Origin of the sequence: Streptomyces sp. NPDC056580, from assembly GCF_042793175.1 — a bacterium.
Taxonomy (GTDB): Bacteria; Actinomycetota; Actinomycetes; order Streptomycetales; family Streptomycetaceae; genus Streptomyces.
Map to the genome: position 1 here is coordinate 114,119 of NZ_JBHTVE010000015.1, position 111,436 is coordinate 225,554.

The 111,436-nt window shown below is 71.5% G+C and carries 99 protein-coding genes, 1 tRNA gene and 5 pseudogenes (2 of these 105 cut by a window edge); 64 read left to right on the forward strand and 41 right to left on the reverse strand.

The window, feature by feature from the left end:
* The 11 genes from ACFQ9Z_RS30210 to ACFQ9Z_RS30260 form a co-directional block, all read left to right on the forward strand.
* Nucleotides 1-818 carry the 3' portion of an ATP-binding cassette domain-containing protein gene (locus tag ACFQ9Z_RS30210; RefSeq protein WP_383026035.1) on the forward strand. Its footprint begins 100 nt before the window's first position, so the window shows 818 of its 918 coding nt (coding positions 101-918); the start codon falls outside the window, past its left edge; the stop codon is at nucleotides 816-818.
* Nucleotides 815-1,579, forward strand: a complete 765-nt coding sequence (locus ACFQ9Z_RS30215; RefSeq protein WP_383026038.1) for an ABC transporter permease subunit — start codon at nucleotides 815-817, stop codon at nucleotides 1,577-1,579. The genes ACFQ9Z_RS30210 and ACFQ9Z_RS30215 overlap by 4 nt, the downstream gene beginning before the upstream one ends.
* A gap of 165 nt (nucleotides 1,580-1,744) precedes the next feature.
* The gene (locus tag ACFQ9Z_RS30220; protein WP_351665484.1) at nucleotides 1,745-1,909 is read left to right on the forward strand and encodes a plantaricin C family lantibiotic; all 165 of its coding nucleotides are present in this window, start codon (nucleotides 1,745-1,747) and stop codon (nucleotides 1,907-1,909) included.
* A gap of 29 nt (nucleotides 1,910-1,938) precedes the next feature.
* Entirely contained in the window at nucleotides 1,939-2,100 is a 162-nt protein-coding gene (locus ACFQ9Z_RS30225; RefSeq protein WP_174266226.1) for a class II lanthipeptide, LchA2/BrtA2 family, read from the forward strand.
* Nucleotides 2,101-2,136: 36 nt separating this feature from the next.
* Nucleotides 2,137-2,298: a class II lanthipeptide, LchA2/BrtA2 family gene (locus ACFQ9Z_RS30230; RefSeq protein ID WP_351665482.1), complete on the forward strand. Its 162-nt coding sequence runs from the start codon at nucleotides 2,137-2,139 to the stop codon at nucleotides 2,296-2,298.
* 110 nt (nucleotides 2,299-2,408) lie between these two features.
* A complete protein-coding gene (locus ACFQ9Z_RS30235) occupies nucleotides 2,409-5,429 on the forward strand; it encodes a type 2 lanthipeptide synthetase LanM family protein (RefSeq protein WP_383026044.1) in 3,021 nt (1,006 codons plus the stop codon).
* Nucleotides 5,430-5,431: 2 nt separating this feature from the next.
* Nucleotides 5,432-7,624, forward strand: coding sequence for a peptidase domain-containing ABC transporter (locus ACFQ9Z_RS30240; protein WP_383026047.1), 2,193 nt, complete (start codon nucleotides 5,432-5,434; stop codon nucleotides 7,622-7,624).
* Complete coding sequence (lanM, locus tag ACFQ9Z_RS30245; protein WP_383026051.1) at nucleotides 7,621-10,467, forward strand: type 2 lanthipeptide synthetase LanM; 2,847 nt, start codon at nucleotides 7,621-7,623, stop codon at nucleotides 10,465-10,467. Before ACFQ9Z_RS30240 ends, lanM begins: the two co-directional genes overlap by 4 nt.
* A gap of 22 nt (nucleotides 10,468-10,489) precedes the next feature.
* Nucleotides 10,490-10,657, forward strand: coding sequence for a hypothetical protein (locus ACFQ9Z_RS30250; protein WP_383026054.1), 168 nt, complete (start codon nucleotides 10,490-10,492; stop codon nucleotides 10,655-10,657).
* 6 nt (nucleotides 10,658-10,663) lie between these two features.
* On the forward strand, nucleotides 10,664-11,647 hold the full coding sequence (locus tag ACFQ9Z_RS30255; RefSeq protein WP_383026057.1) for an LLM class flavin-dependent oxidoreductase: 984 nt from the start codon (nucleotides 10,664-10,666) through the stop codon (nucleotides 11,645-11,647).
* A 141-nt stretch (nucleotides 11,648-11,788) separates the two neighbouring features.
* A complete protein-coding gene (locus ACFQ9Z_RS30260) occupies nucleotides 11,789-13,105 on the forward strand; it encodes an NAD(P)/FAD-dependent oxidoreductase (RefSeq protein ID WP_383026060.1) in 1,317 nt (438 codons plus the stop codon).
* A gap of 333 nt (nucleotides 13,106-13,438) precedes the next feature.
* On the opposite strand, the gene ACFQ9Z_RS30265 is transcribed toward ACFQ9Z_RS30260, so the two are convergent.
* Complete coding sequence (locus ACFQ9Z_RS30265) at nucleotides 13,439-14,422, reverse strand: LuxR C-terminal-related transcriptional regulator (RefSeq protein WP_383026476.1); 984 nt, start codon at nucleotides 14,420-14,422, stop codon at nucleotides 13,439-13,441.
* 746 nt (nucleotides 14,423-15,168) lie between these two features.
* On the opposite strand from ACFQ9Z_RS30265, the gene ACFQ9Z_RS30270 reads away from it, so the two are divergent.
* On the forward strand, nucleotides 15,169-16,056 hold the full coding sequence (locus tag ACFQ9Z_RS30270; protein WP_383026063.1) for a BTAD domain-containing putative transcriptional regulator: 888 nt from the start codon (nucleotides 15,169-15,171) through the stop codon (nucleotides 16,054-16,056).
* Between the two features lie 95 nt (nucleotides 16,057-16,151).
* The gene (locus tag ACFQ9Z_RS30275) at nucleotides 16,152-17,105 is read left to right on the forward strand and encodes a cupin domain-containing protein (protein WP_383026066.1); all 954 of its coding nucleotides are present in this window, start codon (nucleotides 16,152-16,154) and stop codon (nucleotides 17,103-17,105) included.
* A 306-nt stretch (nucleotides 17,106-17,411) separates the two neighbouring features.
* Here ACFQ9Z_RS30275 and ACFQ9Z_RS30280 read toward each other — a convergent pair whose 3' ends face one another.
* The gene (locus ACFQ9Z_RS30280) at nucleotides 17,412-19,097 is read right to left on the reverse strand and encodes a ribonuclease J (RefSeq protein WP_383026069.1); all 1,686 of its coding nucleotides are present in this window, start codon (nucleotides 19,095-19,097) and stop codon (nucleotides 17,412-17,414) included.
* Between the two features lie 268 nt (nucleotides 19,098-19,365).
* Between ACFQ9Z_RS30280 and ACFQ9Z_RS30285 the strand changes: the two genes are divergently transcribed.
* From ACFQ9Z_RS30285 to ACFQ9Z_RS30305, 5 genes are all read left to right on the forward strand, one after another.
* The gene (locus ACFQ9Z_RS30285) at nucleotides 19,366-19,854 is read left to right on the forward strand and encodes a GNAT family N-acetyltransferase (RefSeq protein ID WP_383026074.1); all 489 of its coding nucleotides are present in this window, start codon (nucleotides 19,366-19,368) and stop codon (nucleotides 19,852-19,854) included.
* A gap of 534 nt (nucleotides 19,855-20,388) precedes the next feature.
* Nucleotides 20,389-20,607 carry a ferredoxin gene (locus ACFQ9Z_RS30290; RefSeq protein ID WP_383026077.1) on the forward strand — a complete coding sequence of 73 codons (219 nt, stop codon included), beginning with the start codon at nucleotides 20,389-20,391 and terminating at the stop codon, nucleotides 20,605-20,607.
* Complete coding sequence (locus ACFQ9Z_RS30295; protein ID WP_383026080.1) at nucleotides 20,604-22,007, forward strand: NAD(P)/FAD-dependent oxidoreductase; 1,404 nt, start codon at nucleotides 20,604-20,606, stop codon at nucleotides 22,005-22,007. The genes ACFQ9Z_RS30290 and ACFQ9Z_RS30295 overlap by 4 nt, the downstream gene beginning before the upstream one ends.
* Before the next feature lie 62 nt (nucleotides 22,008-22,069).
* Nucleotides 22,070-23,335: a cytochrome P450 gene (locus ACFQ9Z_RS30300; RefSeq protein ID WP_383026083.1), complete on the forward strand. Its 1,266-nt coding sequence runs from the start codon at nucleotides 22,070-22,072 to the stop codon at nucleotides 23,333-23,335.
* 361 nt (nucleotides 23,336-23,696) lie between these two features.
* Nucleotides 23,697-24,377, forward strand: coding sequence for an HdeD family acid-resistance protein (locus ACFQ9Z_RS30305; RefSeq protein ID WP_383026087.1), 681 nt, complete (start codon nucleotides 23,697-23,699; stop codon nucleotides 24,375-24,377).
* Between the two features lie 83 nt (nucleotides 24,378-24,460).
* Here ACFQ9Z_RS30305 and ACFQ9Z_RS30310 read toward each other — a convergent pair whose 3' ends face one another.
* Nucleotides 24,461-25,678, reverse strand: coding sequence for an AI-2E family transporter (locus tag ACFQ9Z_RS30310; RefSeq protein ID WP_383026090.1), 1,218 nt, complete (start codon nucleotides 25,676-25,678; stop codon nucleotides 24,461-24,463).
* A gap of 557 nt (nucleotides 25,679-26,235) precedes the next feature.
* Between ACFQ9Z_RS30310 and ACFQ9Z_RS30315 the strand changes: the two genes are divergently transcribed.
* The 5 genes from ACFQ9Z_RS30315 to ACFQ9Z_RS30335 all read left to right on the forward strand — a co-directional run bounded on the left by ACFQ9Z_RS30315 (nucleotide 26,236) and on the right by ACFQ9Z_RS30335 (nucleotide 30,063).
* Entirely contained in the window at nucleotides 26,236-26,478 is a 243-nt protein-coding gene (locus ACFQ9Z_RS30315; protein ID WP_383026093.1) for a DUF5302 domain-containing protein, read from the forward strand.
* Between the two features lie 711 nt (nucleotides 26,479-27,189).
* On the forward strand, nucleotides 27,190-27,393 hold the full coding sequence (locus ACFQ9Z_RS30320) for a cold-shock protein (protein ID WP_014145516.1): 204 nt from the start codon (nucleotides 27,190-27,192) through the stop codon (nucleotides 27,391-27,393).
* Between the two features lie 347 nt (nucleotides 27,394-27,740).
* Nucleotides 27,741-29,237 carry a DEAD/DEAH box helicase gene (locus ACFQ9Z_RS30325; RefSeq protein WP_383026097.1) on the forward strand — a complete coding sequence of 499 codons (1,497 nt, stop codon included), beginning with the start codon at nucleotides 27,741-27,743 and terminating at the stop codon, nucleotides 29,235-29,237.
* Between the two features lie 45 nt (nucleotides 29,238-29,282).
* Complete coding sequence (locus tag ACFQ9Z_RS30330; RefSeq protein WP_383026101.1) at nucleotides 29,283-29,687, forward strand: CBS domain-containing protein; 405 nt, start codon at nucleotides 29,283-29,285, stop codon at nucleotides 29,685-29,687.
* Nucleotides 29,688-29,736: 49 nt separating this feature from the next.
* The gene (locus ACFQ9Z_RS30335) at nucleotides 29,737-30,063 is read left to right on the forward strand and encodes an SCO5918 family protein (RefSeq protein ID WP_383026104.1); all 327 of its coding nucleotides are present in this window, start codon (nucleotides 29,737-29,739) and stop codon (nucleotides 30,061-30,063) included.
* Between the two features lie 88 nt (nucleotides 30,064-30,151).
* On the opposite strand, the pseudogene ACFQ9Z_RS30340 reads toward ACFQ9Z_RS30335, so the two are convergent.
* A pseudogene (locus tag ACFQ9Z_RS30340) lies at nucleotides 30,152-30,384 on the reverse strand (IS30 family transposase); the annotation flags it as partial.
* Between the two features lie 905 nt (nucleotides 30,385-31,289).
* Here ACFQ9Z_RS30340 and ACFQ9Z_RS30345 point away from each other — a divergent pair.
* Nucleotides 31,290-31,628, forward strand: a complete 339-nt coding sequence (locus ACFQ9Z_RS30345; protein WP_158925729.1) for a MerR family transcriptional regulator — start codon at nucleotides 31,290-31,292, stop codon at nucleotides 31,626-31,628.
* Nucleotides 31,629-31,724: 96 nt separating this feature from the next.
* Here the strand turns inward: ACFQ9Z_RS30345 and ACFQ9Z_RS30350 are convergent.
* The 3 genes and pseudogenes from ACFQ9Z_RS30350 to ACFQ9Z_RS30360 form a co-directional block, all read right to left on the reverse strand.
* Nucleotides 31,725-32,078 (reverse strand): annotated as a pseudogene (locus ACFQ9Z_RS30350) (hemolysin III family protein); the annotation flags it as partial.
* Between the two features lie 210 nt (nucleotides 32,079-32,288).
* Entirely contained in the window at nucleotides 32,289-33,407 is a 1,119-nt protein-coding gene (locus tag ACFQ9Z_RS30355) for a fatty acid desaturase family protein (protein ID WP_383026107.1), read from the reverse strand.
* 7 nt (nucleotides 33,408-33,414) lie between these two features.
* Nucleotides 33,415-34,470: a ferredoxin reductase gene (locus ACFQ9Z_RS30360; protein WP_383026110.1), complete on the reverse strand. Its 1,056-nt coding sequence runs from the start codon at nucleotides 34,468-34,470 to the stop codon at nucleotides 33,415-33,417.
* Nucleotides 34,471-34,557: 87 nt separating this feature from the next.
* Here ACFQ9Z_RS30360 and ACFQ9Z_RS30365 point away from each other — a divergent pair, with 87 nt between their 5' ends.
* Nucleotides 34,558-35,697, forward strand: a complete 1,140-nt coding sequence (locus tag ACFQ9Z_RS30365) for a helix-turn-helix domain-containing protein (protein WP_383026113.1) — start codon at nucleotides 34,558-34,560, stop codon at nucleotides 35,695-35,697.
* A gap of 55 nt (nucleotides 35,698-35,752) precedes the next feature.
* Here the strand turns inward: ACFQ9Z_RS30365 and ACFQ9Z_RS30370 are convergent, their stop codons facing one another.
* From ACFQ9Z_RS30370 to ACFQ9Z_RS30380, 3 genes are all read right to left on the reverse strand, one after another.
* Nucleotides 35,753-36,136 (reverse strand): hypothetical protein, encoded by a 384-nt coding sequence (locus ACFQ9Z_RS30370; protein WP_383026497.1) that lies wholly within the window; start codon nucleotides 36,134-36,136, stop codon nucleotides 35,753-35,755.
* Between the two features lie 219 nt (nucleotides 36,137-36,355).
* Nucleotides 36,356-37,375: a DNA-directed RNA polymerase subunit alpha gene (locus tag ACFQ9Z_RS30375; RefSeq protein ID WP_383026117.1), complete on the reverse strand. Its 1,020-nt coding sequence runs from the start codon at nucleotides 37,373-37,375 to the stop codon at nucleotides 36,356-36,358.
* 539 nt (nucleotides 37,376-37,914) lie between these two features.
* Nucleotides 37,915-38,088, reverse strand: coding sequence for a CsbD family protein (locus tag ACFQ9Z_RS30380; protein WP_383026120.1), 174 nt, complete (start codon nucleotides 38,086-38,088; stop codon nucleotides 37,915-37,917).
* 158 nt (nucleotides 38,089-38,246) lie between these two features.
* Between ACFQ9Z_RS30380 and ACFQ9Z_RS30385 the strand changes: the two genes are divergently transcribed.
* Nucleotides 38,247-38,417: a hydrophobic protein gene (locus ACFQ9Z_RS30385; protein WP_184966629.1), complete on the forward strand. Its 171-nt coding sequence runs from the start codon at nucleotides 38,247-38,249 to the stop codon at nucleotides 38,415-38,417.
* Between the two features lie 12 nt (nucleotides 38,418-38,429).
* On the opposite strand, the gene ACFQ9Z_RS30390 is transcribed toward ACFQ9Z_RS30385, so the two are convergent.
* The 3 genes from ACFQ9Z_RS30390 to ACFQ9Z_RS30400 form a co-directional block, all read right to left on the reverse strand.
* Nucleotides 38,430-38,894 carry an ATP-binding protein gene (locus tag ACFQ9Z_RS30390; protein WP_383026123.1) on the reverse strand — a complete coding sequence of 155 codons (465 nt, stop codon included), beginning with the start codon at nucleotides 38,892-38,894 and terminating at the stop codon, nucleotides 38,430-38,432.
* Between the two features lie 98 nt (nucleotides 38,895-38,992).
* Complete coding sequence (locus tag ACFQ9Z_RS30395; protein ID WP_383026126.1) at nucleotides 38,993-39,361, reverse strand: ANTAR domain-containing protein; 369 nt, start codon at nucleotides 39,359-39,361, stop codon at nucleotides 38,993-38,995.
* 143 nt (nucleotides 39,362-39,504) lie between these two features.
* Nucleotides 39,505-39,690 (reverse strand): STAS domain-containing protein, encoded by a 186-nt coding sequence (locus tag ACFQ9Z_RS30400; protein WP_383026131.1) that lies wholly within the window; start codon nucleotides 39,688-39,690, stop codon nucleotides 39,505-39,507.
* 349 nt (nucleotides 39,691-40,039) lie between these two features.
* Here ACFQ9Z_RS30400 and ACFQ9Z_RS30405 point away from each other — a divergent pair, with 349 nt between their 5' ends.
* Together ACFQ9Z_RS30405 and ACFQ9Z_RS30410 are read left to right on the forward strand one after the other, a co-directional pair.
* A complete protein-coding gene (locus tag ACFQ9Z_RS30405; RefSeq protein ID WP_383026134.1) occupies nucleotides 40,040-40,879 on the forward strand; it encodes an RNA polymerase sigma factor SigF in 840 nt (279 codons plus the stop codon).
* A 556-nt stretch (nucleotides 40,880-41,435) separates the two neighbouring features.
* Nucleotides 41,436-41,509: transfer RNA gene (locus tag ACFQ9Z_RS30410), tRNA-Met, on the forward strand.
* On the opposite strand, the gene ACFQ9Z_RS30415 is transcribed toward ACFQ9Z_RS30410, so the two are convergent.
* Entirely contained in the window at nucleotides 41,491-41,733 is a 243-nt protein-coding gene (locus ACFQ9Z_RS30415) for a hypothetical protein (RefSeq protein ID WP_383026138.1), read from the reverse strand. The genes ACFQ9Z_RS30410 and ACFQ9Z_RS30415 overlap by 19 nt on opposite strands.
* Before the next feature lie 268 nt (nucleotides 41,734-42,001).
* Between ACFQ9Z_RS30415 and ACFQ9Z_RS30420 the strand changes: the two genes are divergently transcribed.
* Both ACFQ9Z_RS30420 and ACFQ9Z_RS30425 read left to right on the forward strand, forming a co-directional pair.
* The gene (locus ACFQ9Z_RS30420) at nucleotides 42,002-42,406 is read left to right on the forward strand and encodes an ATP-binding protein (RefSeq protein ID WP_383026142.1); all 405 of its coding nucleotides are present in this window, start codon (nucleotides 42,002-42,004) and stop codon (nucleotides 42,404-42,406) included.
* A gap of 7 nt (nucleotides 42,407-42,413) precedes the next feature.
* Nucleotides 42,414-42,665, forward strand: a pseudogene (locus tag ACFQ9Z_RS30425) (ATP-binding protein); the annotation flags it as partial.
* Between the two features lie 279 nt (nucleotides 42,666-42,944).
* On the opposite strand, the gene ACFQ9Z_RS30430 reads toward ACFQ9Z_RS30425, so the two are convergent.
* The 4 genes from ACFQ9Z_RS30430 to ACFQ9Z_RS30445 form a co-directional block, all read right to left on the reverse strand.
* Nucleotides 42,945-43,586 carry a TetR/AcrR family transcriptional regulator gene (locus ACFQ9Z_RS30430; RefSeq protein ID WP_383026478.1) on the reverse strand — a complete coding sequence of 214 codons (642 nt, stop codon included), beginning with the start codon at nucleotides 43,584-43,586 and terminating at the stop codon, nucleotides 42,945-42,947.
* A gap of 468 nt (nucleotides 43,587-44,054) precedes the next feature.
* A complete protein-coding gene (locus ACFQ9Z_RS30435) occupies nucleotides 44,055-44,414 on the reverse strand; it encodes an STAS domain-containing protein (protein WP_383026145.1) in 360 nt (119 codons plus the stop codon).
* Entirely contained in the window at nucleotides 44,411-45,682 is a 1,272-nt protein-coding gene (locus ACFQ9Z_RS30440) for a PP2C family protein-serine/threonine phosphatase (RefSeq protein WP_383026482.1), read from the reverse strand. The genes ACFQ9Z_RS30435 and ACFQ9Z_RS30440 overlap by 4 nt, the downstream gene beginning before the upstream one ends.
* Entirely contained in the window at nucleotides 45,682-46,491 is an 810-nt protein-coding gene (locus ACFQ9Z_RS30445; protein WP_383026150.1) for an alpha/beta fold hydrolase, read from the reverse strand. The genes ACFQ9Z_RS30440 and ACFQ9Z_RS30445 overlap by 1 nt, the downstream gene beginning before the upstream one ends.
* Nucleotides 46,492-47,320: 829 nt before the next feature.
* Between ACFQ9Z_RS30445 and ACFQ9Z_RS30450 the strand changes: the two genes are divergently transcribed.
* From ACFQ9Z_RS30450 to ACFQ9Z_RS30480, 7 genes and pseudogenes are all read left to right on the forward strand, one after another.
* Nucleotides 47,321-48,076 (forward strand): transposase, encoded by a 756-nt coding sequence (locus ACFQ9Z_RS30450; RefSeq protein WP_383026153.1) that lies wholly within the window; start codon nucleotides 47,321-47,323, stop codon nucleotides 48,074-48,076.
* Entirely contained in the window at nucleotides 48,066-48,140 is a 75-nt protein-coding gene (locus ACFQ9Z_RS30455; RefSeq protein WP_383026487.1) for a transposase, read from the forward strand. Before ACFQ9Z_RS30450 ends, ACFQ9Z_RS30455 begins: the two co-directional genes overlap by 11 nt.
* 248 nt (nucleotides 48,141-48,388) lie before the next feature.
* Nucleotides 48,389-49,675 (forward strand): alpha/beta fold hydrolase, encoded by a 1,287-nt coding sequence (locus ACFQ9Z_RS30460; protein ID WP_383026156.1) that lies wholly within the window; start codon nucleotides 48,389-48,391, stop codon nucleotides 49,673-49,675.
* Between the two features lie 35 nt (nucleotides 49,676-49,710).
* The gene (locus tag ACFQ9Z_RS30465; RefSeq protein ID WP_383026159.1) at nucleotides 49,711-50,346 is read left to right on the forward strand and encodes an MBL fold metallo-hydrolase; all 636 of its coding nucleotides are present in this window, start codon (nucleotides 49,711-49,713) and stop codon (nucleotides 50,344-50,346) included.
* Between the two features lie 40 nt (nucleotides 50,347-50,386).
* Nucleotides 50,387-51,166 (forward strand): exodeoxyribonuclease III, encoded by a 780-nt coding sequence (locus ACFQ9Z_RS30470; RefSeq protein WP_383026164.1) that lies wholly within the window; start codon nucleotides 50,387-50,389, stop codon nucleotides 51,164-51,166.
* A 15-nt stretch (nucleotides 51,167-51,181) separates the two neighbouring features.
* Complete coding sequence (locus ACFQ9Z_RS30475; protein ID WP_383026167.1) at nucleotides 51,182-51,601, forward strand: DUF6278 family protein; 420 nt, start codon at nucleotides 51,182-51,184, stop codon at nucleotides 51,599-51,601.
* 64 nt (nucleotides 51,602-51,665) lie between these two features.
* Nucleotides 51,666-51,767, forward strand: a pseudogene (locus ACFQ9Z_RS30480) (amino acid ABC transporter permease); the annotation flags it as partial.
* Between the two features lie 92 nt (nucleotides 51,768-51,859).
* On the opposite strand, the gene ACFQ9Z_RS30485 reads toward ACFQ9Z_RS30480, so the two are convergent.
* The gene (locus tag ACFQ9Z_RS30485) at nucleotides 51,860-53,425 is read right to left on the reverse strand and encodes an alpha/beta fold hydrolase (protein ID WP_383026171.1); all 1,566 of its coding nucleotides are present in this window, start codon (nucleotides 53,423-53,425) and stop codon (nucleotides 51,860-51,862) included.
* Between the two features lie 120 nt (nucleotides 53,426-53,545).
* Complete coding sequence (locus ACFQ9Z_RS30490) at nucleotides 53,546-54,292, reverse strand: hypothetical protein (protein ID WP_383026174.1); 747 nt, start codon at nucleotides 54,290-54,292, stop codon at nucleotides 53,546-53,548.
* Between the two features lie 143 nt (nucleotides 54,293-54,435).
* Between ACFQ9Z_RS30490 and ggt the strand changes: the two genes are divergently transcribed.
* Nucleotides 54,436-56,238, forward strand: a complete 1,803-nt coding sequence (gene ggt, locus ACFQ9Z_RS30495) for a gamma-glutamyltransferase (protein WP_383026177.1) — start codon at nucleotides 54,436-54,438, stop codon at nucleotides 56,236-56,238.
* A 35-nt stretch (nucleotides 56,239-56,273) separates the two neighbouring features.
* Here ggt and ACFQ9Z_RS30500 read toward each other — a convergent pair whose 3' ends face one another.
* Nucleotides 56,274-58,958 carry an ATP-dependent Clp protease ATP-binding subunit gene (locus ACFQ9Z_RS30500; RefSeq protein WP_383026181.1) on the reverse strand — a complete coding sequence of 895 codons (2,685 nt, stop codon included), beginning with the start codon at nucleotides 58,956-58,958 and terminating at the stop codon, nucleotides 56,274-56,276.
* 155 nt (nucleotides 58,959-59,113) lie between these two features.
* Nucleotides 59,114-59,890 (reverse strand): type I methionyl aminopeptidase, encoded by a 777-nt coding sequence (map, locus tag ACFQ9Z_RS30505; RefSeq protein WP_383026184.1) that lies wholly within the window; start codon nucleotides 59,888-59,890, stop codon nucleotides 59,114-59,116.
* Between the two features lie 63 nt (nucleotides 59,891-59,953).
* Between map and ACFQ9Z_RS30510 the strand changes: the two genes are divergently transcribed.
* The 9 genes from ACFQ9Z_RS30510 (at nucleotide 59,954) to ACFQ9Z_RS30550 (ending at nucleotide 71,030) form a co-directional block, all read left to right on the forward strand.
* Nucleotides 59,954-60,205, forward strand: a complete 252-nt coding sequence (locus ACFQ9Z_RS30510) for a helix-turn-helix domain-containing protein (protein WP_383026190.1) — start codon at nucleotides 59,954-59,956, stop codon at nucleotides 60,203-60,205.
* Nucleotides 60,206-60,368: 163 nt separating this feature from the next.
* Nucleotides 60,369-61,937, forward strand: coding sequence for a hypothetical protein (locus ACFQ9Z_RS30515; RefSeq protein ID WP_383026193.1), 1,569 nt, complete (start codon nucleotides 60,369-60,371; stop codon nucleotides 61,935-61,937).
* 157 nt (nucleotides 61,938-62,094) lie between these two features.
* Nucleotides 62,095-62,937, forward strand: a complete 843-nt coding sequence (locus ACFQ9Z_RS30520; protein WP_143630500.1) for a nitrilase-related carbon-nitrogen hydrolase — start codon at nucleotides 62,095-62,097, stop codon at nucleotides 62,935-62,937.
* Complete coding sequence (locus ACFQ9Z_RS30525) at nucleotides 62,934-64,217, forward strand: aspartate aminotransferase family protein (protein ID WP_383026197.1); 1,284 nt, start codon at nucleotides 62,934-62,936, stop codon at nucleotides 64,215-64,217. Before ACFQ9Z_RS30520 ends, ACFQ9Z_RS30525 begins: the two co-directional genes overlap by 4 nt.
* Nucleotides 64,218-64,234: 17 nt before the next feature.
* A complete protein-coding gene (locus tag ACFQ9Z_RS30530) occupies nucleotides 64,235-65,854 on the forward strand; it encodes a PucR family transcriptional regulator (RefSeq protein ID WP_383026200.1) in 1,620 nt (539 codons plus the stop codon).
* A gap of 155 nt (nucleotides 65,855-66,009) precedes the next feature.
* Nucleotides 66,010-66,852, forward strand: coding sequence for a nitrilase-related carbon-nitrogen hydrolase (locus ACFQ9Z_RS30535; RefSeq protein ID WP_383026205.1), 843 nt, complete (start codon nucleotides 66,010-66,012; stop codon nucleotides 66,850-66,852).
* 31 nt (nucleotides 66,853-66,883) lie between these two features.
* Nucleotides 66,884-68,326 carry a dihydropyrimidinase gene (gene hydA, locus ACFQ9Z_RS30540; RefSeq protein ID WP_383026210.1) on the forward strand — a complete coding sequence of 481 codons (1,443 nt, stop codon included), beginning with the start codon at nucleotides 66,884-66,886 and terminating at the stop codon, nucleotides 68,324-68,326.
* An 11-nt stretch (nucleotides 68,327-68,337) separates the two neighbouring features.
* A complete protein-coding gene (locus tag ACFQ9Z_RS30545; protein ID WP_383026213.1) occupies nucleotides 68,338-69,357 on the forward strand; it encodes a TIGR03842 family LLM class F420-dependent oxidoreductase in 1,020 nt (339 codons plus the stop codon).
* 134 nt (nucleotides 69,358-69,491) lie between these two features.
* Entirely contained in the window at nucleotides 69,492-71,030 is a 1,539-nt protein-coding gene (locus tag ACFQ9Z_RS30550; RefSeq protein ID WP_383026217.1) for an NCS1 family nucleobase:cation symporter-1, read from the forward strand.
* Between the two features lie 487 nt (nucleotides 71,031-71,517).
* On the opposite strand, the gene ACFQ9Z_RS30555 is transcribed toward ACFQ9Z_RS30550, so the two are convergent.
* Entirely contained in the window at nucleotides 71,518-72,183 is a 666-nt protein-coding gene (locus ACFQ9Z_RS30555) for a hypothetical protein (protein WP_383026220.1), read from the reverse strand.
* Between the two features lie 159 nt (nucleotides 72,184-72,342).
* Nucleotides 72,343-73,407 carry a biotin/lipoate A/B protein ligase family protein gene (locus ACFQ9Z_RS30560; protein ID WP_383026223.1) on the reverse strand — a complete coding sequence of 355 codons (1,065 nt, stop codon included), beginning with the start codon at nucleotides 73,405-73,407 and terminating at the stop codon, nucleotides 72,343-72,345.
* Between the two features lie 184 nt (nucleotides 73,408-73,591).
* On the opposite strand from ACFQ9Z_RS30560, the gene ACFQ9Z_RS30565 reads away from it, so the two are divergent.
* The 4 genes from ACFQ9Z_RS30565 (at nucleotide 73,592) to ACFQ9Z_RS30580 (ending at nucleotide 78,350) form a co-directional block, all read left to right on the forward strand.
* On the forward strand, nucleotides 73,592-75,409 hold the full coding sequence (locus ACFQ9Z_RS30565) for a gamma-glutamyltransferase family protein (RefSeq protein WP_383026227.1): 1,818 nt from the start codon (nucleotides 73,592-73,594) through the stop codon (nucleotides 75,407-75,409).
* 92 nt (nucleotides 75,410-75,501) lie between these two features.
* Nucleotides 75,502-76,347 carry an inositol monophosphatase family protein gene (locus tag ACFQ9Z_RS30570; RefSeq protein WP_383026230.1) on the forward strand — a complete coding sequence of 282 codons (846 nt, stop codon included), beginning with the start codon at nucleotides 75,502-75,504 and terminating at the stop codon, nucleotides 76,345-76,347.
* Nucleotides 76,348-76,434: 87 nt separating this feature from the next.
* Nucleotides 76,435-77,844 carry a phytoene desaturase family protein gene (locus ACFQ9Z_RS30575; RefSeq protein ID WP_383026233.1) on the forward strand — a complete coding sequence of 470 codons (1,410 nt, stop codon included), beginning with the start codon at nucleotides 76,435-76,437 and terminating at the stop codon, nucleotides 77,842-77,844.
* On the forward strand, nucleotides 77,841-78,350 hold the full coding sequence (locus ACFQ9Z_RS30580) for an O-acetyl-ADP-ribose deacetylase (protein ID WP_383026238.1): 510 nt from the start codon (nucleotides 77,841-77,843) through the stop codon (nucleotides 78,348-78,350). The genes ACFQ9Z_RS30575 and ACFQ9Z_RS30580 overlap by 4 nt, the downstream gene beginning before the upstream one ends.
* An 83-nt stretch (nucleotides 78,351-78,433) precedes the next feature.
* On the opposite strand, the gene ACFQ9Z_RS30585 is transcribed toward ACFQ9Z_RS30580, so the two are convergent.
* From ACFQ9Z_RS30585 to ACFQ9Z_RS30595, 3 genes are all read right to left on the reverse strand, one after another.
* Nucleotides 78,434-78,742: an SHOCT domain-containing protein gene (locus ACFQ9Z_RS30585; RefSeq protein WP_383026241.1), complete on the reverse strand. Its 309-nt coding sequence runs from the start codon at nucleotides 78,740-78,742 to the stop codon at nucleotides 78,434-78,436.
* 35 nt (nucleotides 78,743-78,777) lie between these two features.
* Entirely contained in the window at nucleotides 78,778-79,236 is a 459-nt protein-coding gene (locus ACFQ9Z_RS30590) for a DUF6325 family protein (RefSeq protein WP_383026244.1), read from the reverse strand.
* 162 nt (nucleotides 79,237-79,398) lie between these two features.
* On the reverse strand, nucleotides 79,399-80,286 hold the full coding sequence (locus ACFQ9Z_RS30595) for a hypothetical protein (RefSeq protein WP_383026248.1): 888 nt from the start codon (nucleotides 80,284-80,286) through the stop codon (nucleotides 79,399-79,401).
* A gap of 741 nt (nucleotides 80,287-81,027) precedes the next feature.
* Between ACFQ9Z_RS30595 and ACFQ9Z_RS30600 the strand changes: the two genes are divergently transcribed.
* The 5 genes from ACFQ9Z_RS30600 to ACFQ9Z_RS30620 all read left to right on the forward strand — a co-directional run bounded on the left by ACFQ9Z_RS30600 (nucleotide 81,028) and on the right by ACFQ9Z_RS30620 (nucleotide 87,758).
* On the forward strand, nucleotides 81,028-82,266 hold the full coding sequence (locus tag ACFQ9Z_RS30600) for a hypothetical protein (RefSeq protein ID WP_383026251.1): 1,239 nt from the start codon (nucleotides 81,028-81,030) through the stop codon (nucleotides 82,264-82,266).
* A gap of 174 nt (nucleotides 82,267-82,440) precedes the next feature.
* Nucleotides 82,441-85,200, forward strand: coding sequence for a LuxR C-terminal-related transcriptional regulator (locus tag ACFQ9Z_RS30605; RefSeq protein WP_383026255.1), 2,760 nt, complete (start codon nucleotides 82,441-82,443; stop codon nucleotides 85,198-85,200).
* Between the two features lie 29 nt (nucleotides 85,201-85,229).
* Nucleotides 85,230-86,861, forward strand: a complete 1,632-nt coding sequence (locus ACFQ9Z_RS30610) for an MFS transporter (RefSeq protein WP_383026259.1) — start codon at nucleotides 85,230-85,232, stop codon at nucleotides 86,859-86,861.
* A gap of 18 nt (nucleotides 86,862-86,879) precedes the next feature.
* Nucleotides 86,880-87,398: a hypothetical protein gene (locus ACFQ9Z_RS30615; protein ID WP_383026261.1), complete on the forward strand. Its 519-nt coding sequence runs from the start codon at nucleotides 86,880-86,882 to the stop codon at nucleotides 87,396-87,398.
* A 162-nt stretch (nucleotides 87,399-87,560) separates the two neighbouring features.
* A complete protein-coding gene (locus ACFQ9Z_RS30620) occupies nucleotides 87,561-87,758 on the forward strand; it encodes a hypothetical protein (protein ID WP_281295715.1) in 198 nt (65 codons plus the stop codon).
* A 54-nt stretch (nucleotides 87,759-87,812) separates the two neighbouring features.
* On the opposite strand, the gene ACFQ9Z_RS30625 is transcribed toward ACFQ9Z_RS30620, so the two are convergent.
* Nucleotides 87,813-89,222 (reverse strand): DUF2252 domain-containing protein, encoded by a 1,410-nt coding sequence (locus tag ACFQ9Z_RS30625; RefSeq protein ID WP_383026266.1) that lies wholly within the window; start codon nucleotides 89,220-89,222, stop codon nucleotides 87,813-87,815.
* A 195-nt stretch (nucleotides 89,223-89,417) separates the two neighbouring features.
* On the opposite strand from ACFQ9Z_RS30625, the gene ACFQ9Z_RS30630 reads away from it, so the two are divergent.
* The 7 genes and pseudogenes from ACFQ9Z_RS30630 (at nucleotide 89,418) to ACFQ9Z_RS30660 (ending at nucleotide 95,329) form a co-directional block, all read left to right on the forward strand.
* Nucleotides 89,418-90,104: an HdeD family acid-resistance protein gene (locus ACFQ9Z_RS30630; RefSeq protein WP_383026270.1), complete on the forward strand. Its 687-nt coding sequence runs from the start codon at nucleotides 89,418-89,420 to the stop codon at nucleotides 90,102-90,104.
* An 841-nt stretch (nucleotides 90,105-90,945) separates the two neighbouring features.
* Nucleotides 90,946-91,443 carry an SHOCT domain-containing protein gene (locus ACFQ9Z_RS30635; RefSeq protein WP_383026273.1) on the forward strand — a complete coding sequence of 166 codons (498 nt, stop codon included), beginning with the start codon at nucleotides 90,946-90,948 and terminating at the stop codon, nucleotides 91,441-91,443.
* A 33-nt stretch (nucleotides 91,444-91,476) separates the two neighbouring features.
* Nucleotides 91,477-91,908: a hypothetical protein gene (locus tag ACFQ9Z_RS30640; protein ID WP_383026276.1), complete on the forward strand. Its 432-nt coding sequence runs from the start codon at nucleotides 91,477-91,479 to the stop codon at nucleotides 91,906-91,908.
* 44 nt (nucleotides 91,909-91,952) lie between these two features.
* Nucleotides 91,953-92,129: pseudogene (locus ACFQ9Z_RS30645) on the forward strand (trehalase-like domain-containing protein); the annotation flags it as partial.
* A 242-nt stretch (nucleotides 92,130-92,371) separates the two neighbouring features.
* Nucleotides 92,372-93,256, forward strand: a complete 885-nt coding sequence (locus tag ACFQ9Z_RS30650; RefSeq protein ID WP_383026279.1) for a methylenetetrahydrofolate reductase — start codon at nucleotides 92,372-92,374, stop codon at nucleotides 93,254-93,256.
* A 94-nt stretch (nucleotides 93,257-93,350) separates the two neighbouring features.
* Nucleotides 93,351-94,832: an AlkA N-terminal domain-containing protein gene (locus tag ACFQ9Z_RS30655; protein ID WP_383026281.1), complete on the forward strand. Its 1,482-nt coding sequence runs from the start codon at nucleotides 93,351-93,353 to the stop codon at nucleotides 94,830-94,832.
* A gap of 14 nt (nucleotides 94,833-94,846) precedes the next feature.
* The gene (locus ACFQ9Z_RS30660; protein ID WP_383026284.1) at nucleotides 94,847-95,329 is read left to right on the forward strand and encodes a methylated-DNA--[protein]-cysteine S-methyltransferase; all 483 of its coding nucleotides are present in this window, start codon (nucleotides 94,847-94,849) and stop codon (nucleotides 95,327-95,329) included.
* 26 nt (nucleotides 95,330-95,355) lie between these two features.
* Here ACFQ9Z_RS30660 and ACFQ9Z_RS30665 read toward each other — a convergent pair whose 3' ends face one another.
* The 3 genes from ACFQ9Z_RS30665 to ACFQ9Z_RS30675 all read right to left on the reverse strand — a co-directional run bounded on the left by ACFQ9Z_RS30665 (nucleotide 95,356) and on the right by ACFQ9Z_RS30675 (nucleotide 97,797).
* Complete coding sequence (locus ACFQ9Z_RS30665; RefSeq protein WP_383026287.1) at nucleotides 95,356-96,093, reverse strand: NAD-dependent deacetylase; 738 nt, start codon at nucleotides 96,091-96,093, stop codon at nucleotides 95,356-95,358.
* A 107-nt stretch (nucleotides 96,094-96,200) separates the two neighbouring features.
* Entirely contained in the window at nucleotides 96,201-96,695 is a 495-nt protein-coding gene (locus ACFQ9Z_RS30670) for an NUDIX domain-containing protein (protein WP_383026290.1), read from the reverse strand.
* A 28-nt stretch (nucleotides 96,696-96,723) separates the two neighbouring features.
* The gene (locus ACFQ9Z_RS30675; protein ID WP_383026293.1) at nucleotides 96,724-97,797 is read right to left on the reverse strand and encodes an ADP-ribosylglycohydrolase family protein; all 1,074 of its coding nucleotides are present in this window, start codon (nucleotides 97,795-97,797) and stop codon (nucleotides 96,724-96,726) included.
* 150 nt (nucleotides 97,798-97,947) lie between these two features.
* On the opposite strand from ACFQ9Z_RS30675, the gene ACFQ9Z_RS30680 reads away from it, so the two are divergent.
* On the forward strand, nucleotides 97,948-99,108 hold the full coding sequence (locus ACFQ9Z_RS30680; RefSeq protein ID WP_383026296.1) for a glycerate kinase: 1,161 nt from the start codon (nucleotides 97,948-97,950) through the stop codon (nucleotides 99,106-99,108).
* Here ACFQ9Z_RS30680 and ACFQ9Z_RS30685 read toward each other — a convergent pair.
* The 10 genes from ACFQ9Z_RS30685 to ACFQ9Z_RS30730 all read right to left on the reverse strand — a co-directional run.
* Complete coding sequence (locus ACFQ9Z_RS30685; RefSeq protein ID WP_383026299.1) at nucleotides 99,105-100,337, reverse strand: alpha/beta hydrolase; 1,233 nt, start codon at nucleotides 100,335-100,337, stop codon at nucleotides 99,105-99,107. The genes ACFQ9Z_RS30680 and ACFQ9Z_RS30685 overlap by 4 nt on opposite strands.
* 199 nt (nucleotides 100,338-100,536) lie before the next feature.
* Nucleotides 100,537-101,352 carry a CDP-diacylglycerol--serine O-phosphatidyltransferase gene (gene pssA / locus ACFQ9Z_RS30690; protein ID WP_383026490.1) on the reverse strand — a complete coding sequence of 272 codons (816 nt, stop codon included), beginning with the start codon at nucleotides 101,350-101,352 and terminating at the stop codon, nucleotides 100,537-100,539.
* A 22-nt stretch (nucleotides 101,353-101,374) separates the two neighbouring features.
* Nucleotides 101,375-102,031, reverse strand: a complete 657-nt coding sequence (locus ACFQ9Z_RS30695) for a phosphatidylserine decarboxylase (protein ID WP_383026303.1) — start codon at nucleotides 102,029-102,031, stop codon at nucleotides 101,375-101,377.
* Between the two features lie 170 nt (nucleotides 102,032-102,201).
* On the reverse strand, nucleotides 102,202-103,407 hold the full coding sequence (locus tag ACFQ9Z_RS30700) for an acyl-CoA dehydrogenase family protein (protein WP_383026306.1): 1,206 nt from the start codon (nucleotides 103,405-103,407) through the stop codon (nucleotides 102,202-102,204).
* Between the two features lie 2 nt (nucleotides 103,408-103,409).
* A complete protein-coding gene (locus tag ACFQ9Z_RS30705) occupies nucleotides 103,410-103,934 on the reverse strand; it encodes a MaoC family dehydratase (RefSeq protein WP_383026309.1) in 525 nt (174 codons plus the stop codon).
* A gap of 5 nt (nucleotides 103,935-103,939) precedes the next feature.
* Nucleotides 103,940-104,902: an HpcH/HpaI aldolase/citrate lyase family protein gene (locus ACFQ9Z_RS30710; RefSeq protein WP_383026312.1), complete on the reverse strand. Its 963-nt coding sequence runs from the start codon at nucleotides 104,900-104,902 to the stop codon at nucleotides 103,940-103,942.
* A complete protein-coding gene (locus ACFQ9Z_RS30715; RefSeq protein ID WP_383026316.1) occupies nucleotides 104,899-106,947 on the reverse strand; it encodes a protein meaA in 2,049 nt (682 codons plus the stop codon). The genes ACFQ9Z_RS30710 and ACFQ9Z_RS30715 overlap by 4 nt, the downstream gene beginning before the upstream one ends.
* Nucleotides 106,948-106,964: 17 nt before the next feature.
* Entirely contained in the window at nucleotides 106,965-108,302 is a 1,338-nt protein-coding gene (gene ccrA, locus ACFQ9Z_RS30720) for a crotonyl-CoA carboxylase/reductase (protein WP_383026494.1), read from the reverse strand.
* Nucleotides 108,303-108,734: 432 nt separating this feature from the next.
* Nucleotides 108,735-109,556, reverse strand: coding sequence for a TetR family transcriptional regulator (locus ACFQ9Z_RS30725; protein ID WP_383026319.1), 822 nt, complete (start codon nucleotides 109,554-109,556; stop codon nucleotides 108,735-108,737).
* A gap of 136 nt (nucleotides 109,557-109,692) precedes the next feature.
* A protein-coding gene (locus tag ACFQ9Z_RS30730) for a 3-hydroxyacyl-CoA dehydrogenase family protein (protein WP_383026323.1) crosses the window boundary here: on the reverse strand, nucleotides 109,693-111,436 show its 3' portion. Its footprint extends 62 nt past the window's final position; the window shows 1,744 of its 1,806 coding nt (coding positions 63-1,806); its start codon lies beyond the right edge, outside the window; the stop codon is at nucleotides 109,693-109,695.

The following is a 111,436-nucleotide window of genomic DNA, read 5'->3' on the forward strand; positions in this document are numbered from 1 at the left end:
GGCCCAACGGCGCCGGAAAGTCGACGACGATCCGCGCGATGATCGGTCTCGACCGTCCCACCTCCGGCGAAGTCCTCATCGACGGCAGGCGTTACGCGGACCTGCCCCGTCCGCTGACCACCGTGGGCGCGCTGCTCGACGCCCGTGCGGTGCACGGCGGCCGGAGCGTGCGGGGGCACCTGGCGGGTCTGGCCCGGAGCAACCGGCTGCCGCTGCGGCGGGTCGACGAACTCCTGGAGATGGTCGGACTCGCGAGTGTCGCGGACAAGCGCGCGAAGGGACTGTCGCTGGGCATGGCCCAGCGGCTGGGCATCGCTGCCGCGCTCCTCGGCGACCCGCAGGCGCTGCTGCTCGACGAGCCGGTCAACGGCCTGGACCCGGAGGGCGTGAAGTGGATCCGCGACCTGATGAAGCGCATGGCGGACGAGGGCCGTGTGGTCCTGGTCTCCAGCCACCTGATGAGTGAGATGGCGCTGACCGCCGGGCACCTGGTCGTGATCGGACGCGGCCGGCTCCTCGCCGACACCTCCGTGGAGGAGTTCATCGCCGGCAACTCCCGGTCCTACGTCCTCATCCGCACGCCCGAGCCGGAACGTGTGCGCGACCTCCTGACCGCTCGCGGCGTCCACGTGGACACCGGGCCCGACGGATCGCTGGAGGCGGTGGGCACCGACCCGAGAACGGTGGGCACTCTGGCCGCCGAGAACCGGATCGCCGTCTACGAGGTCAGCCCGCGAACCGCCTCTCTGGAGGAGGCGTTCATGCAGTTCACCGCGGACGCCGTCGAGTACCGCGCGGAGCAGGAGGCAGTGCGATGAGCAACGACCTGGGCGCGGCCGTCGGTTTCGAGTGGTGCAAGGCGCGCACCCTGCGTTCCGTGCCGTGGAGCCTCGCGGTCTGTGTCGGCCTCAGCCTCGCCTTAGCCGTGCTCACCGGAGCCGTCGTGCAGCACCAGTACGCGCACAAGCCGGCCCCGTCGTCCTTCGACCCGATCTCCGCCGGATTCAGCGGGCTGCGGCTGGGGCTGATCGGGCTCGTGGTCTTCGGGGTGCTGGTCGTCACCAGCGAGTACTCGTCCGGGACGATCCGCAGTTCACTGGCCGCGGTGCCCCGGCGCGGGGTGTTCTACGCGGCCAAGCTGCTCGCCGGCGGTGTGACGGCCCTGGCGGTGTCCGCCGTCGCCGCCGTCACCAGTTTCCTCCTCGCCCAGGCGACCATGGGCGACGAGAGCGTGTCCCTCACGGACGAGGGCGTGCTGCCCGCCCTGTTCGGGGCGGTGCTCTACGCGACCATGCTCAGCGTGTTCTCCATGGGCGTCGCCGTGCTCCTGCGCTCCTCCGCGATCACCATGGGCATCCTCGTGCCGCTCTTCTTCACGGTCTCGACGATCCTCACGAACATCCCCGGCGTCGGCAAGGCCGCGCAGTTCCTGCCCGACCAGGCCGGCGGGCTGGTGCTCTACCGGCACGCGCCCGACGAGTACGTGCTGAACGCGTGGTCCGGACTCGCGGTCCTCGCGGCGTGGACCGCGGCCGCGGCGATCGCCGGTTACCTGGCGCTGCGGCGGCGCGACGCCTGACGGCACCGGTGCGGTCCGTGCGCCCCGCGCATGCGGACCTTATGCGCGGCCCATGCGGGCTCTCCCTCGTCGGCGATGCGGGGGTCGAATGTCCGCCTCCCATGATCGGAGCAGGCGCCGAACGGCAGTTCGGCGCCCGCATCCACCACACAAGGGAGAACTGCCATGTACCAGGGTGACCTGTCCCTCCTCGAGGAGATCGAAGAGCAGGACTTCGACGGCGTCGCTTACGGAGCGTGCACCACGAACACCTTCTCGCTCTCGGACGCGCTGGGCAACCACGGCGGCTGGTGCACCCTCACCAAGGAATGCCAGGCCAACTGCAACTGACCGTGGTCGGCGACGAGAGAGGCAATTCCATGCAGAACGAGAAGGACATCCTCGGGGCGTACGACGAGGCGGAGCTCATCGAGCTGAGCGAGGCCGACGTCACCGGTGGCACCACGCCGGTCTCCATAGCGGTGACGGTGGCGGCCAGCGTCGCCTTCTGCCCCACCATCAAGTGCACCAGCGCCTGCTGACAACGGATCTCTTCGAGTAACGGGGAAGGAACGATCATGCAGAACGAGAAGGACATTCTCGGGGCGTACGACGAGGCGGAGCTCATCGAGCTGAGCGAGGCCGACGTCACCGGTGGCACCACGCCGGTCTCCATCGCGGTGACGGTGGCGGCCAGCGTCGCCTTCTGCCCGACCACCAAGTGCACCAGCGCCTGCTGAGTGCTCTGTAGGTCGGTGTAAGCGGGTGGGGCGGAATGGATCGAAACCCCCAAGGGTCCATTCCGCCCCGCCTTTTGGGGGTACTTCACATCGCGTGCAGAAGGACGGCAATGAGATCTGCGATCAACCTCTATCCGGAGTTCGACGACACGGAGATCGGTGAGACGATCACGCCGCTCGCGCCGTTCGACGACCACGTTCTCGCCGCGGTCGCCGGCGGGCCGCAGAAGTCCGTCGCGGCATCCGCCCGGCCCGGGGTCGTCAAGGACTGGCTGACACGTCCGGAGGAATACCCGTTCCAGCACGTGATCAGGGCGATCGCGGCGGGAGCCGCGGACGGAGATCCGCTGGCCGCGTTTCCCGCCCTGTTCACCGACTTGGACGACGCGCTGGTCGAACTGCTCGCCAGGGCGGAGATCCGCGTCCGCGAGATGTACACCCGTCCGCTGGTGGCGGCCGTCAACCACGCCCGCGAGCAGGGACTCCTCGAGGGGGACAGCCCGCGGGAGCGCTACCGGTACTTCGTGGACGAGGCGATCCGCGGTTCGTTCACCGCCGCCGCAGGTCTCGACTTCCCCGTGCTGCGGGATCTCACGCCGGTGGTGCTGGCCGGCACCGTCGACGCCGTCGTCGAGCTCTGCTCCAGGGTGGTCGCCGACGGGGAGGCGCTCCGTGCCGCCTTCGGTCTCGCGCCGGGCGACCGGCTGGTCTCCTTCGGCACCCCCGAGGGCGACACCCACCATCATGGCCGCGCCGTCTGCATCCTCACCTTCGAGTCCGGCACCCGCCTGGTCTACAAACCGCGCGACGTGTCCTGCGAGGCCACCTACCTCAGCCTCACGGACGAACTCAACAAGGCCTTCGGCACCCGCCTCGTCGCCGCCCGGGCCCTCGCCCGCGACGGCTACGGATATGTCGAGTACATCGAGGCCGAGGACGTCTCCGGCAACTCCGGGCGCTTCATGCGGGACAGCGGCGAACTGGCGGCGGTCCTCTACGTGCTGAACGCGCGTGACATGCACTTCGAGAACATCGTGCCGACCCGCCGCGGTCCGGTCCCGGTGGATCTCGAGACCCTTCTCCACCCGGAGCGGGTCCACGACGGGCCGGTTCCGGAAGCCGAGGGGAACGCGTACGCCACCATCGGGCAGTCGGTCTACGGGGTGGGAATCCTGCCGCTGGTGATGGCGGGCAGGAAGAAGGACCGGGGCGGACACGTGGACCTCGGATTCCTCGGCGGGCCCGGGCGCGGCACGTCTCCGTTCAAGCAGATGAGTTTCGACGCGCCGTACACGGACCGGATCAGGCTCTCCCTCAAGACGCAGGCGGTGCAGGGCCGCAAGACCGTGGTCGGCGAGCGGACCGAGGAGGAGATCCTCCGCCTGGGCCGGGAGATGGCGGACGGCTTCACGCGCACGTACCGCGCCGTCCTCGCGGCCCCCGGCACCTGGACCACGCTGCTGCGCACGTTCGCCGAGGGCCTGCGGATCCGCTACGTCCACAACCCCACCGCGCTCTACTCCCAGACCCTGCGCATGACCACGGGGCCGAGCGCGCTCGACGACCCGGCCACCTATCTCGCGCTGCTCAAGCGCATCGCCATCGCCAGCAAGACCTCGGCCCGGCCGCTGATCGTCTCGGAGCTCCGGCAGATGGCCGAGCGGGACGTCCCGTACTTCACCGTCAGCGCCACCGGAACCCGGATCTGCGACGGAGACGGCCGGGAGGTGGGCGCCGCGCTCAGCCACTCCCCGCTGGAACTCGCCCTCGGCAAGGCGGCCCGCCTCGGCGAGACCGATCTCGCACAGCAGCTGCGGCTCATCCGGTCGGCGTTCACCGCCCAGTTCCCGGACAACCACCTGTCTCCCGCACGGCACGCGGAAGCCCCCGCGCCGGACGGCGCGGCGGGCTCCGGTGAGCGTCAGGCCCTCGTCTCCCTCGCGCGGGAGCTCTGCGACGGCCTGGTCGAGACCTCCCTGCCCGACCGCTTCGCACACCTGCCGAGAACCTGGATCGGGCCCCTGGCGTCCGCGGAGGCGGACCGCCCCTGGCCGCCCGGCGTGCTCGGCTACGACCTCTACACGGGCCGGACCGGAATCGCCCTCACCCTCGGCGCCGCCGGACGTGTCCTGGACGACGACCGCTACCTGAACGTGTCGCGGCAGATCTTCTCGGCGACCGCCGACATCCTGGCCTCACACCGCTACGAGTCCCGCAGCCTCCGGCAGGCCGGCTACGGCGGCTACACCGGCATGGCGGGCATCCTGTTCTGCCTCTCGGCGGCGGGCCGCCTGGCCGGCGAGGACGACTGGGTGCGCGCCGCCCGGGGAGCGGTACCCCTGGTGCTCGAGCAGATCCGCGCCGAGCCGGCCGACGAGCTGCCGCTGGACGTCATCAGTGGCCTCGCGGGCGTTCTGAACTGCATAGCGGCCATCGCGGGCCCCGGCGCTCCCGAAGCCGTCACCGAGGTGACGCACCTCCTCGCCCGGGCGATCCAGTCGGACGGCGTCCACGCCCGGTCGGTCCTGGACCAGTCGGGGTTCGCCCACGGCGTCAGCGGGATCGTCCACGCCCTCGGCCGTGCCCATGCCCTGCTGCCGGCGGAGCACAGGCCCCTGGTCGAGACGGTGCTGAACGCACTCGTCAGGCGGCTCGACGTGTTCTTCGACCCGGACGAGCGGAACTGGTCGTCCCGTGCCTCGGGGGAGGGAACCTTCGCGACCGGCTGGTGCCACGGTTCGACCAGTGTCGCCCTGGCACTCGCCACCTACGGGACCGTGCCCGGCGGCGAGGACGTCACGGCCGCACGGGACCAGGCGATCAGCAACACACTGCGTCTCGGGTTCGGCCGCAACCTGACTTGGTGCCACGGCGACCTGGGGAACCACGCCGCCCTGCGCTTCATCGCCGGCCCGGACGGCAACGCACCGCTGCACGCGGAAGTACGCGAGCAGGAACGCCGGTGGCTCAGACCGGAGGTGTTCCGCCGCAAGACCGCCGACCCCGACAGCCGCTACGCGCACACCAACAGCCTCATGGTCGGCAGCGCCGGCCTGGCACTGCACCTGCTCAACCGGATCGAGCCGGACCTGCGCCTGTGCCCGCTCACCCTCACCGTGGGAGGGCGCTGACCATGACGACACCCCATCGGGAGAAGATCCCCACGGCACGCCGCGTACCGACCGTCACCCAGGTCACGCAGACGGAGTGCGGTCTGTGCTCGTGCATCGCGCTGCTGCGGTACTACGGGCGCGCGGAGGAGATCGTCAGCGCCCGCGAGGTCATGGAAGCGGGACGTGACGGCCTGTCGGCCGGCCAGCTGGCGCACTTCCTGGAATCACGCGGCATGCGCGTCAAGCCGTACCGGGTCAGGAACGTGGCCGCCCTGGAGAACTTCACCTCACCGGTGATCCTCTACTGGGAGAACTACCACTTCGTGGTCCTGGAGAACTTCGACGGCCGGACGGCCGTCGTCATGGATCCCGCGGTCGGACGCCGCCGGATCAGCCGCGAGGAGCTGGAGAAGAGCTTCACCGAGATCGTCCTCGCCGCCGAGCCGGCCGAGGGGTTCGAGCGGAAGCGCGCCAGGCCGTTCGCGGAGTGGCGCAAGTTCCTGCTGCTCACGACGGACGCGAAGAAGCGCATCGGCCTGGTGGCGCTGCTGTCGCTCAGCGGCTACGGGACGGTTCTCGGCATTCCCGTCCTCACGCGCTGGGCCGTCGACCGGTACGCCCACTGGCAGGGACTCGGCGATTCCGCCGTCCTCCTGGGGGCCGTGCTGGCAGCCGCCCTGTGCTACTACGTGCTGCACCTGACCAGGGTCGTGCTGCTGTCCTCGTTGATCGCCGTGCTCGGCAAGGACCTGATGAGCCAGACCTTCACCAGGCTCCTCAACCTGCCGTTCAAGTTCTTCACCACGCGGCCGCCCGGTGAACTGATCTACCGGCTCAACAGTGTGACGTCGGTACGCGACCTGATCTCGTCCCGGATGGCCCAGGGCGTGCTCGACGTGGGCACACTCATCTGCGTCACGGTGTATCTGCTGGTCACGGAGTGGCGCCTGGGTCTGGTCGCCGTGGGCCTCTTCCTGCTCAACGCCCTGTACCTGATGAAGACGCGGTACCGGGTCACCGAGGCGGTCGACTCGGAGATCGCCTACCTGTCGAAGAGCCAGGGAACCCAGCTCGACGCCATCGTGTCGATCCCGGCGATCAAGATGGGCGGCTACGCCGAGGAGTTCCTGACCGGCTGGAACGAGACCTACAGCAACTCGCTGAACGCGATGAGGACGCGGATGCGTCTCCAGCAGGGCCGCATAGCCGGACTGTCGACCACCACGCAGATGTTCGGACCGCTGATCCTGCTGCTGTTCAGCCTCTACCTGGTCAGCCACGGCGGCATCTCCCTGGGGGCCGCCGTGTCGGTCCAGGCGATCTCCGCGACCTACTTCTCCCTGGCCAGTTCGGTGTTCCAGACCTACACCTCGTTCAACGAGGTGTCCCGGTACGTGTCCCGGCTGGCGGAGATCTCCGAAGAGGAACCGGAGGCGCCCGGCGGCACCAGGACCGAGCTCGCCGCCCCGTCCATCACCCTCAAGGACGTCAGTTTCCGGTTCACCAAGCACAGCGATCTGGTGGTCCAGGGCGTCTCGATGACGATCGGTGCGGGCGAACGCGTGGCCCTCGTCGGACCCTCGGGATCCGGCAAGAGCACCCTCGGCCGCATCATCTGCGGGCTCTACGGGGCCACGAGCGGAACGATCGAGTTCGGCGGCCACGACCTCGAGGAGTACGACAAGACCGCCCTGCGCCGCACCATCGGCTACATCCCCCAGGAGGTGCATATGCACAACCGCACCATCCTGGAGAACCTGACACTGGGGAAGGACCTGTCCGAGGACTACGTCCGCGAGTTCTGCGACCGGCTGGGCATCCTCGACTTCGTCAACGACCTGCCCATGGGGTTCAACACCCTGGTCTCCGACATGGGGGCCAACTTCTCCGGCGGTCAGCGCCAGCGGATCGCCATCGCCCGGGCCCTGCTGGGGAATCCGAAGATCCTGGTCATGGACGAGGCCACGGCGGCGCTCGACAACATCAACGAACGCCGTGTCATGCGGGTCATCTCGGAGATCGGGGCCACTCAGGTCGTGATCGCGCACCGCCTGGCCACCGTCAAGTCGGCCGACCGGATCTACGTCCTCGACAAGGGCTCCATCACGGAAGCCGGCACTCACGAGGACCTCCTCGGCGAGGGCGACCTGTACGCCAACCTGTACGGCGACGACCAGCGGGAGGAAACGCTGGTGGGGGGAGAACGAGCGTGACCGACCCGCAGGTGGCAGTCGTCGACTTCCGGGCGTTCTACACGAACCGCGTACCCCGTCAGGCAGTCGTGGACCGACTGCACGCTCCCCTGTCCCGGGTGTCCACGCCCGAGCACGCGCGGGCGCTGACCGACCAGATCTGGGAAGACCTCGTCACCACCGTGGAGGGACATTCCCTCCGGGTGCTGATAGGGGAGTTCCACGAATTCCGGGAAGCCCTGGGGCTGCCCATGTCCACCGACGGCGACGAGGCGCTCCGGAAGTTCCGCCGGCACCTCGAGGACCCGCGGAACTGCCAGGACGTCCTGGCCCGTTACGAGGTGCTTCGTCGTCGGCTCACCGTGGTCCTGGACCACTTCCTCGACGCCTACGACGAGATGCTCACCGCCTTCCACCAGGACCGGCCGCGGCTTGCGGCGGGCGGGCTGCTGGCGGACGAGAACGACACGCTGGCCTCTCTCGTCACCACGGGCGGGGACCCCCACAACGACAACCGGCGCGTCGTGGGCCTGCGCCTCGCGAGCGGCGGAAGGCTGGTCTTCAAGCCGCGCACGCTGACGGCCGACGACTTCGTCCGCGACCTGTACGCCGTGGCCGAGCCGTACCTCGCCCACTCCCTCGACGGATGCGTGCCGGCGTCGCTGTCCGTCGGCGAGCACGGATGGCAGCTGTTCGTCACCCCGCGCGCCATGACCGCACCGGACCAGCCGGCCCGGTACTTCTACCGCTTCGGCGCGCTGTGCGCGCTCTTCGGCGCCATCGGCGCGTCCGACCTCCATGACGAGAACCTGCTCGCCGCGGGGGAGCACCCGTGCGTCATCGACACGGAGATGATGCTGCGGCCGGGCGCCAGCTCCGGGAACGACTCGCTGGAACACCGGCTGATCAACCACGTCGAGGCTTCCGTGGCCTCCACCATGCTGGTCCCGAACGTCCGTCCCGAGTCGCCGATCGACGTGATCATGGCGGGCGTCGGCGTCGGCGGCGAGCAGGTGTCCGGCAAACTGAAGAAGACCGTGATCCAGGACGGCGGCACGGACGCCGTCCGCCTGCGCTGGGAACCCGTCGTCTACCGGCACAAGGAGAACGTGCCGCGGCTCGGCGAGGAGGGACTGCCGGCCGTGCGGTACTACGGCGACATCCTCGCCGGATACACCGACGCCCTGGGAGCGGTCCGGCAGCGCGAGGCGATCGAGGACGTCGTCGACCGGTACGCCGACCTGCCCGTACGCTGCCTGATCCGCTCGACGATGGTGTACGGCCGCTTCCTCGACGCGGCGACACAGCCCAAGTACCTGCGCGACGCCGGTGAGACCGAGCGCCTTCTGGGACTGCTGAAGGGCTTCCCCCGGCATCTGACCGACGAGGCACGCGCGTTCGCGGGTGAGGCCGAGCGCACCGCGCTGGACACCGGGAACGTGCCCTACTTCACGGCGCGGGCCGGTTCCACCGAGCTGGCCACGAACACCTCCCGGCAGGAACGGGCCCACCCGTCGTCACCGGCGGACTTCGCCCGCGCGGGCCTCGCGCTCCACGCCGGGCAGAGCGACGCCTACCACCGGTTCGTGCTGGAGGAGTGCTTCGGCGAACTCGCCGGGGGAGCAGCGGACGTGATGTCCCGCCAGAGCGTCTTCGCCCCGGTCCTCCGCACCACCGCGGACGAGGCGTGGTGGCCGCTGGTGGCCCGCATCCTCCAGGACGTGCGGGTGACGCACCAGAGCGAGCACGGTGCGCAGAGCGGCTGGATCGGCGGGGTGGGGCCCGACCGCGGAGTGCCCACCATCGTCCCGGGAAACTTCCTGTCGTTCCACGACAGCGGAGGGATCGTCACCTTCCTCGAGGACGCCGCGCGGCACGACCCGGAACTTGAAGAGCTGCACCTGAGTGCGGACCGCGGCCTGAGCGCGCTTCTCGAGGTGTACGGGGAGGCGCTGCTGCGGGCCCCGGAGAGCGTCTTCACCGGGGCGGCCTCGCTGCTGCTCACCCGGCCCCGCGGGCAGGACCGCGTCTGGGTGTCCCGGCTGCTGGAGCGCATCGCGGAGCGGAGCGAGGCCGGCACCCTGGAGAGGGACCTGGCCAATGGTCCCGCCGGCCTCCTCATGGCCGTGCTGGCCCGTCTGGAAGCGGGGCAGGACCCCCTGATGGACGAGGACCGGCTCGTCCGTCTGTGCGACCTGGTGCTCGGACAGGCCCGGACGACGCTGGACCGTGCCTGGTTCGACGTCGCCCACGGCGACATCGGCATGCGGTGGGCCGTGTCCCGGATCGGCCGGTACCTGGGTGACCCGACCCTGACCGACGCGGCCGCGGACTGGCTGACCGAACGCCTGGCCCACGGTGAGCTGCCGCCGGTGCCGGGCTGGTGCAACGGCAGCGCCGGGCTGCTGCTGGTCGCGGCGGAGATCCTGGCTTCGGCGGGCCGGCCGTGCGACCCCGCCGCCGGCCGTCTCGCCGAACTGGCGGACCGGGCCACGTCGTTGCGGGAGCGGAAGCCGGTGGACCTGTCGGTGTGCCACGGCTCCAGCGGGGTGATCCAGTCGCTGATCGCGGCGAGCGGGCTCTGCGAGGACCCGTCCCTGCTCGATCGGGCGGCCGACTACCGGGGACGCGTGGCGCGGGCGGCTCGTGAGCAGGGGTTCCACACCGGGTGTCCGGGGAGGACCTCGCTGCTGGGCTACATGTTCGGCTGGTCGGGTATCGGTCACACCGACCTGATGCTGAACAGGGCGCTGGACGGCCGGCCCCCGGCCTTCGTGCCGGTCGCGTTGACCGCCTCCGGCGTGCCGGAACCGTCCTCCCCGCGGCCGCGCGGTGCGAGCGCCCTGACGGAACTCCCGCGGTGACCACAGACAAGGAAGACCAGTGATGAGCCAGAACAAGCAGAACGGTATGGCGGCGACGTTCCCCCTGTTCGTCGGGGCCATCGTCGCGGCCGTGGCCTTCAGCCAGGACAACCGCGGCGGTGCCGTGCTCGGCCTGGTGGCCGGAGCCGTCATCTCCCTGATCGTGTCGGTACGCCGACGGAAGCGGTAGCGCACGATGAAGTACTCGATACTGCTGCCGGTGGTGCCGGCCCGTCCCGAACAGGCGGTGCTGTTCGCGAACCTCGTGCAGTGGACCTCCGCCGAGCGCCTGTGGCAGGGGCAGTCGCTGGTCCTCGACTCCCACCACCTCGCCACCTGGCTCGCCGGGCTGGGGGTGCGCGTCCCGATGGGCTTCGGGGTCTCCCTGATGCCGATGCGGTCCCCCTACCAGGCGGCGTTCGAGGCGCGCTCGGTCGCACTCGCCACCGGGCACTCCGTGGTGGCCGGGTTCGGCCCGGGACCCCTGTCCTTCCAGAGCGCTCTCATGGGACGGCCGTACGCCAGTCAACTGCGGGCCTCCCGGGAGTACGCGACGATCGTGCGCGCCCTGGTGTCGGGGGACGACGCCATGGTCGAGGGCGAGTACTTCTCGGTGGCCGCCCGGCTGCCGAAGCGCCCGGCGCCACGGGTCGAGGTGGGCCTCGGGGTGCTGCGCCCGAGGATGGCGGCCCTCGCGGGCGAGGTGGCCGACCGGGCCATCACCTGGCTCCTGCCGGCGCATTACCTGGCCGGGACGCTGGTCCCAGCGATGCACGGCGCCGACCGCAAGCTCGACAAGCCCGTGCGTACCACGGCCATCGTGCCGCTGGCGGTCGCGCGCGAGGGCCGTGACGTCACCGCCCTGGTCGAAGCGACCTGCGGAAACCACCTGAAGGCGCCGCACTACCAGGACGCGCTCCGGAAGGCCGGAATCACGGTCTCCGACCAGGGCGACGCGAAGGACGCCGCGCGGGTCGCGGACGCGGGCGCCTTCCTGTACGGCACCGTGGAGCAGATCCGCGGCCGGCTCGCCGAGTTCGCCGCCGCGGGGGTGGACGAGGTCGTCCTCAACACGATCGGTGTCGCGCAGACGCACGGACCGAAAGCGGCCGCCCAGGACCTCCTGCAGGTCCTCGGCAGCGCGTCGGGCGCGTCCTCGGACGACGTCCGGCCGACCTGACGCACGGCCGAGCCGGCGGCCCCCGCGCGCCCGGCGTGGCCCGCGGGTGCCGTCCAGCGGGCCCGGGCCGCGCGACCGGCCGCGCGTCACCTTTCCAGGCCTGATCACACGATTGTCCGTCAGCAGAGAGGGCGAAAGCACATGTCCCGCACCGAGAACGTCGATGTCGTCGTCGTGGGAGGTGGCCCGGCCGGATCCACGGTCGGAAGCCTGCTCGCCAAGGCCGGCCACACGGTACTCGTCCTGGAACGGGAGACCTTCCCCCGCTACCACATCGGGGAGTCCATGGTGTCCGGCATGGCTCCGCTCATGGAGGAACTCGGCCTCGTGGACGAGCTGGACGCGCGCTTCCGGCACAAGAGCGGGATCACCCTGCGGTGGGGCAGGGACCCCGAGCCCTGGCGCAGCGACTTCTCCGCGGCCTTCTCCTCGACCGGCAGCCACTTCACCCACGCCTGGCACGTCACGCGGAGCGAGTTCGACGAGCTGATGCTCGACAACGCCCGGAAGCTCGGCGCCATGGTGCACGAGGCCGCCCAGGTCACGGAGATCCTCCGGGACGGGACCGGCAGGGTGACCGGGGTGGCCTACACACAGGACGGTGAGACCCACCGGGCCACCGCCCGCTTCGTGGTGGACGCCTCCGGTCAGGGGCGCCAGCTGACCCGTCGGCTGACCCGGACCAGTTGGCAGGACGACCTGCGCAACGTCGCGGTGTGGACCTACTTCGACACCTACTCGCCCATCGCGTACCAGGACGACATCCTTGTCGAGGCCATCCAGAGCGGCGGCTGGGTATGGGGTATTCCGCTCTCGGACACCAAGCTGAGCATGGGCTACGTGCTGTCCGCCGAGCAGCTCGCCGAGCAGACCCGTGGCGGCCGTACCCAGCGGGACGTCTTCCTCGACTGCCTGAGGGACAGCCACGTCGCGAGGACGATGGTCGACGTGGAGACCCTCGGCGAACTCAGCACCACACGCGACTGGTCCCACGTGTGCGACACGTTCCACGGCCCGGGCTGGGCCGCGGTGGGAGACGCCGCCGCGTTCATCGACCCCCTGTTCTCCTCCGGGGTGTGGCTGGGCACCTCCGGGGCCTGGCTGGCCGCCCGGGCCCTCGACGCCGCGCTGGAGGACGAACGACAGGAAGCGCGGGCCATGGAGCGGTTCGACGCGCTCTACCGCCAGTTGTTCAAGGACATCCTGGCCTACGTGCGCTTCTTCATGGATCCGACCCGGCTGCGCGAGGAGTACGAGGAGCGGGCCCGGGAGATCGGGAACATGGTCACGCAGAGCTCGCGCGTCGGGTTCGTCTCGATGATCTCGGGCGTGAACGCCGTAGCGGACGTCGTGGACTTCGACCCGATGAGCGTCGAGGAGGTCGAGGGCGTCATGCGGGAGTGGGACGAGCAGGCCACCGCGAGCCAGGAGGCGACGGCGAGCGGTCCCGTGCGCTGAAGGTGACCGCGTCGTGGCGGGCCGTCCGGCCCGCTGCCCTGAGACCCGGGGCGCCGCGCTCCCGGCCCGCGACGCCCCGCTTCCCGTCCGACGGAAGGATGCGCTGTGCCCCGACGAGTCCGCCGGCCCGCCACGGTGGCCGCCGCCGCGACGGCGGCCGATTCCTCCGGGGCCGTGCCCGCACAGGCCGAAGCGGGCGCCGGCTCGCAAGCGGAGCCGGTCGTCTCGGACTTCACCTGGCCGCTTCCGCCGGGTGACACGGCCCCGGCGCGTCCGGCGCGAGGAAGCAGGCGGGCACGGGCCGGCCGTGCGGACCGCACGGACGGGTCGGCGTCAGATCCACTGCCGGCGAGCCGCTTGCACGCCTGCCGCGAAACGGCTGGAGACGCCGAGCCGCTCCATCAGCCCCGCCAGTTTCCGGCGCTCCGTGCGCACGCTGATGCCCAGTGATCGTGCCACCGCGCTGTCGGTGAGACCCTCGGCCAGCAACTCGAGCAGCTTGCGTTCCTGCGGGGTGATCTCGCCGGGCGAGGCCTCACCGGTAGCCGACCCCGGTGAGAACCAGTTCGCATGGTCCCAGTACGCCTCGAACAGGGCCCGCATGGCCAGCACCACCGGTCTGCTCCGGAAGAGCAGTGTCGTGCCGGAGACCTGTCCGGGAAGCCCGCTGACCACGGCGGCCGTCGTGTCCACGATCAGCAGGCGCATCGGCAGGGAGGGGGTGGTGCGCACCTCGCAGTCGTGTTCGGCCATCCACTGAGCATGCGACCGGGTGACGCGATCACGCATGATACTGTCGATGTAGATCGAGCGAAAGCGTACGCCGCGGGCGATGGCGCGCTGGTTGAGAGGCCTGGATGCCTCGACCGCCTCCTCGCTCAGTGGCCCCGCGGGATGGAAGGCCAGACTCTCCTGCTGGCAGGACTCCGCCAAGGCCTCGATGCGGGTACGGATGTCGTCGATGCGGTGAAGTCGCTCGATGCCGTCGACCTGGGCCGATCTGACGGCGGCGGCGTATTCCGCGGCTATGGCGTCGAGCATCGTCGTGTTGTGCTTGATGCGGTGTTCCCGCCACGCGAGCTCCTCCTGCTCCCGTTCGAGCAGGACTCTTATCCCGCGCAACGGGTCCACGGCTCTCAGCCCGCCCGGCGAGTCCTTGGAGGGGGCGAGCAGCGACAGGTCTATGAGCCGTGTGATGGCCGCCTTCACGCTGCCGTCGTCGCTGTTCGTCAGGCGGGCCAGTTCGTGCGTCTCCTGTTCGCTGTGAAACAGGAAAGCGCGATACACCCGGAGTGTCTCATGGTCAAGTGCCAGCACATCCGTCAAGTGCTTCCCCCTTTTTGGCGCCTTGTCAACTAAGCCGCGTGAGCCACGCGCCCTGAAGCGGGGGCGCCGGCTTGTGTGTTTCTGGTGATGCTCCTGTCGACAGTCTGCATGATCGTCATGGTAGCGACTGATGGCGTCCGGCGCGCCTTCCGGACAGCTCGTCACTTCGGTACCCCAGCGTCCGGAAAGCTCACGGGAGTTGGTCGAAAGAGACCTCCGCCGCCCGGTATCCGTCGCGACCGGCACTGGTTCGTCCCGTCATGTCCTGGCTCCGCGTGGCAACAGGCTGCCCGGCAATTTCCTGACAGATCTCGGATACGGACGGACGGGATACCAGAATGGTTTCCTCTCCTCGATCGCGGTTGCCGCCGGAGGAAGGTGAAGGCCGTGGCAAAGCGGGCACCAGCGGCCCAATGCCCTTCAACGGCCGTTGCGGACATTCGAATTGGAGTCAAGTCATGTTCCTGACAGCGGCACTCGCCGCGACCGCCACTCCGGTTCCCCGCGGACACCGTGCCCGCCCACGCCGGTCCGCGCCATGGCCGGCCCGGCCACCGGACTCCGCGCAGTTCGCGTCACGGGCAAGCTGAACAGATCGTCACATTGAGCAAGTAATGGGGGACAATTATGACGTCGACCGTGAGTCGCTGCTCCGTTTTAACGGCATTACCTCCCGGGGAGAAGGTGTTGTGCACAGCCATGTGCTGTCCGCTCCGTTGAAAGGGGCGGGTGGCGCCATGCTGTTCAGAATTCTGGGGCACCTGCGATTCCAGGAAGAGGTCGAGGTTCGTTCCCCCATGCGGCGGGCGATTCTCACGGCCCTGCTCCTGCGGTCCGGGCACCCCGTCGGAATGACGGAACTGGCCGAACTGCTGTGGGACGATCCGCCCTCGTCGGCCAGGGCGAACATTCGCAGTCACTTCACCGGACTGCGGCGTGATCTCGACCGGGCCATGCCGGGGCTGAGCGACAGGATCAAGACATGCCGCGGCACGCAGAGCGGCTACCGGCTGGAGGTGGGGCCCGACGAGGTCGACCTGCCCGTGTTCCTCCAGGCCTCCCGGCAGGGCCGCGCCCACCTGGCGCGGGGTGACGCCGACAGGGCCATCGCCGTGCTCGAGGACGCGCTGGCCCTCTGGCGCGGCCCGTTCGGGCAGGATCTGCCGATGACGCGCTGGTTCGACGCGCACGCGACCGGGCTCCGCAACGGGCGCCTCGACACCTACGAGGACCTCTTCACCGCGTTGCTCATCGCGGGCCGGACCGAGATGCTGTCCTACCGCATCGAGACGGTCATCGCGGAAGCGCCGTACCGGCAACGTCTGTGGGAACTCCTGGCAGCCGTGTACTGCGTCCAGGGCGACTCGGCGGGCGCCCTGAGCGTCCTCAAGCGCTGCAGGACGGTCCTCGTCGAGGACTTGGGCCTCGACGTGCCTCCGAGCGTCGAGGCCATCAGGGGCGCGGCGCTCACCTGGGACGGCGACGAGGCCCTGCGGCTGGTCGTACGCGCCGCCTCCTGCCGGGCCCAGGCCCCCTGGGGCGAAGTGGGCCCGGGACGCGAGCGGGGCCGGGCGCTCCCGGCGGTGCCGGCCCCCCGGCTGCCCTTCCACGAGGCGACCGGGTGAGCCTCCCGGCCGCGAGCGGCCCGCCCGGCACATCGTCCGCCCACTTCCCACCGCGACCGGCCGGTCCCGCGCCGGCGGTGAATCACGGAGGAGCCATGGAACACCCGAGAGACCTCTCGGACCCGATCGACGACTTCGTCTCCACGCTGACCGCAGGCGACTTCCTGTCGCGGGTCTACCACCACGAACACCGCGTGTTCCCCGGCGCCGCGGAGGGGATCAGGAGCGTCTTCGGCTGGGACGACCTGAACGAGATCCTGGAGACACATCAACTCCGTTCCCCTCAGATGCGGTTGTCGCGGGACGGCAGGCAACTCCCCGAGGCCTCCTACTTGGAGGCGCGTGCCGCCCGGCGCGGGCGCCGGCGGGTCCGGGTCGATCCGGCGAGGCTGCGAGCGGCACTGGGCGCGGGCCACACCCTCGCGATGCGGTACGTGGACGAGATCCACCCCGGGCTGTCGCGGCTCTCCGAGGCCTTCGAACGCAGGCTGCTCAGCGACTTCGAGTTCAACCTCTACGCCTCCTGGGCGCCCACCGGCGGTTTCAACGCCCACTGGGACAACCACGACGTGTTCGCCATCCAGCTCCAGGGCAGGAAGCGGTGGCGCATCTTCGGGCGCAACGAGTTCTCCATGCACCCGAGGGACTCGGCGATGGGTACGCCACCGGCCGAGGCCGTCGACGACCTGGTGCTCTCGCCCGGCGACGTGCTCTTCCTGCCCCGGGGCTACTGGCACGACCCGGTGACCGAGGAGGGCCCTTCCCTCCACGTCACCGGTTCGATCCCCTGCACCACCGGCCTGGACCTCGTCCACTGGCTGGTGGACGGACTCCGCGAGGACGAGGCCATGTGCGCCGAACTGTTGCGCTTCGGCGACCCGGAGGGCCCGCTGGAGGTGCTGCGGAAGGTGCGGGAGCGGCTGAACGGGGCGTTCGAGCAGGAGGATCTGCTGAAGTCGTTCTTCGCCGCCCGGGACGGCGCACAGTTCGGTAGGTTCCGGCTCGGCCTCCCGGACGTCGGGCCCACGCCCCCCGCGTCGGGTGTTTAGCGGATCGGTGGGAGGGGTTCTCGCCGGTCCGGCCTAGCGGAATCGCGCGGAGTGCACGGGCCCGATGGGCGTGAACACGTTCCGGCCTGACGCCGACGCACGGACAGCAGCCGGGTCCCGCACCCCTCGGGGGGTGCGGGACCCGGCTGCACTCGTCCTCGCGGCGGTTTCACCCCAGCGCCTGGGACCAAAACGCCGCCGGCCCGAAGCTGCTTCTGCTACCGGTCCACGCTTGTAGGAATGTCCGCACAACCGCACACGTGATGCGTCCGCAGGGGCGGCGGATGCCGTTCCCCGCCACCTTGTTCAGGCGTCGATGATGACGGGGATGATGAGGGGCTTGCGGCGGTAGGTGCGGAACGCCCAGTTCGCCACGGCGCGGGCGATGAGCTGTTCGAGTTGGCGCGCGTCCCCGACGCCCTCCTCGGCCGCAGTGGCCAGGGTCTTCTCGATGACGGGGACGACCGGCTCGAAGGTGGCGTCGTCGTGGACGAAGCCGCGGGCCAGGAAGTCGGGGGCCTCGGCGAGGGCGCCGGTGTCCGCGTCGACGATCGCCACCACCGTGACCACGCCTTCGGAGGCGAGGGTGAGGCGGTCCTTGAGGGATGCCTCGGTGGCGCCGCCCACTTCCATGCCGTCCACGTAGACGTTGCCCGCGGGAACCTTGCCGGTGATGGAGGCGCGCCCGTCGACGAGGTCGACGACGACCCCGTCCTCGGCGATGACGACCCGGTCGGGGTCGACACCGGTACGGATCGCGAGGTCGCCGTTGGCCCGCAGGTGGCGCCATTCACCGTGCACGGGCATGACGTTGCGGGGCTTGACGATGTTGTAGCAGTAGACGAGTTCGCCGGCGCTGGCGTGCCCGGAGACGTGCACCTTGGCGTTGCCCTTGTGGACCACGTGGGCGCCCCACCGGGTGAGTCCGTTGATCACCCGGTAGATGGCGTTCTCGTTGCCGGGGATGAGGGAGCTGGCGAGCAGGACGGTGTCGCCCTCGCCGATGCGGATCATGTGGTCGCGGTTGGCCATCCGTGACAGCGCGGCCATCGGTTCGCCCTGGGAGCCCGTGCACACCAGCGTGATCTTGTGGTCCGGGAGCTTCTCCAGCTCCTTCGTGCTCACGACCAGACCGGAGGGGACCTTCAGATAGCCCAGGTCCCGGGCGATGCCCATGTTGCGGACCATCGACCGGCCGACGAAGGCGACCTTGCGGCCGTGCTGGTGGGCGGCGTCCAGTACCTGCTGGATACGGTGCACATGGCTGGCGAAGCTGGAGACGATGACCCGGCGCGGCGCCGTGCGCATCACCTGCTCGATCGCCGGGTTCAGCTCACGCTCGGAGGTGGTGAAACCGGGTACTTCGGCGTTGGTCGAGTCGGTGAGGAACAGGTCCACGCCCTCCTCGCCGAGGCGGGCGAAGGCGCGCAGATCGGTGATGCGCTCGTCGAGCGGGAACTGGTCCATCTTGAAGTCGCCGGTGTGCAGCACCATCCCGGCCGGGGTGCGGATGGCGACCGCGAGGCTGTCGGGGATGGAGTGGTTGACCGCCACGAACTCGCAGTCGAAGGGACCGAAGCCACGCCGGTCGCCCTCCCGCACCCGCACGGTGCGCGGCCGGATGCCGTGCTCCTTGAGCTTGGCCTCCAGGAACGCCAGCGTCAGCTTGGAGCCGACGACGGGGATGTCGGGCCGCTCGCGCAGCAGGTACGGCACGCCGCCGATGTGGTCCTCGTGGCCGTGGGTGAGCACCAGGCCCACGACGTCGTCCAGCCGGTCCCGGATCGAGGTGAAGTCCGGCAGGATCACGTCCACCCCGGGCTGGGTCTCCTCGGGGAACAGGACACCGCAGTCGACGACGAGCAGCTTGCCCGCGTGCTCGAAGACGGTCATGTTGCGGCCGATCTCCCCGAGGCCGCCGAGGGCGATGACCCGCAGCCCTCCTTCGGGAAGCGGCGGGGCGGCTTTCAGCTCGGGATGCGGGTGACTCATACACCCGACGGTACCCGTAGAACGGGACAGGTTGATCCATGGCCCGTGTGATCCGTTCGGTGCAGGAGGGATACGTCGCCCGGCAGGCCTCTCACCTGGTGCGACCCACAACCTCACAGCCCCCGTCGTAGGGGCGTCCGTGAGAGCGGTACTCGACGAGACCCCCGCGAGCGCGGCCCGGCGACGGTTCCCGGGAGCGGTGCCGGAATCCTGCCCGAGCAGCCGACCCGCCGCACGACGGTGCGCTCCGGTGCGAAATACTCGTCCGATGAGCTCACGCACTTCCCCGACGCGTCAGCCGATCACGATACGGAGAGCCGTCGCACGGGACGCCAAACGGCTCACACGGCTCGTGCGCGGCTCAGGAGCCTACGAGGGCAAGTACGCGTCCGCAGTCGCGGGCTACCGGGTCGGGCCTGATTACATCGAGGCCCACCGCGCCTTCGTGGCCGTCGGCTCGGACGAGCAGGGAGGCCGGGTCCTCGGGTTCTACTCGCTCGTCCTCGCTCCACCGGAGCTCGACCTGCTGTTCGTCGCCGACGAAGCGCAAGGACGGGGTATTGGACGGCTGCTCGTCGCGCACATGCAGTCCGAGGCCCGTGCCGCCGGGCACGACCGTGTCAAGGTCGTGTCGCATCCTCCCGCCGAGGGCTTCTACCACCGCGCAGGCGCAGTGCGGATCGGGACCGCGCTCGCGAACCCGCCCGCCGTGCCGTGGGACCGTCCCGTATTCGAGTTTCGCGTCTCTTCGGGATGAGATGACGTCCAAGGGCTCTCCGGAACGCCGGAGCAGGTGCGCCGACCCACTTCTGCCGCCCTTCGCTCGACGTGCCGTGCAGCGCAAGCGGGACTAGGCTTTCTGAGCGAAGGCCGCAGTCAACGACACGCCCTCTGCCTTTCGCTCGCAGGCTTGCCGGCTTCCGGTCACAGCACCCGATCAAGCGAATGACGCACGGGTGGACCCTGGGAGACCGGCCATGAGGCCGTTCCTTCAATTCGCTGCGGTGACACCTGAAGACCGCGCCGCACGCCGCTTGTGGAACCCGGCGACGGCCATCCACCTCGCGCCTCCACGGCGGTGGAGACCACGGCGGCTACGGCGGTGGAGACCATGGCGCTACGGCGGTGGAGACGATGGCGGCTACGGCGGTTCTGGCGGAGGCCACGGTGGCGGTGGCGGCGGCCACCGATTGAGGAGTCCACTGAGCGCGACGACGTGCGGTCCGTCACGGGGCCGCACGTCGCGGGCGCCTCGTGCCTGGGAAGCGCGTCTGCCCGAAGGAGTCTGCCCATGCGAATCGTCGTGGACCTGAATCGTTGTCAGGGATACGCACAGTGTGTGTATCTGGCGCACGAGGTCTTCCGGTTGAACGGTCAGGAGGCCCTCACCTACGAGCCGAATCCCGATGACGAGCGACGCCTGCAGGTTGAGCGCGCGGCTGCGGCGTGCCCCGTGCAGGCGATCGTGATCGACCGCTTGGAGGGCGCGCAGGGGAGCACGACGTCATGACCTTGAGGGCAACGGTCGCGGAGCTGGTGCGCGAGTTCCGGGCGAGCGGGCGGATCGTCATCGTGGGTGCCTCCCTGGCCGGGCTCCGGGCGGCGGAGACGCTGCGCGAGGAGGGCTTCACCGGTTCCCTGACCATCATCGGGGAGGAGCCGTACGAGCCGTACGACCGTCCGCCGCTGTCCAAGCAGGTCCTCAAGGGCTGGGTGCCGGCCGACCACACGAAGCTGCCCCGCATGCGGGAGGTGGACGCGGACTGGCGGCTTGGAGCGGCCGCTGTCGGGCTGGACCGGGCCACCAAGCAGGTGCGGCTGGCGAATGGCGAGCAGGTGCCGTACGACCGGTTGCTGATCACCACGGGCACCCGCGCGCGGCAGTGGCCGAACCCGGACGAGGCCGCACTGGAGGGCGTCCACACGATTCGCTCGCGGGACGACGCCGCACAGCTGCAGAAGGAGCTGGCCGAGTCGCCGTCGCGGGTCGTGGTCATCGGCGCCGGGTTCATCGGCTCGGAAGTAGCCTCCGTCTGCCGGGAGCTCGACATCCCGGTGACCGTCGTCGAGCGGGGTGCGGCGCCGCTGGTCGGCGCGCTCGGCGGGGTGATCGGGGAGATCGCCGCGCAGATGCAGCGCGATCACGGCGTGGACCTGCGCTGCGGACTGGGCGTGTCGTCACTGGAGGGCGACTCCGGCGGGCATGTGCGGCGTGCGCACCTGTCCGACGGAAGTGCCGTCGACGCCGATGTGGTGGTGGCCTCGCTGGGGTCGATCCGCAATGTGGAGTGGCTGGAGGGCTCCGGACTGGCGGCAGGATTCTGGGGTGTCGGGTGCGACGCCGGGGGCCGTGCCTTCGACATCAACGGCGTGGTCACCGACAGCATCTACGTGGCAGGGGATGTGGCGCGCGCCCCGCACGTGCTGTACGAGTACCAGTTCCTCGCCATGGAGCACTGGGACAACGCCGTGTTCGGCGCCGAGGTGGCGGCGCACAACATGGTGAACCTCGAGCCCCACTACCGCCCGCACCTGCTGCTGCCCGGCTTCTGGTCCGGTCAGTTCGGCGTCAACATCAAGTCCGTCGGCGTACCCCCCTTCGGTGACGAGATCGTCTTCACCCAGGGGTCCGTCGCGGACCGGCGTTTCGCCGCCGCCTACGGTCACCGAGGGCGCACCGTCGCAGCCGTGACCTTCGACCACGGCAAGTGGCTGGAGTACTACGGGAAGCTGATCGAGCGGTCCGGTCCGTTCCCGCCTCCGCCGCCGGGCTGGGACCAGCCGCCCGACACCAAGCCGATGCCGGCCGAGTTCCCGGACCCCAGGGTCCCGACGGGGATCCCCGACGTCGTCCTGACCGGACACGCCCCGAGCGAGCGAGCGGCCGAGTTCCGGCCCCGGCGCCACTGATCCGGCCCGCTTGGCCGAGCGCGCAAGCGGACAGCACAGACAGGAGGAAGGAGGGGAGCCTCGTGGTCGAGGAAACCCCCTGGCAGCAGGCCCTCCGCTACGCCAACCGCGCCAACCCCTATCCCTTCTACGACGAACTGCGCAAGACACCCGTGGCGCGCCAGCCGGACGGCACCTACGTCGTCAGCACCTACCGGGAGATCGTCACGCTGCTGCACGACCCAAGGGTGAGTTCGGACCCGCGAAAGCGCCCCGCCCCGGCCCACGCGGAGGGCTCGGGGGAGCCGCAGGCGGCCGAGCCGATCAGGGAGGTGCTGACCGAGCCGAACATCATCACCTGCGATCCGCCCGAGCACGACCGGGACCGCCGGATGATGATGCCGCACTTCGTCGGGCCGCCCCATGCGCCCCACCTGATCACCGACCTGGAGCCCGAGATCCGCCGCATCGTCGGCGGCCTCCTGGACGACATGGAGGGCAAGACCCGGATCGACGCCGTCGACGACTTCGCCTACCCCCTTCCTGTGACGGTGATCTGCAAGGTCCTGGGCGTGCCGCTGGAGGACGAGCCACGCTTCCACCACTGGGTCGAGACCGCCCTGGACGCCTTGGACTTCGGCCCCGAGGCAGCCTCCGAAGAGATCCGAAGCCGCCAGGCCGGAGGGCGGCAGGCCGTGCAGGAGTTCGCACGCTTCACGGCCGATCTGCTCGACCGGTACGCCCGGCAGCCAGGCCCGGGCATGCTCTCCGCGATGGTGAACGAGGACGGCCCGGAAGGGCGGATGCCCAAGGGCGTGCTCATCAGCAACGCCCTGCTCCTGATCTTCGCGGGACACGAGACCACGGTCAACCTCATCGCTCACAGCGTCCTCACCCTGCTGCGCCACCCGGACGCGCTGGAGAGGCTGCGCGGCCGGCCCGAGCTGATCGTGCCCGCGGTGGAGGAGCTGCTGCGGTTCGAGTCGTCGGTGCAGTTCTGGCACACCCGTTCCGCCGTGGAGGACATCGACATCGCCGGCACCACCATCCCGGCGGGCGCACCGATCTTCCTGGCGTACGGGTCGGCGAACCGCGACCCGGAACGGTTCACCGACCCCGACCGGCTCGACCTCGAACGCCGGGACAACGCACACCTCGGGTTCAGCCAGGGCATCCACTTCTGCTTCGGCGCCCCGCTCGCGCGACTCGAGGTCCAGATCGCGGTCGGCGAGTTCGTCCGCCGGGTGCAGAACCCCCGGCTGGTCGAGGACCCGCCGCCGTACCGGCACAACCAGATCTTCCGGGGGCCGCGGCACGTCCTCGTCGACATCGACGGCATCCGCGACTGACCGGCGTCGCGCTGCCCGCTGCACGCATCCGCCCTCACGCCCGGGCACGGGAACGCAGGGTGGGTGGAGCGGCCGGGAGCGGGCGTCACCGGGCTCACACCGGGGAGCCGCCCCGCTCAGCGACGCCGGACTGACCCGCTGTCACGCAGTGCAGCGGACGGCACACAACGACTGTGCCTGGCCGCCGGCGTCGGGCGGTCCGGCGGAAACACATCGCGGCTCCCGCAGGACGCAGGAGCCTGCCGGGAGCACCTCATGCGCCACCGCCCCCTGCCACTTCCGCCGAGCGACATGAGGCCGATCGGGTGACGATGGACGTGTAGTGACGTAACCACACCGCTCACAGAAGGAGGTAGGTGCCATGACATCCCCTTCCGAATCCCCCGGTTCCGTTCCGTCGCACGGCACCGAGCGCCGAGAGGGGGGTCCTGCGGCCGAAGGCATCGCCGCCCTGGCGAACGTGGGCTGGCAGATCCTGCTCATTATGGGCCTCGCCACCATCGCCCTGGGCGTCATCGCCCTGGTCTGGCCGGGCGAGACGCTCCGCGTCGTCGGCGTGCTCTTCGGCGTCTACCTGCTGGCTACAGGTGTCTTCCAACTCGCCGCCGCCTTCGGCACCCACGTCCCCCCGCATCTTCGCGTCCTGCACTTCGTCACCGGCGCGGTATCCATCCTGCTGGGACTGGTCTGCTTCCAGGGCCCCCTCGAGTCGGTCTTCCTGCTCGCCCTGTGGATCGGCTTCAGCTGGCTGTTCCGGGGCACCTTGGAGACGGTCGCGGCGGCCTCCGATCAGGCCATGCCGGGCCGCGGCTGGCATGTGGCCTTCGGCATCATCGGCACCATGGCCGGCATCGTGATGATCGTCATGCCGTTCGCCTCCATCGCGACACTCACGCTGGTAGTGGGCGTCATGGCCATTGTCGTCGGTCTGACCGAAGTGGTGCGCGCCATCAGGACACGCGTCGAGATCGGCCATCTGGCCGCCGGCACGGCCCCCCAGCGGCGCCCCCTGTTCCACGCCCGTCCGCATGCTCAGCACTGACCGGCTGAGCCGGACCGACCGGGCGCCGGCGAGCGGCGACACCACGCACCTCCGCCGGCCGGCTGCCGCACTCCGTCAGGCCGTTATTCCGGCGCGTCGGAACGGTCGGCGTTCTCGGGGCTGTTGTCCGTACGTGTCGGCAGTCCCAGTGGCCGACCACCGCGGTGGGCCCAGATGTCACCGAGGACGACCTGGATGATGCCGGTGACGGGAATCGCCAGCAGGGCACCGAGGATTCCGGCGACTTCGGCGGCGATCAGGGTGGCCAGCAGCACGGTGAGGGGGTTGAGTTTCACCGTCCGAGACAGGATGACCGGTTGCAGGAGGTGGTTCTCGGCCTGCTGGTAGACGATGAAGAAGACGACGGCCACAATGCCGGCCGGCAGGGAGTGCACGAACGCCACCGCGGAAGCGACGACAGCACCTATGGTGGCTCCCACCAGGGGAATCAGGTCGGTCACGGCGACGAACAGGGCCAGCAGGCCGGCGAACGGCACTCCGGAGACCAGCAGCACGACGTAGGTCAGAATCCCGCAGATGACGCTGATCAGCAAGTTCCCGGTCAGGTAGCCGTTGACGGTACGGGCGCACGCGGCTCCGACGCGGCGTATACGGGCCGCGGGCGCCTCGTCCACGAGGGCCAGGGACCGGTCTACGGCCCTGGGGCCCTCCAGCACCATCAGATAGGCCAGCACGAAAATGGTGACGATGCCTGCCGCGGTGCTCGCGGCATTGCGGAGGAACTTCGCGACGGGCGTGCTCAGTCCGGTGGCGAACGCGCGGATCTGCGCCTGATGGTGCTGGACATACCGCAGAGCGTGTGTCCGCTCCAGCAGGTTGCCGACCGGCCCGCGGCCGGCCTGGGCGTCTCTCATCATCGCGGGCAGACGACCGGCGAACCGACTTCCCTCCTGGGCCAGGGGGACGACGAACAGGGCGACCACCGCGCCGATGACCGCGGCCGTGGCAAGGAAGACCAGCAAGGCGGCCACAGACCGCCGGCACCGCGGCACCCGTCGTCGCAGGGCTTCGACCGCCGGATGAAGTGAGACGGCCAGGAACAACGCGATGACCGCCCAGATCAGCACCCGCCGAGCCTGGACCACCAGTTCGAGTAGAACGAAGGTGGCGAGTACCAGGCCGATGGTGGCGAGGATGGTTCGCACCGGAACCGGACGCGTCGCCATGGGCGCCGGGTTCCCAGCCCCGGAACGGGAAAACGAGGAATCCGCGTTCGGGGGGCAAAGCGAGCTGGGCACGGCAGTGGGCCAGGGCGTCGTGCCACACTGCGGTCCAGCCATCCTCCTGCAGGCCCCTGCTACAGGGGCTGGCGTGAGACGTGAGAGGGTCCGGGGCGTGAGTGAGACACCCCCGAACTGAGAGCGGCGTGCGACGAGAAGCCCCGCGGGTACGGCCTGGCGGGGTTTCCGAACAGGTGGGTCACAACGCCGGCGCGGGCGCCGTTGCACTCGGTCGTCCTCCGTGGGACCGTCCCGCATTCGAGTTCCGCATCCCTTCGGAATGACGCGCCGTGCCGGTTGGCGAGGCACCGGCTTCGCTGCGTGGTGGCCGGCTTGCAGGAGCCGCTGGACGCGCGCGCTCCGTGTGGTGTGGTCAGCGCTGGAGTAGCGGTAGCCCGAGATGGGGTCGACGTCGGCAGGGGGCAGCAGCCCGGAGTCGGCGTAGAACCGCCCTCGGCCCGGCCCGAAGCCGTCATGTGCGCCTCACCTACGAAGTCAACGCTTTTGGCCGCGAGAGGGATACCCGCCGAAACGGAGCAGAACGATGTTGCCGGCGCCTCGCACTGCGCCCAGCATGACAAGCTGTGCTTACCCACCACCGAACCCAGGAGGTCACCATGACCGCAGAGCCCGTATCTACGGAAGGTTCGGAGCCGGCTGCCCCGGAGACGTCCCCTCTGGAGCCGGACAGCGACGGCAACTACGACCTCAAGCGCAAGTTCCGCGAAGCCTTGGCGCGCAAGCGCGGCGCGCAGACGGACGCCGCTGATATTGCTGCCAAGTCCGATGCGTCGAAGGTGCGTTCGGCGAACGGCCCGGCTGCGAGCCAGCGGTCGTTCGGGCGCAAGAGCGGCGGCTGAGCCGATGAGCCCCGTGATCTAACCGCTTCAGCGGCATCGCCCTATCCACTCGCACGTCCCGTCCAGTGGCCCGCGACGTGCGCATGCCCGTGCGCGCGTCGCGGGCGGGCGTAGCCGGCGGACTCGCCTGGGGGAATGGCCCAGATGCGGTTGGCTCGGGTCGGTGGCGCCGTCGAACTGGAATAGCCGCCGTTTCCTCCTGCTCACGGCGTTGCCGCACCAGGATGCTGCTGTTTCCACCGAGCTGATCGACAGCCTGGTCCTTGCTGGTCTTCGATATGGCCGCTCCCGTGCGTGCGCCGGAGACGGGCCGTGACGCTTGCCGGAGCCACCCTGATCTCCACGCCCGCCCGCACCATACCTCGGGGGAGCAGCCCTTACGCTGGGCGCGCCCCCAATGCTTCCCGAAACGTTGCGCTCCGGCTGGGTCAATATCTGTGCCCGCGAGCTGAGATTTCAACGGAACAGGCAGACAGATTCTCTATTGCATTAAGTGGGGTGGGATTCTTCACCGTACACAGGCCGCTGTGGCGTGCTACTGTCGATCTCAGTTGCAGTTGTGGTTCCCAAAACTTCAAGTGCCCTCCGGGCGGCGCCTGCGCCACTGGAGGCACTTTTGTTATCCGGTCTTTTCCGGGCGGGGTGATCATCGCGGCGACACAGGGTCCGCGCAGTGCGGATCCCGACGCACTGCCCCAAAGGAGAAACGACATGGCTGCTGGTACTGTGAAGTGGTTCAACGCGGAAAAGGGCTTCGGCTTCATCGAGCAGGACGGTGGCGGCGCTGATGTGTTCGCCCACTACTCGAACATTGCCGCCCAGGGCTTCCGCGAGCTGCTGGAGGGCCAGAAGGTGACCTTCGACATCGCGCAGGGCCAGAAGGGCCCGACGGCCGAGAACATCGTTCTCGCCTGACGCTGACTGTCGCGTACTTGTAGCTGGGGCCCGCGTCCTTCGGGGTGCGGGCCCCAGCTACTCGCATCTTCCCGCAGTGGTTTGGCCTGCGGACGACAACCAGGAAACCCGTAGGCTCACCGCATACGGAGCATCCTTCAGGGGTGCACGCATCCCTTTATGGCTTCATCGCGGCGGACGCCCGGACATTGCGTCCGCTTCGCGCCACTCATTCCAGCTCCTGTGCCGCACGGATTTTTCGTCGGTCAGATTCGCTGTCGCATTCCACCGGTCCATTCTTGCAATTCTCTGTGCTGCTGATCGCTGCGGGAATTCCTTGATATGTGCCGCATCGAGGAAGGTTCCGCATGAACCGCACACGCACGAACGACCGCTTCAACCGCACCCGTAACGGCAGTGCCGAATCCGGAAGGGGCGGCAGCCGATTCGGTTCGTCCGCCAGGAGCCGCTCCGGCGGGCAGAGCCGTTCCGGTGGTTACGGCCGCCGGCCCGCCGCGGTCCAGGGGGAGTTCGCGCTGCCCAAGACGATCACTCCCGCGCTCCCCGCCGTGGAGGGCTTCGCCGATCTCGACATGCCCGGGGCTCTGCTGGGCGCGCTCAGCTCGCAAGGCGTGACCGTACCCTTCCCGATCCAGGCTGCGACCCTGCCGAATTCTCTCGCCGGCCGGGACGTACTGGGCCGTGGCCGCACCGGCTCCGGCAAGACCCTCGCTTTCGGGTTGGCGCTGCTGGCCCGTACGGCCGGGCAGCGCGCCGAGGCGAGGCAGCCGCTGGGGCTGATCCTCGTACCCACGCGCGAGCTGGCGCAGCAGGTCACCGACGCGCTCGCCCCGTACGCCCGCTCTGTGAGGCTGCGGCTGGCCACGGTGGTGGGCGGAATGCCGATCGGCCGGCAGGCGAGCGCGCTGCGCGGCGGCGCCGAGATCGTCGTCGCCACACCGGGACGCCTCAAAGACCTCATCGACCGCGGCGACTGCCGGCTGAACCAGGTTTCCATCACCGTCCTCGACGAGGCCGACCAGATGGCCGACATGGGCTTCATGCCGCAGGTCACCGCCCTCCTCGACCAGGTCCGCCCCGAAGGCCAGCGCATGCTGTTCTCCGCCACTCTCGACCGCAACGTCGACCTGCTCGTGCGCCGCTACCTCAGCGACCCCGTCGTGCACTCCGTCGACCCCTCGGCCGGCGCGGTCACGACGATGGAGCACCACGTGCTCCACATTCACGGCGCCGACAAGCACACGGCCACCACCCAGATCGCCGCACGCGACGGCCGTGTGATCATGTTCCTCGACACCAAGCACGCCGTCGACGGCCTCACCGAACACCTCCTGAACAGCGGGGTACGGGCCGCCGCCCTGCACGGCGGGAAGTCACAGCCACAGCGCACCCGCACGCTGGCACAGTTCAAGACCGGACACGTCAATGTGCTGGTAGCGACCAACGTCGCGGCGCGCGGCATCCACGTCGACAACCTCGACCTCGTCGTCAACGTCGACCCGCCGACCGACCACAAGGACTACCTCCACCGCGGCGGCCGTACCGCCCGCGCAGGAGAGTCCGGCAGCGTCGTCACCCTGGTCACCCCCAACCAGCGCCGCGGCATGACCCGCCTCATGGCAGCGGCCGGCATCGTGCCGCAGACCACCCAGGTCCGCGTCGGCGAAGAGGCCCTGCACCGCATCACCGGCGCCCAGACCCCCTCCGGCATCCCGGTCGTCATCACCGCACCGGTGGTCGAACGGCCCAAGAAGCGCGGCGCCACCTCACGCGGCCGACGCCGCCCCGTCTCGGCGGCCCGCCGCGCGCCCGTACGGCAGTCCACCGCCGGTGCGGCGGCATAGAGCCTTCGTGTCAGGAAGCCCGCCCAACTCCGCAGGAGGCACCCTTTGACGCTGGACCAGACGCAGTTCCGCCAGGCGAGCGCCCACCCCGCGCACGGCACGGAGGCCGACACCAGGGACGCGGCCGGACCGCAGGTCTGGGAGGACATGACCGTGGAGGTGGCACTGTCCGTGATGGACGCCGCCCGTACAGGTCATCTGGTCGTCTGCGACGAGGACGGTCTGTGCACCGGCCTGGTCACCCGGGCCCGGCTCATGGCTGTTCGTGACGGCTCCGGATACACGGACCGCATCCGCCTGCGTGACATCGCCGACGTCATCGGGCCCTTCGCCTCACCTCTGACCACGAGGGCCGAAGCCGAACGTGCGATGCACTGCCGCCGGCTCGGGGCCCCGCCCATGGTCGACGGACACGGCGACGCTCTGGGCGTCCTCGCCCTCTCCCGCTGAACCGCCCTCACCCCACCCGGACCGGTCTTCTCGTCTCCCTGGAGGCATCATGCGCTGTGTCATCGCCCGCTTCCCGTTCGACCTGACCAAGAGCGGCGTGGTGGAATCGATGAAGGGCATCACACCTGAGCTGGTCACCGGTGAGTACGTCATCATCGGACGACGCCACTACCCCGCCAAGCAAGTCGGCCAGGTCGTCACCCGCCAGGACCGCCGCGATTTCAGCATCGGCGAAGTCCTCAGGGCCATGACCCAACTCGGCTTCACCTGCCGCACCCGCCCTACCGCCGCGTCTGCGCCCCTGGCCGACCCGTACGGGCCGGCTTCCGCAACGCTCGGCACTCCGCCTGTCCGCCTGACGTACGGACAGGTGTGAGCCGAACAGAGCAGTGAGGCCCCAGCGGCGTAGGCGAATTCCAGGGGCCGTGGCAACACCGCGGTGAGTTGATCAAGCCGCGAGCAGTTTAAAACAGACGCTCGGCTGGGGTCTCCCAGTCGAGCGTTTTGCGTGGGCGGCTGTTGAGTTCGGTGGCGGCGGCGTCCAGGTCCTCGCGGGTGTGGCGGGAGAGGTCGGTGCCCTTGGGAAGTACTGTCGCAACAGGCCGGACCGCTTCAGGTGAGGCGGGAGGGTCTGGGTGGTCGCGGTGAGCGCGTTGCGGACAGCGGCGGCATCGTGGTCGCGTGGGAGGTGCACGAGCTACTGGTGACCACGGTCAGGGACATCTGATTGCTCGGTCTTCGATGAACGCTTGTGCGGTATCGCGTGCGTCGGCAAGGGCCACGTGGAACGGGGCAGCTGTGGCGTTGACGGACATTGTGATCATCAGGGTCGCCCTCGTCTGCGGATCGTTCATGCCCGGCCCTTGCCTACCCGGCCCTGCGCCCCGCCCGCCAACCACCCGAGCCACCGTGCTCGCCGGAGGGGGCTGAGAATCGCGGTCGGCGCCGCCACGGGAAGCTCTGCGGGCGGCTCTGGGTCTCATCCGTGCGTCGGACCTGCGCTGCGAACGGCCCCCAGTATTCGCAGATCGGCTCAGCGAGAGACCTCGTCGTCGAGCCGCAGCAAATCTATGCTCGCTGAAGTAGACATTCGATGTCTCAGTGATTATGGTTTCTTTCGTAGTCGAGATCGAGCAAGGCCCGGCAGACACGAACTGCCGGGCAGCAGTCCACGTATGACGGTGCGGTGGTGGAGTTCCGAAGCCAGGTTGTTGTACGACGGCGACGGGACTGACGACCGGACCGGGTGGCCCGAAGTGATGAGGGGCCGCCGCGAGCAGGACCGCAGTTGACGCGGTTGCAGTGCCAGTAGTACGCAGTCCCTGTTTGCAAGTGATTGGTTCCGAGGGAAGAACGGAGGAGTCGAGCGCCATCAGGATCGCCCGGGCGGAAGACGCGAGCCCGGGTACCGCAGGACATCGATAGGTAGGTGGTCTCCGGTCACGCATCCGCGATCCCCGCACCCCCGCCGGAGTATCAGGCGACCGGGCGGAAACAGAAGGCCGGCGCAGCACTAGGGCCGGCAGATGGTGTTGCAGTTCCTTCGGGGCCTTGGTGCCAAACGGCACCAAGGCCCCTCCACGCGTTCCGCAGAGAGGTGAGATGACAGCAGACGAGTCGCTAAGCCGTCTCGACGACGACGACTACCCCGCCTACACGATGGGCCGGGCCGCCGAGTTGCTCGGTACCACTCCCGGCTTTCTCCGCGCCATCGGCGAAGCGCGGCTGATCACACCACTGCGCTCCGAGGGCGGACACCGCCGCTACTCCCGCTACCAACTGCGCATCGCGGCCCGCGCGCGTGAGCTCGTCGATCAGGGCACCCCGATCGAGGCCGCATGCCGGATCATCATCCTCGAAGACCAGCTCGAAGAAGCCCAGCGCATCAACGCCGAATACCGCCGCACCGGTGGATCGTCCAGTCCGTCGGCCGCAGCCTGAGGTGAGCGGGCCCGCCGGTATCGGCGGGCTGTCGCACCCCCGCGTGGCCGGGCTACGGCGCGCAGAGACGGTGCTCGTGTCCGAACGGCTGCCCCGTCAGTAGACGGCGAGGGAGAGGGCGATGTAGTGGGCGGTGAAGGCCGCCACGGTCAAGGCGTGGACCACCTCGTGGAAGCCGAACCGGCGGGGCGAGGGGTCGGGGCGTTGGACGGCGTAGACCACCGCGCCTGCGCTGTAGAGGAGACCGCCGGTCACTGTCAGGGTGACCACGGCCGCACCGCCGGTGTGCAGGAAGTCGGGAAGGCAACGCACCGGTGCCCGCCCCAGGGCCAGGTAGCAGGGGGTGTACAGCCAGCGGGAAGCGTTGACCCACAGCACGCGGAAGGCGATACCTGTCAGCGCGCCCGTCCATACGATCCACAGCAGCAGGTTTCGCCGGTCGGGAGGGAGAAAGTCCGTCAGACATGACGCTCATTTGACGTTCCGGCCACCTCACAGCCCGCGCCCAAGGCAGGAAACCCCATGTGACCTGCAGATTCTCCCGTCCACACATCTTGTCACGTGTTTCCGATGACGCCTCACGTGGAGTGCGTGGCGATTCCGGAGCCTGCTGGACAAGGGCGCCTGACCTCGGGTTCGTGAGCCAGGCGCTTTTAACAATCAGGCGGCGACGAGCTCCTGCTCACGGTCCGGCGCCTTGACCTCGGGCTTCTTGTTCGGCAGCGAGAGCCGGAAGACCTTGCGCCACGCGGAGAACACCTGTTTCGGCAGCGGTCCGGTGACGTACTCCAGCTCGTACTTCTCGAACAGCGCGCGCACCTTCACCGCGACCTCGGCGTACCGGTTGCTCGGCAGGTCCGGGAACAGGTGGTGCTCGATCTGGTGCGACAGGTTGCCCGTCATGAAGTGCATGGCCCTGCTGCCGCTGATGTTCGCCGAGCCCATCATCTGGCGCAGGTACCACTGGCCGCGCGTCTCGTCCTTGATCGACCGGCGCTCGAAGACCTGTACGCCCTCGGGGAAGTGCCCGCACATGATCACGGAGTGGGACCAGATGTTGCGGACCAGATTCGCGGTGAACGTGGCGGCGAGCGTGGGGAGGAACGACGGGCCCGACAGCAGCGGGTGGATCACGTAGTCCTTGAGCACCTGCTTGCGGATCTTGCGGCCCACGGCCTTGGCCCGCGCGCGGAACTCCGGGTTCTTGCGGCACCGCTTGTTCAGGTTCTTGCCGAGCTCCAGGTCGTAAGCTGCGATGCCGTACTCGAAGAAGCAGGCGTTGATGAAGTTCCACAGCGGCTGGCCGAGGTGGAACGGGTGCCACTTCTGGTCCTCGTCGACGCGCATGATGCCGTAGCCGAGGTCGTTGTCCTTGCCGATCACGTTGGTGTACGTGTGGTGCAGCTCGTTGTGCGAGTGCTTCCACTGGTCGGACGGCGAGACGTGATCCCACTCCCAGGTGGTGGAGTGGATCTTCGGGTCCCGCATCCAGTCCCACTGGCCGTGCAGGATGTTGTGGCCGATCTCCATGTTGTCCATGATCTTCGCCACGGACAGACCGGCGGTGCCGAGCAGCCACGCGGGCGGGAAGATCGAGAACAGCAGCACGCCCCTGCTGACCAGCTCGAGCTTGCGCTGCGCCGAGATGACCCTACGGATGTAGGTGGCGTCTTTCTCGCCGCGTCCGGCGATCACTTCGTCGCGGATCGCGTCCAGTTCGCGGCCAAGCTCCTCGATCTGCTCCGCCGTCAGGTGGGCGGTGGGGTCGATGGCGGTCAAGGTGCTCCTACCGTTCGATGTCGCAAGGGCCCGCCGCGGCGGACACACAGGTCTGGATGAGGACGCCCGGCTCGGCCTCGGTGATCTCGCCGGTGCGCAGGTCGCGGACGGCGCCCGCCTTGAGCGGCGTGATGCAGCCGAAGCAGATGCCCATGCGGCACCCGGACGGCATGAGCACGCCGGCCTCTTCGCCGACGTCCAGCAACGGCGTGGCGCCGTCCGCGTCGACGGTCTTGCCGGTGGCGCTGAACGTGACCTCGCCGCCGTCGCCGGCGACGACGATGCCGGGGCGGAAGCGTTCGGTGTGCAGGCGCTCTTGGACGCCGTGCTCGCTCCAGTGCTCCTTGGCGGCGTCGAGCAGGCCCGCGGGCCCGCAAGCCCAGGTCTCGCGCTCGGCCCAGTCGGGCACGAGTTCGTCGAGACGGGCGATGTCGAGCATGCCGTCTGTGTCGGTGTGCACCTCGGTGAGCCGCAGCTTCTTGTCCGCGACCAGGTCGTGCAGTTCGTTGCGGAAGATCACGTCCTGCGGCCGTGGCGCGCAGTGGACCATGACGACGTCGTCGAACTCGACGTCGCGCAGCATGCCCATCACGGGCGTGATGCCGCTGCCGGCCGTCAGGTAGAGCACCTTGGCGGGCTTGGCCTGCGGCAGCACGAAGTCACCGGTCGCCTGGTCGAGCTGGATCAACGTGCCCGGGTTCGCCCTGCGGACCAGGTGGTTGCTGACCTTGCCGTCCGGGATCGCCTTCACGGTGATCGTGACGCGGCCGTCCCGGCGGTTCGTCGGCGAGGTGATGGAGTAGGCACGCCACATGCGCACCCCGTCGACGTCGACCCCGATCCGCACGTACTGACCGGCTGTGTGGCCGCGCCAGCCCCGTCCCGGCCTGATCACGACAGTCGCGGCGTCACCCGTCTCGGGGTGCACGGCCTCGATGCGCCCCCGCAGGTCAGCGCCCGCACGCAGTGGGCTGACCAGGTCGAGGTAGTCCGACGGCAGCAGCGGCGTCGTGACCATCTCCAGCAGTTTCCACGCCCTGCTGCGAAGGGCTGCACTCGTCATGACTCCAGCTTGCTGCGTCTCAGGGCGTAAAGTCCTGACCGTAGGACGTGAATCTGGTGGGTGGAATTGTTCGCAGGGAATAAAAACGTGAGTCGTGTAACCCAGAGGGCCAGCGAACTGGCCCTGGATGAGACGGCGGTCACCGCACTTCGGGCCGCGCTGAAGACCACCGCCGACGAGGTCGTCCAGGCGATCATCGACGAGGTCCCTTCCTACGCCAACGCCCTTTCGGGCAGCATGGGCGGCACCATCCGCCGAGCCGTTCGCACCGCCCTCGGGCACTACCTGGACCTCGCGAGCGGGAACGCCACGGGCGGCGACGGCGGTGACGCGGCCTACGAGCTGGGCCGCGGCGAGGTGCGCGACGGCCGTTCGATGGACGCCCTGCTCAGCGCCTACCGCGTCGGCGCCCGCGTGGCCTGGCGATGCCTGGCAGCGGGTGCCGTACACGCAGGTCTGCCCGCCGCCGAGGTCGCCAAGTTCGCCGAGCTGACGTTCGCCTACATCGACGAGCTCTCTGCCGCGAGCGCCGCGGGCCACGCCGACGAACTGGCTGCCCGGGGCAGGGCCCACGAGCGCCACCTGGAACACCTGGCCCGCGACCTCCTCGCCGGCGCGAGCCCGGACGTGCTGCTGGCCTCTGCTCAACGGGCCGGATGGCAGCCTCCGGCTTCGCTGACCGTGGTCCTGCTGCCCGCCGCCCAGGCCCGGCCTGCCTACCGCACGCTCGACCCGAGCACCCTCGTCCTCGACGATCAGCCGGACGCCACCGGTGTGCTGCTCGTCCCCGATGCCGACCGATCACATCTCTTGCGGCAGCTGACCAACCGCACCGCCGTGGTCGGTCCGGCCCGGCCATGGACTCGTGCGTCCGCCTCGTACGCACGAGCCGCACGCGCGCGCTCCCTCTCCTCCGATATCCGCGACACCGAGGACCACCTGCCCGAGCTGGTGCTGAGCGCCGACGTGGACGCGTTCGCAGACCTGCGTGCCCGAGCCCTCGCACCGTTGCGGACCTTGCCTGTCACGACCGCACGGCGGCTGGAGGAGACGTTGCGGGCGTGGTTGCTGCACCAGGGCAGGCGGGACGAGGTGGCGGCGGCGTTGTTCGTCCATCCCCAGACCGTCCGGTACCGGATGTCGCAGCTGCGGGAGCTGTTTCCGGATCTCGCATCGCCACACCGGGTCCTCGAACTGACGCTGGCGGTCGGTCTTCGGGCCAGTTGACGCGTACTTCGACCGTCCACGAACTCCCGGCGCATCCCGGCATCGTGCTCGGTGTCTACCTGGACGTCCTTGCAGCCGGGACGGTTCGCGTGAGCGACGCGATCAAGGTGCAGCAGGTCGGCTGACAGGGAGCGTTCCACCACGAGTCGCCCACCTGCCGATCCGTCAGGCCCGCGTCTCGCACGACCAGCCACACCCGGTCGCGGCTGAGCGGGAGTTGGCCGAGGAGGACGCCGGTCGCGTCGAGCAGGGTGTTGGCGAAGGCTGGAGCGACCGGGTTGAAAGGGCGGACTGTCGGCCGCGACGCCCGTTTGACTTCCGAGTACGCCGCCAGGATCTCCAGCGGATCACGCTCGGTGGCTTCGGAACGCTGGTACTCGGTGCCGTAGGCCTGGCAGACGCGGGCCGCGTCAGCCAGAGCCCAGGGCGTGTACTTCATCGACGGGCTCTTCAGCCAGGGCTGTGGCCGCTCCGGGGTGCTGTAGCGTGCCGCCGCTGCGGCGATCAGCGGCAGCAGTGAGCCGGGGGATGCCGCCGGACGCGCTGACGGTGTTCGTCCTCCGTCACCAGCCGGTCGTAGAGGTATGCAGCCATGGCGGCGTGGAGGTTCTCCTGTCCCCGTGCGCGTAGTGTCGCTATGTCCGGCGCATCGCAGCGTTCAGTACTGCTCGGTCTCCGTGAAACCCGTGTCCACGCCGTCGGCGCCGAAGGCGTCCGCAGCGGAGGACGGGTTGAATCCGGGCGGGCTGTCCCTGAGACCGAGACCCATGCCGGCGAGCTTTTCCTTGACCTCGTCGATGGACTTCGCACCGAAGTTGCGAATGTCGAGGAGGTCGGCCTCGGAGCGGGCGACGAGCTCACCCACGGAGTGGACGCCCTCGCGCTTGAGGCAGTTGTACGAACGGACGGTGAGCTCCAGCTCCTCGATCGGCATCACCAGATCGGCGGCGAGGGCGGCGTCCACCGGGGACGGGCCCATGTCGATGCCCTCGGCGTCGATGTTCAGCTCGCGGGCGAGACCGAACAGTTCGACCAGGGTCTTGCCCGCGGAGGCCATGGCGTCACGTGGACGCATGGCCTGCTTGGTCTCGACGTCGACGATCAGCTTGTCGAAGTCGGTGCGCTGCTCGACACGGGTGGCCTCGACCTTGTACGTGACCTTCAGCACGGGCGAGTAGATGGAGTCGACCGGGATACGGCCGATCTCCTGGCCCACCTGCTTGTTCTGCACGGCGGAGACGTAGCCGCGACCGCGCTCGACGGTCAGCTCCATCTCCAGCTTGCCCTTGCCGTTGAGCGCGGCGAGGACGAGGTCGGGGTTGTGCACCTCGACACCGGCCGGGGGCGCGATGTCGGCGGCGGTGACCAGACCCGGGCCCTGCTTGCGCAGGTACATCACGACCGGCTCGTCGTGCTCCGAGGAGACCACGAGCTGCTTGATGTTGAGGATCAGGTCGGTGACGTCCTCCTTGACGCCCGGCACGGTGGTGAACTCGTGCAGGACGCCGTCGACGCGGATGCTGGTGACAGCAGCGCCGGGGATCGACGACAGGAGCGTACGGCGGAGGGAGTTGCCGAGGGTGTAGCCGAAGCCCGGCTCCAGCGGCTCGATCACGAACCGGGAGCGGAACTCGTCGACGACCTCTTCGGTCAACGAGGGACGCTGAGCAATGAGCACGGGGTGTTGCCTCCAGTGGTTTGGCGCCCGCTATGTGACGCCGTAGACAACACGAAGGGTACGGGGCGATACGGGTTCATCGGCCTAGGAAGAGGCCCGACCGCCCGACTCCAACCCAGCGAGGAGATCTCGAGTCTCCCATCCGCCAGCCGCCCCCACTGCCGTTTCTGCTTTGCCCGCGTCCGGATCCCGGCCGAGCAGGACGGCCGGACAGGCATGCCCGGCCACGGCCGTGTCACGTTACACGCGACCACTCGATGAGAAGCCTCGCGGGTGCGGCCCGGCCGGCCTTCCTGGGGGCGGGTCCCCTTTCCCAGGACGGCGTGTGCTCACCGCGAACGACGCAACAATGTGGCCGTGATTGATCCGAAGTTCGCCCAACTGGCCGTGGAGCTGCCGTAAATGGATTATGGCGGGCCGTGCGCGCTCTTTCGCCGGCGTCGGCCGAATGACTGCGGTGGCGACTGCCTCCGCCGAGACACCTCGAAGGGCCTTCCCGAAGTGTGCGCGGGAAGGCCCTTCCAGGAAAAGAGATGCAGTCAGTGCTTGAAGACGTCCTTGGTCTTCTCCTTGGCCTCACGGGCATCCCCCGTGCTCTTTTCAGCCTGTCCTTCGGCGGTCATACGGTCATTGCCGATGGCGCTTCCCGCGGCCTCCTTGACCTTGCCCTCGGCCTGCTCGGTCTTCGCCTTGGCCTTCTCGCCGGCAGTCATGGACAGCGCCTCCTCGTCATGTCGGTGCCGTTTTCGCTGTAGCCCCCTCGTGCCCCGGCTCTCCCTGCACAAACAAGTAGCATCTGCTGAATGCAAGTCGCATCTGCTGAATGAAGGAACATTCGCGGGGAATACTGCGGCCCAGGAGGTCGATAACCATGGTTCCCTTGCTGCTCGTTCTGCTTCTCGCACTCGTCCTTTTCGGCGCCGGTTTCGCCGTCAAGATCCTTTGGTGGGTGGCCCTCGCCGTCCTGGTGCTGTGGCTGCTCGGCTTCGTCATGCGCTCCACGAGCGCGGGTGGCGGCCGCGGTCGCTGGTACCGGTGGTGAGCTGACCCGTACTCACCCCTTCGTGGGGCCTGGCCGGTACCGGCCAGGCCCCACTTGTGTCGCCTTCGCTTGTGTGGGCGGTTGGAAGCAGGCGGTGACGTCATTGCCGCGGGCGCAACGGCGGACCTGCCAGTCGTCGGCGAGGGCGTCAACCAGGAGCAGCCCGCGTCCCCCGCGGGCGCCGTCATCCGAGTGGCGTTGCTCGGGCAGTTGCGGTGAGGCGTCATGCACCGTCACGTGCAGGCACTCCTCGTCCCAGGTGAGGATGAGCTGCGCGGTGCTATGGGCGTGGACATGGGCGTTGGTGACCAACTCCGAGACGGTCAGCACGACCGAGTCCACCAGATCCGGTGCTCTCCGTTCCCATCCGAGCGCGTTCATGTGGGTACGCGTCCAGTCCCTGGCCTCCCTCACTCCAGTACTGATCGGCAAGGGGCGAGCCCACCCGATAGCCCTCAGGGATGAGTCCTGCGCCATCGTTTCTCCTTCAGTCGACTCACGGATCCCTGTCCCGTCTGCCCGGCACACAGCAGCCCCAAGATCACGGCCGTCCGGCCGCCGCTGTCCCAGGGGGATCAGCATCCGGGGTGACTCGGGCATGGCCGCAGGCGTAGGGCCTCTTCCAGTGCTTCCTTGACCGGGACCGGCAGGGGTTGTCGGCGGCGGGCCCAGGCGATGACGTCTTCGGCGACGGTGTGCAGTTTGGTGTTGGCGAGCTGGGAGGCGACGCGCGGCACGGTGAAGCCGTCGTCAGGGCTGAGCTGGTGCAGGCACATCAAAACGCCGATGGCCTGGGCGACGGTGGCGTGTGAGAAGACGGCCTGGCGGAGCTGGATGATTTCCTTTTCCAGCCGCGCCACCTGCTTGTCACAGCCTGCCCATGCAGGGTGCCCCTTGCCGTTGTGCGGGCTCGGCTCTGCGGGGTGGTCGGGTTGGGATCTCATACGGGGCAGTCCTCAGGCGGGGGAGGGGGCTCGCCGCGTCACTCCTCACTTGCCCACGGTGAGTGGGGCCATCCGGAAGGCATTCGCTTGCCGCACTCCGCAAATCTATGGCGCATCGCTGGGGCAGCCTGCGACCGGACCGGTCACACGGCGAGAGCTTCGTGGAGTGTGGAGTAGCAAGGGATGACGGTGTCGAGGCCGACGATCTCCAGGGTGCGCATGACGGAGTCCTGTGCGCCGGCCAGGCGCAGTCTCCCTGACCACTCGCCATCGGGCTCATCCTGTTCCTCCTCGGCTCCGTGGGGTACGCCGTCGTCGGCCGACGCCACTGGCGGTACGCCCCCTGACGCCCCCGATCGGGGGACGAATCCGTGGACCCCGACGCCACTGCACCCGTGACCCGCTTACTGGCCTGTGCCGACGGGGCGCCGCCCCGATTCCGGTCGCAACCCCTGCTCCACCCGCAGCACGAGGGGCGCCAGGGCGACTCCGGAACGCCGGCGGGTTCTCCGGCCGGACCGGGCGGGTGGCCTCCCAGCGGGAAGACGTGCCAGCTCACAGCCCTGCCCCTCGATCGCGTGGTGGCAGGCATGGGTTGAAAATGATGGGGTAACCGAAGCGCCGTCGGCCGTTTCACAGCGGGCCGTGGCACGAGTTCGAATCCGGGAGGGGACCTACATGGCGCTCATGAGCACGCTGGACACGCAGACCACCGAGCTGCCCGAAGTCGCCGACCCCTCCCGGGTGGCGCCCAAGGATGCCCGCGAGCTCTCCCGGTTGTTCTTCGAACAGCTGGCAGTGCTGGAGGAGGGCACGCCCGAGTACAGCTACGCGCGCAACACGCTGATCGAGATGAACATGTCCCTGGTCCGCTACGCGGCCGGCCGCTTCCGCAGCCGCGGACCGGAGGAGATGGAGGACATCGTCCAGGTCGGCATGATCGGCCTGATCAAGGCGATCGACCGGTTCGAGCTGTCCCGCGAGGTGGAGTTCACCTCCTTCGCCATCCCCTACGTCGTCGGGGAGATCAAGCGGTTCTTCCGTGACACCACCTGGGCCGTGCACGTTCCCCGGCGGCTGCAGGAAGCCCGCGTCCAGCTCGCCCGGGCCACGGAAGAACTGCGAAGCCGGTTGGGCCGCACGCCGACGGTCAAGGAACTGTCGGAGCTGATGAGCCTGCCCGAGGACGAGGTGATGGAGGCCCGTCTGGCCGCCAACGGCTACAACTCCTCCTCTCTGGACGCCGCCATCGGCGGCAGCGAGGACGGCGAGAGCGCCCTCCAGGACTTCATCGGCGTCGAAGACGCCGCGCTGGAGTTGGTGGAGGACTTCCACTCCCTGGCCCCGCTGATCGCCGACCTGGATGAGCGCGACCGGCAGATCATCCACATGCGCTTCGTGGAAGAACTCACCCAGGGCCAGATCGGCGAGCGCCTGGGCGTCTCCCAGATGCACGTCTCCCGGCTCCTGTCCCGCTGCCTCGCTCGCCTGCGCGAGGGCCTGCTCACCACCGGCTGACAGCCGGCTGTCCGAGGTCTGGGCAGCGAGGCGTCCGGAACGGCCGGGCGACAGGCGATGACGTCATGAGGCGCCGGGCAGGCGACTAGTGCACGCGGACGGGGCCGGGCGCGTGCTTGTGAGGTGACCAGTTCGCTGATCACCGGCTGGGGGAGCCCACGATCCGCTCGGAGACTGCAGCCATGGACCCTTGGACGCCGTCGCCGGAAGCGGTCGGCAAACGCATCACGGCCCGGATCCTCCTGGACGTCTGGGTGGGCGAGCACCGACCCGGTCTCATCTCCGAACGGCGGTTTCTTCTCTGCAGAGCTAAGCGTGCTCCTGCAGGTCCTCGGCGGGCGGCGGCACGGTGGAAGCACGCGGCATACAGCCGCCGGTTCGGCGCGTCCTGGAGCTGACGGGCGACGTCCAGTTCCCGCAGAGGATGCCGCACGCTCTGCCCGGGGCTTGACGGACAGGGCGCCAGGAGCAGGCATGGCCAATCGGGCTCCTTCCGAGCGTAGGCGAAAGTCGATTGGGTCGATCCCGGTCGGTGCCGTACAGTTCACCGTACCGACGCGGGGTGGAGCAGCTCGGTAGCTCGCTGGGCTCATAACCCAGAGGTCGCAGGTTCAAATCCTGTCCCCGCTACTCAGACGTGAAGGCCCGGTGTCCACCGGGCCTTCACTGCGTGAGGGCCAATTCGGATCTGTCAGCCGGCGGCTTCGACGCGGGCCTGTGACCAGCGCCCGGCACCGAAACGTCGCCTCCTCCAGACCGATCACCGACTCCAGCGACGTCGCCAACTCACGCACCGAAGTCCGCAGGAACACATCGCGGTCCAATGGGATCTCCACTTCCGAAACCTGTTCCATGCCGGCTCCCTCGCCCTCGGGCCACGGTGGCAGCGCGACCGGCGTGGCCTCTCTTCGTTCGACGGCACCTGGTTCTGTCAGTGCCCTCCAGCCTGCTACCACCGGTCTCACCGAACTCCCGGCGGATGACTTTCGCGGGATCTGCCGGTCACCCGGCAGACACAGATGGTTCACCGGGCACGCGTGGGTAACCCGACCGATGGCTCCCACCGGCTGCGCACAGCACCGGCCGGCGGCGGCCCAGAGCCACCCGCGCTGGAGGAACCTCGTGAACGGCGAATCGACCATCCCATCGTGCGAGACGCGCTTCCCGGCAGTCACGGAGAGCATCACGGCCGCCCGGCACTGGGTCCGCGACTGCGTGGAAGGTTTCGGCGGCCCGCTGCGCCAGCACCGGATGATCCAGACCGCCGAACTGCTCGTCTCGGAACTGATCACCAATGCCATCCGCCACGGCTCCGGCCCGCCCCTGATCCAGCTCACCTGGAACGGGCGGTGGCTGCGCATAGCCGTCAGCGATTCCAGCGACCGCTGGCCCCGCAAGCGCGCCACTGCGAACACCGAGCCCGGAGGTTTTGGCATGCAACTCCTCGACCGACTCGCCCGACGCTGGGACGTCACCCCGGGGCACCCCGGCAAAACGGTCTGGGCCGAACTCAGCCTCGACTCCTGAGCGCGGTGCGGAGCTGACCACCAACAGCCTCGTCCACGGCGCCGGCTCGGGCACGCTGCGGATCTGTGCCGAGAGCGACCGGATCGTCTGCGAGGTCCACGACGGCGGACAACTGAACGATCCCCTGGCCGGTCGCCGCCCGCCCTACCCTCCGCAGCCCGGCGGCAGGGGACTCCTGCTCGTCCACCCACTCGCGGACCTCGTCCGTGTCCACACCGGCCCCGACGGCACTACCATTCGCCGCTACCTCCCCGGATGACCACGACAACGCGGCGGGCCCCGCTCACTCACTCATGTGTTTCGCCTCCGGCGACGGGTTTTCGATGACTCCTCATCTGGAGCGCGTTGCCGCCCCGACATGCTGGGGCGGCTGCCGACCCCCGTGTCCGACCTCGAGCGCGGTTCGCGCCAGCCCGCGTAGCCAGGCGGGGCGGGGTCGGTGTCGTAGCGCTGATGCCACGACAGGTATATCGGCGCCGACGGCAGTTCGAGCGGCAGGGGGACCACCGGCGGATCATGTGGCCGTGATGGCACCAAGTTAGTCCTCGCGGGCCGGACCGCGCCCGGTTGCGAGGCGTTTCTGCCCCTCGGGCATGGGCAGGACCGCCAGTGGGGTGTCTGCAATGTTCCGCAGCGTTTCCGGCTGCAGGCCGGCCTTGCCTACCGCCTCGATACCGCGGACCACCGTCAGCAGCAGTGTCGCCAACCGCTCCGGATCCGCAGCGCTGTCGATGTCGCCGTGGCGCTGGGCGGCGCTGATCTCCGTCCGCAGCAGGGTCAGCAGTGCCGTCATGGTCTCGGCCGACCGTCCGGCGACCGTCGGATCGTGTTGGGCCAGTTCCGCCGCGCCCTTGGCCAACAGACACCCGCGGCGCTCGGTCTCGGAGGCGGTGTTCTCCGCCATTAGGTGAACGTATTCCGACAGCCGGGCCAGAGCCTCTGCGTCCGGGCCACCTGCCAGCCGTCCTTCGGCCACCTCGACGACTGCGGTGCACCAGTCGTCGAACACACGGTGGAACGGCTTGCCCTTGTCGCCGAATGCGCCGTACAAGCTGCCCTTGCCGAGGCCGGTCGCCTGGGCGATGTCGTCCATCCGGGTTCCTGCATAGCCGGTCGCCCGGAACTGTTCCCGGGCCCGCTCCAGGACTTGGCGTTCGTCGAATGCGCGTGGTCTCGCCAGGGGCAGCCGCAGGGAGCGCCGGGCCTCGCCGGAAGCGGGGCCCATGGGAAGCTGCTGCTCCCTGGTGGGCGCGCATCCCGTCCGCAGCACGAAATTCCATCTGCCCCTGGCCCACGCGCACAAACCTCGGGAGGCGCTCGTTGGGGTCATCGCAGCACTACGATCACGCGGCGGCCTTTGCGCGTCTGTGCTGGCACGGCGCAGTGTCGAGGACCTGGGCTCGGCTGATAGCGGTGTCTGGATCAAGCAGCGTCCCTCCGCATGGGCCCTGTTGGTCGCGAGTCCTGGCCCACCGCTGATGGACACGCCGGGGATCCCGGACGTACCGATGAAGTACGTCATGGGGCGGCAGGCGGCGTCGGTCCCTTGGCGCTGGGGGTTCCAGCAACGGGCGACCGGGGCGTTCTTCCGGAACGTTCAGTCCATGAGTCAGCGGTCGAGCTTCTGAGGGCTCTCGTCGCGCTCGGGTCACTCGGTGGTTGGGAGCCAGGCGGTTTCGGCGTCCTCGGCGGTCAGGTAGCTGGGGAATACCTGTTCCAGCCCGACGATGCGGAAGATCCGGCTGACGCGGTGGGGCACCGCGGCCAGGGCGATACTCGCATCTGATGCCAAGGCATGGTTGCGCGCAGCGATCAGCACGGTGATGCCACTGGAGTCGCAGAAAGTGAGGCCGCCGAGGTCGAGGACGAGCTGCTGACCTGCGTGCAGGCCGAGCCCGGGCAGCGCATTGCGGACTTCGTCGGCGGTGTGGTGGTCCAGTTCCCCGGCGAGTTCGATGACCGCTCCGGCGGGGGTGGTGCGGGTGTGGAGGGTCAGGTGCTGGGTCACTTCTGCTCTTCACTGGTGGGTCGGGGCACGTGGATGGCGAGGACGGCGGTGTCGTCGTCGACGCCGGTGCCGAAGGTGTCGAGCAGGTCGCGGATCGCGCCGATGGTGGCGGATGCGGTGGTGGGCGCGAGGGTGCGGCCGAAGTCGAGGAGGGCGTCGTCGCCGTAGCGTTCCGCGCCGCCGGCGGTGGCGTTGATGTGGGCTTCGGTGAGGCCGTCGGTGTGCAGCAGCAGCGTGTCGCCGGGGGCGAGGTGGATGGTGGTGGTGGCGATGTGGGCGTCGGGCAGGACGCCGATGAGCTGTCCGCCGGGGGTGGGCAGGTAGTCGGCGGTGCCGTCGGCGCGCATCAGCATGGCGGGCGGGTGGCCGCCGCTGGCCAGGGTGATGTGGAAGCCGCCTCGGTCGGGGTCGGGGGTGAGCAGGCCGAAGACGACGGTGCAGAAGCGGGGGTCGGTGCCGTTGTACTCGTGGTTGAGGACCGTGTTGAGGTTGGCGAGGACGGCGGCCGGGTCGGGGTCGTAGACGGCGGCGGCGCGCAGGGTGTAGCGGGCCAGGGAGGTGACGGCCGCGGCGGCGGCGCCCTTGCCGCACACGTCGCCCAGGAACAGCCCCCAGGTGCCGGCGGACAGGGGGAAGAGATCGTAGAAGTCGCCGCCGACCTCGTCGACGGAGGCGATGTGGTAGTACGCCGAGACGTCCAGGCCGGGTACGTTCACCAGCGCCGGCGGCAGCAGAGTCTGCTGCAGGGTGGTGGCCAGCTGCTGGAGGCGCTCGCGTTCCTGGTCGGCTTCGTGGCGCGCGCGCAGGAGTTCCGTTTCGTAGGCGCGGCGGTCGCGGGCGTCGAAGACGGTGGTGCGGATCAGCAGCGGCTGCCCGTCACTGCCGGTTTTCACCGTCGAAGAGACCAGGACCGGCAGGCGCGAGCCGTCGGCAGCCTTCAGTTCCAGGGCGATACCGCTGACCTCGCCCTGCATCCGCAGCAGCGGGGCGAAGTGTGTCTCGTGGTAGAGCCGGCCGCCGACGCTGAGCAGCTCGGAGAAGTGCTTGCGGCCCACCAGGTCATCGCGCCGGTAGCCGAGCCAGTCCAGCAATGTGGCGTTGGCCTTGACGATCCGGCCGTCCAGCAGCGTGGACAGATAGCCGCACGGCGCCCGCTCGTACAGGTCTTCGGAGCTGTCCTCGAGGAGTGCGGCGAACCGCGCCTGCTCATCGGAGGATCCCTCGCCTCGTTCCGGCTCCCCGCCGTCTTCGTCGTCGGTCGTGCACATCATCGGACCGCTCCCGCGAATGCGGCGATGGCCGCAGCGGTCTCCTCGGGGGCGGCGAGCTGGGGGCAGTGTCCGGTGGCGTTCAGCGTGATCAGGCGGCTTTCCGGGATCTGCGCGTGGACGAACGCGCCCACCTCGGGTGGGGCGATCGCATCGTTGGAGCACTGGGCGACCAGCGTGGGGACACCGACCTTGGCGAGGTCGTTCCGGTTGTCGGACAAGAACGTCACCCGGGCGAAGACCCGGGCGATGTCCGGATCTGTGCGGCAGAAGCTGTTGGTCAGCTCCTCACCCAGTTCCGGACGGTCGGGATTGCCCATGATGACCGGTGCCATCGCGCCGGACCAGCCCAGGTGGTTCGCCTCCAGCGACTCCAGCAGCTCCTCGATGTCATCGGCGCTGAACCCGCCCCGGTAGCCGGTCGCCGGTTCATCGATGAAAGACGGCGAAGGCGCGAGCAGCACCAGCCCGGCGAACGCCGCGGGCTCCCGCACGGCGGCCAGCACGCCCATCATGGCGCTCACCGAATGCCCCACGAACGTCACCGGACCGAGCGTCAGCTCCCGGCACAGCTCCAGCAGATCCTCGACGTACCCCTCCAGCGACGAGTACCGCTCAACGCTCCACGCCGACAGATCCGAGTTCCCAGCACCCACGTGATCGAAAACAACGACGGTGAAGTCGCGCTCCAGGGCCGGCACCACCAGACGCCACAAATTCTGATCACACCCGAACCCGTGCGCCAGCATCACCACCGGTGCACCGGCACGCCCGGTCACCCGCACATGGTTTCTGCTCCGCGCATCCATACGGCCCATCCTCGCAGAGTCAGCACAGGATCCCGTGAGCCCGGCGCTCTGGCCGGCGCCATCGTCGCGAGGCTTGGTGCCGGCCATGCCGGCCGCGTCTCGTCCCGCCCGGGCCTGACGACCTTGCTGGTGCGGCGGCGGAACAGGCCGTTCGGTCGTGCGGGACCGAGGTCGCTGATGACGGTGCTCACCGCATCGGCGGTCGCCGCTGGCGTGTCAGGCCCGCGCCCTCGCCGACGGGCTCACCCCGGCTGCGGTCACCGAGGCGGCGTCCTCACGGTTGCCGTCCCGCTGCCTTGCCCGGCAGTGGGAGGGCATGCTCACCACCGGCTGAGACCTGCAGGGAACCCGGCTCGCACCCACTGCGACACCGACAGCTGCCGCTCATCGACCCGCCGTTCCAATGGTCCGCCTTCGACTCGAGGTGACGCACGACGGCGGCATGGTGCCAGTTCCGGTCGTAGGCGACCGGTGCTTCGAGTCAATTCGCTCGAACGAGCGGGCTGACGTGGGTGGAAGCCGGTTGGGCCGAGAACCGTAGGTGGGTGCCTGTCCTACGGCGGGGTCTGACTTCTGAGATCTCTGACCGAGGTGTCCTGATCACACTGTGTCGACCGCCGGCCAGGGGACTGCGCACTGTTGGTCTCGGGCTGATGGACGTGTCTCGACAGGGGCTTGCCGGAAAGGCGTCATCACGATTCTGACCGTCCGCACGGCCCGCTACCGGCTACGCGATAAGCCGTCGGCCTGAAAGGGAACGAGCATGACCGGCACGTCCTCCGCTTCGCGTCCTCGTCGGCGTCGGCCGGCGGGGGAGGTGGTCCTGGGCGTGGACACGCACCGGGATGCCCATGTGGCCGCTGTGCTCTCCCTGGTTGGGGAAGTGATCGGCACCAAGGAGTTCCCGGCCGGCGCGGCCGGCTACCGCAACCTGCTGGGGTGGGCCAGGGCGTCGGGTACGGTGCGGCGGGCCGGAGTGGAAGGGACCGGTTCCTTCGGGGCGGCCCTGTCCCGCTACCTGCTGGCCCAGGGCGTGGACGTCTTCGATGTGAACCGGTTCGACCGGGCCGACCGACGACGGCGAGGCAAGTCCGACCCACTCGATGCTGAGAACGCGGCCCGGGCGGTGCTGAGCGGGCGGGCGCGCGCCCAGGCCAAGACGGGCGACGGGCCAGTGGAGATCGCCCGCATGTACAAGCTGGCCGAGGACTCGGCGGTCAAGGCCCGCACCCAGGCGATCAACCAACTCAAGGCCGTCCTCATCCGTGCCGATCCGCACCTGAGAGAGGAACTTGCCGGGCTGGGCAACGCAGAACTCATCCGCACCTGCGCCGGGCTCGTCGACGACAGCCTGAACCACGAGACCGGCGGGGGAGCGGTGCTTCACGCCGCCCACGTCACCCTGGGACTCCTGGCCCGGCGCATCAGGCAGCTCAGCGACGAGGTCCAGGACCTGGAAGGCCGCCTGACCCGGTTGGTGGAGCGCCACGCGCCGCAGCTGCTCGAGGTGGTGGGCATCGGTCCGGACACAGCCGTCACTTTGCTGATCACGATCGGGGACAACCCCGGAACGCCTGGGCAGTGAGGCGTCCTTCGCGGCGCTGTGCGGGGTCAGCCCGGTCGAGCGTTCCTCGGGCAGTCGGCAGTAACGTCGCCTCATCCGGGGCGGCGACCGGCAGGCGAACGCGGCCCTGCACCGGATCGTGCAGACCCGCCTGCGCGTCGACCCGCGCACCCAGGAGTACTACGAACGTCGCAGCAAGGAGGGTAAGACCCGGCGCGAGATAGTCCGAAGCCTAAAGCGCCACGCGGCCCGGGAGGTCTTCCACCTGGTCAGACCTGTGCAGTCGCAACCTCCGTTATAGGGGCAGGCGTGAGACGTGAGAGGGTCTGGGGCGTGAGTGAGACACCCCCGAACACCCTGCAATACCGCTTCGACGGGCCAGAAGACGCTCCGGTCCTGATCCTGGGTCCCTCACTGGGTACCACATGGCACATGTGGGACCGGCAGATCCCCGAGCTGACGAAGCAGTGGCGGGTCTTCCGGTTCGACCTGCCGGGTCACGGCGGCGCACCCGCCCGCCCGGCCCCTTCCGTCGGCGAGCTGGCGGTCCGGCTGCTGGCCACGCTGGACGCGGTCGGCGTGCAGCGCTTCGGCTACGCGGGCTGCGCCCTCGGCGGCGCGGTCGGCATGGAACTGGCCCTGCGCCACCCCGAACGGCTCGCCTCGCTCGCGCTGGTCGCCGCCTCGCCCCGGTTCGGCACCGCCGACGAGTTCCGTCAGCGCGGGGTGATCGTCCGCACCAACGGGCTCGACCCGATCGCCCGGACCTCCCCCGACCGATGGTTCACCGGTGGCTTCGCCGCCGCCCAGCCCGCGATCACCGAGTGGGCCGTACAGATGGTGCGCACCACCGACCCGGGCTGCTACATCGCCGCCTGCGAGGCCCTGGCCGGCTTCGACGTCCGGCACGAGCTGGGCCGGGTCGGCGTGCCGACGCTGGTGCTGGTCGGCTCCGACGACCAGGTCACCGGCCCGGCCGAGGCCCGCACCCTGGTCGCCGGCATCCCGGACGCCCGGCTCGCGGTCGTCCCCGGCGCCTCCCACCTGGTCCCGGTGGAGCAGCCGGGTGCCGTCACCGACCTGCTGGTCCGGCACTTCTCCACCGCCTGGCAGCAGCCCTACGAGACCGGCCAGACCGCCCTGCCGGCCGCCCCCGCCCACCTGGCGGTCGCCGCGCCGCCGCAGGCGGTGCCCGTCGCCGAGATCGCCCCCTCCGTGCCGGCCCAGCCGCTCGGGCCACCCGACCGGTACCAGAGCGGGCTGAAGGTCCGCCGCGAGGTGCTGGGCGACGCGCACGTCGACCAGGAGCTGGCCGAGGCCGACGAGTTCTCCGGGGACTTCCAGGAGTTCATGACCCGCTACGCCTGGGGTGAGATCTGGGACCGGCCCGGCCTGGACCGCCGTACCCGGTCCTGCGTCGCGCTCACCGCGCTGACCGCCGGTGGCCACCTGGAGGACCTGGCCCTCCACGTCCGCGCCGCCCTGCGCAACGGACTGACTCCCCACGAGATCCGGGAGGTGCTGCTCCAGGCGGCCGTGTACTGCGGCGTCCCGGCGGCGAGCAAGGCGTTCCGGGTGGCGCAGCAGGTCGTGCGGGAGGAGACCACGCCCGCCGAGTGAGCGCCCGGCCGCCGTGAGCGGCAGGATGGGGAGTCATGAAGCTCACCAAGAAGTCCCACGCCTGCGTCCGCCTGGAGAGCGGAGGCCGCACGCTGGTGATCGACCCGGGCGGGTTCAGCGAGCCGGACGCGGCGGCCGGCGCCGACGCGATCCTGGTCACGCACGAGCACCCGGACCACTTCGACGAGGGCCGGCTGCGCGCCGCCCTCGAGGCCCGCCCGGGCGCGGAGCTGTGGACCGTGAAGCCGGTGGCCGACCGGCTCGCGGCGGCCTTCCCGGGCCGGGTGCACACCGTCGGCGACGGTGACGCCTTCACCGCCGCCGGCTTCGAGGTGCAGGCCCACGGCGAGCTGCACGCCGTGATCCACCCGGACATCCCGCGCGTCGCCAACGTGGGCTACCTGATCGACGGCGGCCGGGTCTTCCACCCCGGCGACGCCCTCACCGTGCCCGACCGGCCTGTGGACACCCTGCTGCTGCCGGTGATGGCTCCCTGGAACAAGATCGCCGAGGTGATCGACTACGTCCGCGAGGTCGCGCCGCACCGCGTCCTCGACGTCCACGACGCCCTGCTCACCGATCTCGCCCGGCCGATCTACGATGGCCACATCGGCAGCCTGGGCGGCGCCGACCACCGGCGGCTCGCCCCGGGGGCGTCGGCCGAACTGTGAGGCGGGCCGGCTGTCACACCCGGCGGGTAGGTTGTGAGACATGCGCATCGCCACCTGGAACGTGAACTCGATCACCGCCCGCCTGCCGCGGCTGCTCGCCTGGCTGGAGAGCAGCGGCACCGACGTGCTCTGCCTCCAGGAGGCGAAGGTCGCCGAGGAGCAGTTCCCGTACGAGCCGCTGCGCGAGCTGGGCTACGAGGCGGCCGTGCACGCCACCGGCCGGTGGAACGGCGTGGCGGTCCTCTCCCGCGTCGGCATCGAGGACGTGGTCAAGGGCCTGCCGGGCGACCCGGGCTACGACGGCGTGACGGAGCCGCGCGCCCTCGCCGCGACCTGCGGCCCGGTCCGCGTCTGGTCGGTCTACGTGCCCAACGGCCGCGAGGTGGAGCACCCGCACTACGCCTACAAGCTCCAGTGGTTCGAGGCGCTGCGGGCCGCCGTCGCCGGTGACGCCGCCGGCAGCCGCCCGTTCGCGGTGCTCGGCGACTACAACGTGGCGCCGACCGACGACGACGTCTACGACCGGGCCGCCTTCGAGGGCTCCACCCACGTGACCCCGGCCGAGCGCGCCGCCCTCGCCTCCCTGCGCGAGGCGGGCCTCGCGGACGTCGTCCCGCGGCCCCTGAAGTACGACCACCCCTACACCTACTGGGACTACCGCCAGCTCTGCTTCCCCAAGAACCGCGGCATGCGCATCGACCTGGTCTACGGCAACGCAGCCTTCGCCGGCGCGGTGAAGGACGCCTACGTCGACCGCGAGGAGCGCAAGGGCAAGGGCGCGTCCGACCACGCGCCGGTGGTGGTCGACCTGGACGTGTGATGCCACGCTTGGCCCATGAACATTCCGTTCCTGGGCCACCGGCACCACAAGAACGGCCGCGCGGCGCTTCCGGGCGACGCCGAGGCGATCGCCGCGCTGCTGTCCGAATGTGAGCTACTGCGCTCCCAGGCGGCCCAGGCCGGCGTCCGTCTCGACGACACCCCGGCCTCCCTCGAGGCGCTGGACCAGCTCGTCCCGCGCTGGCGCGACGACGCGGAGACGCTGCCCTGGCTGGGCAACGACGCGGGGCTGTACGTGGGCACGGTGGTGGTGCGCACCGTGCCCGGCGCCGCCTGGCGGATCCGGGCCGACGGCGAGCCGGTCGTGCGGCTCGCCTCCGGACGCGAGGTCGAGGTCGTGCGCCCGGGACAGGAGTGGGCCGCGAGCGGCGTTCCCGAACTGTCGCAGCTCTACGCGGAGGTCTCCGAGTCCTGACACCGCGCCGGCCCGGCCCCGAGGGGCAACTCCCCTGCCTTTCCCGGGCTTTTCCCGCAGGTCAGAGGTGATCCTCCACGCGGGGAAGCCCATCGCCCCCAACCTCGACTACGATTTGCCGTTCATCCCCGTGGTGATGGTGATCGCGCCGAGCCGCATCGGGATGGGCAAGCTGCCGGGTGGGGAACCCCCACGGCCCCGCGACCGTTGGGGGCCGGCAGTTCACACGGGCCAGGCTCGTCCGGCGGCAGCCGGAGATCACTGCTCGCGCAAGGGGACGGACAGGTACGACGGGTCGTCCGCCGGCGAGGAGAAGGTCAGCTGCGCGCCGGACGGGTTGTGCTCGATGTAGAGCGGGTCGACCGTGTCCACCACCAGCGCCAGACGGTGTCCCGCGGGCACGTCGTACGCGGTGGAGAACAGGTCCAGGTCCACGCCGAACGGCTCTCCCGGCGTCCGCCCGTGCCAGGTGAGGGGCGCGTTGGTCACCAGCTTGCCGAAACCGAGCGGGCCCACGTCGTACAGGTAGGCGATCATGGTGCCGCTCTCCGCGGTCGGGGTGAGCGTGGTGTGCAAGGTGGCCGTGCCGCGCACCCGCTGGGCCGTGCCGTACCGCTCCGACTGCCAGACGGCCGCCCAGCGGCGCGGCAGCAGCGGCACCAGGGCGACGGGCGGCAGCCGGGCCACCTGGTCGAGGATGCTGGAGAGGAAGACGATCCCGCCGTCCGCGCCCGAGTCGACACCGGCGTGGATGGTGGTGGAGCCGGGCAGTGCCGTCTTCCGGCGGGTCGCGCCGACCGACTTCCAGTCCGGGTAGCCCTCGTATCCCCCCGCGCTACGGGACTTGAGCTGGACCGGCTGCTCACGGTCGATGCCGTTGTCGACGCCCTTGAGGTAGTGGTCGAACCAGCGACCGGTGTCAGTCCACACGTCGTTGGGCAGCCCGAGAAGACCGGGCAGCTCGGCGGTCGCGTGGTCGCCGGGGCGCAGTTCGAGCCGCTTGGGCACGGTCAGCTTCTGGTAGAAGTCGGCGTACTGGTTGGCCGGGAAGACCGTGTCGCCCCAGGCGTTGGCGAGCAGGACCGCGGCGCCGTTGCGGTTGAGCCGGTCGGTGTAGGTCGCGGCGGAACGTTTCCGTCCCCAGTCGATCATCTCCTGTTCGTGGGACAGGTCGGCCGCGTAGAAACGGTCGAAGATCTGCCGGAGTTCGGGGCTCTCGCGGCCGGCGAGGGCGCCCACGCCGTCCAGCAGGGCGCCCGCCTGGACGTGCTGGGTGCGGCCCGAGTAGATGGAGCCGATCAGGTCGGCCCAGCCGCTGAGCGCGGCAACCGCCTTGATCCGGCTGTCGTGGGCGGCGGCGAGCAGGCTGATGCCGGCGCCGTAGGAGACCCCCGCCATGCCGATGTGGCGTGCGTCGGCCGGGGTGTTGGCCAGTGCCCAGTCGATCACCCGGGAGGCGTCCGCCGTGTCCGGCGGACCGGCCACTTCTATCTCACCGCCGGACTGCCAGAACCCGCGCACGTTGTAACCCAGCACCACGTAGCCCGAGTCGGCGAGCCTCCGGGCCTGGGCCAGGTACTCCACCTGCGGGAAGCCCCAGCTCGTCGGCAGCACGACGAGCGGGTAGGTCCGCGAGCCGTCGGCGCCCGCGGGCGTGACGACGTTCGCCTTCAGCACGGTGCCGCCGGCGCCGGCGATGTCCACGAACCGCACGGACGGGGCCGCCTGGGCGGCCGCGGCCGGCCCGCCGGCCGTGCCGGCGATCAGGGCCGTGGCGAGGGCGCCGACGGCCATGGCGCGCGAACCGGTGCGACCGTCTCTCATGGGGTCACTCCTCACTCGGTGGGGTGCAAAGTGACCCGACGGTAACCGTGCGCGCGCGACTTGACTACCCGTCGGTAAGTTAGTTGCGGGTAAAGGTGGTTGGAGGGCGGGCCCGCTGGGCTACGAGGCCGCCGGCGCGGCGGGCTCCGGTGCCGGCGTCCGCGCCGCCCGGGTCACGTCCGCCACCAGCTCCACCACATCCGGGCCGTACGCCTGGGAGTTGACCACCTTCAGCAGGAGCACGAAGGAACCGGAGCCGTACTTGCGGGCCAACCGCTCGTGTTCGCGGGCGAGATAGCGGGTCGCGGCCTGGTTGGTGATCGCCCGCTGCCCGCAGAACAGGAACACCGGGCGGGCCTCGCCCCGGCTGCCCGCAGTGAGCCGGGCCAGCAGCACGTACTCGCTCCTGCCGCTGTCCACGCGGTAGTCCTCGCCGCCGATGCGGAAGGCGCCCGCCTCCGGGCCCGACTCCGCCTGGGTGTTCACCCGCACGCCCGGCAGCAGCGAGGACAGGTGCGCCGCCATCCGGCGGTTGGAGACGGGCCCGCCGAGGCAGAACTCCGTGCGCTCGCCGAAGCCCTGCCGGGTCGCGTCGTGCGCCACGACCTGGGCGTGCGCGTTGCAGTCCTTGATCAGCGCGGAGAGCTCCAGCAGGGCGAACACGTCGTGCCGCATCACCGACAGCTCGGAACCGCCCGCGTTGCGGTTGACCACCAGCAGCGACTCCGAATGGTCCGGCAGCCCGAAGAAGGCCTGCTTGCGGCGGAGCCTGCGCCGCCACAGGTAGGTGCGGGCGAGCCAGCCCAGCGCTGCGCTGACGCCGGCCGCGATGACCCCGAGGACGATGTTGCGCACGTCGTCGTTCATGGCCGCGCATGCTAGCGGTCCCGCACGCCCGCTACGTACCCGTGTTCGAGGTGTGACGTTCGTGTGGCGGCTGTCCCAGGCGTACTGTCGGTACGGAGGCAATCTCGTTACGCTGCGCGGACTTGTCCCTGCGGGAGGTACGGATGGGTCGTCCTGGCACGCGGAAACTGGCGGTTCTGGTGGTCTCGGCCGCCGTGGTATCGGTGGGTGCGGCCGCGCCGCCCACCGCCAGGGCCGGCGGCACGGCCACGAAGACGCCGGTGGCCGTCGGCTACGGCGGCGCCGTCTCCAGCGTCGACGCGGACGCCTCCGCCGCCGGCATAGAAGTGCTGAAGAAGGGCGGCAACGCGGTCGACGCGGCCGTCGCCACCGCCGCCGCGCTCGGCGTCACCGAGCCCTACTCGGCCGGCATCGGCGGAGGCGGTTACTTCGTCTACTACGACGCCAGGACCCGCACCGTCCACACCATCGACGGCCGCGAGACCGCGCCGTCGTCAGCCGACTCCGGCCTGTTCACGGAGAACGGCAAACCGCTCGCCTTCGCCGACGCGGTCAGCAGCGGCCTGAGCGTCGGCACCCCCGGCACGCCCGCCACCTGGCAGACCGCGCTGGACCAGTGGGGCAGCGAGCGCCTGGGGACGGTCCTGAAGCCGGCCGAGCGCATCGCCCGCCGGGGCTTCACGGTGGACGACACCTTCCGCTCGCAGACCGCCTCCAACGAGACCCGGTTCCGCTACTTCCCGGACACCGCGAAGCTGTTCCTGCCCGACGGCAGGCTCCCGGTCGTCGGCTCCACGCTGAAGAACCCCGAACTCGCCCGCACCTACCAGGAACTGGGCCGCAAGGGCGTCGGAGCGATCTACCGCGGAGACATCGGCGACGACATCGTCAAGACGGTCGAACACCCGCCGGTGGACCCCGCCTCCGGCTGGAACGCCCGCCCGGGCAAGCTGGCCGAGAAGGACCTCGCCGTCTACCGGGCCAAGCTCCAGGCGCCCACCAGGACCTCGTACCGCGGCCTCGGCGTGTACTCCATCGCGCCCTCCTCCTCCGGCGGCACCACCGTCGGCGAGGCGCTCAACATCCTGGAGCGGACCGACCTGTCGAAGGCGAGCCGGACCCAGTACCTGCACCACTACATCGAGGCGAGCCGCATCGCCTTCGCCGACCGCGGCCGCTGGGTGGGCGACCCCGCCTTCGAGGACGTGCCCACCAGGGAACTGCTGTCGCAGCGGTTCGCCGACTCGCGGGCCTGTCTGATCAAGGACGACGCGGTGCTCACCAGCCCGCTCGCGCCGGGCGACCCGCGGCATCCGGCGGCGTGCGGCACCGGCGGCAAGGCGGCCCCGACGACCTACGAGGGCGAGAACACCACGCACCTCACGGTCGCCGACAAGTGGGGCAACGTCGTCGCCTACACCCTCACCATCGAGCAGACCGGCGGCAGCGGCATCACCGTCCCCGGCCGGGGCTTCCTGCTCAACAACGAGCTGACCGACTTCTCCTTCGCGCCGGCCGATCCGGCCGTGCACGACCCGAACCTGCCGGGGCCGGGCAAGCGGCCGCGCTCCTCGATCTCCCCGACGATCGTCCTGGACCGGAACGACCGGCCCGTCGTGGCGCTCGGTTCACCCGGTGGCGCGACCATCGTCACGACCGTGCTGCAGACCCTGACCGGCTTCCTGGACCGGGGGCTGCCGCTGGTCGACGCCATCGCCGCACCGCGCGCCAGCCAGCGCAACGCCGCGCAGACCGAGCTGGAACCGGCCCTCTACGACAGCGCGGAGCGGGCCCGGCTGGAGGCGATCGGGCACCACTTCAAGCTCAACCCCGAGATCGGCGCGGCCACCGGCGTCCAGCGGCTGCCGGACGGCAGGTGGCTGGCGGCCGCCGAGAAGGTACGGCGGGGCGGCGGCTCGGCGATGGTGGTGAACCCGGCGCCGTGACCCCGCCCCGCGCGCTGCCGTCCCGCGGCCCTGACCTACGACTCGGGTGCGGGGTGCGGCGGTTCCTCGTCCGGCCGGGCCTCACCGCCCGGCCGGCTCTCCGCCGCCGGCCCGGTGCCGGACGTGGGATCGGCGGCCTGCGGGGGACCGGACGGCGGGGGAGCGGGTGACGCGGGAGCGGGCGACGGCGCCTGCTCCGCGCGGAAGTCCAGCCGTCCGTCGGCGACGTCCACCGTGACCCGGCTGCCCTCGGTGATGGTGCCGTCGAGCAGCAGCCGCGAGAGCTGGTTGTCCACCTCGCGCTGGATCGTGCGGCGCAGCGGGCGGGCGCCGTACTCCGGCTGGTAGCCGCGCTCGGCGATCCAGTCGATGGCCCGGTCCGTGAACCGCACCGAGACGCCCTGGCCCTCCACGAGCCGGCGGGTGCGCTCCAGCAACAGGTCGGTGATCTGCCGCAGTTGCTCGCCGCTGAGCTGCCGGAAGACGACGATCTCGTCGATGCGGTTGAGGAACTCCGGCCTGAAGTGCTCCCGCAGCGGCCGCAGGATCTGCTCGCGCCGCGCCTCCTCGTCGGCGTCCGCCCCGCCGGGTCCGAAGCCGATCCCGGCGCCGCGCCGGCTGATCACGTCGGAGCCCAGGTTGCTGGTCATCACGATGACCGTGTTGGTGAAGTCCACCGTGCGGCCCTGGGAGTCGGTGAGCCTGCCGTCGTCCAGCACCTGGAGCAGGATGTTGAAGACGTCCGGGTGCGCCTTCTCCACCTCGTCCAGGAGCAGCAGCGAGTACGGGTGCCTGCGCACCACCTCGGTGAGCTGGCCGGCCTCCTCGTGGCCGACGTACCCGGGCGGGGCGCCGACCAGCCGGGAGACGGTGTGCCGCTCCTGGTACTCGCTCATGTCGAGACGGACCATGCGGTCCTCGCTGCCGAACAGCGCCTCCGCGAGCGCCCGGGCCAGCTCGGTCTTGCCGACGCCGGTCGGGCCGAGGAAGAGGAAGCTGCCGATCGGCCGGTCCGGGCTGGCCAGTCCGGCGCGCGAGCGCAGCACGGCCTCGGCGACCACCGCGACCGCCTCGTCCTGGCCGACCACCCGCTGGTGCAGGTGCTGCTCCAGGCCGAGCAGCCGCTCCTTCTCCTCCTGGGTGAGTCGGCTCACCGGGATGCCGGTCTGCCGGGACACCACCTCGGCGATCGCCTCCGCCGTGACCTCGAGCTGGCCCTCGTCGGCCTGCTCGCCCTGGCCGGAGTCCGCGATCCGCTGCTTCAGCTGGCCGATCCGGTCGCGGAGCTGCGTGGCCTGCTCGTACTGCTCGTCGGCTACCGCCTGGTCCTTGTCCCTGACGAGCTGCTCGACCTCGCGCTCCATCGTGCGCACGTCCGTGCCCTTGGTCCGGGCGCCGAGCCGTACCCGGGCGCCGGCCTGGTCGATCAGGTCGATCGCCTTGTCCGGCAGCCGGCGGTCGGTGAGGTAGCGGTCGGACAGCTCCACGGCGGCGACCAGCGCCTCGTCGGTGTAACGCACCTGGTGGTGCGCCTCGTACCGGTCGCGCAGCCCGCGCAGGATCTCGAGGGTGTCCGGGACCGTCGGCTCGGGCACCAGGATCGGCTGGAACCGCCGGGCCAGCGCCGCGTCCTTCTCGATCCGCCGGTACTCCTCGAGCGTGGTCGCGCCCACGATGTGCAGCTCGCCCCGGGCGAGCGCGGGCTTGAGGATGTTGCCCGCGTCCATCGCGCCGCCCTCGCCGCCGGAGCCGGCGCCGACGACGGTGTGCAGCTCGTCGATGAAGACGATCAACTGGTCGGAGTGGGCGCGGATCTCCTCCACGATGTTGTTCAGCCGCTCCTCGAAGTCGCCCCGGTACCGGGTGCCCGCGACGACTCCGGTCAGGTCCAGGGCGACGACCCGGCGTCCGGCCAGCATCTCCGGCACGTCGCCGTCCGCGATGCGCTGCGCCAGCCCCTCGACGACGGCCGTCTTGCCGACGCCGGCGTCGCCGATCAGCACCGGGTTGTTCTTCCCGCGCCGGGACAGCACCTCGATGGTCTGCTCGATCTCCTGGTCGCGGCCGATGACCGGGTCCACCCGGCCCTGCTGGGCCATGTCGGTCAGATCGCGGCCGTACTTGTCGAGCGTCGGGGTCGAGGTGGGCCGCTGCCGCTCCGGGCGCGGCGGCGCGGCCTCGGGGGTCTCCGGCGGCAGCCCGCCCGCCTGGAACCGGGCCGCGTTCAGGATGTGCCCGGCGGCCGAGTCCGGGTTCATGGCGAGCGCGCTCAGCACGTGCTCGGGCCCGATGTACCCGGCGCCGCTCGCGCGGGCCATGTCGTGGGCGTCCAGCAGGGCGCGCTTGACGGCCGGGGTGAGCGACAGCGAGGTCGGCGGCGGGGCGTTGCCTGGCGGGTGCTGGGCGGGCCCGGCGCGGTGGTCGATCTCCGTGGCCAGTGAGTCGGGGTCGGCGCCGGAGCGGCTGAGCAGGCTCCGGGTGGGCTCCGCGGACAGGGCGGCGCGCAGCAGGTGCTCGGTGTCCAGGTCGCGGCTGCCGTGTTCGGCGGCGTACTGGGCGGCCCCTCTCACAAGCTCGCGGGCCGGCTGGCTGAGCAGGCGGCCGATGTCGATGTGGCGGGGGGCGCCGGGTCCGCCGGGGACGCCGGGGCCGGTGCCGCCGAAGAAGCGGGCGAAGAATTCTCCGAAGGGGTCCTCCGGGCCGTTGTAGCCGCTGGTCATCGTTTCGTTTCCTTCGCAGACGACGTGCGGAGCGGCCGGGTAACCCGGGGGCGGGCCGCTCATGCCACGATGACACGAGCCGGTGCGAAGGGCATGTGCAGCAACGCCCGCGAGGCAGGGCCCGGGACCCTGCCGCGGACGGGTCGCCCGGCCGGTCAGCCGGCCTCCCGTGCGGTGAGGACCCGGGGGCCGGCGTCCGTGACGGCCACCGTGTGCTCCGCGTGCGCGGCGCGCGAGCCGTCGGAGGTGCGCAGGGTCCAGCCGTCCTCCGCCTCGTAGTACGCGTCCTTGCCGCTGCCGATCAGCATGGGCTCGATCGCCAGGACCATGCCGTGGCGCAGCGGCAGCCCCCGGCCGGGCCGGCCCTCGTTGGGGACGTCCGGGTCCTCGTGCATGCGGCGGCCCACGCCGTGGCCGCCGAAGCCCGCCGGGACGCCGTAGCCGGCCGTGCGGCAGACCCGGCCGACTGCGTGCGAGATGTCGCCGATGCGGTTGCCGACGCGGGCCGCGTCGATGCCCGCCGCCAGTGCGCGCTCGGCGGTCTCGACCAGGCGCAGGTCCGCGGGGCGCGGGCGGCCGACCACGAAGCTGATCGCCGAGTCGCCCACCCAGCCGTCCAGCTCGGCGCCGCAGTCGATGGAGACGAGGTCGCCGTCGCGCAGCCGCCGGCCGGTCGGGATGCCGTGCACGATCGCGTCGTTGACGGAGGCGCAGATCACCCCCGGGAACGGGGTCGGGGCGAAGGAGGGGCGGTAGCCGAGGAACGGCGAGGAGGCTCCCGCCTCGCGCAGCACCTCCCGGGCCACCTCGTCCAGCTCCAGCAGCGAGACCCCGACGCGGGCGGCCTGCCGTACGGCCGTCAGGGCCCGTCCCACGACCTGGCCCGCCGCGTGCATCGCGTCGATCGACGTGTCCGTCTTCAGTTCCGTCACGCCAATTACTATACCGGTATTTTAATGGGGGCGCCGGCGGGCGGCCGGTATTAGAATGGGCGCATGGTGCGTACCCCCCTCACCCCCGAAGAGCGCGAACGCGGCGAGCGGCTCGGCCAGTTGCTCCGCGAGGCGCGCGGCGGGCGGAGCATGGCCGAGGTCTCGGTGGCGGCGGGCGTCTCGGCCGAGACGCTGCGCAAGATCGAGACCGGGCGGGCCCCGACCCCGGCCTTCTTCACGGTGGCCGCGCTGGCCGGAGTGCTCGGTCTGTCCATGGACGAGCTGCTGGCCCGGTGCGCGTCGCTGAGCGTCTGACGAGCCTGCCGAACCGGCGGCCGGCGGTCCTCGGACCGCGGCGGCCCGCCCGAGGAACCCGCCCGGGCCGCCCACACACTCCCGAAAACCCCGCGTAGCGGGCCCGTAACACGGCTGGTGTTGCCTGACGGGCACAACGCCGGCGATCGAGCGGGAGCAGGGCATGGCGGTGGAGCGGCTTCCGGGCCGCGTCCGGGAGTTCGCGGACTACCTGGACGGCCTCCTCGGACGCCTGGACGGGGCCGGCGGCTGGTGCGCCGTCTTCCGGCAGCGGGACCCCGAAGGGATGCGCGCCTTCCTGCACGGCCGTGAAGTGCCGCCCTGGGACGTGCTGGAGTCGCTGCTGCAGGACCTCGCCGCGGCCCACGGCCCCGCGGTGGCCGCGGCCGAGCGGGAACGCGCCCGCGCCCTGCACATGGCGGCCGTCTCGGCGTACGACGCCCTGCCCGGCGCCCGGGACGCCCTCGGCGACCGCCTCGACGTCATGCTCCGCGAGCAGCGGTACGCCGCCGGACGCCGCTCGGAACTGACGCGCCGGCTCGCCGCCGCCACCTCACGCGAGGAGGCCGAGGCACTCCGCCTCGACCTCGCCTGGGCCCACGACGACCACGACCGTGCGACCGCCCGCCGCGCCGAGGTCGAGGCCCGGCTGTCCCGGCTGGACGCGGGCGCCAGGGGCGCCGGCGCCGGACCGTACCCGGCGGGGCGCCCGCGCCCGGAGGCCGGGCCGCCGCGGGACGAGCGGCACTCCGGCGGCATGCGGAGCCCCTGGTTCGCCGCGCCGGCGGCCGAACCGGAGGGCTGGCCCGGGACGCCGCGAGCAGAGCACGAGGTGTGGACTCCGCCGCTGCCCGGGCAAAGTCCGCGCTCCGAGGCGCCGCGGGCGGACGTCGTCCGGGCGCCCCGGCCCCGCCTCCCGGAGGCGGGCCGTGCGCCCGCCGACGGCCCCGCCGCGCCCCGCACGCCCACCCCCGTAGCTGAGCCCGCCCCGCCCCCCGCCGGAGCCCGCAGGCGCCGTCGTGGCGGTGCCCGGTTCGCGGGCGCCGCCGAGGACGGTGCCTTACCCGTCGCCGTGCCGCCGCAGGCGCCCCCCGCGGCCGTGCCCGGGGCGGCCGGCGTCCGGCGTCCGCCCCGGGGGGCCCGGTTCGCCGGCGCGGTGGCGGGCCAGGAGCCGGCGGAACGGCCCGCCGAGGCGGTGGACGCGGAGTCGGCGGCGGCCGTGACCGGGGCCGTGGAGCGGCTGGCGCGGCTGCGGGCGCAGGGGCGCTCGGGTGAGGCGCACGCGCTGCTGGCGGAGGTCGCGCACTGGCCGGCGCCCCGGCTCCCGCTGCTCGCGGACGGGCTGCGGCACGCCGGTCTCGGCGCCGACTGGGACATCCTGCTGTGGGAGGCCGCCGCACTGCCCGCCGGGCGGCTGGTCGCCGCCGCCGACGCGCTGGAGGCGGCCGGGCGGGCGGCGGACGGGCGGCGGATGCTCCGGCAGGGCGTGGCGCGGCCCGCCGCGGAGATCGGCGCGGCCGTGCTGGACCTCGCCGAGCGGGGGCGGGACCGCGAGGTGCGGGCGCTGCTGGACGCCTACGTCAGGGTCCGCGCGCCCGGGGAGGCGGCCCGCAGCGTCGCCGTCGGCCCGGACCGTCTCGTCCCCTTGCTGCTGGCTGCCGCCCGGGAGGCCTCCGAGGAGTGCCACTGGGACCTGGTGCACGCCCTGCGGGTCGCCGGGTTCACCCCGTGACGGGCCCCGTGATCACCCTAAGGAGTGTCAAACGTGATCGACTCCGCGGGTTGGTGACGATGGTCTTGGCAAGGACGTCCGGGAGGCTTACTTTCGTCCCTCTACAGGCCGTTTCTACGGGCGTAGAGGCTCGGACGTAGCCTCGAAGGAGCAGCTCATGGCCAACGTCGTACGTGCCGCACTGGTCCAGGCCGCCTGGACCGGCGACACCGAGTCCATGGTGGCGAAGCACGAGGAGCACGCGCGCGAGGCGGCCCGCCGGGGCGCGCGGGTCATCGGCTTCCAGGAGGTCTTCAACGCCCCCTACTTCTGCCAGGTGCAGGAGCCGGAGCACTACCGCTGGGCCGAACCGGTGCCGGACGGGCCGACGGTCCGCCGGATGCGGGCCCTGGCCCGCGAGACCGGCATGGTGATCGTCGTACCGGTCTTCGAGGTCGAGCAGTCCGGCTTCTACTACAACACCGCCGCCGTGATCGACGCCGACGGCTCCTACCTCGGCAAGTACCGCAAGCACCACATCCCGCAGGTCAAGGGCTTCTGGGAGAAGTACTACTTCAAACCCGGCAACCTGGGCTGGCCCGTCTTCGACACGGCCGTCGGCAAGGTCGGCGTCTACATCTGCTACGACCGGCACTTCCCCGAGGGCTGGCGGCAGCTCGGCCTCAACGGCGCGCAGCTCGTCTACAACCCGTCCGCCACCCACCGCGGGCTCTCCTCGTACCTGTGGCAGCTCGAACAGCCCGCCGCGGCCGTGGCCAACGAGTACTTCGTCGCCGCCATCAACCGGGTCGGCCAGGAGGAGTACGGCGACAACGACTTCTACGGCACGAGTTACTTCGTCGATCCGCGCGGGCAGTTCGTGGGCGATCCGGCGAGCGACAAGACCGAGGAACTCCTCGTCCGCGACCTGGACTTCGACCTCATCGAGCAGGTCCGGCAGCAGTGGGCCTTCTACCGTGACCGCCGCCCCGACGCCTACGAAGGACTGGTGCAGCCGTGAACGACCTCTACGCCCGCCACCGCGGCGTCCTGCCCGACTGGCTGGCCCTCTACTACGACGAGCCGCTGGAGATCACCCACGGCGAGGGCCGGCACGTCTGGGACTCCGCCGGCAACCGGTACCTCGACTTCTTCGGCGGCATCCTCACCACGATGACCGCGCACGCCCTGCCCGAGGTGACCAAGGCCGTCACCGAGCAGGCCGGCCGGATCATCCACTCCTCGACCCTGTACCTCAACCGGCCCATGGTCGAACTGGCCGAACGCGTCGCGCAGTTGAGCGGCATCCCGGACGCCCGGGTGTTCTTCACCACCTCCGGCACCGAGGCCAACGACACCGCCCTGCTGCTCGCCACCACCCACCGGCGCACCAACACCGTGCTGGCCATGCGCAACAGCTACCACGGCCGCTCCTTCAGCACGGTCGGCATCACCGGCAACCGCGGCTGGTCCCCGACCTCGCTCTCCCCGCTGCAGACCATGTACGTCCACGGCGGCGTCCGCGGCCGGGGCCCGTTCGCCCATCTCGACGACCGCGCGTTCATCGACGCGTGCGTGGCCGACCTGAAGGACGTCCTCGGACACACCCGGCCCCCCGCCGCGCTGATCGCCGAGCCGATCCAGGGCGTCGGCGGCTTCACCTCCCCGCCGGACGGGCTGTACGCCGCCTTCCGGGAGGTGCTGAACGCCCACGGCATCCTGTGGATCAGCGACGAGGTGCAGACCGGCTGGGGCCGCACGGGCGACCACTTCTGGGGCTGGCAGGCGCACGCCCGCAGCGGCCCGCCGGACATCGTCACCTTCGCCAAGGGCATCGGCAATGGCATGTCCATCGGCGGGGTGATCGCGCGCTCCGAGATCATGAACTGTCTGGACGCCAACAGCATCTCCACGTTCGGCGGCACCCAGATCACCATGGCCGCGGGCCTCGCCAACCTCGGCTACCTCGTCGAACACGACCTCCAGGGCAACGCCCGCCGGGTCGGCGGCATGCTCCTCGAACGGCTGCGGGCGATCGGCGCGCAGTTGCCCGGGGTCCGGGAGGTGCGCGGGCGCGGACTGATGATCGGCGTGGAGCTGGTGCGGCCCGGCACCGACGAGGCCGACCCCCGGGCGGCCGCCGCCGTCCTGGAGGCGGCCCGCGAGGGCGGCCTGCTCATCGGCAAGGGCGGCGGCCACAGCACCAGCGCCCTGCGCATCGCCCCGCCGCTGTCCCTGACCGTGGCGGAGGCGGAGGAGGGCGCGGCGATCCTGGAACGCGCGCTGAGGAGCACGTACTAGAGAGCGGGTCGACGGCGATGACCACCACCTCCCACTCCCGGCACCCTAGCTGGCAGCCGCTGGAACCCGTCCTCTCCGTCCGGCAGGTGCTCACCCTGGAGCGGGTGCTCGCGGGGGAGCCCGAGGTGGTGGCCGGAGCCGGGCAGCTCGACCGGCCGGTGCGCTGGGTGCACGTGGCCGAGGCCGCCGACGTCGGGGTGATGCTCACCGGCGGCGAGATGGTGCTCACCACCGGGGTGCTGCTGGCCGGTGACGAGGCCAAGCAGGCCGAGTACGTACAGTCCCTGCACCGGGCGGAGGCCGCGGCCGTCGTCCTCGGACTCGGCCGGGCCTTTCCCGCGCCGCCCGAGGTGATGCGCCGGGCCGCCGAGCGGTGCGGGCTGCCCATGGTCGTGCTGCACCGGCCGTTCCCGTTCGCCGAGCTGACCGAGGAGGTCCAGTCGCGGCTGGTGCGGCGCAAGTTCGCGGCCGTCAGCCTGTCGGAGGCCGTTCGCACCGCGCTCACCGGGCTGATCACCGCGGGCGCTCCGCTGCAGCGCCTGCTCGACGAGGCCGCCCAGCACAGCGGCTGCCCCGTCGTCGTCACCAACCTCGCCCACCGGGTCCTCGCCACCGCGGGGGAGCGGCCGGCGGTGGACGACGTGCTGCGCGACTGGGAGCGGATCGCCCGCCAGGCATGGGGGCACCACCCAGGCCCTTCGGGCACTGGGGGAGGCAGCGAGGGCGACGGCTGGGTCCGCGCCGAGCTCGGCGGGCGCGGCGAGCGGTGGGGCCGGCTGCTGCTGTGCGGATACCGGGGCGACACGGCCACCGGCCGGCTGCTCGCCGACCGGACCGCCGAGGCGCTGGTGCTGCACCGCATGCTCGGCGGCGGCTCCGCCCGCACCTGGGAGGAACAGTCGGCGCAGAGCCTGCTCACCGACCTCGTCTCCGGGGTGGTGCCCGCCCGGCAACTGCTGTCCCGGGCCCGGGCGGCCGGGCTGCCGGTCAACCGGCGCACCTTCGTCCCCCTCGTCGTGCCCGGCGGTGAGCCGGTCCGGCTCGACCGGATGCTGCGGCTGCTCGGCCTGTCCGGGCTGGTCGCCGAACTGGCCGACGGCGCCACCGCCGTGCTGCTCAGCCTCGCTCGCGACCAGCACGCCGAGGCGCTGACCGCGCACTTCGCCGCACGACTGCGGACGGAGAGCGGAGCGCCGAACACCGTGGTCGCCGCCGCCGATCCGCGCACCGTCTGGGAGGACGTGCCCGCCGGGCTGCGGGAGGCCCGGCACGTCGCCGACGCCGTCGCCGACTCCTCCGCCGTGCTCGGCCTGCCGGCCGTCGTCCGGCTGCGGGACGTCCATCTGCGCGGACTGGTACGGCTGTTGCGGGACGACCCGCATGTGCAGTCCTTCGCCGAGCGGGAGCTCGACGGGCTGCTGTGCGCGGCCGACCAGGAACTGCTGAACGTGCTGCGGACGTATCTGGCGACGGGCCGCAACAAGTCCCGCACCGCCCAGCTCCACCACGTCTCCCGGCCCGCCCTCTACCGCCGGCTGGAGGCCATACAGGCACGGCTGGGCGTCGACCTCGACGACTTCGAACAGGCGGCCTCCGTGCACATCGCGCTCCTCGCGCATGACGCGCAACAGGGGTGAAACATGCGACGACCTGGGAAAACGGCGGTGAAACATGAGCCGGGGAACACGTGACACGGTGGCACGCCGACCGCCCGCGGACGTGACACGCTGCAACTCAAACGGGCCCACCGGGCTTCCTAGTCTCGCCGTACACCGAGCGACCGGAGGTCCCGATGAGCCGAGTGATCCGTGCCGCCCTCTTCCAGACCGCCTGGACCGGCGACAAGGAGTCGATGATCCAGGTCCACGAGCAGGCGGTCCGCGACGCGGCCGCGCAGGGCGCCCAAGTCCTCTGCTTCCAGGAGCTGTTCTACGGCCCCTACTTCTGCCAGGTGCAGGACAAGGCCTTCTACGAGTACGCCGAGCGGATCCCCGACGGCCCCACCGTCCGGCGCTTCCAGACGCTGGCACGGGAGCTGGGCATCGTCCTCGTCCTGCCCATGTACGAGGAGGAGCAGCCGGGCGTCCTGTACAACACCGCCGCCGTGATCGACGCGGACGGCTCCTACCTCGGCAAGTACCGCAAGACCCACATCCCCCAGGTGCAGGGGTTCTGGGAGAAGTTCTACTTCCGGCCGGGCAACAGCGGCTGGCCCGTCTTCGACACCGCCGTCGGCAAGATCGGCGTCTACATCTGCTACGACCGCCACTTCCCCGAGGGCTGGCGGGCGCTGGGCCTCGCGGGCGCCGAGATCGTCTTCAACCCCTCGGCCACCTCGCGCGGCCTCTCCCGCTACCTGTGGCAGCTCGAGCAGCCGGCGGCGGCCGTCGCCAACGAGTACTTCGTCGGCGCGATCAACCGGGTCGGCGTGGAGGACCTGGGCGACAACGACTTCTACGGCACCACCTACTTCGTGGACCCCGAGGCCCAGTTCGTCGGCGAGGTGGCGAGCGACAAGGAGCCCGAACTCGTCGTCCGCGACCTGGACCTGGCCAAGCTCCGCGAGGTCCGCGACCGCTGGCAGTTCTACCGCGACCGGACGCCCGGCGCCTACACGCCGCTGACCGCGCCCTGACCGCAGCGCCCACCCTGGGAGGAGAGGGACCATGAGCAGCCGTACCGTCATCCGCGGTGGTCTCGTCATCACCGCGTCCGACGAGATCCACGCCGACGTCCTGATCGAGGACGGCCGCATCGCCGCCCTCGCCGCCTCGGGCACCCCCGCCGCCGCGGCGTTCGGCTACGAGCGAAGCGAGACGGGGGCACCCCCGCCCGAAGGGTGGGGGAGGGTCATCGACGCCACCGGGAAGTACGTCATCCCGGGCGGCGTCGACGGACACACCCACATGGAGATGCCGTTCGGCGGCACCACCGCCGCCGACACCTTCGAGACCGGCACCCGCGCCGCCGCCTGGGGCGGCACCACCACCATCGTCGACTTCGCGATCCAGAGCGTCGGCGGCACCCTGCGCGAGGGCCTGGACGCCTGGCACGCCAAGGCCGAGGGCAACTGCGCCGTCGACTACGCCTTCCACATGATCGTCTCCGACGTGAACCAGGAGACGCTGAAGGAGATGGACCTGCTGGTCGAGGAGGGCGTGACCAGCTTCAAGCAGTTCATGGCGTACCCCGGGGTGTTCTACTCCGACGACGGCCAGATCCTGCGGGCCATGCAGCGCGCCGCCGACAACGGCGGCCTGATCATGATGCACGCCGAGAACGGCATCGCCATCGACGTCCTGGTCGAGCAGGCGCTGGCCCGGGGCGAGACCGACCCCCGCTACCACGGGGAGGTCCGCAAGGCGCTGCTGGAGGCCGAGGCCACCCACCGCGCCATCCGGCTCGCCCAGGTCGCCGGGGCCCCGCTGTACGTCGTGCACGTCTCGGCGCAGGAGGCCGTCGCAGAACTCGCCAGGGCACGGGACGCGGGACTGAACGTCTTCGGCGAGACCTGCCCGCAGTACCTGTTCCTGTCCACCGACAACCTCGCCGAACCGGACTTCGAGGGCGCCAAGTACGTCTGCTCCACCCCGCTGCGCCCCAGGGAGCACCAGGCGGCCCTGTGGCGCGGCCTGCGCACCAACGACCTGCAGGTCGTCTCCACCGACCACTGCCCCTTCTGCTTCACCGGCCAGAAGGAGCTGGGCCGGGGCGACTTCTCGAAGATCCCCAACGGGCTGCCGGGCGTGGAGAACCGCATGGACCTGCTGCACCAGGCCGTCGTCGACGGGCACATCTCCCGGCGCCGCTGGATCGAGATCGCCTGCGCCACCCCGGCCCGCATGTTCGGCCTCTACCCCAAGAAGGGCACCATCGCCCCGGGCGCCGACGCCGACGTCGTCGTCTACGACCCGCACGCCGAGCAGGTCATGTCAGCCGCGACGCACCACATGAACGTCGACTACTCGGCCTACGAGGGCAGGCGCACGACCGGCCGCGTCGAGACCGTGCTCTCGCGGGGCGAAGTCGTCATCGACCAGCGGGAGTACACCGGGCGCGCCGGCCACGGCGCCTTCACTCCGCGCACCACCTGTCAGTACCTCAACTAGGAGCGGCGCCCATGGACTTCGGACTCGTCCTGCAGACCGACCCGCCGGCCTCCCGCGTCGTCAGCCTGATGAAGCGGGCCGAGCGCAACGGCTTCACCCACGGCTGGACCTTCGACTCCGCCGTGCTCTGGCAGGAGCCGTTCGTGATCTACAGCCAGATCCTCGCGAACACCACCAGGCTGCGGGTCGGCCCCATGGTCACCAACCCGGGCACCCGCACCTGGGAGGTCACCGCCTCCACCTTCGCCACGCTCAACGACATGTTCGGCAACCGCACGGTGTGCGGGATCGGCCGCGGCGACTCCGCGATGCGCGTCGCCGGCCGCAAGCCCAACACCCTGGCCCGGATCAGCGAGGCCATGAAGGTCATCCGCGCCCTCGGCCGGGGCGAGGAGGCCGACCTCGGCGGCACGAAGATCCGCTTCCCGTGGGTCGCCCCCGGCGCCGAACTGCCGGTGTGGATGGCCGCGTACGGCCCCAAGGCGCTGAAGATGACCGGTGAGGAGGCCGACGGCTTCATCCTCCAGCTCGCCGACCTCTACCTCACCGAGTACATGGTGAAGGCCGTCAAGGACGCGGCCGTCGCCGCCGGCCGCGACCCGTCCGAGGTCACCGTCTGCGTGGCCGCCCCCGCCTACGTCACCGACGACGAATCGCCCGGGGCGCTCGCCCACGCCCGCGAGCAGTGCCGCTGGTTCGGCGGCATGGTCGGCAACCACGTAGCCGACCTGGTGGCCAAGTACGGCGAGCACTCCGCCCAGGTCCCCGACGAACTCACGGAGTACATCAAGGCCCGCCAGGGCTACGACTACGCCCACCACGGGCGCAGCGGCAACCCCGACACCCAGTTCGTGCCCGACGAGATCGTCGACCGGTTCTGCCTGATCGGGCCGGCCGAGAAGCACGTCGAGAAGCTGAACGCCCTGCGCGAGCTGGGCGTCGACCAGTTCGCCGTGTACGACATGCACGACGCCCAGGAAGCCGTCATCGACGCCTACGGCTCCCGGGTGATCCCGGCGGTCAACGCCTGACCGTCACCTCCCCGTTGGTCTCCCCCTTCCCGCGCTCCCGCCCCGGGAAGGGGGCACAGGGCGCCCGCCCGCGCACCCCCCATGCGCCGCCCGCACGGCCTCTCCCGACCCACCTCACCCCGATTGGCCCGCCCATGACCGACACCGCCCCCTCCGCCATACCCCTGTCCGGCCAGGTGACCCAGCCCGACGGGCGGGTGGAACTCGCCCCCGGCACCCGGCCGCCCGCCGGCCGGTACGCCAACGAGGACCTGCTCCCCGTGCCGGTGACCCGGCGCACCTGGACGACGTACAACTTCTCCGCGCTGTGGGTCGGCATGGCCCACAACACGGCCTCCTGGACCCTGGCCTCCGGGCTGATCGCGGTGGGCATGGACTGGAAGCAGGCCGTGTTCACCATCGCCCTCGCCAATCTGGTCGTGCTGGTGCCGATGCTGCTCACCGGGCACGCCGGGCCCAAGTACGGCATCCCGTTCCCGGTCTTCGCCCGCGCCTCCTTCGGCGTGCGCGGCGCCAACCTGCCCGCCGTCGTACGGGCGCTGGTGGCGTGCGGCTGGTTCGGCATCCAGACCTGGATCGGCGGCGAGGCGATCTACTTCCTCGCCGGCAAGCTCATCGGCGACGACTGGGCGAACGCCTCGCGCATCGGCGGCCACGCCTGGACTATGTGGCTGTCGTTCGCGGTCTTCTGGGTGATCCAGGTCGCCATCATCCACCGCGGCATGGAGACCATCCGCCGCTTCGAGAACTGGGCCGCGCCCTTCGTCCTCGTCGGCGCGTTCGTGATGCTGTGGTGGATGAGCAGCAAGGCCGGGGGCGTGGGGCCGCTGTTCGACCAGCCGTCCAAGCTGGGCTGGGACGGCGACTTCTGGAAGCTGTTCTGGCCCTCCCTGATGGGCATGATCGGCTTCTGGTCGACCCTGTCGCTCAACATCCCCGACTTCACCCGCTACGGCCGCAGCCAGCGGGCCCAGACCTGGGGGCAGGCCCTGGGGCTGCCGACCACGATGACCCTGTTCGCCTTCCTGTCCGTGCTGGTCACCTCCGGGTCCCAGGCGGTCTACGGCGAGCCCGTCTGGGACCCGGTCCAGCTGGCCGCCAAGACGGACAACGTGGTGGGCCTGCTCTACGCCCTGGTCACCGTGCTGGTGGCCACCCTGTCCGTGAACATCGCGGCCAACCTGGTCTCCCCGGCGTTCGACTTCTCCAACGTGGCCCCGCGCAAGGTGAGTTTCCGCACCGGCGCGCTGATCACCGCGGTCCTGGCCGTGCTGATCTTCCCGTGGAAGCTGTACTCGGACCCGCAGGGCTACATCTTCACCTGGCTCGGCCTGGTCGGCGGCCTGCTCGGCACGGTCGCGGGCATCCTCGTCGCGGACTACTGGATCGTGCGCCGCACCCGGCTGGTCCTCGCCGACCTGTACCGCGCGGGCGGCCGGTACTGGTATGCGGGCGGCTGGAACTGGCGGGCGGTGGCCGCGTTCCTGGCCGGCGGCGTACTGGCGGTCGGCGGCGCCGACTTCCACCCGCTGATCGACGGCCGGCCGATCCCCGCCCTGTCCTCCCTCGCCGACTACGGCTGGGCGGTGGGCCTCGGCACCTCCCTGGTGCTGTACCTGGCGCTGACCTGGCTCACCGGGCGGAAGGAGGACCGGGCGCGGCCGGCCGCCTGAGACCGGCCCGCCCCGGCGGCCGGCGCCGCCGGGGCGGACCGCGCCCTCCGCCCCGCGACGTCGCCCGGCCGGCGTCCCGTCGGGACACGCCGGTTGTGAGGAGACGAGCGTCGCTGTGGTCCGCCGTCTGCCCCGCGCCGGCCTCCTGCCGTGCCGGGATGGCGACCGCCGGACCGGAGACCGGGCGGAGCGGGCACGTGCCCGCGGACCGGCGCCGGGCCGCGCCCGACCTCACGGGCGACAGCCTGGACGGCAGGCATCCGGCCCGGCCGACTACCGGGGAAGGCGGTCGTCCCCGACCACCCCCGGCCTCCGGGACCCCTCGGGCCGGCAGATGCTGAGGTCCCCAAGGGCACGGTGGCTCAGGGCGTGCCGTTCGCCGTCGTCGACACCCGGGGCAGGATCGCGGCCGCGCACGCCGGCCCCGTCACCGAGCGCGAGACACGCGACCCGGCGCTGCCGCTCACCCGCTCCTGAGGGGCGCCGGTCAGCCGGACCCGCCCGGTCGCAGGGCGGCCACGGCGCTCTTCGCCGCCTTGATGGCGCCCTTGTTGATCTCGTCGGTGCCCGGCGCCTTCTTCGTCTCGAAGTCGCTGCCGTTGTAGGTGACGACGACCAGCGCGTTGGAGGCCCGGATCAGCACCACGCCCTCGCGGGTCTCCTGCTTGTTCTCGGTGCTGAGGTTCACGACCGAGTAGCCCGCGTCACCGACGCCCGGGACGGGGCCACCGCCGCTCTTCTCGGTGACGCGCTGCTGGTACTCCTTCTTCGCCGCCTCGTCCGAGCCGGTGATCTCGAACGAGACGTCGAGCCAGCGGTAGTCGTAGCCCTTGAGCGCGTTCCAGGAGCAGGTGCGGCGCAGCGCGGTGTCCGTCGACGGGATCTCCTTGCCCGCCGTCTTCGCCCCGGGCACCAGGGACTTGACGATCGCCGCGGGCACGCTGGAGCAGGGGGCGGGCGCGGCGGTGTACGACTTCGACGCCGCCGTGGACGACGGCGCCGACGCCGCACCGGTGGGCGTCTGCTGGGCCGGCCGGTCACCGGCGGCCGCCGGCGCGGCCGGACCCGAGGACAGCGCCCAGCCGGCGCAGGCGAGCACGGCGACCGGCGTCAGGCGCGCGGTCAGGGCGAGCGGCAGAGGCAGTGAACGCACGGCGCACTTCTCGTGGGGGAGGGGCGCGGAAGGGTTCCGCGGGGTGGCTGGGACGACAGTGTCACACGGCTGACTGTGCGGCGGAAGGGCGAACTCGCTGTGTGCCCGGCCGGTAACTCAAGCCCACGGAAGCCAGGTTGAAAATTCCGCTATGTCCGTTCAGGGGACGCGGGCGGTCCACTCCGGCGAGCCGAACTTCGTCCGCGCCAGCTCCTCGGCCCGCGCCAGTTCCTCCGGCGTCACCTTGCCGTCCACGAGGCCGTACCGCCCCCGGAACGACTCGATCATCCGCCCGATGACCGCGTCCCGCGGCAGCCCCGTCTGCCGGCGCAGCGGATCGACCCGCTTCTTCGCGCTCCTGGTCCCCTTGTCGGACAGCTTCTCCCGCCCGATTCGCAGCACCTGGAGCATCTTGTCCGCGTCGATGTCGTACGACATGGTCACGTGGTGCAGCACGGCCCCCGGGCCGCCGCCCGGACCGACGATCCGCTTCTGCGCCGCGCCCGCGATCTTGCCCTGGTCGGTGGCGATGTCGTTCAGCGGCTGGTACCAGGCGCGGATGCCCATCTCGCCGAGGGCGCCGAGCACCCAGTCGTCCAGGTAGGCGTAACTGTCCTGGAAGGACAGGCCCTGCACCAGCGACTCGGGCACCGACAGCGAGTAGGTGATGGTGTTGCCGGGCTCCACGAACATGGCGCCGCCGCCGGAGATCCGCCGCACCACCTCGATGCCGTGCCGGGCGGCGCCCTCCGGGTCCACCTCGTTGCGCAGGGACTGGAAGCTGCCGATGATCACCGAGGGCGCGCCCCACTCCCACACCCGCAGCGTGGGCGGCCGGCGGCCCGCGGCCACCTCGGCGGTCAGGACCTCGTCCAGGGCCATGTGCAGCGCAGGGGGCTGCGGGCCCTCATGGATGAGCTGCCAGTCGTAGTCGGTCCAGTCCGTGGCGTGTGCCAGCGCCCGGCGCACCGCGATCCCGACGCCCTCCGAGGTCAGGCCGTACATGACCGTGCCCGCGGGCAGCCCCGCGTCGATCCGGGCGGCGAGCCCGGCCGCGTCGGTGTCCGCGGGGGCGCCCTCGAGCGCGCGGTTCACCGCGTCCAGCGCCTCGTCCGGTTCCAGGAAGAAGTCGCCCGCCACGCGCACGTCGCGCAGCACGCCGTCCTCGGCCGCCACGTCCACGACGACCAGCTTGCCGCCGGGCACCTTGTACTCACCGTGCACTGCCTGGGCCTCCCTCTTCGTCGACGGGATCAACGCCGCGCAGCCCGGTGGTGTTCCCGGCGGGACCGGGCGGGAAGGGACGCGGGAGAGGGGGCACGGGAGCCGGGCCGGAAAACCGCGGCGCCCGCGCCGGGCGGGTCCGATACTGGGGCCCGGTCCACACGCGCGAGCACCGAGGTGACAGATGCGGTTCACCACCCGGCCCACCCTCCAGGGCACCTTCGGCATGGTGTCCGCCACGCACTGGCTGGCCTCCCAGTCGGCGATGGCGGTGCTGGAGGACGGGGGCAACGCGTTCGACGCGGCCGTGGCCGGCGCCTTCGTGCTGCACGTGGTGGAGCCGCACCTGAACGGGCCGGCCGGCGAGGTGCCCATCCTGTTCGCACCGGCCGGCGGCGAGGTGCGCGTGCTGTGCGGGCAAGGCGTCGCCCCGGCCGCCGCCACCGTCGCGCACTACCAGGGACTCGGCCTCGACCTCGTACCCGGCACCGGACCGCTCGCCGCCGCCGTGCCCGGCGCCTTCGACGCCTGGCTGCTGCTCCTGCGCGACCACGGCACCAAGCCGCTCGAGGACGTCCTGAAGTACGCCATCGGCTACGCCGAACACGGGCACGCGCCCGTGGAGAACGTCGGCGCGACCGTGGAGAGCGTACGCACGATGTTCGAGACCGAGTGGCCCTCCTCGGCCGAGGTGTACCTGCCCGGCGGCCGGGCGCCCCGGCCCGGCGAACTGCTGCGCAACCGGGCCCTGGCCGCCACCTGGCGGCGGCTGCTGGCCTGCACCGCGCGGGCCGGCGGCCGGGAGGCCCGCATCGACGCGGCGCGCGAGGTGTGGCGCTCCGGCTTCATCGCCGAGGCCCTGGTACGGCAGTCCCGGCGGCCGACCCTGGACACCAGCGGGCGGCGGCACACCGGCACCCTCACCGAGGCCGACCTGGCCGGCTGGTCGGCGTCCTACGAGGCGCCCGCGACGTACGACTGGAACGGCTGGACCGTGTGCAAGGCCGGACCGTGGAGCCAGGGCCCGGCCTTCCTCCAGCAACTGGCCCTGCTGCCGCCCGCACTGCCCGCGTACGGCTCGGCGGACTACGTCCACCTGCTGATCGAGGGCTGCAAGCTCGCCATGGCCGACCGGGAGGCCTGGTACGGGGACGCGGCCGAGGTGCCGCTCGCCGACCTGCTGTCGGACGAGTACAACACCGGCCGCCGCGCCCTCGTCGGCGACAGGGCCTCCTGGGAACTGCGCCCCGGCAGCCCCGGCGGGCGCACCCCGCGCCTGCCCGCGCAGGCGCACAAGCACGTGACCGGCGACGACCTGCGGTTCAGCCCGATGGGTGCGGGCGAGCCGACCGTCGCGGACCTGACCGGCGAGGCGCAGGTGGCCGCCGACGGCGGCACCCGCGGCGACACCTGCCACCTGGACGTCGTGGACCGCTGGGGCAACATGATCGCGGCCACGCCCAGCGGCGGCTGGCTGCAGTCCAACCCGGTGGTGCCCGAACTCGGCTTCCCGCTCGGCACCCGGCTGCAGATGACGTGGCTGGAGGAGGGACTGCCGAACTCCCTCACCCCGGGCCGCCGTCCCCGCACCACCCTGACCCCGTCCCTGGCGGTGCGCGACGGCGTCCCGGTGATGGCGTTCGGCACACCCGGCGGGGACCAGCAGGACCAGTGGCAGACGCACTTCTTCCTCGCCGCCGTGCTGCGCGCCCCGGTCCGCGGCGGCCTCGACCTGCAGGGCGCGATCGACGCCCCGAACTGGCACAACGACAGCTTCCCCAGCTCCTTCCACCCGCGCGGCCGGCGCCCCGGCAGCGTCACCGTGGAGTCCCGCACGGACCCCGGGGTGATCGAGGCGCTGCGCCGCCGGGGCCACGACGTCACGGTCGGGCCCGGCTGGTCGGAGGGTCGCCTGTGCGCGGTGGCCCGCGACCCGGAGACGGGCGTCCTGTCGGCCGCCGCGAACCCGCGCGGGATGCAGGGGTACGCGGTCGGCCGCTGACGGCCGCTCCGGCACCCGCTCTTCATCCCGATTCCACCCGGCGTCCACCGGCCCGGCGTGGATTGTCAGCGGCGCGTGGTCTCATGGGGGACATGATCGACGAAACGGAAACCATCGAGGAGTTTCTCACCCGCAACTCGGCCGACGTGGAGGAAGCGGTCCGCATGGCCGCCGCGGCCGAGATCCTGCCGCGCTTCCGCCGCCTCGCCGAGCACGAGGTGGACCGCAAGAGCGGTCCGCACGACCTGGTGACCGACGCCGACCGGCTCGCCGAGAAGCGGCTCACCGAAGTCCTCGGCGCCCTGCTGCCCGGCTCGGTCGTGGTCGGCGAGGAGGCGGTGCACGCCGACCCGGCCACCTACGAGGCGATACGGGGCGACGCACCGGTCTGGATCATCGACCCGGTCGACGGCACCCGGCAGTTCGTGCACGGCGACGAGGGCTTCTGCACGCTGGTCGCGCTCGCCCACCGGGGCGTCGTCCAGGCGTCCTGGACCTACGCCCCCGTGCCGGACCGGTTCGCCACGGCCGTCCGCGGCCGGGGCGCGTTCCTCGACGGCGAGCGGCTGTTCGCGGGTCCGCCCGAGCCCGGCCGGGACCTCACCGTCGCCACCTCCCACCCGGACTTCACCACCGACGAGCAGAAGCACGCGCTGCGCGCCCTGTGGACCGACGGTCTGGCCCCGCGCCCGTGCGGCTCCGCGGGCCTGGAGTACCTCGCCGTGGCCCGGGGCGAGTTGGACGCGGTCGCCTTCTCCTGGGAGGCGGCCTGGGACCACGCGGCGGGCCTGCTGCTGGTCGAGGAGGCGGGCGGCGCCCACCTGACGCGCACCGGCGAGCCGTTCCGGGTGACCGGCGGCAACGCACTGCCGTTCACCGCCGCCCGGGACGCCGCCACCGCCCGCCGCGTGGCGCACCTGCTGGGCACCGGCGGCTGAGCCACCCGGCCCGGTCACCGCGGGGACACCGGCATATCCTGATCGCGAGTGGCCATCGGCTGACGAAGGAGTCCGAAGGTGCCGTCGATGCTCGATGCGGTCGTGGTGGGTGCGGGACCGAACGGACTGACCGCTGCCGTGGAGCTGGCCCGCAGGGGCCACTCCGTCGCCCTGTTCGAGGCGCGGTCCACCGTCGGCGGCGGCGCGCGCACCGAGGAGCTGACGCTGCCGGGCTTCCGGCACGACCCGTGCTCGGCCGCGCACCCCCTCGGCATCAACTCGCCCGCCTTCCGCGCCCTGCCGCTCGAGCGGTACGGCCTCGAGTGGGTGCACGCGGACCTGCCGATGGCACACCCGTTCCCGGACGGGAGCGCCGCCGTGCTGGCCCGGTCCGTCGCCGAGACGGCGGCCTCCTTCGGTCCGCGCGACGCGGGCGCGTACCGCAGACTCGTCGAGCCGTTCCTGGCCAAGTGGGACACCCTGGTGAGGGACTTCATGTCCCTGCCGTCGACCGCGCTGCCCCGCGACCCGGTCACCCTGGCCCGCTTCGGCCTCGCCGGGCTGCCGCCCTCCACCCTGCTGATGCGCCGCTTCCGCGACGAGCCGGTCAAGGCCCTCTTCTCCGGCCTCGTCGCCCATGTGATCGCCCCGCTCGGCGGCCTCGCCACCGGCGCCATCGGCCTGGTCTTCGCGCTGGCCGCGCACGCCCGCGGCTGGCCCCTGGCCCGCGGCGGATCCCAGGCCGTCTCGGACGCCCTCGCCGCCTACCTCACGGACCTCGGCGGCGCCGTCCACACCGACTACGAGGTCAAGCGGCTCGACGACCTGCCGCCGGCCCGCGCCTACGTCTTCGACACCTCGCCCGCCGCGCTCGCCCGCATCGCCGGCTTCGGCGGGTACTACGACCGCTTCCGCTACGGCCCCAGCGTGTTCAAGATCGACTACGCGCTGGACGGACCGGTTCCCTGGACCGCCCCCGAGGCCCGGGTCGCCGGCACCGTGCAGGTCGGCGCGAGCCAGGCCGAGATCGGCACCGCGCTGCACGCCGCGTCCCGTGCGGGCCGGGCCCCCGACCGGCCGTTCCTGATCACCGTCCAGCCCAGCGTCGCCGACCCGACCCGGGCGCCCGAGGGCAAGCACGTCTTCTGGACCTACGGCCACGTCCCGAACGGCTGGCGGGGCGACCTGACCGACGCCATCGAACGCCAACTGGAGCGCTTCGCCCCCGGATTCCGCGACCGCGTCCTCGCCCGCGCCACCATGGGCCCGGCCGAACTCGCCGCCCACAACGCCAACTACGTCGGCGGCGACATCGCCTGCGGCGCGGCCTCCGGCCTCCAGCTGCTGCTGCGCCCCAGACTGTCCATGTTCCCGTACCACACCCCCCACCCGGCCGTCTTCATCTGCTCCTCGGCCACCCCGCCGGGCCCGGGCGTGCACGGCATGTCGGGGCACAACGCGGCCAAGGCCGTCTGGCGGAGACTGAGGCAGAAATGACCACGATCACCTTCGTCCGGGGCGACATCACCCGGCAGAGCGCCGACGCGATCGTCAACGCCGCCAACTCCTCCCTGCTCGGCGGCGGAGGGGTGGACGGGGCCATCCACCGCAGGGGCGGCGCCGCGATCCTCGAGGAGTGCCGCGCCCTGCGCGCCTCCAGGTACGGCAGGGGCCTGCCCACCGGCCAGGCGGTCGCCACCACGGCGGGCGCGCTGGACGCCCGCTGGGTCATCCACACGGTGGGGCCGGTCTGGTCCGCCGGCGAGGACCGCTCGGAACTCCTCGCCTCCTGCTACCGGGAGTCCCTGCGGGTCGCCGACGAACTCGGCGCCCGTACGGTCGCGTTCCCGGCCGTCTCCACCGGCGTCTACCGGTGGCCGATGGACGACGCGGCCCGCATCGCGGTGGAGACGGTGCGCGCCACACCGACCTCGGTCGAGGAGGCACGCTTCGTCCTCTTCGACGAGCGGGCGTACCAGGCGTTCGCAGCGCAGGCCGGCTGAGCGCGTGCCCGGCTGACCGCACGTCCGGCTGAGCGTGCGCGGACGGCGGGCCCGGCGCCGCCGGGCCCGCCACGGCCCGGCACTCAGCTCAGCAGCCGGCGCTTCTGGGCCTCGAACTCCTCGTCCGTGAGGATCCCTTGCGACTTCAGATCGGCGAGCTCCTTGAGCTGGTCGATCTTGGTGGTCATGTCGTCGCCCGCAGCGGGTGCGGGCGGCGGGGCCATCCGCTGCTGTTGCTGCGCGTACTGCTGCTGTCCGTACTGCTGTTGCTGCTGCTCGTAGTCCTGCTGCGCCCACCGGCCGGCCTGCCGTCGTGAGACGCGGTTGGACACGGCGGTGGCCGTACCGGCGACGACGGCGGTGCGTGCGACGCCCCTGATCAGTCCGGGCATGATCGTCATCTCCCAGTGTGGAAAGGGCCGGCCGGTCAGGCCGCCGCGGAACCGCCGCGGGGAGCCGTCTCCTCCGTGGCGTCCAGCGAAGCCAGCAGCGCCTGGACGGGGATGCGGCCGCTCGCCACGAGCTGGGCGCCGCTGCGGCGCAGGGCGGCGGCCAGGGGAGCGGCCCACAGGTTCTCGTACACCAGCACCGCCGCGGAGTTGCCCGGCTCCAGCGCGTTGCCGGCCTCGTCGATGTCGCTCTGGTCCAGCACCCCGGCGGAGGCGCCCTCGAAGACGGTCAGGTCGATCTCGTCCCCGAGGTCCCTCAGTTCCAGGGCCACGACCGAGCCGTCGCTCTCCTTGCGGACGAAGGCGAGATCGATGATGCGCACGATGCCCCGGTCGGCCAGGTCGACGAGCAGCGGGAACGCCTCGCCCGTCATCCGGTTGCCGGGGAACTCGATCACGAGGTAGTCGACGGGGCCCATTTCTTCGACGCTGTCCATGACCACTCCCTGGGAGCTGCGTTGGTCCGACCCCTGGACCCAATTCCAGCATGGGGCGATGGGCCCCGCACCTCCGTGCCCGTGTCCGTGCGCGTCGGGCGGTGAGCTGGTGGATGCTCCTGCCGATCAGCCAACGGCCGTGGCGATCCTCGCGACGGCGGGTCAGGAGGTCCGCGGGTCGCGGTCCCGCAGGGGCGGCGGTGCGCCGAGGCGGTGCGCCAGGAACGGTTCCTGGGCGGTGACGGCGCCGACGCTGACGCTGACGGCCGCCGCGACGCAGACCACGATCAGCCAGGACAGCAGCACGAAGACGGAGCCCGCCGGACCGTACTCGGCCAGGGCCCGGTTCAGCGCCCGCGGCATGTACAGGCGCGCGGTCGTCGCCAGCACGGTGAGGACCGCCGCCGTGAGCACCGCGCCCGGCAGCAGGGGCTTCCAGCCGACCAGGCCGCCGAGCAGCAGGTGCTGGGTCCACCACCACAGCCCCACCTGGGTGAGGAGCGTCAGGGGCACGCCCAGCCAGGCGCCCACCCCGAAACCGTTCCGCACCGGGCCTTGGAGCACCAGAACCCCGAGCCAAAGGGCGAGCCAGGCCAGCCACCGCCATGGAGCGATGCGGGCGCCCGCCCGGGGGATCTCCCAGGCGCGCTTGCACAGCCGCTGCATGGCCCGGCTGACGGCGGTGGCGGACAGCAGCACCATCAGACCGCCCACGATGCCCGTGGCCTCCTGGAGATTGCCGGTCGTGGGTTCGAAGACCTTCTCCAGCTCGGCGTTGGCCGCGCCCGTCAGCCCGAACACCGCGCGCACCGACTCGATCAACTGGTGGCGCACCGCTGAAGGGGCGTAGGCCGCGAAGACGAAGAGCAGCGGGACCGCCGTCAGGAAGCACTGTGCGGCGAGGCGGGTGCCGGAGTCGAAGATGTTCACCGACACCATGCGGTCCGCGAGATGGGTGAGCACCGGCAAGCGGATCTCCGCCCGGCGGTGAGCCGACTTCGCCCAGGCGACCAGCCGGCCCACCGCCGGCACCCGCACGGAGGTCGGCATGGCGTGGCTCCTTTCGCTGCGTCCAGACTGGGGGCCGGAGCGCGGCACGGCACCCCGGAGACCGTCCGCCGTCCGGCGCCCGGTCGCCCGTCCGGCCCCGTCCACCGCGTGGCGGCACGGCCGCTTCTTCCTTCGGCCGCGCGGACGGCGCCCCGTCGCTCGCCCGTCCGGTCCACCCAGCGCGCGTGGCACCCGTGGACCTGACGCAATGGGGGTGTCCGCGCCCCTACACGCCGGAGGCCCCTCGTGCCAGCCTCATCCGACCCGCACGCACCCGGCCCCGGCCCCCGGCACCCCGACCCGCAGGCACCGGGCCCGGGCCCCTCGAACGCGGCCCCCGACGCGCAGTCATCCGGCCCCGGCCCCGGTCCCGACTCCAGGCACCCGGACCCGCAGGCACCGGGCCCAGGCCCCTCGAACGCGGCCCCTGACGCGCAGTCATCCGGCCCCGGTCCCGGCCACCCGGCCCCTGACCCGCACGCGCCGGGCCCCGGTGCTCAGCCGGGGGACCCGGCTGCCGCGCGGGCGACGGCCCCCGGCCCCGGGCGCCCGGGCGCCGCCCCGCAGGAGCCCGGACCGGGTCACGGCGCGCACGCTTCCGGCCCCCCGGGGCGCGGGGACGTCCCCGGTGCCGACCGGCATCCGCCCGGCGAGCCCCCGGGGCCACCGGGGCGGGGGTCCGGCGGGTCCGGCGGGTCCGGCGGGGAGGGCGGGGCGCCGCGGGGACGGAGCGCCGGGCGCATGGCGCGCGCGGTCGCCTCCGCCGTGCTGATCGTGCTGACGTGCGTCCTCGTGCCCGTCGCGCTGCTCGCCACCTGGGTGCACGACATCGTGCTCGACACCGACCGCTACGTGGCCACGGTCGATCCACTGGCCAAGAACCCCGCCGTGCGGGACGCCGCGGTCCACCGGATCACGGAGGCCGTCGGCGCGCACGTCGACGGTCAGCGGGCCGCCGCGGACATCGCCTCCTGGCTGCAGTCCCAGGGTCTGCCGCCGCTTGCCGCCGACGCGGTCAGGGGACTGGGACCGCAGCTCGACTCCGCCGCCAACCAGGCCGTCACGAAGACCGCCACCCGCGTCGTCGACAGCGACGCCTTCGCGACCGTGTGGAACACCGCCAACCGCGCCGCCCACAACGCCGTCGTGCACGCCCTGACCGGCCAGGGACGCGGTGCCGTCGGCGTCAGCGACGGCACGGTCTCCCTGGACGTCGGCACGGCCGTCGACCGGGTCAAACAGGAACTGGTCGATGCCGGGCTGAAGCCCGCCGCCAGGATTCCGCAGGTGGACAAGCAACTGGTGCTGTTCCAGTCCGAGGAACTCGCCAAGTTCCGCAAGGCGGCCCACCTCCTCGACGTCGTGGGCAACTGGTTCCCGGTGCTCGTCGTCGTTCTCGGCGTCGCCGGGGTGTTCCTGGCCCGCCGGCGACGAAGGGCGCTCGCCCGCACCGCGCTGGGCGCGGCCTTCGCCTGCCTGGTGGTGGCGATCGCCCTGGTCCTGGCCCGCCGCTACTACCTCGACCACCTGCCGCCGAAGGTGCAGTCGAAGGCCGCCGCCGCGGCCGTCTTCGACACCCTGGTGCACTTCCTGCGGGTCAGCCTGCGCACGGCCGTCGTCCTCGGCGTCGTCATCGCGCTGGGCGCCTACCTCGTGGGGCCCGGACGGCTGCCCGTGGCCGTCCGCGGCGCGTCCGACCACACGGCCGACTCCGCCGCCCGCTGGGCGGCGGCCCACCACATCAGCACCGGACGGGTCGGCTCCTGGACACTGGCCTACCGCCGGGTCATCACCCTCGCCGTCCTGCTGATCATCGCGCTGGTCTTCGCGCTCTGGAACCATCCGACGGTGCTCACGGTGCTGCTGCTGGTCCTCGTGCTGCTCGGGGTGCTGGCGCTGCTGGCGCTGCTCGCCGCGGGCGGCCGTGCCGACCTGCGCTCGGCACGCGGACCGGCGCGACCGCCCGGCGACGAGACCTGACCGCGAGGGCACCGCTCGTGCGGCGTTCGGCCCAGGCGGAGCGGGCGCGAGGGGCCCGCCGCCGGTGCCGCCGGTCGCGGCCGCCGCCGTGCGAACTGCGCGCGGACGGGAAGACTGCGATCCTGATCGAGGAGAGCAAGTGTCCATGGGCTGTCGGACGGGGGTGATGACCCCGTGGCTGCGAGACACGAGAACACGCGGCGCCCAGCCGCCGCGTATGTCGACCCGCTGGGAGAGCCGTTTCTGCAGACCCGCTTCGCCCTGCCCGCCCGGCCGGCCACCTTCCTGCGCCGCCGGCGGCTGACCGAACACCTCGATCAGGCCCTCGGCACCCCGCTGACGATGGTGAACGGCTCGGCCGGCGCGGGCAAGACCCTGCTGGTCGCGGACTGGGCCGCCCGCCTCGGGCAGCCGGTCGCCTGGTTCACCAACGAGACGGAGGACCAGGGCTGCGGAGTGTTCTGGGCCTACGTGCTCCAGGCCCTGCGCGCCGCCGGCCTGCCCCTGCCCGCCGAGATCGGCTGCCCGGGCGACGCCGGCCGGGTGGAACGCACCCTGCTGGCCCGCCTCGCCGACGAGCTGAGCGGACGCCCGCGCCCCGCCGTCCTGGTGCTCGACGAGTTCGACCGGGTGACCACCCCGCAGATCGCCGACCAGCTCGAGTTCGTGCTCCACCACGCCGGCCCCGGGCTGCGCCTGATCCTCGTCACCCGCACCGAGCCGCTGCTGCCGCTGCACCGGTACCGGGCCGCCGCGGCCATGACCGAGATCCGGGACGCCGAGCTGGCCTTCACCGCCGACGAGGCGGCCGCCCTCCTGGAGCGGCACGGCCTGTGCCTGTCCGCCGACGCCACCCGCGCCCTGGTGGAGCGCACCCGCGGCTGGGCCGCCGGGCTGCGGCTGTGCGCCATGGCGGCCCAGCAGCACCCGGACCCCGAGACGTACCTCGCGGACTTCGAGGCGGGCCGGTCCACGATCGCCGACTTCCTCCTCGCCGAGGTGCTGAAACGGCAGCCGGCCCGGACCCAGGACCTGCTGCTGGACGTCAGCGTCGTGGAGCGGTTCTGCCCGGGACTGGCCGAGGCGCTGACCGGCGCCGGCGGCGTCGAGCCGGAGCTCGCCGGACTGCACACCCAGAACGCGTTCATCGAGGACCTCGGGCACTCCTGGTACCGGCTGCACCCGCTGTTCGGCGAGATCCTGCGGACCCATCTGCGGGTCCGCTCGCCGGGCCTCGAACCCGAACTCCACCGGCGTGCCGCCCGGTGGCTGCGCGCCTCCGGTTCGCTGCCTGAGGCACTGGCGCACGGCGCCGCCGCGGGCGACTGGGAGTTCGCCGCCCGGGCCCTTGTCGACGACCTGGCGATCGGGCAGCTCTTCACCGGCCTGCGCGCGGACGACCTCACCGAGCTGTTCGCCCGGATGGGACCGGAGGTCCCGGGCCCGGCGGCGGAACTCGTGCGCGCAGCGCGCGACCTGGCGGGGCGTGACATGGGCCGCGGCCTGAGCCACCTGCGCCGGGCCGAGAAGATGCTGCGGGCGGGGGAACGCCCCCGGGCCGAGCGGGCCGCGCGCCCCGGAGGCGGCCCGCGCGACGAGCGCGCCCCGCGCTCCGCGGAAGGCACTCACGAGCCGCCCTCCGACGCGGCGGACCGGCTGGGCTGCGCCCTGCTGGAGGCCCTGGCGGCGCGGCTGACCGGCTCGCCGGGACGGGCCGAGAAGGCGGTGGCGGAGGCCGTCCGGCTGCGCGGCGAGATACCCGCCCACCTGCTGCGCAAGCACCCCGAGTTCACCGCCCTGCTCCTCACCCACCTGGGTTCCGCCCGACTGTGGGCCGGCCGCTTCGACGACGCTCGCGACGCCCTGGCGCAGGCGGCCGGCTGCCCCGGCGGCGTCTCGACGGCCCTGCCCCGGGAGGACTCCCTCGGGCACCTGGCTCTGATCGATTACCTGAACGGCTGGCCGGGCCGGGCCGAGCGCCAGGCGCTGGCGGCCCTGGACGAGACGGAGCAGTTCGGCCTGGGCCGCCCCTCCGGCCCGGGTCTCGGGCAGCTCGTGCTGGCCGCGGTGGCCGTCGAACGCGACGACCTCGCGCAGGCACGCCGTCTGCTGGACGGCACGGCCGGCTCCGGGGCCGTACCGCTCGACCCGGTGACCGCGGCCGGCCGGTCCCTGGCGACGGCGCGGCTGCTGCTGGCGCGCGGCGAGCCCCGGGCCGCCGCGGCAGCGACCGGGCTCGTCGTGCCGGCCCTGACGGCCTCCCCCTGGGCGGAGGTGCACACCGCGCTGGTCACCGCCGCGGCCCAGCTTGCCGAGGGCCGTCCGGACTGCGCCGCGAAGGTGCTCGACGAGGTGCCGTACGCCGGCGAGCCCGCGTACGCGGCGGAGCTGGCCTGGGCCAGGCTCGCCGCAGGTGACCGCGACACGGCGATCGGCCTCCTCGACCTGGTGGGCGGCCGGGACGCTCTGGGTCCGGGCGTCACCGTGCGGGCCGCGCTGGTGCGCGCGCGGGCGGCCCAGGACGAGGGGGACGACGCCGCCGCCCGCAAGCTGCTCGCCCGGGCCCTGCTGGAAGCGCGCGGGGAACGGCTGCGGCGGCCCTTCGTCGAGGCCGGACCCCGGATCCGGCACCTCCTGGACACCCCGCCCCTGCAGGCCCTGGCCGCCGGCTGGCTCGTCCCCGGCGCCCCGGCGGAGCGGAGCCGTCCCGGCGCGGCCGTCGAGTCCGCGCCGCTGGTCGTCGAGGAGCTGAGCCGCCGCGAGCGCGAGGTGCTGGGCCGGCTCGCGCAGATGATGTCCACGGAGGAGATCGCCGCCGACCTGTACGTGTCGGTCAACACCGTGAAGACCCACCTCAAGAGCGTCTACCGGAAACTCGGCGTGAACCGGCGCGGCGACGCGGTACGGCAGGCCCGCGAACGGGGACTGATCTGAACCCGGCACACAACTCGGTGAGGTGGGCATTGCGACACTGGGGAGCGCTGATGGTGCTGGGCACGGCCCAGTTCCTCATGGTGCTGGACACCTCCGTCATGAACGTCTCCATCAGCAGGCTGGTCGAGGACTTCCACACCGAGGTGACCGCCATCCAGGCCGTCATCACCCTGTACGCGCTGGTCATGGCGGCTTTCATGATCATCGGGGGCAGGTTCGGCGACATCCACGGCCGCCGTCGCCTGTTCCTGTCCGGTCTCGTGGTCTACGGCACCGGGTCGGCCCTGACCGCCCTGGCGCCCACGCTGTGGGTCCTCACGCTGGGCTGGTCCGTCATCGAGGGCCTCGGCGCCGCGATGGTGCTGCCGGCCATGGCGGCCCTGGTCGCCGAGTCCTACCGGGGACGGGACCGGGCGGTCGCCTACGGCGTCATCGGCGGCCTGGCCGGCGCGGGCATCGCGGTCGGCCCGCTGCTGGGCGGCTGGGTGACCACGTACCTGACCTGGCGGCTGGTCTTCGCGGGCGAGGTCGTGGTCGTCGTCGCCGTCCTGTGCTGCCACCGGGTGATCAAGGAGTCGCCGCGGACCGGACCGGCGCCCCGGCTGGACGGCATCGGCGCGGTCCTCTCGGCGGCCGGCCTGGCCCTGGGCGTGCTCGGCGTGCTGCAGAGCAGCACCTGGGGCTGGGTGCAGCCGCGCAACCCGCCCTTCACCGTCCTCGGCTTCGCGCCGACCCTGTTCGTCATCGGCGCCGGGGTGGCCGTGCTGTCCTGCTTCGTACGCTGGGAGCGCGCGCGTGAGGCCAAGGGCGCCGACCCCCTGGTGCACCTCTCGCTGCTCCGCGTGCCACCGCTTCGATCGGGGCTGCTGTGCCTGCTGAGCCAGAACCTGATCCTGCTGGGACTGTTCTTCACCATCCCGCTGTACCTCCAGGTCGTGCAGGGCTTCGACGCCTTCCGGACGGGCCTGCGGCTGCTGCCGGTGTCCGTCACGATGCTGGTCACCTCGCTGACCGCCGCCCGGCTCGGGCGCACCCTGGGGCCGCGCCGGGTCGTACGGCTGGCCCTGCTGACGCTGACCGTCGCCGTCGTGTGGCTGCTGGCCACCATCGACCCCGTCATCGACGACGCGCAGTTCGCCGCCGCGATGGCCGTGCTCGGCATCGGCATGGGCCTGCTCGCCTCGCAGCTCGGCAATGTCGTGCAGTCCAGCGTGGGCGAGGAGGAACGCAGCGAGGCCGGCGGCCTGCAGTTCACCTCGCAGAACCTCGGCTCGGCACTGGGCACCGCGCTCATCGGCTCGATCCTGATCGGAGCGCTGGCACACGCGTTCACCGCGGACGTGCAGAACAACGCGCTGCTGTCGGAGCAGACCAAGCGGCAGACCGGAGTGGCCCTCGAAGCCGGGGTCACCTTCGTGCCCACGGACCAGGTGCGCTCAGCGGCCCAGCGGGCCGGGGCGCCCCCGGCCGAGGTCGACGCCCTGACGGACTCGTACGCCACGGCGCAGCTCGACGGCCTGCGGGCGGCCATCCTCGCCACCGGCGCGATCACCCTCGCGAGTTTCCTCGTCACACGCCATCTGCCGGCCGCGCCGGGCCGTGGCCGCCCGGCACGGCCGGCGTACGGCGCTCCGGCCGGCGCCACCGGCGCCCCGGAGTGAGCGCGAAAGGCGACGCCGATGCCCTCGACCCGGCCCACCGCCACACGGACACCATCGGCCGAGCGCCGCGCACACGCCGACTACACCGGCGCCGTCTACGGGTCGATGCTCGCCGCGTCCGTGGTCATCGGCGCCGGTGGGCTGGGCAAGTTCCCCCGGGTGCAACTGGTGGTGCTGCTGGTGCTCACCGGCCTCGTCTTCTGGATCGGGCACGTGCACGCCCAACTGTTCGGCGCCCGGCTCGCGCAGCGCTCGCTGGACGGCCCGACCGTCCGGCGGGTGTGCCGCGAGGAGTGGCCGATCGTCGAGGCGGCCGTTCCGCCGGCCCTGGCCGTCGCCGTGAGCCCGCTGCTGGGTCTGGACGTGGCGGGCGCCGTGTGGCTCGCGGTCGCGGTGGCCGTGGCCGGCCAGGTGGGCTGGTCGGCGGTCGGCGCACGGCAGGCGGGCGCCTCCTGGCGGCTGGTGTCCGTCACCGCGGCGGTCAATCTGCTGCTCGGACTGGTCATCATCGCCTTCAAGCTCGCACTGACCCACTGACCCACTGACCCACCGACCCGCCGACCCACCGATCGGCCCGCGCCGTCCGGCGCCACCGGCCGCCGGACCCCTTATCACCTGCACCGGGTGAGGTCCGGTGGCCCGGGAACGGAGCAGGATCGCAGGTGACACCGCAGCCGGCCCGCGGCGGGAGAACGGCACATGCGCTATGAGATCCGCGTCGATGGACACATGTCGGAGACCCTGACCAAGGCCTTCCCCGAGTTCGACCATGTGATGATGTCCGGTCAGACAGTCCTGTTCGGCCGGATCATCGACCAGGCGCACCTCTACGGGCTGCTGGTCCGCTGCCAGTCGCTCGGCCTGCGGGTCGTGGAGATGCGGCAACTCCCCGAATGAGAAACCGAGTCCGGACCCGCGGCCGTACGGGCCCGTTCCGGCCGGGCCCGTCGCTCACAGGTCCGCCGCCTCCACCCGCCCCGCGCGCGCGGCCTCGCCCAGGGCGGCGAAGTCCCGCTCGTTCTGGTCCGCGTACGCCTGGGCGAAGTGCGGCAGCGCACGGTCGAAGCGGTCCCCGCCGCCGAGGTAGGCGGCGATGGCGACCGGGTCGCCGGAGCGGGCGTGGGCCCGGGCCAGCGAGGCCCCGCACACCTGGCCGAACAGGTCCAGCAGAGCCGGGTCCATGGTCTCCGGCCGGGCGATGCCCTTCCAGTCGAGCAGTTGCCGCACGTAGAAGTCCCGGCCGAGTCCGTCGAGGCCGACGACGTGGGTCCAGCCCAGGAAGATGTCGCTGGTCGTCTGCATGAGCCGCTGCCCCGCCACCACCCGGGTGCCCTGGTTGTCGTACCGCTCCCCGTCCGTGTACGGGGCCAGCACCGACGCCTGGGCCTCCTTGGCCTGCAGCAGCAGGGGATCGTCGTCGTCCCGGCCGAGCAGCAGCAGGATCCAGCAGCGGGTGCCGACGCTGCCGACGCCCACCACCTTGCGGGCCGCGTCCACCAGCCGGTAGTGCCGCAGCAGATGCCGCCGCTCCGAGGGGAGCGTGCGCGCGTACTGCTCCAGCAGCGACTGCAGGTACCGGTCCTCCTGCTCGGCCGGGGCGCCGGCCTCCAGGTCGCGCAGGGGAGTGATCAGCGGTGGGTCAGCGGTGATCCGGCGGCCCCGCGGGGTCAGCGTGGTCAGCTTGGCGAAGGCCCGCATGTGGGTGCGCGTGCGGGCGCGCGCGGTCGCCCGTGCGGTACGGCGCCTGCCCTCCTTGTCCAGGGCGGAGGCCAGCAGCCGGCGCATCCGGTCCGCGTCGTCCTGGGCGTACCAGACGTCCAGCGTGCGCATGCGGGCGAACTCCCGCATGCGTTCCCGGTAGGCCCGCACGCACCGCAGCACCGCCTCGTCCTGCCGCCCGACCGGGAAGCCGTTGGCCCGGCCCGCGATGACGAGACTGGCCGCGAGCCGTTTCACGTCCCACTCGAACGGGCCCGGGAAGGTCTCGTCGAAGTCGTTGATGTCGAAGACCAGACGCCGTTCGGGCGAGGCCAGCAGCCGGAAGTTCAGCAGATGGGCGTCGCCGCACAGTTGCACCTCGAGCCCGGTGCGGGGCAGCGGGCCGAGGTCGGCCGCCATGACCGCGGCGGCGCCGCGGTAGAAGCGGAACGGGGACTCGAGCATGCGGCCGTAGCGGATCGGCACCAACTCCGGTAACCGGGTCGCCGACTGACGCGCCAGCACGTCGATCACGTCCGGCCGGTCCGGCGCGGTCACGAAGACGCCGTGCCCCGAGCGCGGTACCCGGGACCGGGCGTTCCTGCCGTGGGCGGCGCGGTCCGCGGGCGACCACGAGACGGTGGCGGCACTCGGTGCGGTCATGTGCGGAGCCCTCCTCGTACCTCACCCCCGTGTACCTCACCCCCGTGTCACTCCACCGTTCCGGCACCGGGCGAGGGATCACCCACCGCGGGTGATCCCTCGCACCGGCCGGAGCGGGATGCTTTCCGTCGAGGGGTTCGCGCGCCGCCCCGCCGGCGGCCCGGAGACGCCCCGTCGTCCACGCGAGGAGGAGCCATGACCGAGCCGCGTGGCACGGCACCGGGCACCGGACCGTCGCATGCGTTCGGCGGGGCGGCCGCGGGGCCGCCGCCGGGGGAGGCCATGACGGCGCTCGCCCGGTCGTGGGTCTGGATCCTGGGCTCGGCGGTGGTGACGCTGGTCCCGGGTGTGCTGATCCTGGTCTGGCCGGACGAGACGCTGCACGTGCTGGCCGTCGTCATCGGCCTCTACCTGCTGCTGATCGGCGCGCTGCGGTTCGTGACGGCCTTCTCCCGGGAGGGGGCCGGGGAACGGCTGCCCGGGCTGGTCATCGCGGTGCTGTTCGTCCTGGCCGGCGTGCTCTGCCTGCGCAACCCGCTGCAGACCGTCACCGCGCTGTCCCTGATCGTCGGACTCGCCTGGCTGACGTCCGGCATCCTCAGCCTCTACACCGCGATCTCCGCCGAGGACCTCCCGCACCGCGGGGTGGTCCTCGGCGCCGCGCTGCTCGGCATCGTCGCCGGGATCGTGGTGCTCGTCCTGCCCGCCGAGTCGGCGCGGGCGCTGACCCGGCTGCTCGGGCTGTGGCTCGTGCTGCTGGGCCTGGTCGAACTCGCGGTCGCCCTCGCCTGGCGTGCCGCACTGCGCCGCGCGACTTACGCGCCGGACGCCCTGCGGACCACGTCGACCGCCCCACCGGACAGGCCCGGCCCACCGCGCTGAGCCCGTCGGCCGGCTTCGTGGCGCTGAGCCCGTCGGCCGGCTCCGTCGCGCTGAGATCGTCGGTCGGCTGCGTCGCGCTGAGACCTTCGGTTGGCCCCGTAGCGCTGAGATCGTCGGCCGGGCCCCGTCCCGCTGGTGGCCGCCGGCCGGCTCGGTCGCACTGGGCCTACTGCTCGGCTCCGCCGCCGCGGGACCGCTGGTTGGCTCCGTCCCCTGGGACCGCCGGTTGACTCCGCTGAGCCGAGAGCGTCGATCGGCGCCGTCGCCGTGAGGCCGCGGGCAGGCTCCGTCGTTGTGGAACCGCCGGTTGGCCCTGCTGCTGTGAGGCCGCTGGTCGACTGTGAGGCCGCTGGTCGACGTGGCTGAGAGGCCGCTGGTCGACTCCGCCGCCCCAAGGCCGCGTACCGGGCCCCTCGGGTGAGACCGCCGGACGGCCCGCCCTGCCGTCGGGAGACGGCTTCCCCCTCGCTGTGAGACCGCCGGACGGCCCCGTCGCCGGGAGACGTCCCCCGGCCCCCTCGTGCGGGACCGCCGTTCGGCCTCGCGGTTGCGGCACCGCCTGATCACCGTTCGGCCTCGCCGTTGCGGCACCGCCTGACCACCGCTCGGCCCCCCTGCTGCGGCACCGCCTGACCGCCGCCCGGCCCGCCGCCGCAGGGCCGCCGTCTCAGGACGGCTGGACGGTCCGCCGCTCGCTCCGGGGGCGGCGGGTGGCGGCGGCGCGGCGGCCACGATCACCCGCCTCGGGTGAGGCCGCCCCGTCCCGCCCCGCGCACTCTGGGATCGGCACACACCGGCCCGGCCGGCTCGACAGGCCGGAGCCCCGGAACTGAGGAGAGAAATGAGCGCGCAGACCTACCTCGCGTACGACTATCCACTGCTGAGCGCCTTCTGGACGATGCTGGTGTTCTTCCTGTGGATCATGTGGTTCGTCCTGCTGTTCCGGATCATCGTCGACATCTTCCGCGACGACGGCATGAACGGCTGGGCCAAGGCCGGCTGGACGCTCTTCGTGATCGTGCTGCCCTTCCTGGGCGTCCTCGTCTACCTGATCGCTCGCGGCAAGGGCATGGGCAAGCGGGAGATGGAGCAGGCACGCGCCCAGCAGGCAGCCTTCGACTCCTACGTCCGGGAGACCGCGCTGGGCGGCGCGGACCGCAGGAGCAGCGCCGACGAACTCGCCAAGCTGTCCGAGATGCGCTCGCGCGGCGACATCAGCGAGGACGAGTTCCGCCGGGCGAAGGAACTGGTCCTCAGCGGCAGCGGCAGTGGCACCGGCTCCGGTTCCGGGACCGCGCAGCAGCCGGCTCGCGGCGTACCGACCTCGTCCGGACGCTGAGCACCTCCCACCTCGACGAACGGAGGCAGTGGTATGACCGCGTCACCGCGCACCAGCGCACACACCCGGACCGCCAGGCAGCAGTGGGCCGGAGGACTGACGGCCTTCGCGGGCATCATGCTCATGATCGCCGGACTGCTCAGCCTGTTCCGCGGCATCATGGCGATCGCCCACGACGACGTCTTCGTCACGACCCCGAACTACGTCTTCAAGTTCGACCTCACCAGCTGGGGCTGGATCCACCTGGCCCTCGGCGTGGTCGCGATAGCCGTCAGCTTCGGTCTGTTCGGGCCGTCGATGTGGGCCCGGGTCGCCGGCGTGGCCATCGCCGGGCTCGTCATCATCGCCAACTTCCTGTCCCTGCCGTACTACCCGGTGTGGTCGGTGCTGATGATCGCGCTGTCCGGCTTCATCATCTGGGCCCTGTGTGTAGTCAGGCGCGACGACGCCGCCGCGATGCCCTAGCACCGGCACGCCACGACCCGCCGCCGGTGCGAGGAGGACGACGGATGGACAGGTATCCGCCCATCGCGGAGCACGGCACGGTGGGTGACCTCCAGACGGCTGCCCTGGTGTCGTCCGGCGGAACCGTCGACTGGTGGTGCACCCCGCGCTTCGACTCGCCCGGCGTCTTCGCCTCACTGCTGGACAGCGAGCGCGGCGGGCACTGCCGGCCGGCGGCGGAGCACCTGGCTCGCCGGCCTCGCCGCGGCGGCCCGTCTGCCCCGCGCGCCCGTCTGCCCCGCGCGCCCGGCCGCACCGCGCCCGGGGGAGCGACGGCCTGCGCGGCGCCGGGGACCGAGGCGCGACCGCCGCTCCCGGACCCCGGGCAGTCCCCCGCCCCGCGCCGCCCGCACCACGCGTGACATCATCGGCCCCGGTCAGGACCGACGCCGAAAGCGGTGGCAGGAGCCGCACGAGGAGCACGATGAACCCCCGTCCCACCGCCCCGCCCGCGGTGGGCGCCTCGCTGCTGGACGACTTCTCCCTGGAGATGACCGGCAAGGACGTGCCGAAGCTCGAGGAGGCGCGCCACAGCATCCCGCCGGGCACGCGGATCAACGTCACCTTCCTGGCGGGCGAGGACCTCGCCACGCGGCTGGCCGCCGCCCGCGCGGTCAAGAGCCTCGGCTTCGTCCCCGTGCCGCACATCTCCGCCCGCCGCCTGCCCTCCCGGGCCCACCTGGAGGAGTTCCTGGCCGGCCTGGCCGCGGACGGCACCGCCGAGAACGTGTTCGTGGTCGGCGGCGACCCCGCCCGCCCCGAGGGCCCGTACCCGGACGCCCTGTCCGTCATCCGCACCGGGCTGCTGCAGCGGCACGGCGTGCGCCACATCGGCATCAGCGGCTACCCGGAGGGCCACCCCTCGATCACCGAGGGCACCCTGTGGTCGGCGCTCACCGACAAGTCGGCGGCACTCGGCGCGGAACGGCTCACGGGCGACGTCATCACCCAGTTCGGTTTCGACGTCGCCCCGGTGCTCGGCTGGCTGGAGGCCGTACGCGCCCGGGGCGTCTCCCTGCCGGTGCGCATCGGCGTGCCCGGCCCCGCGGGGGTGCGCCGGCTGATGGCCTACGCCACCCGCTTCGGCGTCGCCACCAGCGCCTCCGTGGCCCGCAAGTACGGCTTCTCGCTGACCAACCTCATCGGCACGGCCGGCCCCGACCGGTTCCTGCGCGCCCTCGCCCGGCACCACGACCCCGTCCGGCACGGCCGGGTGAAGGTGCACTTCTACACCTTCGGCGGACTGCGGGCCACCTCCGAGTGGATAGCCCGTTTCCGGCACGGGGAACGGACGGACCGGCAGCCCTGACCCACGGGGACGATCCGGCGACGCCCTGGCGAGCGCCACGTACATGTCGGATTCCCGCCAGCGAGCGGCCTCCGCGGTGCCCGATCCTTGAGACATGCAGACAGGGATGCACCTCGACCGGGAACGCTGCGTCGGCGCCGTGCGGTCCAAGGACGCGCGGTTCGACGGATGGTTCTTCACGGCCGTCCTGACCACCCGCATCTACTGCCGGCCGAGCTGCCCGGTGGTTCCGCCCAAGGCGGAGAACATGACCTTCCTGCCGAGCGCGGCGGCCTGCCAGCAGGCCGGGTTCCGGGCCTGCAAGCGCTGCCGCCCCGACACCAGCCCCGGCTCCCCGGAGTGGAACCGGCGCGCCGACCTGGTGGCCCGGGCGATGCGGCTGATCGCCGACGGGGTCGTGGACCGCGAGGGCGTGCCCGGGCTGGCCGCCCGGCTCGGTTACAGCGCCCGGCAGGTGGAGCGCCAGCTCCTCGCCGAGCTGGGCGCCGGCCCCCTCGCGCTGGCCCGGGCTCAGCGGGCGCAGACCGCGCGGCTGCTGATCGAGACGACCCCGCTGCCCATGGCGGAGATCGCCTTCGCGGCCGGCTTCTCCTCCATCCGCACCTTCAACGACACCGTCCGCGAGGTGTTCGCCCTCTCCCCGAGCGAGCTGCGCGCCCGGGTGCCGGGCAACGGGGCGGCGGCCGCCCCCGGCACCCTGGCGCTGCGGCTGCCGTTCCGCGTCCCGCTCAACCCGGACAACCTCTTCGGCCACCTCGCCGCCACCGCCGTACCGGGCGTGGAGGAATGGCGGGACGGCGCCTACCGGCGCACGCTGCGGCTGCCGTACGGACACGGCATCGTGGCCCTCGCGCCGCACCCCGACCACATCGCCTGCCGCCTGACCCTCAGCGACCCGCGCGACCTGACCGTGGCCATCAGCCGCTGCCGGCGCATGCTCGACCTGGACGCCGACCCGGTCGCCGTGGACGAGCGGCTGCGCGCCGACCCGCTGCTCGCGCCGCTGGTGGACCGGGCGCCCGGCCGCCGCGTGCCGCGCACCGTCGACGAGGCCGAGTTCGCCGTCCGCGCCGTGCTCGGGCAGCAGGTCTCCACGGCCGCCGCCCGCACCCACGCGGCCCGGCTGGTCACCGCGCACGGCAAGCCGCTGGACGACCCCGAGGGCGGCCTCACCCACCTCTTCCCGTCCCCCGGGGCGCTGGCCGCGGTGGACCCCGAAACCCTGGCCATGCCCCGCACCCGCCGCGCCACCCTCACCACCCTGGTACGCCAACTGGCCGACGGCGCCCTCCGCCTCGGCGTCGAGTGCGACTGGGCCGAGGCCCGGGCGCGCCTGCTCGCCCTGCCCGGCTTCGGCCCGTGGACGGCCGACGTCATCGCCATGCGGGCCCTCGGCGACCCCGACGCCTTCCTCCCCACCGACCTCGGGATCCGGCGCGCCGCCCGGGAGCTGGGCCTGCCCGCCACCCCGGCCGCGCTCACCGCCCGCGCCGAGTCCTGGCGCCCCTGGCGAGCCTACGCGGTCCAGTACCTGTGGGCCACGGACGGCCACCCCATCAACTTCCTTCCCGTCTGAGGACGTCCACCATCATGAAGAAGCACACCGTCGTCGACAGCCCCTACGGCCCGCTCACCCTCGTCGCCGAGGACGGCGTCCTGTGCGGCCTCTACATGGCCGGCCAACGCCACCGCCCGCCGCAGGAGGCCTTCGGCGAACCCGACGAGACGCCCTTCGCCGAGGCCGCGGAACAGCTCTCCGCCTACTTCGCGGGCGAGTTGCGGGAGTTCACCCTCGAACTCCGCCTGTCCGGGACGCCGTTCCAGCGTGGCGTCTGGGCCGAGCTGACCCGCATCCCGTACGGCGAGACCCGCTCCTACGGCGAACTCGCCACCGTGCTGGGCAATCCCAGGGCGTCCCGCGCGGTCGGCCTCGCCAACGGCCGGAACCCCGTCGGCATCATCGTGCCCTGCCACCGGGTCATCGGCGCCGCCGGCGGCCTCACCGGCTACGGCGGCGGCCTCGACCGCAAGCGCCGCCTGCTCGACTTCGAACGGGGAACGGCCCTCTTCTGACGCCTGCCGCGCGGGCGTCCCGGAGGCTAGACCCGGCCCTGCGCGCCCAGCCGGCCCAGCAGCGCCGGCAGCGCCGTGCCGATCGGCTCGCGGACGACCTCGTCGGCCAGGTCGTCGTAGGGCGTCGGTTCGGCGTTGACGATGATCAGCCGGGCCCCGTGGTCGGCGGCGACCCCCGCGAGGCCGGCCGCGGGCTGGACCTGGAGGCTGGTGCCGACGGCGATGAAGACCTGGCAGGCCTCGGTGACGGCGACCGCCTCGCCGAGCACGACCGGGTCGAGCCGCTCGCCGAACATCACGGTCGCCGACTTCAGGATGCCGCCGCACTCCAGGCACGGCGGGTCGTCCTCACCGGCCTCGACCCGGGCGAGGGCGTCCTCCATGGGGCCGCGCGCGTGGCACCGGGTGCAGACGACACTACGTGCGGTGCCGTGCAGCTCGAGCACCTTGCGGGCGGGCATGCCGGCGAGCTGGTGCAGCCCGTCCACGTTCTGCGTGACGACCCTGACCGGCACCCCGGAGCGTTCCAGCTCGGCGACGGCCCGGTGCGCGGCGTTCGGCCCGGCGGTGCGCGCCCCGCTGTCGCGCCGCATCAGCCACGCCCGCCGCCGGATCTCCGGATCACCCATGTAGTACTCGTACGTCACGAGCTTCTCGGCCTCCGGGTCCCGCCGCCACAGCCCGTCGGGGCCGCGGTAGTCGGGGATGCCCGAGTCGGTGGAGATGCCGGCCCCGCTCAGCAGGGCGACGAGGGGCTTGGTCATGCCCACGAGGGTAGGACGGGGCCCGCGGGCCCCGCGAGCGGATATCACCGGCGAGGCGGGCGCCGCACGAGGCGGGGCGGGGCCCCGGGACCCGCAGGGGCCGGCCCTCAGGCGACCCGGTGGCCGTTCTCCAGCTCCGCCGTGCCCGCGCCCTCGGCCAGCACGTCCAGCGCGGCCAGCACCCGGCGGCCCAGCGCGCCGGGCAGATGGGCGGGCAGGTCCTCACGGGGCACCAGGCGCCAGGACAGCAGCTCCTCCTCCTGCAGCCGGATGGCCTCGAACTCGGCCCCGGTGAGCACCCCGCCGTCGTACAGGTACGCCACCAGCGGCGGCCGTCCGGTGCCGACCACCCAGTCCACCGCGAGCAGCCGGCCCGGTTCCCGGTCGAGGCCGATCTCCTCGAGGGTCTCGCGGCGCGCGCCCTGGCGCGGGCTCTCCCCGTCGTCGGACTCCACGGTGCCGCCCGGCAGCGCCCACCCCTCGCGGTAGTTGGGCTCGACGAGCAGCACCCGCCCCTCGGCGTCCCGGAACAGCGCGGCGGCGGCGGCGAGGACACGGGGCAGGCTCGCGATGTACGCGGCGAAGGTGTCTGTAGTGGTCATCCAGGAAGGGTAACCAGGTGCGGGACGCCTAAAGACCGGCCCTCGCCAGGCGCAGGGTGCGTTCGGCCAGCGCGCTGATCCGCACCCCGTCGAAGCCGAACACCGCGCTGCGCACCGTGTCCCGCAGCGGCTCGGTCCACCGGGCCGGGATCGCGGCGGCGCCGGTCATCACCCCGGCCACTGAGCCGGCCGTCGCGCCGTTGGAGTCGGTGTCGAGGCCGCCGCGGACGGTGAGGGCGACGGTCCGGGTGAAGTCGCCGTCGCCGTACAGCAGGCCGGCGGTCATGACGGCCGCGTTGGGGACGGTGTGGATCCAGCCGAGCCCGGCGGTCTCCCCGGACACCGTGTCCAGGGTCTCCTCCCAGGGCAGGCGGGTCTCGTGCAGGGACATCACCCGGCGCACGGCACGGGCCAGCCTGCTGCCCGCCGGGACCACGGCCAGCGCGCTCTCCAGCGCCTCCCGCACGTCCCGCGCGGTGAACGCCGAGGCGATCAGCGCGGCCGCCCACATGGCCCCGTAGACCCCGTTGCCGGTGTGCGACAGCACCGCGTCCCGGCGGGCCAGCGAGGCCGCGCGGCGCGGGTCGCCCGGGCAGGTCCAGCCGTGCACGTCGGCCCGGATCAGCGCGCCGATCCACTCCTGGTACGGGTTGTCGTACGTCGCCGTCAGCGGCGGCTTGAGACCGTTCGCGAGGTTGCGGTACGCGGCCCGTTCCGCGGTGAAGGTCTGCAGGTAGGGCAGCCTGAGCAGCCACAGGTCGCCGACCTGCTCGGTGCTGAAGCCGAAGCCGTGCGTCTCCAGCAGGTGCAGGCCGAGGACGGCGTAGTCGACGTCGTCGTCCCGGCAGCTCCCCCGGACGCGGCCGCGCACGCACTGGCGCCACTCCGGGCGCAGCGCGGCGGCGTCGGCCGGGTCGGCGGGCTCGGGCAGGTAGTCGGTGAGCGGCAGCGCGTGCGCCCCGCGCAGATAGCGGTCGATGCGCTCGCGCGTCCACACCTCGCCCTGCTCCACCGGCTTGCCGAGCATGTTGCCCGCGATCCGGCCGAGCCAGCCGCCGTGGACGCGGTCGGCGAGGTCCGGCCCGGTGTCGAGATCGCTCATGGCTGGTGCCTACCCGCTTTCCCCGGCCGCCTCCCAGCCGTTTCCCAGGGTTCGGGCAGGGCATGGCGGCGCGGACGTCCTGCGGTTAAGGTCACAGCGGCGCGACTGGCCCCGACGTGCGCGGGGCCCGGAGAGCAAGGGGAATGCAAGGTGGCGGACGCTGCAGGCAACGGGACCCGTCGGGTGCTCATCGCCGCGGACAAGTTCAAGGGCTCGCTGACGGCCGTGCGGGTCGCCGAGCGGGTCACGGCCGGGCTGCGCCGGATCGTGCCCGGCCTCGAGGTGGAGGCGCTGCCGGTCGCCGACGGCGGCGACGGCACCGTGGACGCGGCCGTCGCGGCCGGCTTCGAGCGCCGGGAGGTCCGGGTGGCCGGGCCGCTCGGGCAGGAGGTCACGGCCGCGTACGCGCTGCGCGGCGGCACCGCGGTCGTGGAGATGGCGGAGGCGAGCGGGCTGCAGCGGCTGCCGGCCGGAGTCTTCGCGCCGCTGACCGCCTCCACGTACGGCTCCGGGGAGCTGCTGCGCGCCGCGCTGGACGAGGGCGCGCGGACGATCGTGTTCGGCGTCGGCGGCAGCGCCACGACGGACGGCGGCGCCGGGATGCTCTCGGCGCTGGGCGCGCGGTTCCTGGACGCGGACGGGGAGCCGGTGCCGCCGGGCGGCGGCGGTCTCGCCGCGCTGGCCCGGGCCGACCTGTCCGGCCTCGACCCGCGCCTGGACTCGGTGGAGCTGGTCCTCGCCAGCGACGTCGACAACCCGCTCACCGGCCCCAAGGGCGCGCCCGCGGTGTACGGACCGCAGAAGGGGGCCACGCCGGACGACGTGGCTGCCCTGGACGCCGCGCTCGTCCGCCTCGCCGAGGTGCTGGAGACGGCCGTGGGCCCGCGTGCCGCCGACTTCGCGGCGGCGCCCGGCGCCGGAGCCGCCGGCGGCATCGGCTACGGCGCCCTCCTGCTGGGCGCCCGGTTCCGCCCCGGCATCGAGGTGATGCTGGACGTCCTGGGCTTCGCCCCCGCGCTGGAGCGCGCCTCGCTGGTGATCACCGGGGAGGGTTCGCTGGACGAGCAGACCCTGCACGGCAAGGCCCCAGCCGGGGTCGCCGCCGCGGCCCGCGCGGCGGGCAAGGAGGTCGTCGCGGTGTGCGGGCGGCTCGCCCTGTCCGAGGAGGCGCTGCGGCGGGCCGGGATCGGCCGGGCGTACCCGCTGACGTCCGTCGAGCCGGACGTCGAGAAGTGCGTCGCGGACGCGGGGCCGATCCTGGAGCGGGTCGCGGAGCGGATCGCCGCGGACCACCTTCGCGAGACCGCCTAGGGCAGCGGGGTCAGCTCGCCGTTCGCGTCCCGGTAGTAGCTGCCGCTGGTGAGGCCCCACACCTTGTACTTGTTCTGCAGCCAGTGCTGCGAGATCTCGTGCACGACCTGGGCGGGCCGCTCCCACACCACGGAGTGTCCCGCGCCCTCGAGCTGGAACATCAGCTTGTGCGGTCCCTGGACCGCCTTGTAGAGGGCCGGCACCGAGAAGCGCTGGACGTCGGGCACCGGGGAGGAGTCCGGGGTATTGACGGTCCTGTCCAGCGCGCCGTGGACGAGCAGCAGGGGCACCCGGTCACCGAGCACGGGGGTGCCCGGCGGGTTCTCGAACTTCGCGGTCTCGTTGTTCCAGCCCCACCAGTACGAGTTGCGGTACCGGTGGATGCCCTCGGGCCTGCCCGAGGGGAGCACCGGCCCCCAGGTGCCGCCGACCGGGTCGTTCTCCATCATGGCGGCCCACACCCGGTCGACCATGCCGGGCTCCCTCTGGTACACGCTGCCCTGCTCGGCGTCCCACGCGTTCGTGAAGCCCGTCTTGCCGCTCACGTGCATGGGAAAGCCGAAGGCGGCGGCGGGCAGGGACACGGGCAGCGTGGCGGCCTCCCCCGGACGTCCGAACGGCTTCGAGGCGTCGTCCGACCACCGGCCCTTCGGCGGGAAGATCGGGGCGAGCAGGAACAGGCTCTTGACGTCCTCGGGGTGCTGCAGCGTGTAGGGCCCCATGACCGGACCGGCGGCGGACCAGCCGATGAAGTCGATCGGCGTGGTCATCCGGGGCCGCGACTTGATGAAGGCGATCACGGTCGCCAGCTCCGCCCACTCGCTCTCGGAGTTGCCGAGCTGGTGCGGGTACAGGGGCGGTCCGGTGTACGGAGTCGGCAGGGGGTTGGGGGTGAGCACGCCCCGCTGAGCGGGGTTGGCGTTGCGCGGTTCGTCCATCTTCGGGCGCGGGGACCGTCCGTTGCCCTGCAGGTCCATCATGAACACGTCGTAGTGGTGCGAGGCGAGCTGCTGCGCCCAGCTGTACGCGATGTCGGAGCCGGGGCCGGTCAGGTCGAACCCGGCGACCACCGGCACGCTTCTGCCGTGCAGCATCAGAATCGGTGTGCGGGGCTGGTTGCCCTGGGTGCCGTCGTACTCGCGGACGTAGAGCCGTACGGCGTCGCCCTCGTTGGCCGGGATCGTGGAGATGTGCGGGACCTGGTGCTCGTGGAGAGTGGGTGCGGACATGGCCGCCTCCCGGTGAGAATCTGGTGAGTTCTGGGTAAGTGCCCCTTTTAAACGCTCCTCCGCTCCGAAGTCTCCTGCAACTCGGCGTGTTCCAGGAGTACTTGACCGGTCAACGGGGAACGCCGGCAGCCCTTGAACACGAAACGGGTGTGGCCCGAGTCGTGAGGACTCGGGCCACACCCGGCGGTGTCGGCGAGGGCTACGGCTGGGCCGCCCGCGCCTCGCGGCGGTTGCCGCGGAAGTTGTTCACCCGGCGGGCCGTGGCGAACAGCGGGATGACCGCGCCCATGACGAGCTGCAGCGCGCAGCCGGTCTGCAGGAGCAGCTGGCCGCTCGGGGCGTCGAAGGCCCAGGCGGCCAGGAGGCCCATCGACAGGACGATCCAGGACAGCATCGCGCCGGCGAGCCGGCCGCGCGGCTTCGGGTACTCGACGCGGCTCACCATCAGCCACGCGGTGCCCAGGATCGCCAGCAGGGTGGCCACGAAGGGCAGCTCCAGCAGGACGATCGAGACGACCGTCAGCGCGCCGAACGGCGAGGGCATGCCCTGGAACATGCCGTCCTTCAGCGTCACGCAGCTGAACCGCGCGAGCCTGAGCACCACGGCCAGGAGCACCACGATCGCCCCCAGCGCCGCCACCCGCTGGTGCGCGTCGTCCGCGACCATGCCGTAGACGAGCACGAAGTACGCGGGCGCCAGACCGAAGCTGATCAGGTCCGAGAGGTTGTCCAGCTCCGCGCCCATCGGGGAGGAGCGCAGCTTCCTGGCGACCAGGCCGTCGAACAGGTCGAAGACCGCCGCGCAGAGCATCAGGATCACCGCCGTGGCCGCGCTGTGGCGGGCCATGCCGGACTCCTGGCTGCCGGTGAGGTGCGGGATCAGGATGCCGGTGGTGGTGAAGTACACCGCCATGAACCCGCACGTGGCGTTGCCGAGCGTGAGGGTGTCCGCTATCGACAGGCGGAGAGAAAGAGGCATCTCCTCCTCGTCGTCCACCTCGTCGGCCTCGGGCACCCAGCCAGCCTGGGTCTCCGGATCAATCACGGTCAATGCGAGTCACCCCAGCCACGGTCTTCTGTCCGACCTCGACCGCGACCTCCACGCCCTCGGGCAGGTAGAGGTCGACACGCGAGCCGAAGCGGATCAGACCGATGCGGTCGCCCTGCTCGACCTTCGTGCCCTCGGGGATGTACGGCACGATGCGGCGGGCCACCGCGCCGGCGATCTGGATCATCTCGATGTCGCCGAGTTCGGTGTCGAAATGCCAGACTACGCGCTCGTTGTTCTCGCTCTCCTTGTTGAACGCGGGAACGAAGCCGCCGGGGATGTGCTCGACCGACGTCACGGTGCCGGCGAGCGGCGCGCGGTTCACGTGCACGTTGAGCGGGCTCATGAAGATCGCGACGCGGGTGCGCCCGTCCTTCCAGGGCATGATGCTCTGCACCACGCCGTCGGCGGGCGAGATGACCCGGCCGGGGGCGATCTCTCGCTCGGGGTCGCGGAAGAACCACAGCATGCCCGCCGCGAGCGCGGTGGCGGGCACGGCGACGGCCTTGGCGACGCCCGAGCGGCGAGCGCGGGCCAGGCTGAGGGCTGCGGTGGCGACGGTCGGGAGAAGCCACGGCGATGCTCCGCGCGCGAGGCGTGCGCCTACCAGGCTGTCGCGGTGTGCAGAGGTTTGGCTGTGGGGCATGGATGACCTTCGTAGCGGATGATGCCGCGCTCTGACGGGGGACGGCGGCTTTCCCGGGATCGTACCGGTCGCAGGTCGCAACTGGGCAAGCCAGGAAGCCGAGTCGGCGGCTGAGACGTATCGACGGGGTGTGATCTTCTTCTCGAAGAAAACACCCCGTTTCCGGACAATCAGCCCTGGAATCGATACTCCTCCAGCAGCCTGCGCCCGATGATCATTTTCTGGATCTCGGCGGTGCCTTCGCCGATCAGCAGCATCGGGGCCTCCCGGTAGAGGCGCTCGATCTCGTACTCCTTGGAGAAGCCGTAGCCGCCGTGGATCCGGAAGGCGTCCTCCACGACCTCCTTGCAGTACTCGGAGGCGAGGTACTTCGCCATGCCCGCCTCGAGGTCGTTTCGCTCCCCGGAGTCCTTTTTGCGTGCCGCGTTCACCATCATGGCATGCGCGGCCTCGACCTTGGTGGCCATTTCGGCCAACTTGAACTGGATGGCCTGGTGGCCGGCGATGGGCTTGCCGAAGGTGTGCCGCTGCTGGGCGTACTGAACGCCCAGCTCGAAGGCGCGCTGTGCCACTCCGCAGCCGCGGGCGGCCACGTTGACCCGGCCTACCTCCACTCCGTCCATCATTTGGTAAAAACCTCGGCCGGTGACGCCGCCGAGCACCCGGTCGGCCGGAACGCGCAGGCCGTCCATGATCAGCTCGGTGGTGTCGACGCCCTTGTAGCCCATCTTGTCGATCTTGCCCGGAATGGTCAGGCCGGGACGGACCTCACCGAAGCCGGGCTCCTTCTCGACCAGGAAGGTCGTCATCGACTTGTGCGGGGCCGTGCCCTCGGGGTGACCTTCGTCACTTCGGACCAGAACGGCCACGAGGGACGAGGTTCCGCCGTTCGTGAGCCACATCTTCTGGCCGTTCAGGACGTACTCGTCGCCGTCCCTGACCGCCTTGGACGTGATCGCCGACACATCGGAGCCCAGGCCCGGCTCCGACATCGAGAAGGCGCCGCGGATGTCGCCGGCCGCCATGCGGGGCAGGAAGTGGTCCTTCTGCTCCTGCGTGCCGTGCTGCTTGAGCATGTACGCGACGATGAAGTGGGTGTTGATGATGCCGGACACCGACATCCAGCCGCGGGCGATCTCCTCCACGCACAGCGCGTACGTCAGGAGCGACTCGCCCAGGCCCCCGTACTCCTCGGGGATCATCAGACCGAACAGCCCGAGTTCCTTCAGGCCGTCCACGATCGCTTGCGGGTACTCGTCGCGGTGCTCCAGCTCGGTGGCGACCGGGATGATCTCCTTGTCCACGAAGTCGCGGACGGTGGAGAGGATCTCCTGCTGGACGTCGGTCAGACCGGCGGTCTGGGCGAGGCGCGCCATGGCTACTTCTCCGTCTTTTCCGAAGGGGCGGTCAGCTCCGGGCGGCCGGGCTGCTCGCCGCCGCGCTCCTTGATGTACGTCTCGGTGGGCACCATGACCTTGCGGCGGAAGACGCACACCAGGGTGCCGTCCTGCTTGTAGCCCTTGGTCTCGACGTAGACGATCCCGCGGTCGTTCTTCGACTTCGACGGCCACTTGTCCAGCACGGTCGTCTGGCCGTAGACCGTGTCGCCGTGGAAGGTCGGCGCCACGTGCTTGAGCGACTCGATCTCCAGGTTGGCGATGGCCTTGCCGGAGATGTCCGGCACCGACATGCCGAGCAGGAGCGAGTAGATGTAGTTGCCCACCACCACGTTCTTGCCGAAGTCGGTCGTCTTCTCGGCGTAGTTGGCGTCCATGTGGAGCGGGTGGTGGTTCATGGTCAGGAGACAGAACAGGTGGTCGTCGTACTCCGTGACCGTCTTGCCCGGCCAGTGCTTGTACGTCGCCCCGACCTCGAACTCCTCGTACGTGCGTCCGAACTGCATCGCGCTCAGCCCTCCGGGATCTCGAACTTGCTGGTGCGCTGCATGCCGGCGGCCCGGCCCTTGCCGGAGACGACCAGGGCCATCTTGCGGCTGGCCTCGTCGATCATCTCGTCGCCGAGCATCGCGGAGCCCTTCTTGCCGCCCGCCTCGGACGTGTAGTAGTCGTACGCGTCCAGGATCAGTTCGGCGTGGTCGTAGTCCTCCTGCGAGGGCGAGAAGATCTCGTTGGACGCCTCGACCTGGCCCGGGTGCAGCACCCACTTGCCGTCGAAGCCGAGGGCGGCGGCGCGCCGGGCGACCTCGCGGTAGCCGTCCACGTTGCGGATCTGCAGGTAGGGGCCGTCGATCGCCTGGAGGTTGTTGGCCCGGGCGGCCATCAGGATCTTCATCAGGATGTAGTGGTAGGCGTCCGCCGGGTAGCCGGGCGGCTGCTCGCCCACGACGAGGGACTTCATGTTGATGGACGCCATGAAGTCGGCCGGGCCGAAGATGATCGTCTCGACGCGCGGGGAGGCCTGCGCGATCTCGTTGACGTTGTTCAGGCCCTGCGCGTTCTCGATCTGCGCCTCGATGCCGATCCTGCCGACCTCGAAGCCCATCGTCTTCTCGATCTGGGTCAGCAGCAGGTCCAGCGCGACGACCTGCTGGGCGTTCTGCACCTTCGGCAGCATGATGCAGTCGAGGTTCTGGCCGGCGCCCTCGATGACCGTGACGACGTCCCGGTACGTCCATTCGGTCGTCCAGTCGTTCACCCGCACGACACGGGTCTTGCCCGTCCAGTCGCCCTCGTTGAGGAACTTGACGATGGTGTGCCGCGCCTCGGGCTTGGCCAGCGGCGCGCACGCGTCCTCCAGGTCGAGGAAGACCTGGTCGGCGGGGAGGCCCTGGGCCTTCTCCAGGAAGCGCGGGTTGCTTCCGGGCACCGCCAGGCAGGAGCGGCGGGGGCGAAGGCGGTTGACGCTCGTCATGCGGGGACCTCCAGGGGGTCGAGCTTGTTCGCTTTCCGGATCTCGTCGGCGATACGGCCGATGATCCCGGTGATGTCGAAGTCCTTCGGGGTGAAGACCGCGGCCACGCCGGCGGCCCTCAGCTCTTCGGCGTCACCGTTCGGGATGATGCCACCTGCGATCACCGGTATATCTGTGGCACCCGCCACACGGAGGCGCTCCAGCACGTCCGGCACGAGCTGCGCGTGCGAGCCGGAGAGGATCGAAAGGCCCACGGCGTGCACGTCCTCCGCCAGGGCGGCGTCCACGATCTGCTCGGGGGTGAGCCGGATGCCCTGGTAGACCACCTCGAAGCCGGCGTCGCGGGCCCGGACGGCGATCTGCTCGGCGCCGTTGGAGTGACCGTCGAGGCCCGGCTTGCCGACCAGGAAGCGCAGTTTGCCCACGCCCAGCTCGCGCGCGGTGGCGTCCACCTTGGCGCGGACCTCGGCCATGGCCGAGCCGGCCTCGGCGCTGACGGCCACCGGCGCCGAGGACACCCCGGTCGGCGCCCGGTACTCGCCGAACACCTCGCGCAGGGCGCCCGCCCACTCGCCGGTGGTGACTCCGGCGCGGGCGCACTCCAGCGTGGCCTCCATCAGGTTGCCGGTGCCCTTGGCGGCCTCCTTCAGCCGCTCCAGCGCCTTGCACGGGCGCGGGTGGTTGAAGGGCGGCTGGTAGCGGGTGTCGCGCCAGTTCTCCAGCGAGGCGACGACCCGGGCCTCGACCGCCGGGTCGACCGTCATGATCGCGGTGTCCAGGTCGGCCGTGAGCGGGTTCGGCTCGGTCGTCTCGAAGATGTTGACGCCGACGATCTTCTCCTGGCCGGACTCGATCCGCGCCCGCCGCTCGGCGTGCGAGGAGACGAGCTGCGCCTTGAGGTAGCCGGACTCCACGGCGGCCATCGCGCCGCCCATCTCCTGGATCCGGTCCATCTCGGAGAGGGACTCCTCCACCAGGGCGTTCACCTTCGCCTCGACGACGTGCGAGCCCTCGAAGATGTCCTCGTACTCCAGCAGGTCGCTCTCGTGGGCGAGCACCTGCTGGATGCGCAGGCTCCACTGCTGGTCCCAGGGCCGGGGCAGGCCCAACGCCTCGTTCCAGGCCGGGAGCTGCACGGCACGCGCGCGGGCGTCCTTGGAGAGGGTGACCGCCAGCATCTCGAGCACGATCCGCTGGACGTTGTTCTCCGGCTGCGCCTCGGTCAGGCCGAGCGAGTTGACCTGGACGCCGTAGCGGAAGCGGCGCTGCTTGGGGTTCTCGATGCCGTACCGCTCGCGGGTGACCTTGTCCCAGATGCGGCCGAACGCCCGCATCTTGCACATCTCCTCGACGAAGCGGACGCCCGCGTTGACGAAGAAGGAGATGCGGGCCACCACGTCGCCCATGCGCTCCTGCGGCACCTGGCCGGAGTCGCGCACGGCGTCGAGCACGGCGACCGCGGTGGACATCGCGTACGCGATCTCCTGCACCGGCGTGGCCCCGGCCTCCTGCAGGTGGTAGCTGCAGATGTTGATCGGGTTCCACTTCGGGATGTGGGAGACCGTGTACGCGATCATGTCCGTCGTCAGGCGGAGCGAGGGCCCCGGCGGGAAGACGTGCGTCCCGCGGGACAGGTACTCCTTGACGATGTCGTTCTGGGTCGTGCCCTGGAGCTTGGTGATGTCCGCGCCCTGCTCCTCGGCGACGACCTGGTAGAGCGCCAGCAGCCACATGGCGGTGGCGTTGATCGTCATCGAGGTGTTCATCTGCTCCAGGGGGATGTCCTGGAACAGCCGGCGCATGTCACCGAGGTGCGAGACGGGCACGCCGACCCGGCCGACCTCGCCGCGGGCGAGGATGTGGTCGGGGTCGTAGCCGGTCTGGGTCGGCAGGTCGAACGCCACCGACAGGCCGGTCTGGCCCTTGGCGAGGTTGCGCCGGTACAGCTCGTTGGACGCCTCCGCCGTGGAGTGGCCGGCGTACGTGCGCATCAGCCACGGCCGGTCCTTCTCACGCCGCGCCTGCGGCGTCTGACGCTCAGTCATCTATGACCTCCGGGTCCTCAGATGTTCCGGAAGCGGTTGATGGCGTCGATGTGCTTGGCGCGCATCTCCTCGTCGCGCACGCCCAGGCCCTCCTCGGGGGCCAGGCACAGCACGCCGACCTTGCCCTGGTGCAGGTTGCGGTGCACGTCGTAGGCGGCCTGGCCGGTGTCCTCCAGGGAGTACACCTTCGACAGGGTGGGGTGGATCTTGCCCTTGGCGATGAGGCGGTTGGCCTCCCAGGCCTCGCGGTAGTTGGCGAAGTGCGAGCCGATGATCCGCTTGAGCGACATCCACAGGTACCGGTTGTCGTACTCGTGCATGTAGCCCGAGGTCGAGGCACAGGTGGTGATGGTGCCGCCCTTGCGGGTCACGAACACGGAGGCGCCGAAGGTCTCGCGCCCGGGGTGCTCGAAGACGATGTCGATGTCCTCGCCGCCGGTCAGCTCGCGGATGCGCTTGCCGAAGCGCTTCCACTCCTTCGGGTCCTGGGTGTTCTCGTCCTTCCAGAACTTGTACCCCTCGGCGTTGCGGTCGATGATCGACTCGGCGCCCATGGAGCGGCAGATCTCCGCCTTCTGCTCGCTGGAGACGACGCAGATCGGGTTGGCGCCGCCGGCGAGGGCGAACTGGGTGGCGTAGGAGCCGAGGCCGCCGCTCGCGCCCCAGATGAGCACGTTGTCGCCCTGCTTCATGCCGGCGCCGTTGCGGGAGACGAGCTGGCGGTAGGCGGTGGAGTTCACCAGGCCGGGGGCCGCGGCCTCCTCCCAGCTCAGGTGGTCCGGCTTGGGCATGAGCTGGTTGGACTTCACCAGCGCGATCTCGGCGAGGCCGCCGAAGTTGGTCTCGAAGCCCCAGATGCGCTGCTCGGGGTCGAGCATGGTGTCGTTGTGGCCGTCCGAGGACTCCAGCTCGACGGACAGGCAGTGGGCGACGACCTCGTCGCCGGGCTTCCAGGCGTTGACGCCCGGGCCGGTGCGCAGGACGACGCCGGCCAGGTCGGAGCCGATGATGTGGTACGGCAGGTCGTGGCGCTTGGCCAGCTCGTTGGTGCGGCCGTAGCGCTCCAGGAACCCGAAGGTGGACAGGGGCTCGAAGATCGAGGTCCACACCGAGTTGTAGTTGACCGACGAGGCCATCACGGCCACCAGGGCCTCGCCCGGGCCGAGTTCGGGCAGCGGCACGTCGTCGAGGTGGATCGACTTGCGCGGGTCCTTGTCGCGGGTCTCAAGGCCCGCGAAGATCTCCGTCTCGTCCTTGTGGACGGTGATCGCGCGGTACGACTCGGGGAGTGGCATGGCGGCGAAGTCGGCGGACGTGGCGTCCTTCGACTGGATCGCGTCCAGGATGTCCTTCACGGTCACGGTGTTGCCTCCGGCGGTGAGCGCCCTGAGGGAGGGGCGCTGGGGGATCGTCGGTGCTGCTGGGAGTGCTGCTGAGGGTTTTCGGGGGTGTGCCGTCGGTTCGGCGGGGGTGGTGCTTCGGCAGCGCGTTGTGGCGCGGGAGGGTGCCTGTGACGCAGGCGTCCGGGCGCGCAGGCCGTCCGGCTTGCGGGGACAGCCGACGCACGAATGGTCTCTGCGCGCCGGCCGCCCGGACTCCTTCAACGTATGACACCGCGTGTCATGCCGCAAGGCACTGAGTGCCAGAAGCTGCTCTCAGATGAAATCTTTACGCAACAAATGAGCGATGATCGATCGAACGGGCTCCGGAATCTCCCTGAAAAGGGCCCCTGACATGCCAAAACGGCCACCCCGAAGGGTGGCCGTCATCACAGGGCGCGCGGTGTCTCAGCGCTCCTTGAGCGCCTCCTCGATGGTGCGCATGACCTCGTCGAGCGGGGCGTCGGTGCGCGCGACGGTCACCAGGACCTCGCCGTGCGCCGAGACCGCCGCCGGCGCCGTGGTGGCCGCCGGGCCGGGCGCCGGGCCGCGTCCGGCGCCGATGCCTGTGCCGAACGTCTTGCGCACGATGGCGAAGGCGTGGTCGAGCTGGGCCTCCACGTCGCCCTGGCCGTCGGCCCGCAGCCAGCGCCTGAGCACGTGGTTGTGGGCGGTGACGACGGCCGATGCGGCGACCTCGGCGAGCAGCGGGTCGTCGTTGGCGTCGTCGGCGTGCGCGTGCTCGTCGAAGTGGCCGAGCAGGTAGCGGGTGAACAGGCGCTCGTAGCGGGCCACCGAGGCGATCTCGGCCTCGCGCAGGGTGGGCACCTCGCGGGTCAGCTTGTAGCGGGCGACCGAGATCTCCGGCCGGGCCGCGTACATCCGCATGACTTCCTTGATGCCGCGGCACACCGTGTCCAGCGGATGCTCGTGCGCCGGGGCGGCGTTGAGGACCGCCTCGGCCCGCACCAGCGTGTCGTCGTGGTCGGGGAAGATCGCCTCTTCCTTGGAGCGGAAGTGGCGGAAGAACGTACGGCGCGCGACCCCGGCCGCGGCCGCGATCTCGTCGACGGTGGTCGCCTCGTACCCCTTGGTCGCGAACAGTTCCATCGCTGCGGCCGCCAGTTCCCGGCGCATCTTCAGCCGCTGGGCGGCGGCGCGACTGCCTGCGGCACTTTCCGGCGCGTCGGGCGTGGCTGGTGTACGTGAGGACTTGGCGGGCTGGGACATGACCCGAACGTACTGCATGTTCGTGGCGGGATGCGCAGGTCCGGGGGATCCCCCGCCCGCGAGGGGCGGGGGGCTGCCCGCCGGGTCGAGCAGCCCGCCCCAGTCCGTCTCCGTGCGGGACCAGTCGCCGGCGCCGTCAGCGGCGGGCATACTCGCGGAAGCCGCGGCCGGTCTTGCGGCCGAGGCAGCCCGCGGCCACGAGGTGCTCCAGCAGCGGCGCCGGGGCCAGGCCAGGGTCGCGGAACTCGCGGTGCAGCACCCTCTCGATCGCCAGCGAGACGTCCAGCCCGACCACGTCCAGCAGCTCGAACGGGCCCATCGGGTAGCCGCCGCCGAGCTTCATCGCCGCGTCGATGTCGTCCAGCGTCGCGTAGTGCTCCTGGACCATCTTGATCGCGTTGTTGAGGTACGGGAACAGCAGGGCGTTCACGATGAACCCGGCCCGGTCGCCGCAGTCGACGGCGTGCTTCCTGATCCGCCCGCAGACTTCGCGGACGGTGGCGTGGACGTCGTCGGCCGTCAGGACCGTGCGCACGACTTCGACCAGCTTCATCGCCGGGGCCGGGTTGAAGAAGTGCATGCCGATCACGTCCTGCGGGCGCGAGGTGGCGCGGGCGCAGGCGACGACGGGCAGCGAGGAGGTGGTGGTGGCCAGGACCGCGCCCGGCTTGCAGACCTTGTCCAGCGCCGCGAAGAGCTGCCGCTTGACCTCCAGGTCCTCGGCGACCGCCTCGACCGCCAGGTCGACGTCGGCGAAGGCGTCGTAGGAACACGTCGGGGTGATCCGGTCCAGGGTCTCGGCGGCCGCCTCGGCGGTCATCCGGCCCTTGTCGACAGAGCGCGAAAGCGACTTGCCGATACGGGCCTTGGCCGTCCGCGCCTTCTCCTCGCTGCGGGCGGCGAGGACGACCTCGTAGCCGGCCTTGGCGAACACCTCGGCGATGCCGGAGGCCATGGTGCCGGAGCCCGCGACACCGACGGAGCGGACCGGACGTCCCCCGGTCCCGGCGCCGCCGGCGGCCGGCGTCAGCGGGTCGGGCACGACCGTCGCGCTGCCCGGCGCCTCGTAGGTGTAGAAGCCGCGCCCCGACTTGCGGCCGGTCAGGCCCGCCTCGCTGAGCTGCTTGAGGATCGGGGCGGGGGCGTGCAGCCGGTCGCGGGACTCGGCGTACATGGCGTCCAGGACCGTGCGCGCGGTGTCGATGCCGATCAGGTCCAGCAGGGCGAGCGGGCCCATGGGCAGGCCGCAGCCGAGCCGCATCGCGGCGTCGATGTCCTCGCGGGAGGCGTACTTCGCCTCGTACATCGCGGCGGCCTGGTTGAGGTAGCCGAACAGCAGCCCGTCCGCGACGAAACCGGGGCGGTCGCCGACCGCGACCGGCTCCTTGCCCAGCTCGATCGCCAGGTCCGTGACGGCGGCGACCGCGGCCGGCGCGGTCAGCACCGAGGAGACGATCTCGACCAGCTTCATCGCCGGGGCCGGGTTGAAGAAGTGCAGGCCCAGCACCCGCTCGGGGCGCGCGGAGTCCGCGGCGAGGCGGGTGACGGACAGCGCGTTGGTGCCGGTCGCCAGGATCGTCTCCGGACGCACGATGCCGTCCAGCTCGCGGAAGATCTGGTGCTTGATCTCGTACGACTCCGGGACCACCTCGATGACCAGGTCGGCGTCGGCCGCCGCGCTCAGATCGGTGGAGGTGCGGACCCGGGCCAGGGCGTCGGAACGCTCCTGCCCGGTCAGCCGGCCGCGCTCGACGGCACGGGCGGTGGCGGCCTCCAGCGCGGCGAGGGCGCGCGCGGTCCGGGCCTCGGTGACGTCGATGCCGATCACCTCACGGCCCGCCTTCGCGAGAACCTCGGTGATGCCGGTGCCCATGGTGCCG

What these genes read in the sequence shown, in the direction of transcription:
- ACFQ9Z_RS30215 (WP_383026038.1), top strand. Translation starts at nt 815, where the DNA reads ATGAGCAACGACCTGGGCGCGGCCGTCGGTTTCGAGTGGTGCAAGGCG.
- ACFQ9Z_RS30220 (WP_351665484.1), top strand. Translation starts at nt 1,745, where the DNA reads ATGTACCAGGGTGACCTGTCCCTCCTCGAGGAGATCGAAGAGCAGGAC.
- ACFQ9Z_RS30225 (WP_174266226.1), top strand. Translation starts at nt 1,939, where the DNA reads ATGCAGAACGAGAAGGACATCCTCGGGGCGTACGACGAGGCGGAGCTC.
- ACFQ9Z_RS30230 (WP_351665482.1), top strand. Translation starts at nt 2,137, where the DNA reads ATGCAGAACGAGAAGGACATTCTCGGGGCGTACGACGAGGCGGAGCTC.
- ACFQ9Z_RS30235 (WP_383026044.1), top strand. Translation starts at nt 2,409, where the DNA reads ATGAGATCTGCGATCAACCTCTATCCGGAGTTCGACGACACGGAGATC.
- ACFQ9Z_RS30240 (WP_383026047.1), top strand. Translation starts at nt 5,432, where the DNA reads ATGACGACACCCCATCGGGAGAAGATCCCCACGGCACGCCGCGTACCG.
- ACFQ9Z_RS30250 (WP_383026054.1), top strand. Translation starts at nt 10,490, where the DNA reads ATGAGCCAGAACAAGCAGAACGGTATGGCGGCGACGTTCCCCCTGTTC.
- ACFQ9Z_RS30255 (WP_383026057.1), top strand. Translation starts at nt 10,664, where the DNA reads ATGAAGTACTCGATACTGCTGCCGGTGGTGCCGGCCCGTCCCGAACAG.
- ACFQ9Z_RS30260 (WP_383026060.1), top strand. Translation starts at nt 11,789, where the DNA reads ATGTCCCGCACCGAGAACGTCGATGTCGTCGTCGTGGGAGGTGGCCCG.
- ACFQ9Z_RS30270 (WP_383026063.1), top strand. Translation starts at nt 15,169, where the DNA reads ATGCTGTTCAGAATTCTGGGGCACCTGCGATTCCAGGAAGAGGTCGAG.
- ACFQ9Z_RS30275 (WP_383026066.1), top strand. Translation starts at nt 16,152, where the DNA reads ATGGAACACCCGAGAGACCTCTCGGACCCGATCGACGACTTCGTCTCC.
- ACFQ9Z_RS30280 (WP_383026069.1), bottom strand. Translation starts at nt 19,097, where the DNA reads ATGAGTCACCCGCATCCCGAGCTGAAAGCCGCCCCGCCGCTTCCCGAA.
- ACFQ9Z_RS30285 (WP_383026074.1), top strand. Translation starts at nt 19,366, where the DNA reads ATGAGCTCACGCACTTCCCCGACGCGTCAGCCGATCACGATACGGAGA.
- ACFQ9Z_RS30290 (WP_383026077.1), top strand. Translation starts at nt 20,389, where the DNA reads ATGCGAATCGTCGTGGACCTGAATCGTTGTCAGGGATACGCACAGTGT.
- ACFQ9Z_RS30295 (WP_383026080.1), top strand. Translation starts at nt 20,604, where the DNA reads ATGACCTTGAGGGCAACGGTCGCGGAGCTGGTGCGCGAGTTCCGGGCG.
- ACFQ9Z_RS30305 (WP_383026087.1), top strand. Translation starts at nt 23,697, where the DNA reads ATGACATCCCCTTCCGAATCCCCCGGTTCCGTTCCGTCGCACGGCACC.
- ACFQ9Z_RS30310 (WP_383026090.1), bottom strand. Translation starts at nt 25,678, where the DNA reads ATGGCTGGACCGCAGTGTGGCACGACGCCCTGGCCCACTGCCGTGCCC.
- ACFQ9Z_RS30315 (WP_383026093.1), top strand. Translation starts at nt 26,236, where the DNA reads ATGACCGCAGAGCCCGTATCTACGGAAGGTTCGGAGCCGGCTGCCCCG.
- ACFQ9Z_RS30320 (WP_014145516.1), top strand. Translation starts at nt 27,190, where the DNA reads ATGGCTGCTGGTACTGTGAAGTGGTTCAACGCGGAAAAGGGCTTCGGC.
- ACFQ9Z_RS30325 (WP_383026097.1), top strand. Translation starts at nt 27,741, where the DNA reads ATGAACCGCACACGCACGAACGACCGCTTCAACCGCACCCGTAACGGC.
- ACFQ9Z_RS30335 (WP_383026104.1), top strand. Translation starts at nt 29,737, where the DNA reads ATGCGCTGTGTCATCGCCCGCTTCCCGTTCGACCTGACCAAGAGCGGC.
- ACFQ9Z_RS30345 (WP_158925729.1), top strand. Translation starts at nt 31,290, where the DNA reads ATGACAGCAGACGAGTCGCTAAGCCGTCTCGACGACGACGACTACCCC.
- ACFQ9Z_RS30360 (WP_383026110.1), bottom strand. Translation starts at nt 34,470, where the DNA reads ATGACGAGTGCAGCCCTTCGCAGCAGGGCGTGGAAACTGCTGGAGATG.
- ACFQ9Z_RS30370 (WP_383026497.1), bottom strand. Translation starts at nt 36,136, where the DNA reads ATGAAGTACACGCCCTGGGCTCTGGCTGACGCGGCCCGCGTCTGCCAG.
- ACFQ9Z_RS30380 (WP_383026120.1), bottom strand. Translation starts at nt 38,088, where the DNA reads ATGACTGCCGGCGAGAAGGCCAAGGCGAAGACCGAGCAGGCCGAGGGC.
- ACFQ9Z_RS30385 (WP_184966629.1), top strand. Translation starts at nt 38,247, where the DNA reads ATGGTTCCCTTGCTGCTCGTTCTGCTTCTCGCACTCGTCCTTTTCGGC.
- ACFQ9Z_RS30390 (WP_383026123.1), bottom strand. Translation starts at nt 38,894, where the DNA reads ATGGCGCAGGACTCATCCCTGAGGGCTATCGGGTGGGCTCGCCCCTTG.
- ACFQ9Z_RS30395 (WP_383026126.1), bottom strand. Translation starts at nt 39,361, where the DNA reads ATGAGATCCCAACCCGACCACCCCGCAGAGCCGAGCCCGCACAACGGC.
- ACFQ9Z_RS30405 (WP_383026134.1), top strand. Translation starts at nt 40,040, where the DNA reads ATGGCGCTCATGAGCACGCTGGACACGCAGACCACCGAGCTGCCCGAA.
- ACFQ9Z_RS30415 (WP_383026138.1), bottom strand. Translation starts at nt 41,733, where the DNA reads ATGGAACAGGTTTCGGAAGTGGAGATCCCATTGGACCGCGATGTGTTC.
- ACFQ9Z_RS30440 (WP_383026482.1), bottom strand. Translation starts at nt 45,682, where the DNA reads ATGTGCACGACCGACGACGAAGACGGCGGGGAGCCGGAACGAGGCGAG.
- ACFQ9Z_RS30445 (WP_383026150.1), bottom strand. Translation starts at nt 46,491, where the DNA reads ATGGATGCGCGGAGCAGAAACCATGTGCGGGTGACCGGGCGTGCCGGT.
- ACFQ9Z_RS30465 (WP_383026159.1), top strand. Translation starts at nt 49,711, where the DNA reads ATGAAGCTCACCAAGAAGTCCCACGCCTGCGTCCGCCTGGAGAGCGGA.
- ACFQ9Z_RS30470 (WP_383026164.1), top strand. Translation starts at nt 50,387, where the DNA reads ATGCGCATCGCCACCTGGAACGTGAACTCGATCACCGCCCGCCTGCCG.
- ACFQ9Z_RS30475 (WP_383026167.1), top strand. Translation starts at nt 51,182, where the DNA reads ATGAACATTCCGTTCCTGGGCCACCGGCACCACAAGAACGGCCGCGCG.
- ACFQ9Z_RS30485 (WP_383026171.1), bottom strand. Translation starts at nt 53,425, where the DNA reads ATGAGAGACGGTCGCACCGGTTCGCGCGCCATGGCCGTCGGCGCCCTC.
- ACFQ9Z_RS30490 (WP_383026174.1), bottom strand. Translation starts at nt 54,292, where the DNA reads ATGAACGACGACGTGCGCAACATCGTCCTCGGGGTCATCGCGGCCGGC.
- ggt (WP_383026177.1), top strand. Translation starts at nt 54,436, where the DNA reads ATGGGTCGTCCTGGCACGCGGAAACTGGCGGTTCTGGTGGTCTCGGCC.
- ACFQ9Z_RS30500 (WP_383026181.1), bottom strand. Translation starts at nt 58,958, where the DNA reads ATGACCAGCGGCTACAACGGCCCGGAGGACCCCTTCGGAGAATTCTTC.
- ACFQ9Z_RS30510 (WP_383026190.1), top strand. Translation starts at nt 59,954, where the DNA reads ATGGTGCGTACCCCCCTCACCCCCGAAGAGCGCGAACGCGGCGAGCGG.
- ACFQ9Z_RS30515 (WP_383026193.1), top strand. Translation starts at nt 60,369, where the DNA reads ATGGCGGTGGAGCGGCTTCCGGGCCGCGTCCGGGAGTTCGCGGACTAC.
- ACFQ9Z_RS30520 (WP_143630500.1), top strand. Translation starts at nt 62,095, where the DNA reads ATGGCCAACGTCGTACGTGCCGCACTGGTCCAGGCCGCCTGGACCGGC.
- ACFQ9Z_RS30530 (WP_383026200.1), top strand. Translation starts at nt 64,235, where the DNA reads ATGACCACCACCTCCCACTCCCGGCACCCTAGCTGGCAGCCGCTGGAA.
- ACFQ9Z_RS30535 (WP_383026205.1), top strand. Translation starts at nt 66,010, where the DNA reads ATGAGCCGAGTGATCCGTGCCGCCCTCTTCCAGACCGCCTGGACCGGC.
- hydA (WP_383026210.1), top strand. Translation starts at nt 66,884, where the DNA reads ATGAGCAGCCGTACCGTCATCCGCGGTGGTCTCGTCATCACCGCGTCC.
- ACFQ9Z_RS30545 (WP_383026213.1), top strand. Translation starts at nt 68,338, where the DNA reads ATGGACTTCGGACTCGTCCTGCAGACCGACCCGCCGGCCTCCCGCGTC.
- ACFQ9Z_RS30550 (WP_383026217.1), top strand. Translation starts at nt 69,492, where the DNA reads ATGACCGACACCGCCCCCTCCGCCATACCCCTGTCCGGCCAGGTGACC.
- ACFQ9Z_RS30565 (WP_383026227.1), top strand. Translation starts at nt 73,592, where the DNA reads ATGCGGTTCACCACCCGGCCCACCCTCCAGGGCACCTTCGGCATGGTG.
- ACFQ9Z_RS30570 (WP_383026230.1), top strand. Translation starts at nt 75,502, where the DNA reads ATGATCGACGAAACGGAAACCATCGAGGAGTTTCTCACCCGCAACTCG.
- ACFQ9Z_RS30575 (WP_383026233.1), top strand. Translation starts at nt 76,435, where the DNA reads ATGCTCGATGCGGTCGTGGTGGGTGCGGGACCGAACGGACTGACCGCT.
- ACFQ9Z_RS30580 (WP_383026238.1), top strand. Translation starts at nt 77,841, where the DNA reads ATGACCACGATCACCTTCGTCCGGGGCGACATCACCCGGCAGAGCGCC.
- ACFQ9Z_RS30585 (WP_383026241.1), bottom strand. Translation starts at nt 78,742, where the DNA reads ATGCCCGGACTGATCAGGGGCGTCGCACGCACCGCCGTCGTCGCCGGT.
- ACFQ9Z_RS30590 (WP_383026244.1), bottom strand. Translation starts at nt 79,236, where the DNA reads ATGGACAGCGTCGAAGAAATGGGCCCCGTCGACTACCTCGTGATCGAG.
- ACFQ9Z_RS30595 (WP_383026248.1), bottom strand. Translation starts at nt 80,286, where the DNA reads ATGCCGACCTCCGTGCGGGTGCCGGCGGTGGGCCGGCTGGTCGCCTGG.
- ACFQ9Z_RS30600 (WP_383026251.1), top strand. Translation starts at nt 81,028, where the DNA reads ATGGCGCGCGCGGTCGCCTCCGCCGTGCTGATCGTGCTGACGTGCGTC.
- ACFQ9Z_RS30615 (WP_383026261.1), top strand. Translation starts at nt 86,880, where the DNA reads ATGCCCTCGACCCGGCCCACCGCCACACGGACACCATCGGCCGAGCGC.
- ACFQ9Z_RS30620 (WP_281295715.1), top strand. Translation starts at nt 87,561, where the DNA reads ATGCGCTATGAGATCCGCGTCGATGGACACATGTCGGAGACCCTGACC.
- ACFQ9Z_RS30625 (WP_383026266.1), bottom strand. Translation starts at nt 89,222, where the DNA reads ATGACCGCACCGAGTGCCGCCACCGTCTCGTGGTCGCCCGCGGACCGC.
- ACFQ9Z_RS30630 (WP_383026270.1), top strand. Translation starts at nt 89,418, where the DNA reads ATGACCGAGCCGCGTGGCACGGCACCGGGCACCGGACCGTCGCATGCG.
- ACFQ9Z_RS30635 (WP_383026273.1), top strand. Translation starts at nt 90,946, where the DNA reads ATGAGCGCGCAGACCTACCTCGCGTACGACTATCCACTGCTGAGCGCC.
- ACFQ9Z_RS30640 (WP_383026276.1), top strand. Translation starts at nt 91,477, where the DNA reads ATGACCGCGTCACCGCGCACCAGCGCACACACCCGGACCGCCAGGCAG.
- ACFQ9Z_RS30650 (WP_383026279.1), top strand. Translation starts at nt 92,372, where the DNA reads ATGAACCCCCGTCCCACCGCCCCGCCCGCGGTGGGCGCCTCGCTGCTG.
- ACFQ9Z_RS30655 (WP_383026281.1), top strand. Translation starts at nt 93,351, where the DNA reads ATGCAGACAGGGATGCACCTCGACCGGGAACGCTGCGTCGGCGCCGTG.
- ACFQ9Z_RS30660 (WP_383026284.1), top strand. Translation starts at nt 94,847, where the DNA reads ATGAAGAAGCACACCGTCGTCGACAGCCCCTACGGCCCGCTCACCCTC.
- ACFQ9Z_RS30665 (WP_383026287.1), bottom strand. Translation starts at nt 96,093, where the DNA reads ATGACCAAGCCCCTCGTCGCCCTGCTGAGCGGGGCCGGCATCTCCACC.
- ACFQ9Z_RS30670 (WP_383026290.1), bottom strand. Translation starts at nt 96,695, where the DNA reads ATGACCACTACAGACACCTTCGCCGCGTACATCGCGAGCCTGCCCCGT.
- ACFQ9Z_RS30675 (WP_383026293.1), bottom strand. Translation starts at nt 97,797, where the DNA reads ATGAGCGATCTCGACACCGGGCCGGACCTCGCCGACCGCGTCCACGGC.
- ACFQ9Z_RS30685 (WP_383026299.1), bottom strand. Translation starts at nt 100,337, where the DNA reads ATGTCCGCACCCACTCTCCACGAGCACCAGGTCCCGCACATCTCCACG.
- ACFQ9Z_RS30695 (WP_383026303.1), bottom strand. Translation starts at nt 102,031, where the DNA reads ATGCCCCACAGCCAAACCTCTGCACACCGCGACAGCCTGGTAGGCGCA.
- ACFQ9Z_RS30700 (WP_383026306.1), bottom strand. Translation starts at nt 103,407, where the DNA reads ATGGCGCGCCTCGCCCAGACCGCCGGTCTGACCGACGTCCAGCAGGAG.
- ACFQ9Z_RS30705 (WP_383026309.1), bottom strand. Translation starts at nt 103,934, where the DNA reads ATGCAGTTCGGACGCACGTACGAGGAGTTCGAGGTCGGGGCGACGTAC.
- ACFQ9Z_RS30710 (WP_383026312.1), bottom strand. Translation starts at nt 104,902, where the DNA reads ATGACGAGCGTCAACCGCCTTCGCCCCCGCCGCTCCTGCCTGGCGGTG.
- ACFQ9Z_RS30715 (WP_383026316.1), bottom strand. Translation starts at nt 106,947, where the DNA reads ATGACTGAGCGTCAGACGCCGCAGGCGCGGCGTGAGAAGGACCGGCCG.
- ACFQ9Z_RS30725 (WP_383026319.1), bottom strand. Translation starts at nt 109,556, where the DNA reads ATGTCCCAGCCCGCCAAGTCCTCACGTACACCAGCCACGCCCGACGCG.